109 protein-coding genes and 1 pseudogene (1 of these 110 running past the window's edge) are annotated in these 115,343 nt (G+C 63.6%); 57 read left to right on the forward strand and 53 right to left on the reverse strand.

Features of this window, described 5'->3' with window-relative positions:
* From wecB to C461_RS00295, 5 genes are all read right to left on the reverse strand, one after another.
* Positions 1–568, reverse strand: the 5' portion of a protein-coding gene (gene wecB, locus C461_RS00275) for a non-hydrolyzing UDP-N-acetylglucosamine 2-epimerase (RefSeq protein WP_007997587.1). Its footprint begins 518 nt before the window's first position; 568 of the gene's 1,086 nt are visible here — the first part of the coding sequence; its start codon is at positions 566–568; its stop codon lies beyond the left edge, outside the window.
* A complete protein-coding gene (locus C461_RS00280) occupies positions 565–1,608 on the reverse strand; it encodes a hypothetical protein (protein ID WP_007997588.1) in 1,044 nt (347 codons plus the stop codon). The genes wecB and C461_RS00280 overlap by 4 nt, the downstream gene beginning before the upstream one ends.
* Positions 1,605–2,465 carry a glycosyltransferase family 2 protein gene (locus C461_RS00285; protein ID WP_007997589.1) on the reverse strand — a complete coding sequence of 287 codons (861 nt, stop codon included), beginning with the start codon at positions 2,463–2,465 and terminating at the stop codon, positions 1,605–1,607. Before C461_RS00285 ends, C461_RS00280 begins: the two co-directional genes overlap by 4 nt.
* On the reverse strand, positions 2,465–3,967 hold the full coding sequence (locus C461_RS00290; RefSeq protein ID WP_007997590.1) for a nucleotide sugar dehydrogenase: 1,503 nt from the start codon (positions 3,965–3,967) through the stop codon (positions 2,465–2,467). The genes C461_RS00285 and C461_RS00290 overlap by 1 nt, the downstream gene beginning before the upstream one ends.
* A 93-nt stretch (positions 3,968–4,060) precedes the next feature.
* The gene (locus C461_RS00295) at positions 4,061–4,624 is read right to left on the reverse strand and encodes a nitrous oxide reductase accessory protein NosL (RefSeq protein ID WP_049906123.1); all 564 of its coding nucleotides are present in this window, start codon (positions 4,622–4,624) and stop codon (positions 4,061–4,063) included.
* A gap of 117 nt (positions 4,625–4,741) precedes the next feature.
* Here C461_RS00295 and C461_RS00300 point away from each other — a divergent pair, with 117 nt between their 5' ends.
* Entirely contained in the window at positions 4,742–5,110 is a 369-nt protein-coding gene (locus tag C461_RS00300) for an SHOCT domain-containing protein (RefSeq protein ID WP_007997592.1), read from the forward strand.
* Positions 5,111–5,165: 55 nt separating this feature from the next.
* On the opposite strand, the gene C461_RS00305 is transcribed toward C461_RS00300, so the two are convergent.
* From C461_RS00305 to C461_RS00315, 3 genes are all read right to left on the reverse strand, one after another.
* Positions 5,166–5,555 (reverse strand): CopG family ribbon-helix-helix protein, encoded by a 390-nt coding sequence (locus C461_RS00305; protein ID WP_007997593.1) that lies wholly within the window; start codon positions 5,553–5,555, stop codon positions 5,166–5,168.
* Between the two features lie 69 nt (positions 5,556–5,624).
* Positions 5,625–6,845, reverse strand: coding sequence for an MFS transporter (locus tag C461_RS00310; protein ID WP_049906125.1), 1,221 nt, complete (start codon positions 6,843–6,845; stop codon positions 5,625–5,627).
* A 96-nt stretch (positions 6,846–6,941) separates the two neighbouring features.
* Complete coding sequence (locus C461_RS00315) at positions 6,942–8,177, reverse strand: CBS domain-containing protein (RefSeq protein WP_007997595.1); 1,236 nt, start codon at positions 8,175–8,177, stop codon at positions 6,942–6,944.
* Between the two features lie 259 nt (positions 8,178–8,436).
* Between C461_RS00315 and C461_RS00320 the strand changes: the two genes are divergently transcribed.
* Positions 8,437–8,682: a hypothetical protein gene (locus C461_RS00320; protein WP_049906126.1), complete on the forward strand. Its 246-nt coding sequence runs from the start codon at positions 8,437–8,439 to the stop codon at positions 8,680–8,682.
* Between the two features lie 385 nt (positions 8,683–9,067).
* Positions 9,068–9,901, forward strand: coding sequence for a hypothetical protein (locus tag C461_RS00325; RefSeq protein WP_007997597.1), 834 nt, complete (start codon positions 9,068–9,070; stop codon positions 9,899–9,901).
* Between the two features lie 184 nt (positions 9,902–10,085).
* Here C461_RS00325 and C461_RS00330 read toward each other — a convergent pair whose 3' ends face one another.
* The gene (locus C461_RS00330; RefSeq protein ID WP_080506223.1) at positions 10,086–10,973 is read right to left on the reverse strand and encodes a CPBP family intramembrane glutamic endopeptidase; all 888 of its coding nucleotides are present in this window, start codon (positions 10,971–10,973) and stop codon (positions 10,086–10,088) included.
* A gap of 302 nt (positions 10,974–11,275) precedes the next feature.
* On the opposite strand from C461_RS00330, the gene C461_RS00335 reads away from it, so the two are divergent.
* Together C461_RS00335 and C461_RS00340 are read left to right on the forward strand one after the other, a co-directional pair.
* Positions 11,276–12,295, forward strand: a complete 1,020-nt coding sequence (locus tag C461_RS00335) for a DHH family phosphoesterase (protein ID WP_007997601.1) — start codon at positions 11,276–11,278, stop codon at positions 12,293–12,295.
* 61 nt (positions 12,296–12,356) lie between these two features.
* On the forward strand, positions 12,357–13,064 hold the full coding sequence (locus C461_RS00340; RefSeq protein ID WP_007997602.1) for a hypothetical protein: 708 nt from the start codon (positions 12,357–12,359) through the stop codon (positions 13,062–13,064).
* Between the two features lie 54 nt (positions 13,065–13,118).
* Here the strand turns inward: C461_RS00340 and C461_RS00345 are convergent, their stop codons facing one another.
* The 4 genes from C461_RS00345 to C461_RS00360 form a co-directional block, all read right to left on the reverse strand.
* Entirely contained in the window at positions 13,119–13,376 is a 258-nt protein-coding gene (locus C461_RS00345; protein ID WP_007997604.1) for a DUF7123 family protein, read from the reverse strand.
* Positions 13,373–13,624 (reverse strand): hypothetical protein, encoded by a 252-nt coding sequence (locus tag C461_RS00350; RefSeq protein ID WP_239639069.1) that lies wholly within the window; start codon positions 13,622–13,624, stop codon positions 13,373–13,375. Before C461_RS00350 ends, C461_RS00345 begins: the two co-directional genes overlap by 4 nt.
* A gap of 251 nt (positions 13,625–13,875) precedes the next feature.
* On the reverse strand, positions 13,876–14,301 hold the full coding sequence (locus tag C461_RS00355; protein ID WP_007997606.1) for a DoxX family protein: 426 nt from the start codon (positions 14,299–14,301) through the stop codon (positions 13,876–13,878).
* 338 nt (positions 14,302–14,639) lie between these two features.
* Complete coding sequence (locus C461_RS00360) at positions 14,640–15,050, reverse strand: SRPBCC family protein (RefSeq protein ID WP_007997607.1); 411 nt, start codon at positions 15,048–15,050, stop codon at positions 14,640–14,642.
* Between the two features lie 154 nt (positions 15,051–15,204).
* Between C461_RS00360 and C461_RS00365 the strand changes: the two genes are divergently transcribed.
* Positions 15,205–16,287: a DUF2249 domain-containing protein gene (locus tag C461_RS00365; RefSeq protein WP_007997608.1), complete on the forward strand. Its 1,083-nt coding sequence runs from the start codon at positions 15,205–15,207 to the stop codon at positions 16,285–16,287.
* 34 nt (positions 16,288–16,321) lie between these two features.
* Here C461_RS00365 and C461_RS00370 read toward each other — a convergent pair whose 3' ends face one another.
* Complete coding sequence (locus tag C461_RS00370; RefSeq protein ID WP_007997609.1) at positions 16,322–16,954, reverse strand: hypothetical protein; 633 nt, start codon at positions 16,952–16,954, stop codon at positions 16,322–16,324.
* A 129-nt stretch (positions 16,955–17,083) separates the two neighbouring features.
* Positions 17,084–18,442: a hypothetical protein gene (locus C461_RS00375; RefSeq protein WP_049906129.1), complete on the reverse strand. Its 1,359-nt coding sequence runs from the start codon at positions 18,440–18,442 to the stop codon at positions 17,084–17,086.
* A gap of 379 nt (positions 18,443–18,821) precedes the next feature.
* Between C461_RS00375 and C461_RS00380 the strand changes: the two genes are divergently transcribed.
* Positions 18,822–19,055 (forward strand): DUF2249 domain-containing protein, encoded by a 234-nt coding sequence (locus tag C461_RS00380; protein WP_007997610.1) that lies wholly within the window; start codon positions 18,822–18,824, stop codon positions 19,053–19,055.
* Positions 19,056–19,356: 301 nt separating this feature from the next.
* Here C461_RS00380 and C461_RS00385 read toward each other — a convergent pair whose 3' ends face one another.
* Both C461_RS00385 and C461_RS16140 read right to left on the reverse strand, forming a co-directional pair.
* On the reverse strand, positions 19,357–19,629 hold the full coding sequence (locus tag C461_RS00385) for a DUF2249 domain-containing protein (protein WP_049906131.1): 273 nt from the start codon (positions 19,627–19,629) through the stop codon (positions 19,357–19,359).
* 89 nt (positions 19,630–19,718) lie between these two features.
* Positions 19,719–19,847, reverse strand: a complete 129-nt coding sequence (locus tag C461_RS16140) for a hypothetical protein (protein WP_275039102.1) — start codon at positions 19,845–19,847, stop codon at positions 19,719–19,721.
* Positions 19,848–19,947: 100 nt separating this feature from the next.
* On the opposite strand from C461_RS16140, the gene C461_RS00390 reads away from it, so the two are divergent.
* A complete protein-coding gene (locus tag C461_RS00390) occupies positions 19,948–20,841 on the forward strand; it encodes a DMT family transporter (RefSeq protein ID WP_049906132.1) in 894 nt (297 codons plus the stop codon).
* A gap of 606 nt (positions 20,842–21,447) precedes the next feature.
* On the opposite strand, the gene C461_RS00395 is transcribed toward C461_RS00390, so the two are convergent.
* Positions 21,448–22,506 carry a PAS domain-containing sensor histidine kinase gene (locus C461_RS00395; RefSeq protein ID WP_049906133.1) on the reverse strand — a complete coding sequence of 353 codons (1,059 nt, stop codon included), beginning with the start codon at positions 22,504–22,506 and terminating at the stop codon, positions 21,448–21,450.
* A 379-nt stretch (positions 22,507–22,885) separates the two neighbouring features.
* On the opposite strand from C461_RS00395, the gene C461_RS16320 reads away from it, so the two are divergent.
* On the forward strand, positions 22,886–23,104 hold the full coding sequence (locus tag C461_RS16320; RefSeq protein ID WP_007997616.1) for a DUF7511 domain-containing protein: 219 nt from the start codon (positions 22,886–22,888) through the stop codon (positions 23,102–23,104).
* Between the two features lie 169 nt (positions 23,105–23,273).
* Entirely contained in the window at positions 23,274–24,146 is an 873-nt protein-coding gene (locus C461_RS00405; RefSeq protein WP_007997618.1) for a hypothetical protein, read from the forward strand.
* Between the two features lie 44 nt (positions 24,147–24,190).
* On the opposite strand, the gene C461_RS00410 is transcribed toward C461_RS00405, so the two are convergent.
* Both C461_RS00410 and C461_RS00415 read right to left on the reverse strand, forming a co-directional pair.
* On the reverse strand, positions 24,191–27,028 hold the full coding sequence (locus tag C461_RS00410) for a UvrD-helicase domain-containing protein (RefSeq protein WP_007997619.1): 2,838 nt from the start codon (positions 27,026–27,028) through the stop codon (positions 24,191–24,193).
* Positions 27,025–29,613, reverse strand: a complete 2,589-nt coding sequence (locus C461_RS00415) for a PD-(D/E)XK nuclease family protein (protein WP_007997621.1) — start codon at positions 29,611–29,613, stop codon at positions 27,025–27,027. Before C461_RS00415 ends, C461_RS00410 begins: the two co-directional genes overlap by 4 nt.
* A gap of 560 nt (positions 29,614–30,173) precedes the next feature.
* On the opposite strand from C461_RS00415, the gene C461_RS00420 reads away from it, so the two are divergent.
* From C461_RS00420 to C461_RS00465, 10 genes are all read left to right on the forward strand, one after another.
* Positions 30,174–30,713 carry a DUF7342 family protein gene (locus C461_RS00420; protein WP_007997623.1) on the forward strand — a complete coding sequence of 180 codons (540 nt, stop codon included), beginning with the start codon at positions 30,174–30,176 and terminating at the stop codon, positions 30,711–30,713.
* Between the two features lie 3 nt (positions 30,714–30,716).
* The gene (locus C461_RS00425; protein WP_007997625.1) at positions 30,717–31,175 is read left to right on the forward strand and encodes a hypothetical protein; all 459 of its coding nucleotides are present in this window, start codon (positions 30,717–30,719) and stop codon (positions 31,173–31,175) included.
* Positions 31,172–32,401 (forward strand): phage integrase SAM-like domain-containing protein, encoded by a 1,230-nt coding sequence (locus C461_RS00430; protein ID WP_007997626.1) that lies wholly within the window; start codon positions 31,172–31,174, stop codon positions 32,399–32,401. Before C461_RS00425 ends, C461_RS00430 begins: the two co-directional genes overlap by 4 nt.
* Before the next feature lie 138 nt (positions 32,402–32,539).
* Positions 32,540–32,968, forward strand: a complete 429-nt coding sequence (locus C461_RS00435) for a universal stress protein (protein ID WP_007997627.1) — start codon at positions 32,540–32,542, stop codon at positions 32,966–32,968.
* Between the two features lie 284 nt (positions 32,969–33,252).
* On the forward strand, positions 33,253–33,459 hold the full coding sequence (locus tag C461_RS00440; protein WP_007997628.1) for a hypothetical protein: 207 nt from the start codon (positions 33,253–33,255) through the stop codon (positions 33,457–33,459).
* A gap of 176 nt (positions 33,460–33,635) precedes the next feature.
* Positions 33,636–35,066 (forward strand): multicopper oxidase family protein, encoded by a 1,431-nt coding sequence (locus C461_RS00445; protein ID WP_049906134.1) that lies wholly within the window; start codon positions 33,636–33,638, stop codon positions 35,064–35,066.
* Between the two features lie 230 nt (positions 35,067–35,296).
* On the forward strand, positions 35,297–35,596 hold the full coding sequence (locus C461_RS00450) for a hypothetical protein (protein ID WP_007997630.1): 300 nt from the start codon (positions 35,297–35,299) through the stop codon (positions 35,594–35,596).
* A 56-nt stretch (positions 35,597–35,652) separates the two neighbouring features.
* Positions 35,653–36,009, forward strand: coding sequence for an SHOCT domain-containing protein (locus tag C461_RS00455; protein WP_007997631.1), 357 nt, complete (start codon positions 35,653–35,655; stop codon positions 36,007–36,009).
* A 280-nt stretch (positions 36,010–36,289) separates the two neighbouring features.
* Entirely contained in the window at positions 36,290–36,568 is a 279-nt protein-coding gene (locus C461_RS00460; protein WP_007997633.1) for a HalOD1 output domain-containing protein, read from the forward strand.
* 199 nt (positions 36,569–36,767) lie between these two features.
* Positions 36,768–39,107 (forward strand): heavy metal translocating P-type ATPase, encoded by a 2,340-nt coding sequence (locus C461_RS00465; protein ID WP_049906136.1) that lies wholly within the window; start codon positions 36,768–36,770, stop codon positions 39,105–39,107.
* A gap of 46 nt (positions 39,108–39,153) precedes the next feature.
* Here C461_RS00465 and C461_RS00470 read toward each other — a convergent pair whose 3' ends face one another.
* From C461_RS00470 to C461_RS00480, 3 genes are all read right to left on the reverse strand, one after another.
* On the reverse strand, positions 39,154–39,606 hold the full coding sequence (locus tag C461_RS00470) for a hypothetical protein (protein WP_007997638.1): 453 nt from the start codon (positions 39,604–39,606) through the stop codon (positions 39,154–39,156).
* The gene (locus tag C461_RS00475; protein WP_007997639.1) at positions 39,606–40,487 is read right to left on the reverse strand and encodes a ParA family protein; all 882 of its coding nucleotides are present in this window, start codon (positions 40,485–40,487) and stop codon (positions 39,606–39,608) included. Before C461_RS00475 ends, C461_RS00470 begins: the two co-directional genes overlap by 1 nt.
* Positions 40,488–40,903: 416 nt before the next feature.
* A complete protein-coding gene (locus C461_RS00480; RefSeq protein ID WP_007997641.1) occupies positions 40,904–41,200 on the reverse strand; it encodes a DUF5789 family protein in 297 nt (98 codons plus the stop codon).
* Between the two features lie 284 nt (positions 41,201–41,484).
* Between C461_RS00480 and C461_RS00485 the strand changes: the two genes are divergently transcribed.
* Entirely contained in the window at positions 41,485–41,907 is a 423-nt protein-coding gene (locus C461_RS00485) for an arsenate reductase/protein-tyrosine-phosphatase family protein (protein ID WP_275039105.1), read from the forward strand.
* A gap of 46 nt (positions 41,908–41,953) precedes the next feature.
* Here the strand turns inward: C461_RS00485 and hcsS are convergent, their stop codons facing one another.
* The 4 genes from hcsS to arsD are packed head-to-tail and all read right to left on the reverse strand — an operon-like array spanning position 41,954 to position 44,864.
* Entirely contained in the window at positions 41,954–42,178 is a 225-nt protein-coding gene (hcsS, locus tag C461_RS00490; RefSeq protein ID WP_007997645.1) for a halo-CC-star protein HcsS, read from the reverse strand.
* Complete coding sequence (hcsL, locus tag C461_RS00495; protein WP_007997647.1) at positions 42,169–42,585, reverse strand: halo-CC-star protein HcsL; 417 nt, start codon at positions 42,583–42,585, stop codon at positions 42,169–42,171. Before hcsL ends, hcsS begins: the two co-directional genes overlap by 10 nt.
* Positions 42,582–44,531 carry an arsenical pump-driving ATPase gene (gene arsA / locus C461_RS00500; protein WP_007997649.1) on the reverse strand — a complete coding sequence of 650 codons (1,950 nt, stop codon included), beginning with the start codon at positions 44,529–44,531 and terminating at the stop codon, positions 42,582–42,584. Before arsA ends, hcsL begins: the two co-directional genes overlap by 4 nt.
* Before the next feature lie 3 nt (positions 44,532–44,534).
* Positions 44,535–44,864, reverse strand: coding sequence for an arsenite efflux transporter metallochaperone ArsD (arsD, locus tag C461_RS00505; protein WP_007997651.1), 330 nt, complete (start codon positions 44,862–44,864; stop codon positions 44,535–44,537).
* A gap of 334 nt (positions 44,865–45,198) precedes the next feature.
* Between arsD and C461_RS00510 the strand changes: the two genes are divergently transcribed.
* Positions 45,199–45,591 (forward strand): ArsR/SmtB family transcription factor, encoded by a 393-nt coding sequence (locus C461_RS00510; protein ID WP_007997653.1) that lies wholly within the window; start codon positions 45,199–45,201, stop codon positions 45,589–45,591.
* A 100-nt stretch (positions 45,592–45,691) separates the two neighbouring features.
* On the opposite strand, the gene C461_RS00515 is transcribed toward C461_RS00510, so the two are convergent.
* Entirely contained in the window at positions 45,692–46,594 is a 903-nt protein-coding gene (locus C461_RS00515; RefSeq protein ID WP_152418272.1) for a mechanosensitive ion channel family protein, read from the reverse strand.
* A 112-nt stretch (positions 46,595–46,706) separates the two neighbouring features.
* On the opposite strand from C461_RS00515, the gene C461_RS00520 reads away from it, so the two are divergent.
* From C461_RS00520 to C461_RS00545, 6 genes are all read left to right on the forward strand, one after another.
* Positions 46,707–47,690 carry an ornithine cyclodeaminase family protein gene (locus C461_RS00520; RefSeq protein WP_007997657.1) on the forward strand — a complete coding sequence of 328 codons (984 nt, stop codon included), beginning with the start codon at positions 46,707–46,709 and terminating at the stop codon, positions 47,688–47,690.
* Positions 47,691–47,911: 221 nt separating this feature from the next.
* Positions 47,912–49,291, forward strand: coding sequence for an ABC transporter substrate-binding protein (locus C461_RS00525; RefSeq protein ID WP_080506227.1), 1,380 nt, complete (start codon positions 47,912–47,914; stop codon positions 49,289–49,291).
* 4 nt (positions 49,292–49,295) lie between these two features.
* Positions 49,296–50,210, forward strand: a complete 915-nt coding sequence (locus tag C461_RS00530; RefSeq protein WP_007997661.1) for a branched-chain amino acid ABC transporter permease — start codon at positions 49,296–49,298, stop codon at positions 50,208–50,210.
* Positions 50,207–51,250, forward strand: coding sequence for a branched-chain amino acid ABC transporter permease (locus C461_RS00535; RefSeq protein WP_007997663.1), 1,044 nt, complete (start codon positions 50,207–50,209; stop codon positions 51,248–51,250). The genes C461_RS00530 and C461_RS00535 overlap by 4 nt, the downstream gene beginning before the upstream one ends.
* Positions 51,247–52,011 carry an ABC transporter ATP-binding protein gene (locus tag C461_RS00540; protein ID WP_007997665.1) on the forward strand — a complete coding sequence of 255 codons (765 nt, stop codon included), beginning with the start codon at positions 51,247–51,249 and terminating at the stop codon, positions 52,009–52,011. The genes C461_RS00535 and C461_RS00540 overlap by 4 nt, the downstream gene beginning before the upstream one ends.
* Positions 52,008–52,712 carry an ABC transporter ATP-binding protein gene (locus tag C461_RS00545; RefSeq protein WP_007997668.1) on the forward strand — a complete coding sequence of 235 codons (705 nt, stop codon included), beginning with the start codon at positions 52,008–52,010 and terminating at the stop codon, positions 52,710–52,712. The genes C461_RS00540 and C461_RS00545 overlap by 4 nt, the downstream gene beginning before the upstream one ends.
* A 64-nt stretch (positions 52,713–52,776) precedes the next feature.
* Here C461_RS00545 and C461_RS00550 read toward each other — a convergent pair whose 3' ends face one another.
* Complete coding sequence (locus tag C461_RS00550; protein ID WP_007997670.1) at positions 52,777–53,655, reverse strand: VOC family protein; 879 nt, start codon at positions 53,653–53,655, stop codon at positions 52,777–52,779.
* A gap of 162 nt (positions 53,656–53,817) precedes the next feature.
* Here C461_RS00550 and C461_RS00555 point away from each other — a divergent pair, with 162 nt between their 5' ends.
* Both C461_RS00555 and C461_RS00560 read left to right on the forward strand, forming a co-directional pair.
* Complete coding sequence (locus C461_RS00555) at positions 53,818–55,350, forward strand: SLC13 family permease (protein ID WP_007997672.1); 1,533 nt, start codon at positions 53,818–53,820, stop codon at positions 55,348–55,350.
* A gap of 90 nt (positions 55,351–55,440) precedes the next feature.
* A complete protein-coding gene (locus C461_RS00560; RefSeq protein ID WP_007997674.1) occupies positions 55,441–55,737 on the forward strand; it encodes a HalOD1 output domain-containing protein in 297 nt (98 codons plus the stop codon).
* A gap of 36 nt (positions 55,738–55,773) precedes the next feature.
* Here the strand turns inward: C461_RS00560 and C461_RS00565 are convergent, their stop codons facing one another.
* The 7 genes from C461_RS00565 to C461_RS00590 all read right to left on the reverse strand — a co-directional run bounded on the left by C461_RS00565 (position 55,774) and on the right by C461_RS00590 (position 62,319).
* Positions 55,774–56,577 carry a TrmB family transcriptional regulator gene (locus C461_RS00565; RefSeq protein WP_049906139.1) on the reverse strand — a complete coding sequence of 268 codons (804 nt, stop codon included), beginning with the start codon at positions 56,575–56,577 and terminating at the stop codon, positions 55,774–55,776.
* A 915-nt stretch (positions 56,578–57,492) separates the two neighbouring features.
* The gene (locus C461_RS00570; RefSeq protein WP_007997678.1) at positions 57,493–58,323 is read right to left on the reverse strand and encodes a YihY/virulence factor BrkB family protein; all 831 of its coding nucleotides are present in this window, start codon (positions 58,321–58,323) and stop codon (positions 57,493–57,495) included.
* A 156-nt stretch (positions 58,324–58,479) separates the two neighbouring features.
* Entirely contained in the window at positions 58,480–59,136 is a 657-nt protein-coding gene (locus C461_RS00575) for a helix-turn-helix domain-containing protein (RefSeq protein WP_007997680.1), read from the reverse strand.
* 345 nt (positions 59,137–59,481) lie between these two features.
* Positions 59,482–60,582, reverse strand: a complete 1,101-nt coding sequence (locus C461_RS00580; protein ID WP_007997682.1) for a glutamate-cysteine ligase family protein — start codon at positions 60,580–60,582, stop codon at positions 59,482–59,484.
* 3 nt (positions 60,583–60,585) lie between these two features.
* Positions 60,586–60,786 carry a hypothetical protein gene (locus C461_RS15235; RefSeq protein WP_152418273.1) on the reverse strand — a complete coding sequence of 67 codons (201 nt, stop codon included), beginning with the start codon at positions 60,784–60,786 and terminating at the stop codon, positions 60,586–60,588.
* A gap of 145 nt (positions 60,787–60,931) precedes the next feature.
* Positions 60,932–61,912: a hypothetical protein gene (locus tag C461_RS00585; protein ID WP_049906143.1), complete on the reverse strand. Its 981-nt coding sequence runs from the start codon at positions 61,910–61,912 to the stop codon at positions 60,932–60,934.
* A gap of 197 nt (positions 61,913–62,109) precedes the next feature.
* Positions 62,110–62,319: a dodecin family protein gene (locus C461_RS00590; RefSeq protein ID WP_007997685.1), complete on the reverse strand. Its 210-nt coding sequence runs from the start codon at positions 62,317–62,319 to the stop codon at positions 62,110–62,112.
* Between the two features lie 667 nt (positions 62,320–62,986).
* Here C461_RS00590 and C461_RS00595 point away from each other — a divergent pair.
* The 3 genes from C461_RS00595 to C461_RS15620 all read left to right on the forward strand — a co-directional run bounded on the left by C461_RS00595 (position 62,987) and on the right by C461_RS15620 (position 64,785).
* Complete coding sequence (locus C461_RS00595; protein WP_007997686.1) at positions 62,987–64,159, forward strand: hypothetical protein; 1,173 nt, start codon at positions 62,987–62,989, stop codon at positions 64,157–64,159.
* A gap of 91 nt (positions 64,160–64,250) precedes the next feature.
* Positions 64,251–64,604 (forward strand): hypothetical protein, encoded by a 354-nt coding sequence (locus C461_RS00600; protein ID WP_239639071.1) that lies wholly within the window; start codon positions 64,251–64,253, stop codon positions 64,602–64,604.
* Between the two features lie 4 nt (positions 64,605–64,608).
* Entirely contained in the window at positions 64,609–64,785 is a 177-nt protein-coding gene (locus C461_RS15620) for a hypothetical protein (RefSeq protein ID WP_156062176.1), read from the forward strand.
* A gap of 307 nt (positions 64,786–65,092) precedes the next feature.
* On the opposite strand, the gene rdfA is transcribed toward C461_RS15620, so the two are convergent.
* From rdfA to C461_RS00620, 4 genes and pseudogenes are all read right to left on the reverse strand, one after another.
* Positions 65,093–65,719, reverse strand: a complete 627-nt coding sequence (gene rdfA, locus C461_RS14920; protein ID WP_080506228.1) for a rod-determining factor RdfA — start codon at positions 65,717–65,719, stop codon at positions 65,093–65,095.
* Positions 65,720–65,945: 226 nt separating this feature from the next.
* Positions 65,946–67,652 carry a bacterio-opsin activator domain-containing protein gene (locus C461_RS00610; protein ID WP_007997689.1) on the reverse strand — a complete coding sequence of 569 codons (1,707 nt, stop codon included), beginning with the start codon at positions 67,650–67,652 and terminating at the stop codon, positions 65,946–65,948.
* Positions 67,645–67,936: pseudogene (locus tag C461_RS16265) on the reverse strand (response regulator); the annotation flags it as partial. The pseudogene C461_RS16265 and the gene C461_RS00610, both read right to left, overlap by 8 nt.
* A gap of 424 nt (positions 67,937–68,360) precedes the next feature.
* Complete coding sequence (locus C461_RS00620) at positions 68,361–69,056, reverse strand: DUF2270 domain-containing protein (protein WP_007997691.1); 696 nt, start codon at positions 69,054–69,056, stop codon at positions 68,361–68,363.
* Positions 69,057–69,313: 257 nt separating this feature from the next.
* Here C461_RS00620 and C461_RS00625 point away from each other — a divergent pair, with 257 nt between their 5' ends.
* From C461_RS00625 to C461_RS00635, 3 genes are all read left to right on the forward strand, one after another.
* Positions 69,314–70,321, forward strand: a complete 1,008-nt coding sequence (locus C461_RS00625) for a hypothetical protein (RefSeq protein ID WP_049906150.1) — start codon at positions 69,314–69,316, stop codon at positions 70,319–70,321.
* A 165-nt stretch (positions 70,322–70,486) separates the two neighbouring features.
* Positions 70,487–70,843: a four-helix bundle copper-binding protein gene (locus C461_RS00630; RefSeq protein WP_007997693.1), complete on the forward strand. Its 357-nt coding sequence runs from the start codon at positions 70,487–70,489 to the stop codon at positions 70,841–70,843.
* Between the two features lie 227 nt (positions 70,844–71,070).
* Positions 71,071–72,114: an AI-2E family transporter gene (locus tag C461_RS00635; protein WP_007997694.1), complete on the forward strand. Its 1,044-nt coding sequence runs from the start codon at positions 71,071–71,073 to the stop codon at positions 72,112–72,114.
* Positions 72,115–72,759: 645 nt separating this feature from the next.
* On the opposite strand, the gene C461_RS00640 is transcribed toward C461_RS00635, so the two are convergent.
* Together C461_RS00640 and C461_RS00645 are read right to left on the reverse strand one after the other, a co-directional pair.
* Entirely contained in the window at positions 72,760–73,143 is a 384-nt protein-coding gene (locus C461_RS00640; RefSeq protein ID WP_049906151.1) for an ArsR/SmtB family transcription factor, read from the reverse strand.
* Positions 73,144–73,269: 126 nt separating this feature from the next.
* Positions 73,270–74,070, reverse strand: coding sequence for a TrmB family transcriptional regulator (locus C461_RS00645; protein WP_007997697.1), 801 nt, complete (start codon positions 74,068–74,070; stop codon positions 73,270–73,272).
* Positions 74,071–74,450: 380 nt separating this feature from the next.
* Between C461_RS00645 and C461_RS00650 the strand changes: the two genes are divergently transcribed.
* The 9 genes from C461_RS00650 (at position 74,451) to C461_RS00685 (ending at position 82,750) form a co-directional block, all read left to right on the forward strand.
* Positions 74,451–75,254, forward strand: coding sequence for a TrmB family transcriptional regulator (locus tag C461_RS00650; protein WP_007997698.1), 804 nt, complete (start codon positions 74,451–74,453; stop codon positions 75,252–75,254).
* Between the two features lie 213 nt (positions 75,255–75,467).
* Positions 75,468–75,608: a hypothetical protein gene (locus tag C461_RS15625; RefSeq protein WP_156062178.1), complete on the forward strand. Its 141-nt coding sequence runs from the start codon at positions 75,468–75,470 to the stop codon at positions 75,606–75,608.
* Positions 75,605–76,399: an HpcH/HpaI aldolase family protein gene (locus C461_RS00655; protein WP_007997699.1), complete on the forward strand. Its 795-nt coding sequence runs from the start codon at positions 75,605–75,607 to the stop codon at positions 76,397–76,399. The genes C461_RS15625 and C461_RS00655 overlap by 4 nt, the downstream gene beginning before the upstream one ends.
* 185 nt (positions 76,400–76,584) lie before the next feature.
* On the forward strand, positions 76,585–76,944 hold the full coding sequence (locus tag C461_RS00660) for a DUF7344 domain-containing protein (protein ID WP_007997700.1): 360 nt from the start codon (positions 76,585–76,587) through the stop codon (positions 76,942–76,944).
* Positions 76,941–77,648, forward strand: coding sequence for a DICT sensory domain-containing protein (locus C461_RS00665; RefSeq protein ID WP_007997701.1), 708 nt, complete (start codon positions 76,941–76,943; stop codon positions 77,646–77,648). The genes C461_RS00660 and C461_RS00665 overlap by 4 nt, the downstream gene beginning before the upstream one ends.
* Positions 77,649–78,210: 562 nt before the next feature.
* Positions 78,211–79,572: an aspartate aminotransferase family protein gene (locus tag C461_RS00670; RefSeq protein ID WP_007997702.1), complete on the forward strand. Its 1,362-nt coding sequence runs from the start codon at positions 78,211–78,213 to the stop codon at positions 79,570–79,572.
* 258 nt (positions 79,573–79,830) lie between these two features.
* Positions 79,831–80,619 carry a hypothetical protein gene (locus C461_RS00675; RefSeq protein ID WP_239639073.1) on the forward strand — a complete coding sequence of 263 codons (789 nt, stop codon included), beginning with the start codon at positions 79,831–79,833 and terminating at the stop codon, positions 80,617–80,619.
* A 76-nt stretch (positions 80,620–80,695) separates the two neighbouring features.
* Positions 80,696–81,331 (forward strand): SDR family oxidoreductase, encoded by a 636-nt coding sequence (locus tag C461_RS00680; RefSeq protein WP_007997704.1) that lies wholly within the window; start codon positions 80,696–80,698, stop codon positions 81,329–81,331.
* Between the two features lie 237 nt (positions 81,332–81,568).
* Positions 81,569–82,750, forward strand: a complete 1,182-nt coding sequence (locus C461_RS00685) for a M24 family metallopeptidase (protein WP_007997706.1) — start codon at positions 81,569–81,571, stop codon at positions 82,748–82,750.
* Between the two features lie 28 nt (positions 82,751–82,778).
* On the opposite strand, the gene C461_RS00690 is transcribed toward C461_RS00685, so the two are convergent.
* Positions 82,779–83,765, reverse strand: a complete 987-nt coding sequence (locus C461_RS00690; protein WP_049906175.1) for an NAD(P)-dependent oxidoreductase — start codon at positions 83,763–83,765, stop codon at positions 82,779–82,781.
* Positions 83,766–83,890: 125 nt separating this feature from the next.
* Between C461_RS00690 and C461_RS00695 the strand changes: the two genes are divergently transcribed.
* Entirely contained in the window at positions 83,891–85,213 is a 1,323-nt protein-coding gene (locus C461_RS00695) for an amidohydrolase (protein WP_007997711.1), read from the forward strand.
* A 494-nt stretch (positions 85,214–85,707) separates the two neighbouring features.
* On the opposite strand, the gene C461_RS00700 is transcribed toward C461_RS00695, so the two are convergent.
* The 4 genes from C461_RS00700 to C461_RS00715 all read right to left on the reverse strand — a co-directional run bounded on the left by C461_RS00700 (position 85,708) and on the right by C461_RS00715 (position 91,250).
* Positions 85,708–87,069, reverse strand: a complete 1,362-nt coding sequence (locus C461_RS00700; RefSeq protein ID WP_007997712.1) for an aminotransferase class III-fold pyridoxal phosphate-dependent enzyme — start codon at positions 87,067–87,069, stop codon at positions 85,708–85,710.
* A gap of 69 nt (positions 87,070–87,138) precedes the next feature.
* Positions 87,139–88,836, reverse strand: coding sequence for a BCCT family transporter (locus C461_RS00705; RefSeq protein WP_193365795.1), 1,698 nt, complete (start codon positions 88,834–88,836; stop codon positions 87,139–87,141).
* Between the two features lie 395 nt (positions 88,837–89,231).
* Positions 89,232–89,879, reverse strand: a complete 648-nt coding sequence (locus C461_RS00710) for a hypothetical protein (RefSeq protein WP_007997714.1) — start codon at positions 89,877–89,879, stop codon at positions 89,232–89,234.
* 90 nt (positions 89,880–89,969) lie between these two features.
* Positions 89,970–91,250, reverse strand: a complete 1,281-nt coding sequence (locus C461_RS00715) for an amidohydrolase (protein ID WP_007997715.1) — start codon at positions 91,248–91,250, stop codon at positions 89,970–89,972.
* A gap of 297 nt (positions 91,251–91,547) precedes the next feature.
* On the opposite strand from C461_RS00715, the gene C461_RS00720 reads away from it, so the two are divergent.
* Positions 91,548–93,551 (forward strand): SLC13 family permease, encoded by a 2,004-nt coding sequence (locus C461_RS00720; RefSeq protein ID WP_007997716.1) that lies wholly within the window; start codon positions 91,548–91,550, stop codon positions 93,549–93,551.
* Between the two features lie 127 nt (positions 93,552–93,678).
* Here the strand turns inward: C461_RS00720 and C461_RS00725 are convergent, their stop codons facing one another.
* Positions 93,679–95,304, reverse strand: coding sequence for a potassium channel family protein (locus tag C461_RS00725; protein ID WP_007997718.1), 1,626 nt, complete (start codon positions 95,302–95,304; stop codon positions 93,679–93,681).
* A 531-nt stretch (positions 95,305–95,835) separates the two neighbouring features.
* Here C461_RS00725 and C461_RS00730 point away from each other — a divergent pair.
* The gene (locus C461_RS00730) at positions 95,836–96,558 is read left to right on the forward strand and encodes a DUF726 domain-containing protein (protein WP_049906177.1); all 723 of its coding nucleotides are present in this window, start codon (positions 95,836–95,838) and stop codon (positions 96,556–96,558) included.
* A gap of 99 nt (positions 96,559–96,657) precedes the next feature.
* On the opposite strand, the gene C461_RS00735 is transcribed toward C461_RS00730, so the two are convergent.
* Together C461_RS00735 and C461_RS00740 are read right to left on the reverse strand one after the other, a co-directional pair.
* The gene (locus C461_RS00735; RefSeq protein ID WP_049906152.1) at positions 96,658–97,686 is read right to left on the reverse strand and encodes a carbohydrate kinase family protein; all 1,029 of its coding nucleotides are present in this window, start codon (positions 97,684–97,686) and stop codon (positions 96,658–96,660) included.
* A gap of 52 nt (positions 97,687–97,738) precedes the next feature.
* On the reverse strand, positions 97,739–97,975 hold the full coding sequence (locus C461_RS00740) for a helix-turn-helix domain-containing protein (RefSeq protein ID WP_007997724.1): 237 nt from the start codon (positions 97,973–97,975) through the stop codon (positions 97,739–97,741).
* A 115-nt stretch (positions 97,976–98,090) separates the two neighbouring features.
* Here C461_RS00740 and C461_RS00745 point away from each other — a divergent pair, with 115 nt between their 5' ends.
* The 5 genes from C461_RS00745 (at position 98,091) to C461_RS00765 (ending at position 105,620) form a co-directional block, all read left to right on the forward strand.
* Positions 98,091–99,080 carry a nucleoside hydrolase gene (locus C461_RS00745; RefSeq protein WP_007997726.1) on the forward strand — a complete coding sequence of 330 codons (990 nt, stop codon included), beginning with the start codon at positions 98,091–98,093 and terminating at the stop codon, positions 99,078–99,080.
* Between the two features lie 142 nt (positions 99,081–99,222).
* On the forward strand, positions 99,223–100,626 hold the full coding sequence (locus C461_RS00750; protein ID WP_007997729.1) for a selenium-binding protein SBP56-related protein: 1,404 nt from the start codon (positions 99,223–99,225) through the stop codon (positions 100,624–100,626).
* 6 nt (positions 100,627–100,632) lie between these two features.
* The gene (locus C461_RS00755; RefSeq protein ID WP_007997731.1) at positions 100,633–100,962 is read left to right on the forward strand and encodes a 2Fe-2S iron-sulfur cluster-binding protein; all 330 of its coding nucleotides are present in this window, start codon (positions 100,633–100,635) and stop codon (positions 100,960–100,962) included.
* A 131-nt stretch (positions 100,963–101,093) separates the two neighbouring features.
* Positions 101,094–103,031: an ABC transporter ATP-binding protein gene (locus C461_RS00760; protein WP_049906153.1), complete on the forward strand. Its 1,938-nt coding sequence runs from the start codon at positions 101,094–101,096 to the stop codon at positions 103,029–103,031.
* 285 nt (positions 103,032–103,316) lie between these two features.
* A complete protein-coding gene (locus C461_RS00765) occupies positions 103,317–105,620 on the forward strand; it encodes a hypothetical protein (protein ID WP_007997735.1) in 2,304 nt (767 codons plus the stop codon).
* Positions 105,621–105,682: 62 nt separating this feature from the next.
* On the opposite strand, the gene C461_RS00770 is transcribed toward C461_RS00765, so the two are convergent.
* The gene (locus tag C461_RS00770; protein WP_007997737.1) at positions 105,683–106,921 is read right to left on the reverse strand and encodes a cytochrome P450; all 1,239 of its coding nucleotides are present in this window, start codon (positions 106,919–106,921) and stop codon (positions 105,683–105,685) included.
* A 531-nt stretch (positions 106,922–107,452) separates the two neighbouring features.
* Between C461_RS00770 and C461_RS00775 the strand changes: the two genes are divergently transcribed.
* Complete coding sequence (locus C461_RS00775; RefSeq protein WP_049906154.1) at positions 107,453–108,625, forward strand: tubulin/FtsZ family protein; 1,173 nt, start codon at positions 107,453–107,455, stop codon at positions 108,623–108,625.
* A gap of 321 nt (positions 108,626–108,946) precedes the next feature.
* On the opposite strand, the gene C461_RS00780 is transcribed toward C461_RS00775, so the two are convergent.
* A complete protein-coding gene (locus C461_RS00780; RefSeq protein WP_007997739.1) occupies positions 108,947–109,702 on the reverse strand; it encodes a glucose 1-dehydrogenase in 756 nt (251 codons plus the stop codon).
* Between the two features lie 155 nt (positions 109,703–109,857).
* Between C461_RS00780 and C461_RS00785 the strand changes: the two genes are divergently transcribed.
* The 3 genes from C461_RS00785 (at position 109,858) to C461_RS00800 (ending at position 113,843) form a co-directional block, all read left to right on the forward strand.
* Positions 109,858–110,040: a hypothetical protein gene (locus tag C461_RS00785; RefSeq protein ID WP_007997740.1), complete on the forward strand. Its 183-nt coding sequence runs from the start codon at positions 109,858–109,860 to the stop codon at positions 110,038–110,040.
* Positions 110,041–110,848: 808 nt separating this feature from the next.
* Complete coding sequence (locus tag C461_RS00795) at positions 110,849–112,369, forward strand: ATP-binding protein (RefSeq protein ID WP_007997741.1); 1,521 nt, start codon at positions 110,849–110,851, stop codon at positions 112,367–112,369.
* Positions 112,370–112,697: 328 nt separating this feature from the next.
* Positions 112,698–113,843, forward strand: a complete 1,146-nt coding sequence (locus tag C461_RS00800; protein WP_080506231.1) for an outer membrane protein assembly factor BamB family protein — start codon at positions 112,698–112,700, stop codon at positions 113,841–113,843.
* Positions 113,844–114,146: 303 nt separating this feature from the next.
* Here the strand turns inward: C461_RS00800 and C461_RS16010 are convergent, their stop codons facing one another.
* Entirely contained in the window at positions 114,147–115,235 is a 1,089-nt protein-coding gene (locus tag C461_RS16010; protein WP_239639074.1) for a hypothetical protein, read from the reverse strand.
* Positions 115,236–115,343 lie beyond the last annotated feature (108 nt).

Consider the following 115,343-nt stretch of genomic DNA (forward strand, 5'->3'; position numbering starts at 1 on the left):
GGACCGCCGCGGCCGCCGGTTCGACGCCGGTCGCCCGCGACAGCGCCACCGCGTCGGCGCGGACGTCTCCGACCTGGCGAACGCCGCGGATCACCCCTTCGTCAGCCAGCGTGGCGACCGCGTCGTCGGTCGGCGCCAACCGCAGGTCGGCGAGGTGATCGACGACGACGCGGGTCCGCTCCTCCGGCATCCGCCAGTCGCCGCTCCGGAGGCCGGCTTCGACGTGAGCGACCGGCGTCCCCGTTGCGAGGGCGGCTATCGTGCCCGCGAGCGTCGACGTCGTGTCGCCGTACACCACGACCGCGTCCGGCGATTCGGCGGCCAGCACCGGCGCGAGACGCTCGGTGATACGGGCCACCTGCTCGCCGCGAGGGGCCGAGCCGACGCCGAGGTGGTGGTCCGGGGACGGGAGCGGCAGCTCGTCGAAGAAGACCTCCGAGAGCTTCTCGTCGTGGTGTTGTCCGGTGTGAATCAGCGACGACTCGTGGCCGCGGGACGAGAGCTCACACAGCACCGGCGCCGCCATCACGAACTCCGGCCGGACGCCGACGACCGAGTGGACGTTCATGGCGCCGCCTCCGGCGAGGCGTCCGTCTCCGCGATCACGTCGAGGAGAAACGCCGTCACGTCCGTTTTGTCCGCGAGGAGACGCTCGCGTCGCCGGGCCAACGCCTCGCGCGGCGGCGCCTCGAGGAACTCGACGGCGCGGTCGATGGCGGCGTCCTCGTCGGCGAACGATCGCAACAGCCCGTACTCCGCCTCCAACTCCCGGAAGTTGCTCATGTCGCCGTCGCCGACGAACGCGCTCGTCCGTACTGCCGGCGTGCCGAGCACCGCGGCCTCGGTCGCCATCGTCTGCGAGTCGCCCACGTAGCAGTCCGCGAACGCGAGCAGGTCGTGTATCGCCTCGACCGGGACCGAGGACCCGTCCGCCGCCGCCGGCGGGTCGCCCTCGGCCGTGACGTACACCGTCCCGTGCTCGGCGAGCGACTCGACGAGTTGTCGCTTCCCCGCTGGAGAGAACCCGCTCCGTCCGATGTCGTGGTGAGCGTCCCACGCGACGAACCGAACCACGGCGTACGACGACTCGGGATCGACGCCGTGCCGTCGCAACGCCGCCGGATCCGGCGTGAATCGGTTCGGGTGGAGGTACGCGAGCTCGTGGAACCCGTCGTAGCGGCGCTGGTTCGGTACGTCGCGGTCGAATTCCGCCGGGGTACAGACCACGTCGGCGAATCGGTGTGTGAGGCCCGCGGCGAGCCGTTCGTGCTCGCTGTCGTCGAACACCACCGCCCGCGCGCCGACGAGGCGGGCCGCGTGGACCGCCGCGGGATCGACTTGGCTCACGACCACGTCCGGCTCGACTCGGCGGGCGAGTCGCAGGATCCCGACCTCGCGTTCGAGAAGCTCACCGATCCGCGAGAGCGGCCCCGAACCCGCTCGCGACACCACCGCGTACGGCACGCCTGCGGCGTCGAGCAGATCTGTGGTCACGTCCTTCTCCCGCGCTGCGACGGTTACGTCGTGGCCGCCCGCGTCGAGCGCCTCGGCGGCGGGAGCGAACAGGTGAACCAGCGCGGGGTGCGTCACGTCGAACAGGACCCTCACAGCCGCCACCTCAGGGACACGGTCTCGACGAGGTCGTCGGCGCCGAATCGACCCTCCAAGCGCTCGCGGCCGATCCGCCACAGCAGCGTCGCGAGCAGCAACCGACTCACTCGGGTGACGTACCGCCGATAGTCGATCCCGCTGTCTTCGTCGCCGTAGCGGCTCGGGTGCGGCACATCGGCGATCCGACAGCCGGCGGCGTGAAGCCGCGCCAACACCTCGGTACCGTAGCCGTACCCCTCGTAGGTGGACGCGGGATCGATAGCCGTCAGCGCCCCCCGCCGGATCGCGGTGTAGCCGTTCACCGGATCAGTCAGGGCCCAGTACCCGGTGGAGAGCCGACACAACAGCGTCAACAGCCGGTTTCCGAACAGGCGGAACGCGGGCATCTCCGTCGCGTGTTCGCGCCGGCTGAGCCGGGTCCCCTTCGCGTAGTCGGCGTCGCCGTCGACCAGCGGATCGAGGAACCGATCGAGGCGGTGCGGATCCATCTGCCCGTCGCCGTCGACGGTCGCGACGAGATCCGCGTCGCCGTCGAGCGCGGCGAGGTACCCCGTCTTGACGGCGCCACCGGCGCCGCGTCGTTCGTCGTGCGAGAGCACGGCCACTCGACCCGCCCGCCCGACATCGGCGACGCGGCCGTCGAGCCTGCGACTTTCGGGACGCCACTCCGCGGACTCGTCCGCGGGCGACCCTGCGGCGGCGTCGATCGCCGCGGCGCGGGTGTCGTCCTCGGAGGCGTCGTCGACGACGTAGATCCGGTCGACGAACGCGGGTATCGCGTCGACGACGCGGCCGACGAACGGTGCCTCGTTTCGGGCGGGGACGACCGCCGCGACGGCGTGATTCCGGTACATCAGTGGCTGCGGTAGACCAGATTCGCCGCCGTCTCGTCGTCGAGGCAGTTCGGCACGTCGACGACCGCCGGTGGCGGTCCGTCGCCCGCGGTCAGGTCCGCTCGCGTGAGGTCGTCGAACGCGTCGTGACCGACGAGGATGGCGACGGCGTCGACCGCGTCGAACGGGTCCTCTCGACGGATATCGAACGGGAGCGCGCCCTCGGCCCGATCGGCATCGACCAGTGGATCGTAGCCGACGACCTCGACGCCGCGCTCGTCGAGTGCCGCGGCGACGTCGACGCTCCGCGTCCCCGAGACGTCCGCCACGTCGGCCTTGTACGTCAGCCCGAGAAGCAGTGCGACCGGCGCCGCGCGGTCGCTCGCCGTTGCCGACACGGTGCCGGTCGCGGCCGCCGTCCCTCCCGCGTTTCCAACCCGGTCCGCGCTGCCCGCCCCGTCGGCGGCGATCCCCTCTTCCGAGCGCTCGCGCTCCAGCCACCGGTCGTAGCGTACCGCCAGCGCGTCGACGGTGAGGGCGGCGACCCGCTCCGAGACGGCCTCGTTGGTCGCGCGGGCCAGCCGCACCAGCGGAGCGGACTGCCCCGCACGGGAGAGCCGATCGGCGAGCAGATGCGGATCGGTCGGGAGACACGACCCGCCGACGAGTCCGGGCTCGAACCGCGGCACGTTCCACTTCGTCGCCGCGGCGTCGAGCACGGCCTCGGCGTCGAGGCCGAGCGCGTCGAACCCCTCCGCGAGCTCGTTCACGAGCGCGATGTTCACGTCGCGGTAGACGTTTTCGACGCACTTCGCGGCCGCCGCCGTCGCCGGGGAGTCGACGACGCGGACCGCGTCGTACACCTGCTCGAACAGCGCTGCGACGGACCGCGCCGCCGCCGGCTCCGCGGCCGCCACGAGCTTCGTCCGGCGCTGCCGCGCCTCCCTCGGTGTGCCAGGAGAAAACCGGACCGGCGACAGGGCGACGGCGAACTCCCGGCCCGCCTCGAACCCGGACGCCGCCGCCAGCGACGGCGTGAACTGCTCCCGCGTCGCCCCCGGCGGCACCGTCGATTCGAGAACGACGACCGTTCCGGGGGTGAGCCGATCGCCGATCGCTTCCGCCGCCGCGCGGACCGCCGCCAACCCGTCCCCTCCGCGCCGCTCCGAGCGGGATCGGTCGCCGTCGGGTCGCTCGGGCTCCGACGCGGGTCTTTCGTTTCCGTAGTTCGTCGGAACCGCGACGAACACCGCGTCGGCGTCGCCGATGCAGTCCGGATCTGCGGTGAACGTGCAGTCGCTGGCGGCGACGTCGTCGTCGCCGATCACACCGGTCGGGTCGACGCCTCGTCGGGAGGCCTCCACGGCGGCCTCGTCGATGTCGTAGCCGGTGACGTCTATCCCGATCCGATCGAGCGAGAGCGCCCGGTGGAGGCCGACCGTGCCGATACCGACGACGACGGCTCGGTCCGGGCGCCCGCGCGGTTCACTCGACGCCGTGCCTCGGTCCGTCTGTACCCACATTACCCGCACATCGATTAGATGCGTATTTGCTAGGCGGTCGGTAACAGACCGTTACGCGGCCGTCGTCTCCGATTTATGCTCTCTTCCGGCTGTTCACTCTCGGAGGCCGTGGATCGCGGCGCGGTCGATCTCGTCGAACGCGATCGTCCGGCCGCCGTACTCCTCGATGAACGCCTCGGCGTCCCCGTCGTCCGAGAACGGGTGGAGTCCCGGACCCATCCCGCCCATGACCTCGCTTTCGGCGACGTAGACGAGACCGGTCGCGTCCGCGAACGTGTCCGGTGCCGTCGGGGAGGGCATTCGCGGCGCCCCGTCGCGCTTGCGCACCGCGTAGTCGACCCGGGAGAAGTCGGTGACGTACACGACCGTCGGCTCCCACCCCCGGTCTAACCGATCGAAGTGATAGGGGAACAGACTGTGCACGAGCGTGTGGAACCACGCCGGGTTCCCCTCGTCTCCCGGGGCGTTGTCCCGATAGAACACCTGCCCGTTCGCCCCGCCGTGGGGGCCGATCTCCATCCCGTGGTCCGTATCGAACCGCCCCTCCAAATCCCTCGGATCCGGAAGCGTCTCCTCCGAAGCACCGCCGCCGAGACAGCCGGAAACACCGGAAAAGGCGCACCCGGCGCCGGCGGCGAGGACGTGTCGTCTGTTCATATTCACTCCTCCGGGTGGGCAAGAATAGCGCTTCTGGTGGGAACGTCGTATGAGATTCCTTTCAATTTATAAATAGAAACTGACATACTGGCGGAGAACGAACGTGTAGACGGACAGATGACAACAACTCCAACCGACAATCAACTCGTCACGATCGTCTTGCTCGTCCTCGCGACCGTGATCGCCTTGCCGATACTGTTCATGAGCCTCGGCATGTTCGGCTCCGGCCCCATGATGGGCGGCATGTGGGGGTCACAGATGTGGGGCGGTGGAACGGCTCCGTGGTGGATGGCTGCCGGTGGACTGGTGGTGCAGCTGTTGTTCCTCGCCGCCGTCGTCGTCGCCGTGTACCTGATCTACCGCGCGATCACGGACTCCGACGGCACGGACCGCGCCCTCGAGGAACTCCGGCTCGCGTACGCCCGAGGCGACCTCACCGATGAGGAGTACGAACAGCGCAAAGACGCTCTCGAACGGGATTCCTGACCGTCGTCTCTCCCGCGCCGCAGCGCGAGGATTCCCGCGTCGGGACCTCGGAGCGTCAGTTCCCTCGGATGACCATGATTTTGACCCGATTCACGCCGTCGAAGTTCCGGAGCCGGTACGCCAATTCTCGAACGCGCTCGCCGGCCCCCTGACAGTACACGGATTCGAGACACCACTCCCCCTGGTGCGTGTGGCTCGTGTTGAGGATCACGTCCTGATACTCGTGTTGGACGCCGTGGAGCTCCTCGATCACCTCGTGATGACGGTAATCGAAGGCAACGAGCGCGACGACGTCCGCAGTGAGTTCTTCGAGCCGCGAATGGGACTCGATATACTCCTGCATCGCTTCGCGCACCGCCCGCGACCGGTTGTCGAGCCCCTCGTCTTGCCACACCTGATCGAACTCCTCGACGACCGGATCTGGTATACTGAAACTCGTTCGCATCAGTGTCCATTCGTGGGTGTCCGTACAAGTGTTGCGAGTGCGTGCTCCTCGGATCGTGGGAGCCGACCGTCACCGCTCGATCGGTGCCTCCCAAAGCAACACTCCCGTCGCGCCGACCACGAGCACGCCACCGGCCACGGCGAGCGCGAACAGCGGCGACGCGGCGTCGGAGATGATCCCGCTCCCGAGTTGGAAGGGAACGACTGCGAGACCGCTCACCATCGCCATCGCGCTGAGTACCGTCGCGCGCCCCACCGTCCCGATTCGGTCGTTGATGTATTGTCCGGCGAACGACCGCGTCACGTCCGAAAGTCCTCGAATCAGTAGGAACGCCGGGAGCGCGAGCACCGGAACGAAATACATCCCTATTAGCGCCCCGCCGACGATGAAGGGGAGCCACAGGAACCACGTTCGGAGCCCGAGGCGCGCCCGAATCGCTCCGGTGTAATAGCTCAGTCCCGCACCGAAGAGACTGTACGCCGCGTAGAACCATCCGAGCAGTGATTCCACGCGTGACTGTGACACCCCGAGGTCGAGGACGACGGTCTCGAAAATCGGCTGCAGGAACACGAACACGAGGTACGTCACCGCGGCGTAGAGGACGTAATAGTACAGGACGAACGCCCGGATGTTGCGCTGTGAGAGCGTGTGTCGGACGATCGAGAGCGTCCGACGGAAGCTCAACTCCGCGGTGTCGGCTCGCTCGTAGGTGTCCGGCTCGTCCACCGTCAGGAGGACGACCACGCCGACCGCCGTCATCGCGGAGGCGACGAACCACGGATACGAGAGGTCGATGCTTCCGAGATAGCCGCCGATGATCGCTGCCGCGGCGCCGATCGCCAGTGCGACGGACTCTCCGCGGCCGCGGACGTTCGCGAACGCCCCCTCGGAACGGTCGTCTGTGAGGGTGTCGTACAGCCACGCGTCTTCGCTACCGGAGCGGAAATTGTACCCCGCCGACCAGCAGACGTACAGGACCGCGAGAGCTTGGAACGAACTGGAGAGCCCGATGCCCGCGAGCGTGAGCGAGATGATGACCGTGCCGACGAGGAGGCTATTTCGCCGACCGACACGGTCGCCGATGTAGCCTGTCGGGATCTCGCCGACCAGCGTCGTCACGTTGTATATCGCTTCGAGAATAGCGATCTGCGTGAAGTTGAGTCCCTGTGCGAGAAAAAAGAGATACATAATCGGACGGTAAAACTCGACGGCTTTGGTCGATTTGTAGAGATAGTATTTCAGAACGCTCGTCGGGGGGAGCGTAGATGCGTTCCAGAATGGGACCGCCATACCGTGGATGGATATCCCGGAAAAATGGGTGTTTCGTTATGACACATTCGGCATTTCGTAATACGACCCGTGACGACGGCAGATCGCCGGAAAACGTTACTCAGTTCCCTCCGGAAAATCGAAATCGTCACCCGCGAGCCACCACCCATAGAGGCGCTCTTGCTCTCGGTTGTTCGGATGTTTCTTCGACCGCTCGTACGTTTTCCCCTTGAGTATTTGCCGCTCGACTTTGTTCGCGGCCAGTCTGAGCGCGTGCGAGGACCCGTATCCCTCCCCGTCGGCGGTGAAATAGCCGCGGTCGGTCACCAGTCGAATCCGCGCGAGCACCAGCGGCATCCCCCGAGATTGTTCTTTGTGTTCCTGTAGCTCGATGCTGGTTTTGATCACGCTCATGTCCGCGTATTTCGACGTCATATTCTCGATCAGCGCGGCAACGCTATCGTAGTCCATCTCGTCGAGCAGGTCGAGCCCGAACACCTGCACCGCATTCCGATCCTCCTGTTCCCAGGTGAGCGCTTCGAGGACGTCCGTTTTCGTGAGCACGCCGATCGGGTCATCGCGCTCGTCTCCGAGAACCACCACCGATGATATCTCCCGCTCGAACATCGTTTCGACGACCTCGTCGAGGGGCGCGCTTCGTCGGACCGTGACGACGACGTCGGACATCAGGTTTCGCACCGGCAGATCGAGCATGCGATCGGAATCCCCCCCACGCGCTCCGAGGCCACCGTGTCGCTCACCGCCGTGACGGCCTCCGAAGTCCCCCGGTGAGCCGCCTTGGCTCTTGGTCCCGCCCCGCGTCGTGAAATCGACGATGTCGTACAGGCTCACCATGCCGATGGCTTCGCCGTCATCGACGACCGGGAGGTGCGCGATTCGACCTTCTCGGAGCATATTGAGCGCCTTGCCGATCGTCGTGTCGGGGGTCGCGCTGATCACCTTCTCCGTGTACGCGTCCGCGACCGTTGCGGCACCGAGGAAGGATTGAACCGCCTCGAGGACGCCGTCACCGGTTACGACACCGACCACGCGATCATCGTCCAACACGGGGAGGGTTTTGGCGCCGCTGCCGATCATGAGGCGGGCGACCTCTCGGACGTCTTCGGTCCGATCGACGGTCGGAACGTGCTGTACCCGCGACCCGACTTTCGCCGACGGCTGGTTGGACGACGAGGCCAACTGCCGTCGGCTAACGACGCCGCGATACTCGTCACCGTCCGTTACGACGACGGCGTCCAGTTCCTGATTTTCGAACGCCCCGGCGACTTTCGAAAGCGGAGTCCCGATATCGAACTCGGTGAACTTCGGCGAGAGGATCTCAGAGATGTTCATGTGCGATCCAGAACGGGAGATCGGACAGTAATGTGGGACCTATTGGTACCGAGGGTTCGATTTCGTCTCGCTCGGTAGCGCCGCACGCGTTCGCTGTGATCGCATCTATGGTCCGTCTCGATAGCGATCCAGTATGTCGTGATTTCGCTTCCGCGCTCGTCGCTGTTTTCGGCTTCTGAGCCGGTAACGCGGCGTTATCGTGGTTCTGAGAAATACTACCTCCATAACAAAGCCGTTCAGGGATCCAGTCCAGAACGCGATGGCACGAATGCACGTAACCGAAGACGACGAGGGAAAGAACGTGGTTGACTCCAGTGGGAAGAAGATCGGGATCGTCACCGAGGTCAGAAGCGGTACAGCGTACGTGAACGCGGATCCCGGAATCACGGACACGATCCGTTCCAAACTCGGCTGGGGCGACGCCGACGAGGACGACTATGCCCTGGAGAAAGGCCGCATCGACACGATCTCTGACGACGAGATCCGACTCAAGAAGAACCTGTAACTCCGCGCTTCGCGTCTCTGTTCGCTGCGGATTTTTGCGGCCGCCGCGGCCACGCTCCGCTCGCGTTCCGGGCGGGCCGACGTACTCGCGGCCAGTCGCTGTCGGGCGGTACCGTTTGCTCTCCTTCATCTCACCAACCGACCGGCGGGCTAGTCTGACGAGCCGACTGCTAGCTCGACGACCTCCGAGACGGAACCGGTGCTCGTCCGGCGGCGCGAACGCGACAGTCGACGTTGCGGTCGGCCAGCCGTCGTCGGCCGGGCCGGACGGGAGTGACAGTCAGTCCACACGTTTCGGGCCCTACCAGCCGGTAGGGATTTATATAGGGACGAATTACCGGAAGTAGTTCTTCGTTTCGCGATCGAAACGGGTGGACACCCGGGCAATGACCGAGCACCAGTATACAGACGAGCGGGGGGCGGCTGACCCGACAGCACACGCAGAGAGCGACCGACCACTGGACCGCGTAGTCCGGGACGACTCGCGGCTCGACGACCCGCGAGTCGACGATACCTATCTCCGAGTCGTTCCCAGCATCGAGCGGGGCGGGACCGTCGTGCTGGTCGGCGTCACGCATGACCACCCGGCGAGCCAGGCGCGGGCGCGGCGGGTGGTCGCGGGAGTCGCGCCGGCGGTCGTGGCCCTGGAACTGTCCCCGCTCGTGATACCGCTTTACCGCCAGTACGCCAGTGAGCGCGACGGACGCACGGGCGGTGCGTACGACGGCGGCGAGATGGCCGCGGCGCTGGCGGCCAGCGGCGACGGGCGAGTCGTGGGAATCGACGCCCCCAACTGGGCGTACGGGCGGCGGCTCGTCGCGGCGCTTCGCGCACGGGAGACGGATCGCGAGGCGGCCGTCTCCGCCGTCCGGAACACCCTCTCGGTCTCGAGACACACCGTCACCTGTGCCGTGAGTGCAGCGGTCCGCGCGGTGACGCCTTGGGCTCCGAGCGTCGAGACGGCGGCCGCCCACGACAGCTCCGTCACCGATCCGCCCGCGGCACAAGCCGCTGACGAGGCCCGGCAGCTGTCTCGGAGTCGCGCACTGCTGGGGGCGCTGAAGCTGCCGCCGGGACAGGAGCTCGTCGACGAGCTCCGCGAGGCGAGCATGGCGTCGCGGATCGAGTCGCTGCGGACCGAGGGGTCCGTCGTCGCCGTGGTCGGGCACGCTCACCTCGATCCGATTCGCGATCGGTTGGCTGGCGAGGGGAGCGAGTGAACGACGGGCCGACACCCTGCGTTCGGTATCTTCGGACTACTTTGGGTGCGGGCTCTCGACGCCGACCTCGCACGGGCAGTGAACGACCGCGGATCCAACACCGTTTCCGATCGGTTTCGTCCGAATCTCAACTGTTCTCCGAACAGAGTCGATCCTCCTGCGTGGATACTCCGAGGAAACTGCGCTACGGGATGGTCGGGAGCGGAGGGCGAGGCACCTCGTCGTCGGCCGTCATGGTCTTCGCCCCCCAGATTGCGACGATCGCTCCGGCGAGCACGAACCAAAGCGTGTAGTACGGGATGTCCGGCACCACGATGGTTTCGGCGGTGAAATTCACCCATCCGTGCAGCACGATGATGCCGAGGATGCTGCGCTCGGTGTTGTTGTAGATCCACGTGAACGCGACGGAGAGCGCGACGATCCCGGTCATGAATAGCCAGAAGCCCGTGGTCGCGAACCCGACCGCGTCGTGCTGGAACGACCCGTCGATAAAGAACAGCGGGAGATGCCAGATCGCCCAGACAACGCCGAGAATCAAGCTCGCGCTTAACGCCGACCATTTCAGCTGTAGTCGGTCAAGCGCGTACCCTCGCCATCCCAACTCTTCGAGGATCGGGGGCAGGGTCGCGAAGAACAACGCCGGGAGAATTGCGAGGGGGTTCACGCCGAATTCGGTGACGCCCTCACCCCACGCCGGCCCGGGTCCCCCGAGGAGTAGGTCCGCGACGCCAGCAAGAACGCCGATACCCAGGGGTACCAGCAGAATCACCACGAACCATCGGAGCCCAACGCGTCGGAGATTGACGACGCGGTTCCAGAAGTCACTCCGTCCGCGTTCGTCGTAGACGAGGTAGACGAACACGACCCCGACCACGCCGGGGACGGCGAGGCCGACAAGGAGCAACACGAACCCGACGGCGCTGTCGAACCTCACGCCGAGGGCGATCGCAGCCAGCCAGAAGATCCACGTTCCACCCACTGCAACGACGAGGTACGCCCACCAACTGCCGACACCGTCACCGGACGTCTCGACACCGCCCTTTGAACGCGTGTGCGACGTCGATTCAGCCATTTGTCAACATATGCACGACGAGACCATAACCTTGCAGGTGGGTCTTCTCGGCCGGAACGAGGAACCAGTACAGCGATCTGCTCGCTATTCGCACGCACACCGACTGGCATCCGCGAACGACCACCGCCTCAGCGGCCTTCGAATACTGTCTGATCGCCCGCGGAATCCGATGTCGATCGGGCTCGATCTGCCGTTCCAAATCGGATATACAAGCTCTATCTAGGGCCAGAGCGAGACGCAGCACCCATCGAGAGTCCGATAGCCCCCCTACTGTAACTGTCTAGAGAACGTAGACGAAGGCCATGAGCCACGCACAACAACTCCACGAACTCCTCGAAGAGGGCAGCGAACTCAACATCGTCTGTCACAACAACCCCGACCCGGACTGTCTCGCGAGCGCGCTCGCGTTGGGGCGAATCGCGGCCGCGGCCGGCATCGACGAGCGGCAGATTCTCTACAGCGGCGACATTTCTCACCAGCAGAACCGGGCGTTCGTGAATCTGCTCGACATCGATCTCCGTCCGTTCGAACCCGCAGCCGTCCAGAACCGGCAGCCGGACTCGTTACTTGCGTTCGTCGATCACTCCGTCCCGAGCGAGAACAACACGGTTCCCCCCGACACGGCTGTCGATATCGTGATCGACCATCACCCCGCGGAAGCCATCACCGCTCGGTTCGTCGATCACCGTGAGGAACTGGGCGCAGCGGCGACGATTCTCACGGAGTACGTGCGTGAACTCGACGTCGAACTGGAGACGGATCTCGCGACGGCGCTCCTGTTTGCTATCCGATCGGATACCCTCGATTTCCTCCGGGGAGCGACCCACGGGGAGTACGAGGCCGCGGGGCATCTCCACGAGCACGCGGATCAGGAGATGCTCCGGAAGCTCTCGACGCCGTCTGTGTCTGGGGGAACCCTCGACGCGATCTCGACCGCGATCGACAATCGAATGATAACCCAAGCGGTGCTCATCTCTCACGTCGGTCGGACGACCGAGCGGGACGCGCTCCCCCAAGCGGTCGATTACCTCGTGCGATTGGAAGGCGTTCAAACCGCCATCGTGTTCGGCCTCGTCGACGACGCGATCCACATCAGCGCTCGGTCACCGGACGCGCGCGTGAACGCCGGGACGGTGCTACACGAGGCGTTCAAAGACGTTGGCAGCGGCGGCGGCCACCACGACGTTGCGGGTGGAGAAATCCCGCTCGGCATTTTCGCCGATTACACATCCGACGACGCCCAGTTGCTCGATATCGTCGAAGAGACTATTACCGCACGCCTTGTCGCAGAACTCAACCTATCCGACGAGAAAGGAGAGTGAGCCGACTGCGAGACGCCTCCGAGCACGACAGTCACTGTGTCAAACTGTCGATCCTCATCCTATGACGACCGTCCTGCAAACCGTGTTCCTCGTCTTCTTCGCAGGGATCTTCGGGACACTCTTGCTCGGGGTGCTGTCTCGGGACGTCCAAGCGGTCGTGAACGGGATCGCGTCCGTTGCCGCGGCTGCCCTGCCGACTCTCACCGAGGTAGCGATCGCGTTCAGAAGCGGGGCCGACGTCGCATTCGATCCCGCGCTCTCCGCGTGGATCGCCGTTGCGGGGTTTCTTCACATGCTAGGGATGTTGAGGTGGTACGACACCGTTTCGTGGTGGGACCACGTCACACACACCGTCTCCGCCGCTCTCCTCGCGGCGCTCGTCTACGCGAGCCTCCAGACCCCCTCCGCACTCGGATCGCAGGTCACAGACGGCTATGCAGCCCTGTTCACCGTTCTGTTCACGCTCGGCGCCGGTGTCTGTTGGGAGTTCGTGGAACTGGCCGCCCGCGAACTCGGTGAGCACATCGATACACCGCCGGTGCTCGAGCACTACGGATTCCGTGACACGGTTCTCGACATGGCGTTCAACGGAATCGGTGCCATCGTCGTCGTCGCGTTCGACGTTCGCATATTCGTATCGGTCGTCGCGGAGATCCCGCGGGTTACCGAAACGGCGATCATCGCGAGTACCGTCCTGATGTTCGTTGGCGCACTCACCCTCGGATTTGCGCTTGAGCTGGTCCACCGCACCGCGACAGATACTGAGTGATCGCTTCTCACTCGGCTTTCGGGGCTCCTGGGTTCTGTTGAAATCCCCTGTATGTCACGCCGGGGCGACGCGCCACGTGGTCGCACCGGTGTATGACCACTTTTCGATCTCAATATCCTGTATCGAGTCTTGAAGCTGGACGATCAACGCGCCGATCTCCTTCGGGGAGAGCCCGACGTCGTCGGCGATGAACTTCGCTTTGAAATACGTCTCGCCGTCGGCTGCTTCGGCTCGGAGGAACTCGGCGAGTCGGTCGGCCTTCGACGACGTAGCTTGTGCGGCCGGCTGCGTGGCGTGGTTCGTCGCGCTCATGCGTGAATCGCGGAGCGGTTGTGGTTGTGACCGACGACGACACACGCGATATGGAGGGCGATGAGCGCGAGGGGACTCCATCCCTGCTCGAACCCCATCATCCCGTACGCGGCGGGCACGTACGCGATCGGCAACAGGATCGCCGCCCAGAACGCGACTGCACGAACGCTTGCAACCGCTCGGCTCCAACACGCGCTCGATAAGCTGGTGCCGATCTGTATCGGCGCCCGGATCGATGAAGAGGACATTTTACTTGACATCGGGGTACACTCGTCTTACTTCTCGTATGGATGGCCAACAGTATATAAGGGCCAGAGCGTTGGCACAAATTCAGCCGGATTACCGATCTCTCCGGTCATTTTACGATCGTTCACCGCCCACGCGTGACTGTTCAAAACCACGTCAGATACAATTTAAACCTTTATAACGCATTTTGGGGCGTTTTAGAGACTTCGAGATGACTCGCAATTCGGTTGTCTATTGGGGCACGGGGAGGATGTCAACCGGTGGTCTCAGTTCGGTCTTCCGGTGATCGAGTGTACCACAGGGCCCACAGAATCAACACGCCTTGGAGTGGGAGCCGGCCCCAACGGACGAACTCGGAGGGGTCGCCACCACCCGGCATCCCTTCGATCACGATCCCGTGAGTCGCCATATAGACGTTGGCTGGAAAGATCGCGAGGAGCAACGCCACCGTCGCCCACGCTGCATGCTGTCGAGTTCGGGGAATCAGCAGGCCGATTCCAACCGCGATTTCGGCAAGTCCAGACAGATACACGAGTGCAAGCGGTGCCGGGAAGATCGGGGGTACGATCTGGACATACAACTCCGGTACGATGAAATGTAACACGCCGGCGACGACAAACGCCGGACCAAGCACGTACAGCAACGGTTGCTTGAGCCGATCTAGAATCTCGCTCATCATCACTGGCTACTTCTCAGAGAACCGAAATAGTTGCGCTCTCACAGAACTCTCCTCAACGGATGACTTCTCAATTACATGTCGGTGTGATCGGACTGTGTCCGCGTTTGCTGCTGTCCACTCTTCGACATTTGTTACCCAACAGATCTAGGGCTACTCTCGATGTGTTGATTATATGACTCTCTCATATGTGGGAACACGGAAAGACGCAGTAGGAGGGGCTGTTGGTGTTTTTCTTCATCGAGCAGAATCTTGACGAGAGCGGCTGTCAAACACCACCTCAAACACCCGGCTCTCACCGGCGATCTGACTTTTCGGTAGTTCCACACGTGAGTGATCATTTATACAATCTCTTCAAGCCAGTCGAACTGGGCCGCGAGTTCCTGTCGCCGTTGGCGTTTGATGACCGTTGAATCGAGTACGTCCCCGACGATCGCAATATCAAGCGCGAACTCCGTCGTCGCGACTACCTCACTCCCGTTGGGAATCGGTGTGACGGTGTACGCCGTCCGCATCTCCTCGAAGATACCGTCGCGCTGCTCGTAGGCGAGGTCGGCGTCGGGCCGGTCAACGAGCGTGAGTGTGAGTTCGATAGTCGCGATCCCCACCTCGTTTGCGACGCGAACCGTTTCGCCGTCTACGTGAACCTCGTCGAAGCCTGACGCCCGCATGAACTGCTCGAGTTCGCTCATCGATTCGCGGACGACAGTCGGTGGTGCGTCGATCGTTCGCGACAGCGTTACCGAATTCATGGGTCACTGTTTTCTTCGGACAACGACCGAGGCTCTTGTACTGGATTGGTGCGCATACGATAATTCGTTCCTCGGTTCCGTCTCGGTTGAGGGATGTCCCGAACACGTTCGTCTGAGGGACCATCCCTCTTCGGGACCGTACTCGATCTGAGAGATGGTTACTGAAATCGACCTCCGGAACTCCTCGCCTCACGAGTTTCAAGACCGGATCGACGACGCGCTCGACGAGACGGAGACAGATGTCGAAGTTCTCGTCGTCGCCGATCGAGATATCGACGCTCATCTGATCCACTACCAGATCGAACGGGACTGTGCCCTCGACTGGGACCACGAGGATCCTGACGCGGAACCCCGTGCGGTGCGGGTGTCCAAACAGGGACCACTCGGTGACGATGAGTTGGGGACGTTCGACGTGCGTGACCTGATCCCGCAGCGGCGACACGAGGTGCTGCTCGACGCGTTCAACCGCCTCGGATCCGGCGAGGGGTTCGTGCTGGTCAACGACCACGATCCGAAGCCGCTCTACTACGAACTTCGATCGATGCACGGCGACGTCATCGAGTGGGAGTACGCGAGTCGCGGATCGGGTGAATGGCGCGTCGAGATCGTGAAGACCGACGCCTCGATAGCCGACAACGAGGGCGTGACCACGCGATACGACGTCCGAGAGATCCCGAAACAGGACCGTCACGAGACGATCCACCACCGATACGGCATGATACCCGACGGCGGGACGATGGAGATCATCGCCCCGCACGAGCCGCGGCCGCTCCGTCGCGAGTTTCGGGAGCAATACGGTGACGCGTTCGACTGGGAGGTAGTGGAAACAGAGCCCGGCCGCTGTCGGGTACAGATCACAAAGGCTGAGCGAAGCGAACCCACACCTACCGGTGCGGATCCCGCGTCCGCGACGTCTGGCGATGACGGGGGGTTCGCGGAAGCGTCCGACGAGATACCAGAGAGTACGGCGGAGCTCGACGTCCGCGACCTCCCACCCGCTCAGCGCCACGAGAAGATCTTCGAGGCGTACGCGAACCTCGACGACGGAGAGGGAGTTACCCTCGTGAACGACCACGACCCGAAGCCGCTGTATCACCAGTTCGACGCCGAGGCTGGCCCGGAGTTCCACTGGGAGTACCGCAAGCGTGAGCCCGGCGAGTTCAGGGTACTGATCGGGAAAGCCGAAACGCACGGCACTGACACGACTGTCTCGGAGGATCCGAACCCACCGTTCTGACGAGACGATTTCGGAGACAGACGGATTCGGACGTTCAGAACGGAGCGTCCGTCGATCCGCGACCCGGCCCCTCGTTTTTCATCGATCGGTCCCTTGAATTCGACCCGATCTCAGCATCGTCCTCGGGGTCGGCGGTCACGTCTCCCGTCTCGAGGTACGTCTCCTCGAGGTCGGCGAGCTGTTCGTTAATCGCCTCGCTCTGGTGATGCATGGGTGCCGCGCGGACGCGGACGAGGTCGTACTCGTGTCGCTCCGAGAGCCCGTTCCACGCCCGGAACGACCCGATCGTCAGCGTGTGGGTCTGTGGACAGAACGGGGTCGTCGGCGTGAACTCCGCGCGGAGCACGCGGTCGATGTCTTCCGATTCGACGGCGTCGTCGGCGTCGTCGGCGTCGTCGCGTTCGACGGCGTAGCGGTAGCCGGCACTCGTGTGACGGGTGTCGAGGTTTAGTCGAGCGAGGTTGTAGTTGAACGTCATATCGTACACCTTCCGGTCCTCGAAACAGTCCCGAGTGAGACGGTGAAACGCGACGTGGTCCGCCCCGGTGAGCAGGTCGTGAGGCTCGAGGAACTCGCCCGGTCTCGGGACGTGGTCCGAAACGAACTCGTCGTACTCGTCGAACAAGTCGCTCTCATCGGACCCGAACGGCGACGGAAAGCTGGGCATACGCACTCGTTCGAGATCGAGCGGGGTACCCCTACTCCCGCACATGTTCGTGTTTGGTGGCTCGTCGCGCGGGAACTGACCGCCCTCTCGGACGGTCGGTCCGTCGACCTCGTGAGCTCGGACCAGTCGTCACTCCTCGTTCGCCTCGCCGGGAGCCCGGGCGGGACGCGGCGAGAGCGACCCCAACACGATCCGATCGATCGAGTGAGGGCTGTGACGGACCAACACGAGCACCATGTTGGACACGAACGCCACGACGCCGACGCCAACTAGCAGTCCGCCGAGGAGCGCCGGCGTTCCAGTGACTTCCAACAGGTTCGCGCCGACGATCAGTGCGCTTCCGCCTCCGAGGAGTATGCCGTCGATCGCGGCGAGCCGGTCGTCGTAGAGGTCGTCGATCATCGGGACGTCCGCTAACCCCAGCAGATCGCTGTATCGGTTGACCCAGATGACGAAGGGAATGATGTGGTAGAGCGTCCCCACGACGACGAACCCGATCGCTCCCAACAACAGCAGGTGGCCGGCGTTCGCCGCGCCGAGCAGCTGCTCACGCGTCAACGGGTCGGATATCCACGCGGGCACTGTGACGGCGATCCACACTGCGAGCGCGCCGATCGCCACGATGTACCGCGTGTGCATCGGGGTCCGTTCGACCCGCATCTCGTACAGTTTGCGTGCCAGGATGAGACAGACCGCCGACGCGGCGAACAGGATCAACAGACCGCCGACCCGCGCAACGGGAGCATGAGCCACGAGCCGACCGACCGCGAGCGCGACCACGCCGGTGGGATGCGCGATCTCCTCGATGGATCGAAGCCGGTGGTCGATTCCGCGTAGTTCCGTCTGCGTGAACATCGTCCCGAGCTGATACAGCGCGCCGTACACCGTCGTGAGCACGGCACCGAACACCGCGAGGGTCGCGTGGGCGCCCACCACTCCGGACCGGCCGACGCCGACCCGTGAAAACGTCGGAACCGTGAAGTCGATCGCGAGGAGGACGCCGAGAACGGTCAACAGGAGAAAGAAGCCGAGCGCACCGAGGAAGTGCCGTTCGGTGACATCGTACTTCTCGACCGTGCCGAGCGTTCGAATGATGTTGTACGCGAAGACCCAGAAGCCGGCGAGCATGAGCGTCGCGAACGGGATCAGCCACGTCGTCTCGATCCGAATAAACGCGACGACAAACCCGGAGAGTCCGGCGACGACCAACCCCAACTGCAGATTCGCAAGTCGCCGTGAGTGGAGGGTTGCCCCCGACCAGACGGGCACGAACTGCGTCATCGCACCCATGATCGTGATACAGAACCATCCGGCTAACAGGAGATGGATGTGAGCGAGCCGTCCCAGTCCCGGAACGGCGTTCAGGTGTAAGCCGATCCCGAGTCCGATTCCCGCGACGAGGAAGGCGAGCCCGACGACGAAGTGTCGTAACGGGACCGTCATCGGCGGCTGTTGGTCCGTCTCGATGTTACCCGGAATCGCGCCCATGGGGCCGGGTACGGTCTCCGCACACCTGACCGTACCACCGAAGATGTTCCCCTTCCGCCGGCGGTGGTCGTTCTTACTGTGGGAGAACTCAACGATATGTCGACGAGCGCGGGCCGGACCCACTGGATTCGACACCCGGCACAACCGCGTTCGGGAATAGCGACTCTAGGGTCGCGGATCGAACGTCTGCAGATCGAACGTCTCCGGATCGAACGCCTGCGAGTGCTCGCCGACGAGACGTCGAACACGTGCACTGCGACCCCACCAACTGGAGTTGAACAGTGCCCGTCGCAGGCACGGAGTGTTGAAGACCGTCCACGGATGCGTCCCCGAATACGTTCGGGGGAACACGCACCTCCTCGTCGACGCTTGAACAGATATGGTCACTGAGCGAAACGAGACCGATCGACGCCTGGACGTCCGAGAGATCGACGGCGAACCGTTCGGAGACATCATGGCCGAGCTCGAAGCGCTCCCCGACGACGAGACGCTGCTGTTGATCAACAGCTTCGAGCCGGAGCCGTTGTATCAGGTCCTCGAAGAGCGCGGCTTCCAGTACGAAACGAGGTCTGACGGGTCCGACGTGTGGTATATCGAGATTCGGCACGAGTGACCTGGTTCGGTGTGCCTGTCGATTCCCAACGTGTCCGTTTCAGTTTACGATCGCCGTTTGGATAGGAATAGAGTACGCCGTCGTGTGCCGTACAGACGTGCGTATCGGTGCCGGATTCTCCGAACGTGTGCTCGACGGGATGACCCTCCTCGCTGACGGTCTCGCTCTCGAAGTCGCCGTCGGAGTTCGACACGTTGTGGCCACTGCCTTCGCCCATCCACTCCCGTCGCTCCCGTCCCCGCCGTCACCGCCGTCCCCGCCGTCATCGCCGTCATCGCCGCTGCTACAGCCGGCGAGCGCGTCAGTTGTCCGGGTCTGCCCAGATCGCCGTAACCACGCCGTCGTCGGTCTCGACGGTGTCGTACACGTAGCCACGGTCCGCGAGCTTCGGGAACAGGAACTGCGGAGTCCGGTCGTTATATTGAATGAGGACGGTCTCATCCGGCAGGTCCGCGAGCAGTTCGAGCGTTTGGCGAAGCGGCTCCGGCGGACCGAGACCGGCGACATCGAGCGTTTCGACCGACCAGTTAGTCGGTGCGGCGGTCTCTTCCAGGACTGATGTCTTCTGTGGCATAGTTGGGATCAGCGCTCCGCGCGCCTCGTCAGTTATCCCGAACGTGTTCGGTCCCGTCGTTGCGTGCCACCCGCTCGTCGCGATGCCCGTCAATTGGGGTCGCGGAGCGCGTCGACGTTCCCCCACTCTCCGCCATCGCGGGCGAGGTCGAAGTGCCCCTCGTGGGCGTCGAGCCCGCCGATGGCACCCGGGCCGGCGTTGAGGTGTTGTCGCTGCACCCCACCGCGACGTCGACGCCGTCACCAAGCCCGTCCGGGCGCTCGGATGGCCGGGGCGGTTCGACGCATATATCGCCGTCCGGCGGAGAGTTCCTCGTGAATGAGTCGCTATCGGACAGCCGGCCGTTTCTTGCTGCTGTGTGCGGTCTGGGGGACGGCGTTCATGGCGACGGACGTCGGCCTCGCGGATCTCCCCGCGGTGCCGTTCGCGGCCGTGCGATTCGACGTCGCCGCCGCGCTGCTGTTCGCCGCCGTTCTCGCGTCCGGCACTGAGTTCCGCCCCCGGACTCGGGACGACTATGTCTACGTGCTCGTCGGCGGCGCGCTCATCATCGGCGCCCACCACGCGTTCCTCTTCGCCGGCCAGCGGTACGTCACGGGCGGCGTCGCCGCCGTTCTGTTGGGTCTCATCCCCGTCGTGACGCCCGCGCTCACGCGTCTCGCCTCCACCGACGCGGAGTTCACCGCCGACCTCGCGCTCGGCGTCGCGCTCGGGTTCGTTGGCGTCGTCGTCATCGCCGACCCCGACCCCGCGAATATCGCGGACAGCGTCCTCGGTGTGTCGCTCGTGCTCGCGTCCGCGCTCGCGTTCGCCGTCGCCGCGGTCATCACCCACAGCCGTTCGCCGTCGATGCCGTTCCTCTCCACGCAGGCGTGGATGATGGCCGTCGGCGCGGTCGTCCTCCACGTCGCCGTGCTCGCGCTCCCCGGTCAGTCGTTCGCGGCGGCCACGTGGACGCCGTCCGCGCTCGGCGCGCTCGCGTACCTCTCCGCGGTCGCCGGCGTCGGTGGCTTCCTGCTGTACTTCACGCTGCTGGACGACCTCGGCCCAATCGAGATGAGCTTCATCGAGTACGTGATTCCCGTCTTCGCGGCGCTGGCGGGGTGGCTCGTGCTCGGGCAGGAAGTGACGCCCGCGACCGTCGTCGGGTTCGCGTTCATCCTCGCGGGGTTCGTCGCCGCGAAGTGGCGGGCGCTGCGTCGGACATTGTAGCGCGTGGGTATCAGAATCGCCCTCCCTACTCGCTCGCGAACGGCGTACCGCTTCGCCAGCACTGGGAAGCGACACGTCGTGAACCCCGCTGTCTAGCCGCCGCGTTCCTCGTCGGCTTCGGGGTGGTCTGCGAGTTCTCGCAAGCACTCGTGGGTCGTGATGTCGCCGTCGGTCTCTGGGAGACCCAAATTCGTCGCGTCCGAGCGGGCGAGCCGAACGGTTCGAGTACGCTCTCTCGGCCCGTTCGGACCGGAAAGTCGCGCCGTCCGCCTGGTTCCCCGCTGCGAACTCGAATCGCACCTCGGAGACGGATTCGAAACGAAATTCTCGGCGGCGCGAGGTCTCCAGTGGAAACGCATCACTTTCGACTCAATAGACATCCGTTCCGCTCCGCATGTCTGCGTGTGGTCTTGCGATTATCGGGGCGGTTTGCAGGTGCGATCGCTCCGGCTGTTTTCGCGAACCCCTCTATTTCCTCTCGACCGGGGCGCCGCCGACAGCGCTCGGCTCGATACCTAAAAGGGTGAATTGGGGATGTGTTCGTGCCGACCGGGCTTCGTAGAACGACTCCCGCCGAGACGTACGTGCGGTCGCTTCTCGACGAACCTAGTCGGCCGTCACCGAATCCGGGGGCTGCTTAGGCGGCAGCAGTAAGCAGACGGCGTTTCCCTCGGAATCCCGCGATTCGAACAACACCTCCCCGCCGAGCGATTCGACGCACCACCTCATCACGAACAGGCCGATTCCGGAGCCGTGGGACGTGCTCGTGGTGACGGTCGGCGAAAACAGCGCGGCGATCTCCTCGGGCGGGATCGGTGAGTTCGAATCTTCGATGCGGATCTCCGTGCGACCGGTGTTGGGCGACGGGCCGACCGTTATCTCGACGACCGGCGCCTCGTCGTTGCTGTGGACGATCGCGTTCTCGACGGCGTGTGCGAGCGCGTACTCGAACGCCTCGTTGATGTCGATCCACATCCGCTCCCGTTTGCTGACCCGGATATCCGCGTCGGGGTGTTCGGCGCCGATCCGGTTCGCGACGTCCCGCACGGCGCTCGCGGCGGAAACCCGGGCGAGGTTCGCCTGCGAGTCGGTTACTGCGTGCTCGATCTGTTTCACGGACGTCGCGAGGTTACCGAGCTTCTCGCCTCTGGACTGAATGGTCGAGATGACCTCTTCGGACGGTTCGCTCTCGGGGCCGTTCATCGCCTGCTCCGCGCATCCGATGATGATTGCGGCCTCGTTCCGGAGGTTGTGTCGAAGGACGCGCCAGAACAGCTCCGCTCGATGATGGGTGTCGTAGTGACGCGTGATGTCCCGTACCTCGACGTGGACACAGCGGTCCGCCGTCGGGCGCTGTCGCGAAATGAACACCTGGATCCAGATGAGTTCGCCGTCTGCTCGTTTGGCCCGCCACATGAACTGTTGCGGGCTTCCGGTGGCGGCCGCGGAGAGTCGATCGTGGAACTCGGACTCGGTGTGTGGGTACGTGTTCGCCGTGTATTCGGCCACGGAGAGCTCACGCAGTTGGTCTGGAGTGTAGCCGAGGATTTCCTCCAATCGCGCGTTCGCGTCGAGAATGGTCCCGGAGACGGCGTCGTAGATCGCCACACCGGTATGGAGCGTATCGAGTACCGGTGACAGCGTCTCGCATTCCGGCGAGGACATACAGGCAGGAATTTTATCGAGACACGGTTTTCGTTGCTATGAGTGATATATATCGCTCCGTACGGATCAAGGGCCGACCACGCGTTCTCTGACCAACGGATACTTACTGTCCTATCAAATCGGATATGTTACGATCGTCTATTTCCCACGGCCGCGTCCGGACCGCATGCGGACCGCATCCGGGCCGCGTCATAGTCGGGGTATTTTAACACAAAAATAACAATTAACAGACCGATGAAGGCTCGTCTTCGCCGAGTGGAAACGGGGACAACGGATCGGTCACGACGAGTATATATCCCACCAGTTGGTTTCTGACGCGTCCGTTCACCTATTATAAGCGTTCAAGCGGTGGTCAGCGAATATCCCGAACGAGTCACAGATGACCAGGGACACCAACTGGACGCCGACGAATGACGAGACGACAGGACGGAACTCGGTGGGGACCGCGTTTACCGGTCTGGTACATCAGGTCGACAGGCGGTCGTCGGGTCCCGACCGGGTCACGGTGTTTCCTGTTGACGCGACCGACGACGAGCGGCTGTCGGCGTGGGTAACGGTGAACGTCGACTCCGTCATCAAGCCCGAATGCTTCCGATAACCTCTCGGATGCACCGCGACCGCGGCGGACGAGACGGTCGGAAGGCCGGACGCTGTCGGCTCGGATCGGTCCCGATGCGCCGGTCGACGCCGACTCGGATGGTTCGGCCGACGCCGATTCCGACGCCTCTGCCGGTACCGGACGAAGCCGAGGTGGTCTCCCGGTGGGTATGAAACGACGGGAACTCCTCGTCACCGCATTGGAACGAGTCGCACTCGGTGCCGTCGTTTCTTCGGTGGTCGAACTGTCCGATCTGTGGTCTGCGGCGCTGTCTCTTTCTGCAAGCGAGCCGACGCGGCCGACACCCATCGACGCGGAAGGTGCGGTCTCTCGAGAACGGACCGCGGACGGCTACGCGATGACGTACGAGTGGACGGACCGGCCCGGGCGAGAGTGGCGTCTGGAGCTCCCGCTCGAGCGGTCCGCGTACAGAGAGGCGGCCGACGAGCCACACGGATACTTGAGTGGCTTCGAAGCGGCGAAGGCGAGTGTTCACGCCAAGCGGCTCACAGAGTTGCTCACCGACGCGAGTCCGACGAACGAGCGTGCTCGGCGGCCGCTCCCCGAGGCGGCCCGTCTCGAAAGGGCGATCGGACTCGTCCACTCGCTCGAATACGTGACGGACGCGGAATCGACGGGAGCGCCAGAGTACATCCGAACCGTCGAGGAGACGCTCGTCGACGGCTGCGGTGACTGCGAGGACCTCACGTATCTGCTGATCGGGATGCTCTCGCAGCCGACGTTCGGCTACCGGACCGCGATGGTGATCCTCCCCGGTCACATGCTCGCGGGCGTTCACAGAGACGACCTCCCGGCGGCGTACGCCGACGCGCCGACCCTTCCGGGAGGGACGTACGTCGCGATAGAGTGCGCCACGTCTCGACCGATCGGCGACTTCCAAGACGAGCCCGTGTTGGCGGTGTACGGCGACGGCGTCGAGTACATCGACCAGTCGGCGATCGCCGACACGGGCGGGGAGTTCCTCCGAGACCCGGCGCAGTTTCAGACGATCGCCGACGTGTCGGCGAGACACCCGAACTGACCGGGGTACAGGTACTGAATACAGCCGATTTCAACAGAGCCGCCTCAATGGATCTCCGAAATCAACTCGGCTACTTTCGATAACGAGAGTGGGTCTATATCCACGCACCTACCCTCGGCGGTATAGAAGATCCCTGTAGTCACGTCTCGGTCAGGGAACCAGTCATTCAGCACGTGATAGTACACGCTGAGTTGCTTCCGATACTCATCCTCGGCGTGTCGCCCGAGGTCCGTTTTGAAGTCGATGATCTCGACGGTGTCGGGACGGATGTGAACGAGGTCGACGATCCCCGAGATGGTGACCCGTTCGCCGTCGACAGTGAGCGGGAGATAGGCGTCCTCCTCGACTCGGAGTTCTCCGTCGAGAGAGTCCAGGAACGACTTGACGTGACGCTCGTGGTCGTTCGAGGGTTCGACGTCTCCCTCCAGTACGTACCGCTCGGCGAATTCGTGGGTCTTCGTTCCGAACGCGGTCCCTCTTCCGTCGTCGACCTCCTCGAAGACGTCGTCGCGCATGAGGGTGTGCGGCGAGTGTCCGACCGGGCCGTCCGGCGTCGGCACGGAAATCTGCAAGTGCCCCTGCGTCGTCTCGCTGCTGTCGCCTTCTCGAACGTCGGGCTCCAGGTCCTCGATGTCGACCGGGAGCGCTTCGATGAACGCGTTCGGGCTCTCGCCGGCGGCGAACACGAGGTGGCTCTCGGCCCGCGTCATCGCGACGTAGAGCAAGCGTCGCTCTTCGTCGTATCCACGCGGCAGACACTTCCGGAGGACGTCACTCCGCCAGTTGTCGTGAACGTGTGGATAGCCGTGATCGTCGGCGTAGAGCTTTCGCTGGCGTAGTCCGATCGGATCGTCGAACGTGATCGCGTTACCGTTCCCGCCCGACGGTGGGAAGCGATGGGAGTTCATGTTCGCGAGCACGACGATGGGATGTTCGAGTCCCTTGGCCGCGTGGATGGTCTGGACCGTCACCGAATTCATACCGGCGCTCGCGTGGACCTCGTGAGTGCTTCCGTCCTCGATGCCCCGTTCGACAAACCTGATGAGGTCACCTCGTGTCAGCGTCGTCGCGCTGTGGACGGACTGAATCGTCGTCAGCAGTACGTCGGCGTCGGCCCCGTCGTAGTCGTATTGAGAGAACACGCGCCGGGCAACCCCGCCGACGGTCTCCAGGGCCGCAAGCTCCGACTTGAACGCCTGCATGTTGGCGGGGTACTCCTCGCTATCGAGCACGTGTTCGACCTCGTCGAGCGTGTAGCCCGCTTCCTCAAGCACGACTGCCCACCCTCGCTCCGCGTCGGATTCGAGGATGCGCAGCCACGCCAGGAGAAGCTTCGCCGGGTCAGACCGGAACAACTCGATGCCTCCGTCGTACGCCATCGGCAACCCATACGTCTCGGCGACAGAGAGGAGCTCTCGGCCGAAGTCACGAGTCCGGGTGAGGACGGCGATGTCACCGTACTCTGGTAGCCGAAGGTCGCCGTCCTCCTCGACCTGATACGCGTCGTTCCCGACGATCTCCTGAATCTTGGTCAGAACGGCCTCGTGTTCGTCTTCGTGTTGAATCGCCTCTATCTGAGAGTGCTCGCACGCGGCGTTCGAAGAGAGCGACACAATTCTATCTCGGACGGTCGCCTCGTCGACGTCGTCTGTGCTCGCCGCGGGCGTCACCAGGCTGTGCTCGGAGAAATCGAGGATGGCCTGTGTCGAGCGGTAGTTCTCGACGAGTTCGATATCGATGATCGGGCGGGTCGCCCACGACACTCGCTCGTGATCGCCGTTGAGTTCGTCGACGAACCGATCCAGGCGGGACTCGAACTCGGTGATGTTCTCGACGGCCGCGTACTGGAACGAGTAGATGCTCTGTTTCCAGTCGCCGACGACACAGACGTTGTTCGTGTCCGCGAGCAGGAGTGCGAGTTTGAACTGGATCTCGCTGGAGTCCTGGAACTCGTCGATCATCACGTACTCGAACGCGACGTCGTCGCGGAGTCGATGGTCGTCACAGAGCAGGACGAACGCAAATAGCTGAAGAAAGCTGAAGTTGAGGTAGTTCCGACTGAGCGCGAACGCGAGGTACTCGTGGTAGACGTCGTGAACGAAGTTCTTGAGGTCCGCTCGCCGTTCGTCAAACGCGAGTCGTGCGACTGCCGCAGGAACCTGCTTTTCACCCCATCCGCCGCGAATCTCGTCCTCCTCGGGTGCGTCTGGGAGGTAGCACGTGTCGTTCCCGTAGCCCCCGAGCTTCGAGCGCAGCTCGGACTGCTTGTTCCCGTCGTTACGGGGCTGGTTCAGCTCGTCGAAGACCTCTCGAAACGCGTCGAAGTCGCCGTCAAGATGCCGCTCGCCGTTCCGGTACCAGCCGTCGGCTGTCGGAAAGACACCTTTCGCCGCGAGCTGATTGAGCAACCCGAGGAGTTCGACCGGTTCTGTGACGGCCCGGAAGAAGTCGTCGTACTCGGGGTGGTCGTCGCTGAAGCGACGGATGAACTCGCGGAACTGCGACTTCTCGACGTTTTCGTCTTCGAGGACACGCGTGGACCCCGTGATGCGGTCGTCGATGCCGAGGAGCGTCGGTGCCTCGAAGCCGTGCTCCATGAGGATGTCGTGACAGAGGCTGTGGAACGTCTGGATCGGTGCGTCCGAGAGTTCGCGCATCCCGTAGTCACAGTGGGCGACGATTCGGTCCTTCATCTCCGTCGCCGCGTTGTTGGTGAACGTCACGAGGAGGACGTCCTCGGGTTCGACGTCGTCTTGGTCGACGATTTCGGCGTAGCGACGGGTGACGGTGAACGTCTTTCCGGTCCCTGCGCCGGCGTCGACGACGTGGATGCCCCGTTTGCTGTCGATCAGGTCTTGCTGTTGGTCGTTTGATGCAGTCATCGTGACTCACCTTCCAGGATGCAATCGCGGTTGTCCACGTACCGATAGTTGGGGTCACCGCCGAGTCCCTGAACCGGGAAGCGCTCGTCACCCGCACGACGAGTGTTCAACTCCGACAGGCGCTCTCGGACGAACTGCTCGAATGTGTCCACGTCGCCGGTGAAATAGTTCTGATTGCGGATCCGAAGGAGGTGTCTCAGTGCCTGCTTACAGCCCTTCGTTACGTACTTGTAGTCTCCAACACGCTCCTTCAGCTGCTCCGTCAAGAGGCGGGCAAACGTGGATTTCAAGAGTTCGTCTTTGTCTCTCGTCTCCGGGAACTCGTGTACGTCCAAGAACTCCAGGTACTCTTCGTACGCCACCTTGGAGAAGGTCTTGTTACAGTCGTTCGCGGCGTCTTCCTGCAGTTCGGTGAACGTGTCTCGTCTCGCGATGTATCCCTCGTACGTAACGGGATAATACGTCACCGTCGTGAGGCAGTCCTCGAGAGACCCATCCCCAGTCACCACATCGTCGAGCGTCTCGAGGAAGTGGAAGAACGTGAACTGCAGTTCTTGGTCCGGGCGCTCGGTCCGCTGGTGCGCGAGATACAGCAACGCCTGGAAGTTCGGTTTGTCACCCGGTGGATCAAGCGCCGAATGTTTGACGATCGAGTATGCAGACTTCTTTGCGCCGCTCTTGTAATCGAGGAGTCGGGTTGGGCTGTGAACGAGGTCGATCTTGCCCTTCAACCCGAGATCGGCGTTCTCGAACCAACGTTCGGTGTGCGACGCATCGACGGGGCGGTCGTAATACGCAGCGAAGAAGTTCTCTCCCCAGCCACTGTTCGGCGTGGTCAGGCCATCACCTTTCGGCGGGTTTGCCTCGAGGAATTCGACGATAGTCTGGAGACCGACGCGGTACTTGGTGCGTCGGACCTCCCGATCGACGCTGCGGAGGAACGGGTCGACTTCGTCGAGAATGACTGCGGCTACGTCGTCGAGCGTATCAGACGTGACGGCGTCCGGATGCGAGACGTAGAACTCCGCGAAGTCGTGGAACAGGTTTCCTTCCCGAAAGTGGTCCTTGTCCGGGTTGTCGACGAGTCGGCTGAAGAAGTAATCGCGGGGTGAGTTGACGTAGGTGTTCAGGCTCGACTGGCTGAGTGCGGTGACGTCCTCGGGGGAGACATCGAGTGGTTCTGTTTCGAACCCGTCCCGTGTCGTTCGAGGCGCCCGCGAGTGTCGCAGTGAGTCCAAGTCGCTGAATCGATCGAACTCCTCGTCGAACAGTTCCTCGAAGTATAGGCACGGAGTGACGGGCGTTCCACCGGCGGTGTCCTGCACGAGATAGTACTGGTCGACGCCGTTCTGTAAGAGGAGTTGGAACTGCCGGATGTTCCGCTCGAACTCCTGATCTCGATCGACCCACGGGCGACGAGGCGACGACTGTGTCCACCCTTCGTCGAGGCCGAGATAGAACACGACGGCGCGGTCGACGTGCGCAGCCGATTTCGCATCTGCCAAGAGGACACCTTCGTTCTCCCGATCCACGGGCACTTCGTACGACTGTAGATAGAACTCGAGACGGTCAACTGCCGGTTCGGTGACGGCGTCGTCGAGGAGGCCGAGCGTCGCGAGTTCCGCTCTGAAGGCGTCGATAGAGGCGTCCGTGACTGCTTCGTATTCGTCGATGGCTTCCTCGAACGTGCAGGAACGGATCTCCTCGCGGAACTCGAGGAGCCAGTCTACTTCCGGGCGGTTGAGGTCGTAGAGACGCTTCTCGTCGTGCTCGATGTCGACGGGCATCCCGAGCTGGGTGAGGAGCGGCCGAACGTCGCCTACTCGCGTATCCCGGCCAGCGTGGGCGCTTCGAAGGAGCTGTAAGAATGCGCGGTGACGGGCATCGTCGGTGAACCCCGGACCACCGTAGTACGGAATATTGGCAGCTTCCAGCGCCGACTCGATGAGCGAGGAATACTGACTCGCTGCGTCGAGGACGACGGCCACGTCGTCGGCGTTCTCCGGTGTGACCGTATCGAGGACGACATCGACGATTGCGGCGGGTGAGTCGAGAATTCGGAAGGGTGGATGATCGAACGACTCCTCGGTGAACGGGTCGATTGTCTCGTAGTCTGGCGGAAGGATCGAGCGTTCGAGTTCGGTGAGCTGCTCGAACCCGACGACCGCGACCGATGTGTCGGCTTCGATGCTGTACTCGGTGAGACGGGTAGACGTCGTGTCCATCTCGGCGATGCAGTCGACGGCGGTGTGCGTTGCCGTCGTCGCGAACTGCTCGTAGTCGAGAACGGCCTCGGCCGTCCCTTGGTACTCCCAGCATTGGAGGATGTTCCCGACCGCATAGGCCGCCTCCTTCCAGTTGAGATCAGTCGTCTCGACGATTTCGAGGAACGCGAGTCGATCCTCGGCCTGTTCTCGGCGTCGGGCAGCCAGGCGCCGTGGCGTGATCGCGAACGGCCCGTAGTGAGGTTGGTCGAGGCGTCGGTTTAGAACACTCGCCATCGGCGCATCCGGCACGAGCACAAGGTCGAAATCCTTGCATTCCTCGTAGAGAGAATCGATAGACTTCGCTCGTGTAATTGACACGGACTAGCGAACTCTGGTGAGTTTCAAAAATGTGTCGTCGGGAAGTCTAATCAGCAGTTCGGGAAGAGTTCCATTGGCGGATCAAGAAGGGGATCAACAAACGAGATAAAGATGATAACTAGCGTGATTATTGCGGTTCGCCTGCGAACATATTCGTAGCCACCGTGACTGAACCGGCCATCAGTAGGGGCAAAAGACAGAATTAGAACTCTCACCCCTGATTTTCTATATAGCGATATTCAATTTATGAACTCGTCTATTGCTGTGATGATGCTTTCTGGGGCTTCTATGCTCCGAATTCTACCGATCCGATAGATCCGACGTGTGCTCCTGATTATTCTGATAATCACGACCAGTTTGAAGTACCCCGACGCCGTCGGTGAAGCACGAATGCTGGAACCGCCTCACGAGGACGCTTCTCCGGGGTAGAGCCACCGAGACCGGGCTCCGAGTTTGCTCTGGCTACTCCCCGCTGAAATCGGGGACGATGGCGAAGAAGCCTATTCGATATAGAACTAATCACCTCAACCTATATTAAGACAAAGGCCGAACGATGTTGTATGACCGAAGATGAATCGAACTCCGAGGGCCTGATCGAACGCCAGACCACGGGTGAAGACCGCGTGCGGATGGTTGCTCGGCAGCTGTCGGAGCCACAGACGGCTAACTGGATCGCCTCCGAGGCAGGCTGGTCACACGAACCAACTAAGCGCGTCCTCGAGCGACTCGTCGGCGACGGCATCCTCCGCCGTGACGAAAGCGGTACTCACACGACGTATTGCCCTGACTACCGCCGCCAAGCGATGCAGGAGGCGATGCGCCTCCGAGATGGCGGACACACTGTCGAGGAGCTTACCGACCGGCTCGCCAATATGAAGGCACAGATTCGCGACTGGGAGGACGAATTCGGCGTTGAATCACCGAATCAGCTTCGTGGGACGCTCGCTGACGAGTCCCTTGACGGTGACGAGGAAGACCGTCGTCGTGAGATTGCTCGCGAGTGGGAACACCTTCAACGGCGCATCCAGATTGTCGGCTTCGCCATCCGCGAGTGGGACTTCCTCGCTCCGACGACGGAGCCTGCCGAGGCCAGCAGCTAACGGATGTCGGTCCCGCATCCAGGTGGTGATCCGAACGCGAACCTCTACGCCCAGCTAAAGCGAGACGTCCTTGACCGCGTGCCACAGATCGCGGCCGTCGAGTTCGTTCCAGACGATATCGAGGCAAAACGGCTGCGGGCGACTTTCGATCCGGCCCGTCTGGATCCCCCAACGGGCCCTGATTCGCCGGAACTGACCGTCAAGTGGTATCGACAGGAGCCACACGATTGGTTCCGTATCAACTACACCGACCCGAACACGGGCTTTCACGCTGGCTGGCACCAGGACGAGGACCATCCCGATCTCGGACGGACGCATTTCCAGTACTCAGTCGCCAATACGGGGGACCGCTGGGGGATCACGTTCGAACACGAGACTCCCTCCCTGACCCTCTGGGAAATAGTCGAGTCGCTCCTTACGGACGTCCGTCCGACCTACCAGTACGCGACCGAGGAACCATGACACCCCGAGAACGCACCGATCAGTCGCTCGAGAGCTCCTTCGAGCGCTATCTCCAGGACAAGGGGAAGGGCCGCGGCGGCGACGGCGGGAACTACCGACGCAACGCCGCTCGCGAGCTCGAGCGGTTCGCCGAGTGGGCCGCCGGCGACCGCGGCAGCGACGACTGGACCGGAATCGTTCCCGACGATATCGACCGCGATCCCGCCTTTGCGGACCTCGACGAACGCGTCTTCCGGGAGTACGCCCGCCACCTCGCCGGTGATCGCGGGCTCAAACAGAACACTGTACAAACCTATTACCGCTATATCTCTGCGTGGTGCGGCTGGTGCGTCAACGAGGGGTACCTCGGAGCGCATTACGCCCAGCGGGCGAGTGCGATGGCGCCGCTTCCCGAGGACGACGGCCGAAAACCCGGCGATCAGCAGGCCTGGACGCCCGAACAGCGTCACGCGCTCACCCGCCACGTCGACGAACGGGCCCGCGACGCCATCGAGACGTACACGACACTCCCGGAAGACGCCGACCTCCTCGACAGGCAGCGAGCACGATACGCGGCTCTCAAGGCGGCTCGTGACCGCGCGCTCGCGTTCGTCCTCGCGTACACCGCCGTCCGGGTCGGCGAACTCCTTCGAGATCCGAACGATCCGCGCCGGCGCGGCGTCCGCTGGGAGGAGATCTCGCTTGCCGACGGCAGCATGGACGTCTACCGGAAGAAACAGCAGTGGGACGCCGCGAGTCTCCCCGAGCCGGTGATCGCTCCGATCCGGAGCTACCGCGAGCTACTGGATCCGCCGACGGAACGGTGGCCGGTGTTTCCCACGTTCGACCAGCGGACGCTCGCGGGACTCGTGCGGGACGAGTTGGCCGATCGAGGGACGCGGCCGGATGCGATCGACGAGCTGCGCGAGGGGTACGCTCGCGATCTCCTGGTGGCACTCGCCGAGGACGTTCGGCCGCCGTCGATCACGACGGACGGCGCGCGATCGATCCTCCAGCGGCTCTCTGAGGCCGCAGAAATCGATATCGACCATCCGAAACACGAGTATCTCGCCCCCCACGGCGGTCGACGGGGGATGGGTGAGGTCCTCGTCAGAGCGTTCGGATACACCGTTGCAGCCCGCTATCTCGACAACTCCGAGGAGATGGTCCGAGAGCGGTACTCACACATCGAGGCCGGCGAGCTCGGCGACGTCGCCACCGAAGCGCTCTCAGAGATCGACGGGTAGCTGGACGCGGGTACCGAGCGAGCAACGGGACCCGTTCGCTATTACCAACGTCTGTGTCCGGGAACGTATTTAAAAATACTCTCAGCCGCGATGTTCCGGGCAGTACACTCTTTTCAGCTCGCACCGAACGCTATGCGCATGCCCGATGACGTCCTCATCGCCTTCGACGGGTCGCCGCTTTCCGAGCGTGCGCTGACGTACGCCATCGAGACCTTCCCGGACGCAACCCTCACCGCGATGTACGTCATCGATCCGATCGATTCGATTATCGACGTGGAGGCGGGCGGCTTACCGGTCGCTGAGGACTGGTACGACGATGCTCGGGAGCACGCAGCCGACATCCAGACAGCCGCCACGGAGATCGCGGCGGAACGCGACGTCGACCTCGCTACCGTCACGGAAGTCGGCAGACCCGCCCGAACGATTCTCGAGTACGCCGACGACCACGGCGTCGATCAGATCGTCATGGGCAGTCACGGTCGTTCGGGGATTGACCGAGCGCTCCTCGGAAGTGTCGCCGAGACAGTCACCCGCCGAGCACGGATCCCGGTGACGATCGTCGGGTGAGATCGGATGGCCACCGTTACGGAAAATCGGTTCTGTCGAAACTCCCCGCTGGTGAGAGGGTTCGGCAGTCGTGCTGAATACACCGTGTAAATCGGCCAGTAAACCCACATCGCATTCCGAGCGGTCAGACTCACGTACAACTCGGCATAAAGGGGAGCCTCAAATCGGACCTCAGTCGTTGCAATCAGCCGAGAGGAGCTGATCGGCTCCCTGTACTCTACTGCCTACGACCGTCGGCACGCTTTTGCTTGGTTGAAATTATCGGAATCATACGTCCAGTCACCATGATCGATGAACTCTTCGACCTGGTTTTCCATGCGGTATTCGAATTTCTCCCCGATGCAGTGCTGAGAATCATACTTCTGCTGCTTGGTGTTGTGACGACGATGATCGGCGTGATGACCGTTGGCGAGTCAACACGACTCGGTGGTATACTGATCGCCGTCGGTGTGTTGCTAGTGGCCGGTGCTCTAGCGTTGTGGTGCCGGTAGCCGCAGTATACAGCGCGTACTTTCCGTCTGTTCTAAAGGATTTCAACGAGGTCAGAAGATCGCTATCTGTGAGTCTCTGCGTCGCCGAGCAATTCAACTCGAATCGCGTCGAGTAGACCCTCTCCAAGCGAGTAACCCCCGGCAAACTATACTCGCTGCCCTCCGATACTCCGGACATGCGGTCCACTGACCCCTCTCGTCGTAGACTCCTCCAACTGACTGGGACGACCGCCCTCGGCGCGCTCGCGGGCTGTACCGGTCAGGTTCCAAGTACCGACGACGGCGGGGGGAGTGAAGTGGCGCCCCGCTCGACGGTCACGGACGAGCCGGATACCGTCGTTCCCCTCACCGCGTCGTCAGAAACCATTCGGCCAGCACCCGGCACGTCGACGTCCAACTGGGTGTACGAGGGTCAATTCCCGGGGCCGGAGCTACGCGTTCAGGAAGGGGACGTGCTCAGCGTCGAACTGACGAACGACCTCCAAGCGGAGACGACGATTCACTGGCACGGAGTCCCCGTCCCGAATCCGGTCGACGGAGTGCCGAACGTGACGCAAGACCCGGTCGCTCCCGGCGAGACGTTCACGTACACGTTCCGTGCCGAACCCGCCGGGACGTATTTTTACCACAGCCACGTCGGACTCCAACTTGACCGCGGATTGCTCGGACCGCTGATCGTCGAAGAACGCGACCCACACGTCGAGTACGACCGCGAGTACGTCGTGATCGTCGACGATTACCTCCCCGGAGAGCCGGAACTTCCCTCGGACGGGGCAATGGGCGGCAGTGGCGGCAGTGGCGGAGTGGGTGGCGGAGGGATGATGGGGGACATCCGGCCGCCGTACGGGGGACTCCTGCTCAACGGTCGACTCCCTGAGAATCCCCAGACGTTCGGCGTGACGGAAGGCGAGCGGGTTCGCTTCCGATTCGTGAACGCCGGCAGCGCGACGGTCTTCGGTGTGCGGATCGCCGGCCACGAGATGACGGTGACGCACACCGACGGGCGCCCCGTCGAACCCGTTTCCGTCGACTCGTTCGTCTTCGGTGCCGGTGAGCGCTACGACGCCGTGGTCGAGGCGACGAATCCGGGCACGTGGACCGTTCAAGCGGATGCGCTCGACGGGAACGAACCACCGGCCAGGGCTGTCGTCGAGTACGAGTCCTCCGACGGAGGGAGCCCACAGCGCCCGTCGCCGGCCACGAACCGACTGCAGTATCGGAACTTGCGATCGGTCTCCTCGCTCGACGGGGTGAGCGGAGAACCGGATCGAACGTTCGATCTGACGCTCTCCCGTGGCAGGAGCCAGTCTTACACGTGGACGATAGACGGGCAGGCCTATCCGGACGCCGATCCGCTCCAGATTCGGTCCGGGGAACACGTCCGCATACGGATGATCAACCAGAGCCCAGTCGTTCACCCGATGCACCTTCACGGCCACTTCTTCCAGGTCGGCAACGCGATCAAAGACACGGTCATCGTCCCCGGACACAGGGGGCGGGTGGCGATCGATTTCCACGCGGACAACCCCGGTCGGTGGTTGTTCCACTGTCACAACCTGTACCATCTCGACGCGGGGATGGCGCGTGTCGTGAGATACGTCGAGTGATCTGGTCGGAAACCCGGTTTCGGACCGTTCATGCCGTGGTTCGTGTGCTCGCGGTCCTCTTCGGGAACACCGATTGAGTGCCAACCCGCCGAATTCGAGCCGGATGAACGATCTCGTCTCTGAAAAACGTTTAAAACAGTCTATAAACGTTCTCGAACGATCTCCTGCACGGATTCACACCCATGTCCATAACCCCTGAGCCGCTCTACGAGTAACCGAGGAGAAGACCAATGACCAACTACAACAACCTCGGTCGGTGGCTGCTCGTGGCGCTCGCGATCGTCGGACTCGCGTTCGCCGCGCCCGCGGTGAGCGCACACGGCGACGACGCGACCGCTGACGATGCGCCCCCGTACGACGAGACCGACGACGACTGGGCGGCCTGGATGGAGGCGCAGATGACCGAACACATGGGCCCCGGTAGCGTCGAGTGGATGGAGTCGCACGCGGGCGTGACCGTCGACGAGATGCCCCGGGACATGGCTGACGACGAGTACGGCGGCGGGATGTACGGGCAGGGCCACTGCTGACGGCCCTGACCGTTTCGATCGCACCAACTGACCACCTCGCTCACCGACCCAAGACAATGACGCAACTCACTACTCACACCGGACGCACTGCTCGTCGACTCGCGATACTCGCCGTCCCGCTGCTGGTCGCGGCGACCGGAACGGCCGCTGCCCACGGCGGCGGGAGCTACGGCGGCGGTATGATGGGCGGAAACGGCTGGGGCCTCTTCGGCGGAGCGATGGGCCTCTGGGGACTCCTCTGGATGGGACTTCTCATCGCCGTCCCCCTCTACGTCGTCTATGCGCTCCTCAACCGAGGATCTGGCGGGAACGACGAGCAGTCGTTGTCGGTTCTCCGGGAGCGCTACGCTCGTGGCGACATCACGGACGAAGAGTTCGAAACCCGACGCGAGACGCTCGAGCGATCGGAGTGACCTCCTCGGACCCACTTCCCAGCCAAGGGAGTGGCTGAGAGAGGGGCACGCTTGTTCCTTGGCTACATCGAACCGAGATTGAGATGGCTCTCAGCGGACGAAGAACGCACGAGTCACCCGACCAGCGGTCGTTCTCTGGCCGGCACAACTCGCACTAGACCAAATATATTCGGTAAAAAAGTCTTAGTGCTGTATGTCTATTTCAATCTGTTGAAGTGTGTCGATGTCTTATCATCAAACCGCCATGAATATTCGAAAAAACGGGGATGGAGACGTCCCTGTGTACAAAATCGATCTGAACGAGGTCCCCGACCAGTCGATGAGTTATCTAGTGGTCAGAGGCATTGCAGACCTGACTGAGCGAGACCCAGCCGAGCTCGAACCCCTGTGGGACAGCGTGGACCCGGAAGCGATAGACGCGTTCGTAGCTCGCGCGAACGAGTGCTCGACCTCGTATCACCTTGCGTTCCAGTATCAGGGCTACACGGTCGAAATCGTCGAGAACCGCTGGCTCCAGTTTACCGAAAACGAAGAGCCGCTTTCCTCGGCGAGTGCGTAGCCGCGAACTCGTCCACTCTTTGGCGTCTCCCGATCGTGAGATACTCACCACGTACTGACCGGTCTACACCGAACTGACCGCTAGTCGGACGAGCGATTTGCCGACCAGGACGCACAGAGACCGCCGTATAGAGACATCGGTCTATTTCGGATCACATCGGCCTCCACGTTGAAGCACTCGCGGAGTCAACCACTCGGTCATGGACGACGAATCCCGAAGCTCATCCGACGAGACTGACCACACGCACCACGGTGAGAACGCACATCGCGGGTGCGACGAGTCGCACGCTGAGAGGCCGGGTGAGAAATCGATCTCGCAAGCGGAGGCTGAGCCTCCGCCTCCCGACGGAGCGGACCACGGTGCACACAGTCAGCACGAGGGCCACGACGGCCCCAATGGACACGACGGCCACGACGGCCACGACGGCCACGACGGCCACGGTGGTATGCACGCGGGCCACGAGCAGCTGTTCCGTCGGCGCTTCTTCGTTTCGACGGCGCTGTCGATCCCCGTCCTCTTGTACAGCGAAACGCTGCAGGAGTGGCTCGGATTCTCCGTTCCGGCGTTCCCGGGCAGCGAGTGGATTAATCCGGTGTTCGCCGTCGTCGTCTTCGCCTACGGTGGGGTTCCGTTCCTCCGGATGGCGGTGCCGGAACTGAACGACCGGGCCCCGGGGATGATGACGCTGATCTCGATGGCGATCAGCGTCGCGTTCGTCTACAGCCTCGCCAGCGTGTTCTTCCCGACGCAATCTGCGTTCTTCTGGGAGCTCGTGACGCTGATCGACATCATGTTGCTGGGCCACTGGATCGAGATGCGGTCGGTGCGGCGGGCGTCGAGCGCGGTCGACGAGCTGGCGAAGTTGATGCCCGATACCGCCGAACGGATCATCGAGGACGGCGACAGCGCGGGACGCAGTCCCGCGGACGGTCGGACGCAGTCCGGTGACACCGAGGAGGTCCCGGTGAGCGAACTCTCGGAGGGCGACCTCGTGCTCGTCCGACCGGGCGCGAGCGTGCCGGCCGACGGCGTCGTCGAGGCGGGTGATTCGGACGTCGAGGAGTCGATGATCACCGGCGAGTCGAAACCGGTCTCGAAGGAACCCGGCGACGAGGTCATCGGCGGGACGATCAACGGCGACGGCAGTCTCCGCGTGCGCGTCGGGGCGACGGGCGAGGAGACGACGCTCGCGGGGATCATGCGACTGGTCGAGGAAGCCCAGCAGAGCAAGTCGAAGACCCAAGTGCTGGCGGACCGCGCGGCGGGGTGGCTGTTCTACGTCGCCGTCGCGGCGGCGGGCGTGACGGCGATCGCGTGGACGGTCGCGATATCGTTCAACGCGACGGTCATCGAGCGCGTCGTCACGGTTCTCGTCATTGCCTGCCCGCACGCGCTCGGGCTCGCAATCCCGCTGGTCGTCGCGATCAACACCTCGCTGGCGGCACGCAACGGGATGCTCGTTCGCGACCGGATCGCGATGGAGGAGGCGCGGAACCTGGACGCCATCATCTTCGACAAGACGGGGACGCTCACCGAAGGCGAGCACGGCGTCGTCGATATGGCGACCGTCGACGGCGTCGCCGAGGACGCCGCGCTCGCGCTGGCGGCGGCCGTCGAGAGCGACTCCGAACACATGATCGCCCGAGCGATCCGCGAAGCAGCCGAGGAGCGAGACCTGACCGTGCCTGACGCGACCGGCTTCGAGGCGATCAAAGGCCGGGGCGTCCGCGCGACCGTCGACGTCTCCGGCTTCGCCGGCGGCCCGTTGGACGAGTCCGGCGGCGGCGACGAGGTGTACGTCGGCGGGCCAAACCTGTTGACACAGCTCGATCGCGAGGTCCCCGACCACCTCCGGCAGTTCGCTGACGAGGCCGGCCAGAACGCACACACCGTGGTGTACCTCGTCCGCGAGGGGGAGTTGGTCGCCGCGTTTGCGATGGCCGACGTGGTCCGCGAGGAGAGCTACCGCGTCGTCGACGCCCTGCACGACCTGGGTATCGAGGTGGCGATGCTGACCGGTGACTCCCGAGACGTCGCCGCCGCCGTCGCCGACGAATTGGGCATCGACACGGTGTTCGCGGAGGTCCTCCCGGAGGATAAAGACAAAAAGGTCCAAGAACTCCAGGACCAGGGCAAGCTCGTCGGAATGGTCGGCGACGGCGTGAACGATGCGCCGGCGCTGACGCGAGCGGACGTCGGTATCGCTATCGGGAGCGGCACCGACGTCGCGGTGCAGTCGGCGGACGTCATCCTCGTTCAGAACAACCCGATGGACGTGGTTCGGCTCGTGAAACTGAGCAAGGCGAGCTACCGGAAGATGCAGGAGAACATCGTCTGGGCGGCGGGGTACAACGTCTTCGCGATTCCGCTTGCAGCGGGCGTCTTAGCACCGATCGGGATTCTGCTGTCGCCCGCTATCGGTGCGCTCTTGATGTCGTTGAGCACGGTGATCGTCGCGGTCAACGCGCAACTGCTCCGGCGCGTGGATCTCTCCCTTCCGGACCGTCCGGAAGCGACACCGCGGAATGTCGACGGGTGACCGGGCGAGCGCCCGGCCGCCCCCCAAGCGCGATCGATAGCGAGGACTACGGCGGGGTCGTGGATCCGACGGCGTACCCCCACTCTTCGAGTACGCCGACGACGTCATCGGTGCGCTGGAGACCGACCAAGAGGGCCGCTTCGCGGAGGTCGGCCTTGCGAACGCTCTCGCCGAGCCGATCCTCGATCGCGATTTTCTGCGTCCGCTGCACTTCGAGCGTGCGCTCTTGTAAGTGGAGCTGAACCGTCTGCGTCCGCCCGTCGGTAATGCTGTTGCGGCGGAGAATCCACGGAATCGCCGCCGACGTCGCTTCCGTCGTGGCCTCCCGGTCTTCGGCGGGGTCCGGAGCGTCCGCGTCCCCCGGACGTGCGTCCACATCTGCGGAACGCTCCGCCGACGGTGAGGTGTCCGTGTCGTCGTCTGCCGTCGCCGACTCGGTCGCTTCCGTGTCCGTCTCGGTGTCCCAGCCGTTGACGGTCCCCTCTTTGAACCCCCCCATCAGACGGTCACCTCCTCGGGCTCGTCGAGTGCTCCGGGTTCGGGCGGCGACGGCGCCGTTAGCCCGCCTTGCGTCTCCAGGAACCGCGCGATCCGATCGAACTCCGCGAGCGTGTCGACTTCGTACTCCCGACGCGTGTTTCGGTGGCTCCGGACGAACTCGAACGCGCTGCACTGCTGCCGCCAGCAGCCCTCCATCATCGACGTCCGATCGCCGATCACCTCGGGCACCTCGAAGGGGACGTCGCCGACGATTTCGGTCTGATCTTTCGTCCCCTTGAACCCGATCGGGATCGCCCCCAACACGCCGACCTCGATGTTGAGCTGCGCCGCGAAGTTCGTCGCGAGTTCCTCGAGCCCCTCGACGGAGGCTTCGCCCTTCGCGGAGGGCTCGAAGGGGATCAACAGATTTCTCGTCGCGTAGATAGCGTTATACAGGTGATCGGACTCGGTCGCCGGCGGGTCACAGATGAGCACGTCGTAGCGCTCGGGCACGTCGTTTTCCGCCAGCACGCGGCGGAGCTGCGCGTAGATGTTGTAGGCGTCGCCGAAATCCTCGGCTCGGCTCTTCTCGCGCGCCAAGTGGTCCGAGAGATCCGACAGCGTGTTGTGCTCCGGGATGATGTCGATCCCTTCGGCGGTTCGGATCAGCGCGTCGAACTCGCCGGCCGGATTGTCGACGAGATGTCGGACCAGACTGTCGGCGGACGAGTCTCCGCGATCCTCGTCGACGTCGAAGAGCCGGCTCAAGTTCCCGTCTTGCGGATCGAGCGGAACGACGAGGACGTCGAGTCCGGCCCGTGCGTGTGCGCGAGCGACGTTTGCCGTGAGCGACGTCTTCCCCACACCGCCGGCTTCGCTGTACACCGTGTACGAGAGCATACCAGTGATCTTAGACACAGATCACATAAACGTATGTCAGACACATGTCTCAGACAGATACATTAGAAACATGCCTATGTTAGTTGTCTGGGAAAGGCATCTAAGATAGTTGCCTAAGAACATCGCCCAAGAGAGTTGTAAAAGACAGTCGACTAAGACACGTAGATAAGGCAGAACCACACGGAACTCGGCAAAGATAGCTACCTACGATTGCCGTGTCTGCTTGTTACCCGTGGTGCACGACTGCGTAATACGTCTAAGAACCACATCTAAGAAACAAATCTCAGATTAGTATATAAGATAGAAGTCTTAGAATTTTATGAAGCAGCTTGGTGAAACGCATCCGTGACGTCGTGCTGTATCTGGACGTATCTCTCGTCGAAGCAGTTCCAGACTCAGATGAGCGGACGCAATCGTCAGAACGAGACGGTCGATTCGTCCTCCGCCTCGGCTCCGAACGCCGTCCCACCACGGTCGTCGTAGTATTTGCGTCCGATGAATGTCTCATCGAGATTACCGACGATAGAGGCGTAAAGCGCATCCGAGGACAGGTACCGCTCCTCTCCGACCGGGTCTAAGATCTCTCGAATAGTCACCGATTCACCAGATGGAGATGTTATTTTAATGACACCAATCTTGTCAATTACCGTTTCGTGTGTCACTGGGAACTCAAGCAACTCGTCGACGATCCGCTCTGTATCTGAATAATCCATATCGATTTCTGGGAACTGAGGTCCCGGGTTCTACGGTACTGCGTGCACGACGAACCGAAATCAACCCCAATAATTTTCAGAAAATGTGTGTATTTGATTATCTGAGTTACAGGTATCGGAGTCAGTTCGCCTCCACCGACGTGAAACCCGTCCCGGGGTATCGTGCGCGTTCGATGCCCTCTGTAGGGCTCTATAGCGCTCTGTACCGGTTTGAAGTAACGACTATACTGGTCCCACCCGCATGAGGAGTCGTGACTCAACACAGCGGGCAGCCAGAGTATCGGATCGCGTTCGTCTGTGTCCAAAACGCTGGACGGAGCCAGATGGCGGCCGCGTTCGCCGAGCGCGAGCGCGACCGCCGCGACGCGGGCGATCGAATCGAGGTCATCACCGGCGGGACGCGGCCCGCCGACCACGTCCACGACGTCGTCGTCGAGGCGATGGGGGAGTTGGACGTCGACCTCGGCGACCGAACGCCGCGAGAAGTGACGCCCGAGGAGCTACAGGCGGTCGATCTCGTCGTCACGATGGGGTGTTCGGCGTCAGACGTGTGTCCGGCGACGTGGAACGGCGAGAACCGCGACTGGGGCCTCGACGATCCTCACGAGCGTCCGATCGAGGAGGTTCGCGAGATCCGCGACGAGATCGAAGAACGAGTCGTCGCGCTGTTCGACGAACTCCTGTCGGAGACGCCGTCCGCGGAGTGACCCGATCGGCAGGGTCGTCAGTCGGCGCCGCACCTCTCGAACGCCGCTAACAGCAGCCGTCGTCGTCGACGCCGCAGACGCTACCGTAGTCGATCCCGGTTCGATCACCGATCGCGTCGTTACACTGCATCACCATCGTGGTGAACGCGAACTCCGATGACGACGCTTTCGCCGCCGCGAGCTCCTCGCCGAGCGCCGCGGCGGCTGCAACAACCTCGTCGTCGGTGGCTCGGTCTTCGCCACCGTTCTGACCGGAAGCGCTCAACAGCACCCACCTCCGGTCGACCGCGCGAACTCCTCGCCGATCTCGTCGCTCACGACGTCGTTCGTTCGCTGGAGGAGATCGACCAGCTCGCTTTGAGCGGCCTGCTGACGTTGGACCGTCTCGTTGGTCGACAGCTCCGTCTGGAGCTCTTTTAACTCTGCCATCACCGACTCGTCGAAACCGCCGCGCTGCATCTGCCGTTGCTTCTGTTCGTACTCTCGGAGGAGCGCCATCGCGTCGGCGTCCTCCTGTAGCGCCTCGTCGGCCGCGACGAACCGCTGGTACGTCTCCGATTCGCCGAGGGCGTCGAGGAACTCGCGGAGCGCGGCCTCGACGTTCGCCTCGGTGTCGCCGTCGACGGCCGCACTCGTGTTGCTCTCGGCGACATCGTCCGCGTCCTGCGCGTCGCTCACGAGGGCGTCACCTCCGGGGCCTCCGTCTCGGCGACGTCCGCGAGCCCGGTGATCGCCTCGCCGAAGGCACTGAGCTCGTCGAGCCCGATCGGTTCGTCTTGGCGGAGCGGCGCCAACATCAACGGCGCGTCGAACCGGTCGCGGATCTCGTCGAGGTACTGCGCCTGTTGGGCGCGTCGGTTCGCGAAGAAGGCGTTGTCGCCGTACTCCTCGGGGAGGAGGTAGTTGGCGACGACCAGCGAGGTCTCGATGCCGACCTGGTCTTCGAGGTCGGCGGCGGCCCGATACGCCTCCATCATGGGCGTGTACTCGGGGTACATCACGAACGCGAACGTGCTCTGTTCGGGGTCTTTCATCGTCTCGATGACCGCGTCGTACTGGTCGCCCTTCGCGGGGGCGGCGCCTTTCGTCAGCGAACCGAGGTCCATGAACCCCTTCCAGTCGGAGGGGAGTTCGAGCAGGCGGAGCGTGTGGCCCGTGGGGGCCGTATCGAAGACGACGACGTCGTAGCCGTCCTCGTCGAAGTAGCTCACGAACTTCTCTAAGGCGGCCATCTCCTCGGCACAGGGCGACTCCAGCTCCTCTTCGACGTTCGCGATCGCGGCGTCGACGTCGATCTGCGTGTCCTCTTTGTCCTCGTACATCTCGGTGACGTGGTCGAGGACCTGCTCGCGGTACTCCTCGAGCGCTTTTTCCTGGTCGATCCGCGCCGCGTCGAGGTTCTCTTGGCCGACCGACGTGGGCTCGTGGCCCACGGGCTCGCCGAAGATGTCCTCTAAGTGCGCGGCCGGGTCGGTCGTGACCACGAGCGTCTCGTGGCCCGCCTCGGCGAGCTTCGTCGCCGCCGTCGAGGCGACCGTGCTCTTGCCGACGCCGCCCTTGCCGGTGAAGAAGAGATACCGCGTCTCCTCGCCCGGTGTGAGTTGGTCGACGACCGCGTCGGGATCCGTCATCGCGTCGAAGTCGATCGCGCCGTCGCCGTCCACGTCGGTCGCCGCACCGACGTCGACGGTCGCCTCCGCGCCGTCGTAGAGGACACCGCCCACGTCCGCGAGCAGGTCGAGCCCGGCGATCTCGCCGGGCTGGAGCGGGTACGTCGCCATCGCGTCCGCGTCGAACTCCTCGCTGGCCCGCTCGATAACGGCCTGTTCGTCCGCGCGTTTCCCCTCGAAGAAGGGGTCTTCACACACCGACTCGGGGAGGTAGCCGTTGACGATCAGCAGCTGCGATTCGATCCCGAGGTCGGCGAGGTCGCTCGCGCTGCGTTCGATCTCGTCGATCGAGGAGTCCTCGGGCTTGCCGACGAACGCGAAGGAGGTGCGCTCGGCGTCCTGCAGCGTGTCGATCGCGCGCTCGTAGTCCCGTTTTTTGTCCTCCATCGACGCCGCGGGTCCGATGCAGGTCGAGCCGCCCTTCTCGAGTTCGGCGTTCCAGTCGGAGGGGAGTTCCATCAGCCGGATCGTGTGGCCCGTCGGCGCCGTGTCGAAGACGACGGCGTCGTACTCGGGGCTGTCCATGAAGTCGACGAAGTTGTCGAAGGCGGCGATCTCCTCGACGCAGGGGCTGTTGAGCTGCTCTTCGACCGTCTGGATCTCCTCGTCGCCGAGCAGTTCGCGCATCGGCTCGATCGTCTCCTGTCGGTACTCCTCGGCGGCGGCGTCGGGATCGATCTCGATCGCCGAGAGGTTCGCGATGTCGTCGATCGCGGTGACCTCGTGACCGATGTCCTGGCCGAAGATGTCCGAGAGGTTCGGCGCGGGGTCGGTGGTCACAAGCAGCGTCTCGTAGTCGTTGTCGGCGAGCCACGTCGCGGTCGCACAGCTCACCGTGCTCTTGCCGACGCCGCCCTTCCCGCTGAAAAAGACGAACTCGGTTTCCTCGCCGCTCGGTTCGACAATCTCGCGTGCGCTCGTTTTCGAGTCCGTCGGCCGTTCTGTCTGTGACATTCGTTAGGCCTCCTGCGCGGTGGCGCTCTCGTCGATAGCCGCGGTCAGTTCGTCGTACGAGAGGTACTCCCCCTCGGCGACGATCTCGCCGTCGACGACCGTGATGGGGAGAATCGACGGGCCGTCCTCCTGAACGCGGTCGTAGATCCGCTGCGTTTCGAGGAACTGGTCGATGTTGTGCTGCATGTTCGCCCGGTTCACCTCCAGGTCGTCGAACGCGTCTTCGAGCTGGTCGAGCGCCGCGCTGACCGCGACGAGCTCGTCGTCGGGATCGGGACCGCAGACGCCGGTGGAACAACACATCGCCTCTTCGTACAGGGTGAGTTCAGTCATTGTGTGTGGTGTCGGATCGTTTCTGATCGTCTGAAACGCCGTTCACAGCGAGGTGTACCGTCCGCGCACTCCACTGCGACCGATTCAATTGAACAAATTCTCAAATAATCATAAATCCATCGATCGCGGTTGTCGCTCTGATCACGTCCGAGCGAATCGCCCGAACTATTCGTAAGGCTCATTTTGCCCACTGTAGTGCTCTTCTCCGCAATATGGGCCGTTAGGTAGATATGCCACCTTGGCTGAATAGTTGCTAAATTATCTCCGTGCTCGCGAGCTGGATATCGGCACACGGTCCATAACGCTTAATCTCGGAACCGCTCAATCGTTCCGTATGTCATCGACTGATCGCCTGCGTCGGTACGTCGCCGACGAGTGCGGGTCCTGTACCGACGAGGACCTGTCCGAGCGACTGGCGGAACTGGAAGAACTGACCGGCTCCTCGGGCGAAACCGATCTCGAGAGCGACATCGAACTGCTGTCGGCGCTCGGCAACGAGACGCGGTACAAGATCGTCCGGACGCTCCACGCGGCCGGCGACGAACTGTGCGTGTGCGAGCTCTCACCGCTGCTGGACGTGAGCGACAGCGCGATCAGCCACGCCCTCTCGAAGCTCACCGACGCCGGTCTCGTCACGCGTCGGAAGGAAGGCAAGTGGCGAATGTACCGCGCCACGCCGCGCGCCAACGCCGTGCTCGTCGCGCTCGACGGCTCCCGGTCGCTGTGAGTCGTGCGGGCGGTCGCGTGCCGTCGTCCCGGCGCCGCGGCCGAGCCGCGAACCGCCGCTCGCTCGCCGACTGACGACGACAGAACGGCTGAATCCCGTTCTAAGACGACGCAGGCTCGGTCTCCGCGAGTTCGATCCGCCCTTGCAGTTCGCGTTTCGACGTCGGGCTGATCGTGATGTCCGATTGATCGAGCCGGTCTTTGACATTCCGTGCGTATGTCGATCGAACGCGGAAGATGTCTCGGTGTCGCGGGTCGTCGATCCAGTAGTGAACGCGGACGAGGACCGCGTCGCTGCCGAACTCGTCGACGTACGCTCTCGGCGCCGGGTCGGCCAGCACGCCGCGGATCTCGCTCGCCGCTGCCTGGAGGTGATCGAGCGCCTCGCCGATGTCGTCGTCGTACGCGATCCCGACGTGGTCCACGACTCGATACCGTCCGCGCCCGTACGGACGAGCGACGGTATCGCTGGTGAGCGTCGTGTTCGGGACGGTCACGAGCGTTCCGTCGGGCGCAGTGACACGGGTGACGCGAAGCGTGATCGATCGGATCTCGCCTTCCCCATCCGACCACTCGATGTAGTCTCCGATGTTGAACTCGGGGTCGCCTACGAGCACTAGGCCGCTAACGATCGAGCCGATGACGGTCTGGGCGGCGACGCCGACGGCGAGCGTGCCGGCGGCGACGACGAGCGCGGAGTTACCCACCAACTGGCCGTACCCGGCGACGGCCGCCCCGACCACGACCGCGACGAGGAGCACCAACAGCCGAACGTACCGGGAGATCGCCTCTTGGATCGTCGGATTGTTTCGATTGCGACGCCGGATACCGCGGCTGATCGCGGGCTCGGCGACGTACCACCCGATGAAGAAGACGACGGCGAAGCTGACGAAAAACCAACCGATATCAACGAGGTAGGGCCAGAGGTCGACGATCTCTCCGGGACCGACGTCCGGATCGAGCGCTACGGTCTGGAGGGCGATCGCGGCCGGGCGTGGCATCATACGGCGTGTACACACACGCCTCGCACAAAATCCCGCGGACCGCAGTGGCCGCTTCGCGCCGATCGGTCGGCCGGACGATCAGGCTAAGTCGGCGGGGGGCGACGCCCCGGACATGGTGCTCGTACTCTCCACGGAGGAGGTCGACCGAAGCCTCGATCTGGCGGGACTCGTCGACGTGGTGGACGACGCGTTACTCAAACAGGCCGCCGGCGAAGTCGAACGACCGCATCGGCCGCACTTCCCGGTCGGTGCGGGCCTCGACGGCGACGAGCCCGTCGGAACCGGGATCGCGATGCCGGCGTACGTCCACGGCGCGGACCACTACGCGACGAAGCTCGTCGGCGTTCACGAGGGGAACGCGGAGCGAGGCCTCCCGACGATCAACGCTCAGATCGCGCTTACGGAGGCTCAGACGGGTCTCCCGAAGGCGTTCATGGCGGGGACGACGATCACGAACGCCCGGACCGGCTGTATCGGGGCGGTCTCGGTCCGGGAGTTGGCTCCGGAGACGGGCGACGAGGGTCTCACGCTCGGAGTCGTGGGTGCGGGCGCGCAGGCGCGCTGGCAGACTCGGGCGATCGCGACCGTCGCGACGCTCGCGGACGTTCGGATCCACTCGCCGAGCGACTCGCGGAAGACGTGCGCGGCGGACCTGAGCGAGGAGGGGATTCCGGCGCGCGCGGTCGACACGCCCAGAGCAGCCGTCGAGGGTGCCGACGTGGTCGTGACCGCGACGACCGCGACCGAGCCCGTCTTCCCGCCCGACGCGCTCGCCGCGGGGAGCCTCGTCGTCGCCGTCGGCGCGTTCACGGCGGAGATGCAGGAGCTCGATCCCCGCGTCTTCGAGCGCGCCGAGCGGACGTTCGCAGACGTCCCCGAGGAGGCCGCCGAGACCGGCGATCTCCTCGCGAGCGACCTCGACGCGGACGACCTGATCGAACTCGGCGTCCCCCTCGCGAACGGGTACGCCCGGGAGTCACCCGACGGGGTGCTAGTGGTCGTGAGCGTCGGGTCCGCGACGCTGGACGCCGCGGCGAGCGAGACGGTCTACCGGCGGGCGGTCGAGGCGGGGGACGGCACTGAGGTCCCGCTCTAGCTCGGTCGCCGCGACGGGCGGACCGCGCTCGACGGTCGTCGGAACCGGAACGGATATGTGGATCGATCGGGATGGTATGCGATCGTCGAATAGTTCGCCGATTTAGATGTGTATCTTGGCTAATTTAAGGACAACTGGTTGAACATTCGGCGATTTTCGTCGCCGATCCGACCATGGTCGCCATGACATTTATATAGTACTATGTGAGACCCGAAACTGGAATGTCATCCGATATCACTGGACGTGTGAACCGTCGAACGCTTTTAACTGTTGTCGGAGGGAGCGGGATCGCCGGACTCTCGGGCTGTGTGGGCTTCGGCGGCGACGGGGAGGGCGGCGACGGCGGAGACGGAAGCGGGAGCGACGACGGGGACGGAAGCGGGAGTGACGACGGGAACGGCGGGAGCGACGACGGCGGGCCGGACACGATCGTCTTCGGACAGCCGGGAGCACAGACCGGCTCGTTCGACTTCCTCCAGCCCGGCGTCTCGCAGGCGGCCGACGCCGCGGTCCGCCACATCAACGAGGCCGGCGGCCCGCTCGGCGCGGAGCTGGAGCTGGTTCGCCGGGACACCGCGGTCGATCCCCAGGAAGCGCGGACCGTCACGACCCAGTTGGTCGAAAACGACGACGCCGCGGCGATCGTCGGCCTCTTCTCCAGTGAGATCAACCCGCTGTGGGATTTCCTCCAGGACCTCCAGACGCCGGTCGTCACGCCGTGGCCGGGATCGACGTTCCTCGACACCCGAGGCGGCGACAAGGGGACCCCCGACGACGTGAGCGACGACGAGTGGGTGTGGCGGACGGTCGTCGGCGACACCGTTCACACCGGCGGGAGCGCCGTCTACGCGCTCGAAGAAGGGTTCGAGACGCTCGGGATCATCAACGGGAACACCGAGGGCGAGCGCAGCTACGTCGACGGGTTCCTCTCCGTCTACGAGGAGAACGGCGGTACCGTCGCCGAGCGAGTGGAGGTCGAGCTGGGGAGTTCGAGCTACCAGTCCGCGCTCAGCCGGCTCTTCGACGCCGAGTTCGACGCCTTCCTCGTCAGCATGCCGCAGGAGTCGGCGATCACGGCCCTCAGCGACTGGTCCGACGGCGGCTACGGCCGTCAGCCCATTCTCTCGGACACCTTGGCACAGCAGGCGGTGATCGATCAGGTCGGCAGCGACCTCCACGGCGCGTGGGCCGCCTCGCCCGGACGTTCTGGCCCGAGCTACGACACGTTCGAGAGCATTTACCTCGAAGAGGGCGACGCGGAGATCAACGGCTGGACGCCGCCGTCGTGGGACGCCGTCCAGGTGACCGCGCTGGCGATCGAACGCGCCGGCGAGGCGACCCCCGAGGCGATCCAGCGCAACCTCGGTCCCGTGAGCCGCGGCGAGGGAACGACCGTCAGCACCTTCGCCGAGGGGAAGGAGGCGCTCGCCAACGGCGAGGAGATCACCTACGAGGGCGCGGCGACGCCCGTCGACTTCACCGAACACGGCAACGTCTTCGGGAGCGTCACGATCAGCACCGCCGAGGAGGGGGGCTTCGTCGAGACGACCGAAGTCCCGGCCGAAGACGTCCGCGAGTACGTCGCGGAAGGCGAATACTGAACCGATGGGTCTCCTTCAGGAGCTCATCTTCGGGTTGGTAACCGGGTCGTACATCGCGATCGCCGCGATCGGGTTCACGCTGATCTACGGGATCGTGAACATGATCAACTTCGCGTACGGCGAGTACCTCACCCTGGGCGCGTTCATCGGCTTCCTCGCCGCGAACGCCCTTCCCGGCCCGCTCCCGGTCGCGGTCGTCGCTGCGATGATCGGCGGCGGGATCGTCAGCATCGTCCTGGCCAGGGGCTTTTTCACCCCGATAAACAACACCGGGCCGGTGCCGATGCTGTTGACGTCGATCGGACTCGGCATCGCACTCCGGAACGCGATTCGGCTCGTCGGCGGACGGAGCGCCCGCTACTTCGAGACGGAGACGTCGACGTTTCGGTTCGACGCGATACCCGACCTCGCAGTTGGGCCCGTCGACCTCCTCGGCGGCGTCTTCGTCACCTCAGAACACCTGATCGTGATCGGCTCGGCGGTGGCGGTCTTCGTCGCGATCCACGCGCTCCTGACACGGACCGACGTGGGGATCGCGATGCGCGCGATGGGCGACGACGAGAGTCTGGCGCGCGTTCGCGGCATCGACACGCAGCTGATCCGCGACAGCGTCTGGGTGCTCGCCGGTGTCCTCGCCGGGCTCGCTGGCGTGCTCATGGCCGTCCAGACGAACGTCAGCGCCGACACCGGGTTCAGCCACATCCTGCAGATACTCTCGGCCGCCATCCTCGGCGGGGCGGGAAGCCCCTACGGCGCGATCCTCGGGGCATACGTCATCGGCATCGTGTTGGCGGTCTCGACGGCGTTCCTCCCCTCGTCGATGACCGGGCTGTCGTCGGCGGCAGCGTTCGTGATCCTGATCGCCGTGCTGCTCGTCAAACCGAGCGGGATCGCCGGAACGGAGGTGCGTGAGGCGTGAGCGTTCTCGACCGCCTCCCGTCCGGACACGGCGACCGAGCCCTGATAGCGGGGGTCGTCTGCCTGCTCGTCGGGGCGCTGTTCGCGTTGACGCCGCTTCGCGTCCAGCTTCCGAGCGCGTTCTACGTCTTCGTCGAGGTCGGGATCCTGTTCGTGATCTACGGGATACTCGTGCTCGGGCTCGACCTCCAGTACGGCCACACCGGCCTGGTCAACTTCGGCCACGTCGTCTTCTTCGCGGTCGGCGCGTACGCGACCGCGATGCTGTCGGCACAGGACACGTTCGCGGGGATCGGCTTGGGGTACCCGTGGCCGCTGGGGCTCGCCGTCGGCGTGATCGCGGCCGCGATCCTCGGAGCGGCCGTGAGCCTCACGTCCATTCGGCTCCGCGGCGACTTCCTCGCGATCGTGACGCTCGCGACCGCCGAGATATTCCACTCGGTCTTCGTCAACTTCGAGGACATCTTCGGCGGTAACGTCGGGATACTCGGCGTGCCGCGGCCGATCGCCGCGCTCGTCGCCGACGGCGACACCCGATTGGTCGCCACCCTGCTCGTACTGGGCGGGATCACCCTCCTGACGTTCACGGTCGTCACTCGCCTCACTCACGCGCCGTACGGGCGCGTCCTCCGGGCGATCCGGGCCGACGAGCTCGTGACGCGCTCGGTGGGCAAATCGACGATAACCTACAAGACGCAGGCGTTCGTCTACGGCGCGGCGCTCGCCGGCCTCGCCGGCGGACTGTTCGCGCTGTACAACGGTGCGGTCGCGCCCGGCTTCTTCACCATCCAGGTGACGGTCACCATCTGGATCGGGATGTTACTCGGCGGCGCGGCGAACCACCGGGCGGTGCTCGCCGGCCTGGCGATCATCATGGGGCTCCGGCTCGTCTCCCGGTTCGCGCTGGACGTGACGCCGGTCTCTAGCGACGTGTTCGCCTCGGCCCGTCTCATCGTCGTCGGACTGATCCTCGTCGCGGTGATCCGCTATCGCCCCGCCGGGATCTGGGGCGACGCGCAGGAGCTGGGGGTGGACCAATGAGCCTCCTCTCCGCGGAGGGACTCGTCAAGGAGTTCGGCGGCTTGCGGGCGATAGACGAGCTTTCGGTGTCGATCGACGACGGAGAGCTCGTCGGCGTGATGGGGCCCAACGGGGCCGGCAAATCGACGTTCTTCAACTGCGTCAGCGGGGTGATCCCGCCCGACGACGGGACCGTCACTCTCAAAGGGACCGACGTGACGGGCGATTCCCCCGAGTCGCTGGCGCACCGCGGGCTGGTGCGGACCTTCCAGAACACCCGCGAGCTGGAGACGATGACCGTCCGCGACAACGTCCGGCTCGCTGCACCGGACCAGCCGGGCGAACGGACGCTTCCCGCGCTGCTCCGTAGCGGCTCGATGACGGAGCGGGAGGCGGCCGTCCGAGAACGGGCCGACGAGCTGATCGAGATGTTCGAACTAGACCACCTCGCCGACGAGTACAGCAGCAACCTCTCCGGCGGCCAGCGGAAGCTGCTCGAACTCGCGCGCACGCTGATGCTCGACCCCGACGTGCTCATGCTCGACGAGCCGTTCGCGGGCGTCAACCCGACGCTGACCCGCGAGATCGCCGATCACGTTCGGGATCTCAACGCGGACGGGATGACGGTCGTGATCATCGAACACGAGCTCGAGACGCTGACCGAGCTCGTCGACCGGTTGGTCGTCCTCCAGCAGGGACGGCTGCTCGTCGAGGGCGACCCGGAGGTGGTGCTCGAAGACGAGCGCGTTATCGAGGCGTATCTCGGAGGTGACGCCGAATGAGCCTGCTCGATATCGTCGACCTCGACGCGGGGTACGGCGACCTCCAGGTCCTCTCCGGTGTCGACATCCACGTCGACGACGGCGAGTACGTCACGATCGTCGGCCCCAACGGCGCGGGCAAGTCGACGGTGATGAAGACGATCGTCGGGATCGCGACGTGTCTCGGCGGGTCGATCGAGTACCAAGGGACGGATATCTCCGGGTTGTCCCCGGAGGAGGTCGTCCGCGAGCGGATCGGCTACGTTCCGCAGACGAACAACGTCTTCCCGACGCTGACCGTCGAGGAGAACCTCCGGCTCGGCGCGTACGTGCTCGATGAGATGCCGGAAGACCGGAAGCGCGACGTGTACGATCGCTTCCCGGCGCTCGCCGATCGAACGGACGAGGACGCCGGCTCACTCTCGGGGGGTCAACAGCAGATGCTCGCGATGGGATGCGCGCTGATGCTCGATCCCGACGTGTTGCTCTTAGACGAGCCCAGCGCGGGGCTCGCGCCCGACCTCGTCGACGACATGTTCGACCGGGTCGACGAGATCAACGACGCCGGCACCACGATCCTCATGGTCGAGCAGAACGCGAAGGAGGCGCTGCGACGCTGTGACCGCGGGTACGTGCTCGCCAACGGCCGGAACCGCTACGAGGACGACGGCGACGCCCTCCTCGGCGACGAGGAGGTCCGCCGGGAGTTCCTCGGCGGGTAGCGGTTCGGCCGCGGATCAGGATCGTCGTCGCGACTACCGCCCGTCATCCGCATTTTTTGCGCTGTTAGGGGTCCGCGTCGACGAGCCCGATGTACGGACGGCCGACCGGATGGCTCAGGGACAGCCACTCGACCTCCCGACCGCCGATCGATCCCGGGGTGTGGTCGTCGACATCGAGAATTCGATCGCCGTCGCGTTCCTCGGCGTTGCGTCCCTCGTCGCCGTATTCCGCATCGCCTAAGAGGTACGCGACGGGTCGCGGGCCGAACGCCGCGAGCCTGTCGGCGAGCAGGCCGTCGCCGCGGGGCTCCGCGAGCACGACAGGGAGCTCGGGGAACGACGCGGTCACGGCGTCTAGATCGTCGCTCTCGCCGATCGTCGGATCGCTCGCGTCGAAGGCGGTCTCGAACCGCTCGATCGCGGCGTCGAGGTCGGCGACGCCGAGCACGATCGTATCGACCCCGACGATCGACGACGACGCCAGGTCGCCGGTCGGCTGAACCCGGCGTTCTCGGGGGGTTCGGTCGCTGATGAGGAACGGGAGCGTCGAGCCCGGGTCGCCCTCGCCGAGGTACGTGAGGTCCCACTCGACGAGCGTGCCGTCCTCTCGCGTCCGCTCGTACCCCGAGGGGCCGTCGACGCGGACGCCGCGGTCGCGGAGGTCGGCGCTCGCGGCCTCGATGTCGTCGACGCGAACCGCCCACGCGCACGGGCCGCCGTCCTCGCGGATGGGACCGTCCCACCACGGCGACTCGGCGCCCGGCGCTACCGTCGAGATGAGTTCGATGTAGCTTCCGTCCCGGAATCCGACGATCGCCATGTGCGTGACGCCGTTCGAGTGCCGGCCGCCGTACTCGACCGGGAAGCCGGCCTCGCTGAACGCGTCGACGAGTCGGTCCAGGTCCCGCCCCGCGACCGTGACGTGATCGATGCGGAGATCCATACCGAGAGGCCGGAAGCGACCGCCAAATACGTTCCGCCGGAGCCGCCGCGGGTGCCCCCTGAGAGTGACCTCGACGCCGATCGAGCCACCGAACCAGAAGATAAACTGACACGTACCGCATATCTATACGTACCGCCGTCGAATCTGGCGTCGCATACAGCAATGGTCTCTCTCAGTCGATTCTCCGAGTTCGTCACTCGGCAGCGAGTCGGGCTGGTTCTGGGACCGTCGCTGTTCGCCGGCGTGCTCCTGGCTTCACCGTTCGACATCTCTGCGTCCGCAACTGCGGCGCTCGCGTGCACCCTCTGGATCGCGGCTTGGTGGGTGACTGAGGCGCTCCCGATTCCGGCCACGAGCCTCCTTCCGATCGTGCTCTTTCCGCTGACCGGCGTCGTCGAGACCTCGGCGGCGACGGCGCCGTACGCCGACCCGGTGGTGTTTCTGTTATTAGGAGGGTTCCTCCTCGCGCTCGGGATCGAACGCTGGGGGCTCCACAGGCGGATCGCGCTCGCGGTCGTGAGTCTCGTCGGAGTTCGAGCCGACCGGCTCCTGCTCGGGTTCATGGTGGCGACCGCCTTCCTCTCGATGTGGATCTCGAACTCGGCGACGGCGATGTTGATGGTGCCGATCGGGATCGCGGTGATCGTCTCTGTCGGGGCCGTCGACGGACAGGATCATGACCGAGATAACGCGGGTATCGAGGCGGCGGATCTCGTCGCGGGGGTTCGTACGGACCCGGACGAACGACCGGTAGCAGACTTCGGGCTCGCACTGATGCTCGGTATCGCGTACAGCGCGTCGATCGGTGGTGCGGCAACGCTGATCGGCAGTCCCCCGAACGCCGTCTTCGCGGGCGTGGCAGAGGCGCGTCTGGACGTGGAAATCACGTTTCTCGACTGGCTCGTGTTCGCGGGGCCGCTCTCGCTGGTGTTCCTGTTCGTCACGTGGCTGCTGCTGGTGACACTTCTTCGACCGGAGATCCCCCTCGATCAGGGGGCCGACGCCGTGCTTCGAACACACCGCGAGGAGCTCGGAGCGGTCTCTCGCGGCGAACGGCGGATGGCGGTCGTCTTCGCGCTCGTCGCTGCCGGATGGCTGCTCCGACCGTTCGTCCTCCAGCCGCTGTTCCCGGCTATCACCGATACGGTCGTCGCCATCGTCGGCGGCGTGCTCCTGTTCGTCGTCCCGGTCGACTACGAACACCGCGAGTTCCTGCTGGACTGGAGCGACACGACGCGCCTGCCGTGGGGCGTCCTCCTCCTCCTCGGGGCCGGGTTCTCACTGGCGAACGGGTTTCAGGAGAGCGGGCTCGACGCGGCTATCGCACAGGGGTTGGCCGGTGTCGCGGGCGTTCCGGTGTACGTTCTCGTCCTCGTAGTCGCGACGGTCGTCGTGTTCCTGACGGAGGTCACGTCGAACACGGCGACGGCGACGGTGTTCATGCCGATCATGATCAGCCTCGGACTGACCCTCAGCGTGTCGCCGCTCGTGCTGATGGCGACCGCCGCGCTCGCGGCCTCGATGGCGTTTATGCTCCCGGTGGCGACGCCCCCGAACGCGGTCGTCTTCGGCAGCGGCTACGTGACGATTCCCCAGATGTCGCGCATCGGCCTGTGGTTGAATCTACTCGGGATCGTCGCCGTCGTGGTACTCACGTATCTCTGGCTTCCGATCGCGTTCGCCTTCGTCGGGTAGGCTGCGGCGTAGTAATGTGCGGCGTAGTACTGTTTTTATTATTCGGGTGAAAATCAACACAAGTTTCGTGGCCTGGGCCTACATGGGTATATGGAATACGAGATCGAGGGTACCGAATCGGTGAGTACAGCCGTCGTCCGTGCCGTAAGTGCCGTTGACGGTCGGAAATCCGTAGATCTCCCACCGCTAGCGCGTGTCCTCAACCCGGAGGCGCTGGACGCGCTCTTCGACTCGCACGCCGACGGCAGACCGCGAACCGGCGGTCGTCTCTCGTTCATCTATAGCTTCTGTCGCGTGACCGTCGACAACGGCGAGTTTCTCACCATTGAGCCGCTCGAAAACCACCCGCGGGCCGCCAGCGATCGAGCGGCCGGCTGCACTGACTGATGACGACACTCGACTGCGAGTTCGCCGTGCGCGCGGCTACTGATGGGGATCGCGAGCAGCTATCAGCCCTTGGGCCATGAGCCGTCGAGCGATCACGACGAGCCCGTTGCCGAACCCCTCGCCGAAGATGGCTTGCTCCTCTCTGGTGCCGGGGATGATCGAACTCACCAGGATCGCCGAGCGGTCGACCAGTAACAGGCGGCCGATCGCCGTCTCGTCGTCAGTCGTGTTTTCGCCGCGCAACCACTCAAGTCCGGAGACGAACGTCGTCGCGTCCGGCACGGCCGCCTGAATCTGTTTCTGGAGCGACTTCGTCAACGCGCCGATAACCAATTCGACACCGGAACCGAGTTCGTTGAGTGTCTCGACGAGGTCCTCCGTCAAGAGCGAGTCGTCGCCGATGACGAGCACGACCTCTTCCGCGGCCTTCTGGACGAGCTGATCCGTTCTGTTTTCGATTGCGCCCCGGCCGGCCATCGCCCACACCTGCTGGACCGGAGAGCCATCGTCATCGTCGACGACGTCGACGCGATCGAGAGCGTTGTGCAGCCGATCGACGCGCTCCTCGTACTGATCGCGAAGCGTTTCGGTCGCCTCCGCGAGCGGGACCGCGCGAAATTGCTGGGGACTCGAATGTTGGATCTCGACCAGCCCCTGCGCCTCGAGGACCCGTATCGCGTCGTACACCCGTGTCCGGGGAACCTCAGTCACTTCGCTCAGCCGCTTTGCGGTTCCCGTCGTGAGGCGAGTCAATCCGACGAAACATCGGGCCTCATATTCTTTCAAGCCGAGTTGCTGGAGGACCTCGATCGCTTCCTCCACGTGTTCTGGTGTATCCATGTGTCCCAACCTCCCGGGAACTCCCGGGAATTCCCTGATGGTTTCCCCCCGAGACGGATAGGTATTGTCACTCTAGACATAACGGCGCGGACCGATCGAATAGCAGACTGGCGCCTCGGAGACGTGCTCTGCAATTGAGGGGCTGCGATCTGACTCACTTGTACTTTTCCTAGTGACGACAGTATTACGGGCATTTTGTAGTGCGTCAAGCCGGTTGACAAGCAATATCTGAAAATCACCCGTTTAATCACAACCGATATTGTGCTGGGCCACGACGACTCACTCGCACGCAGGTCAGTTCTGTGTCCCAACCACCGTACTGCTGCGTGCCAGCCCGGCCACGTCATCGCGGGGTGGCCGGGCTCATACTCGCTGCAACCAGTCGAACCGGTAGCTGTCGATCCTTCTATATCTTATATCTCATTTTTAAATATAGTTTATATATCCGGTACTTTGGAACGCAGATCGCTGTCACCCGATCGTCGGTGACTGAGGACGGATAGCTGACCGACGGCTAATCAGGGATCGGATCTCGGCAACGTCGCGAGCGATGAGCCTGTGAGATGACCGGACGGCGAGCGGACTCGTTCGTTCGACGCCGACATTCCCGAAACGAGTTGATCGCCATATTAGCGCTTTAACTACCGGTTTTACCGTAAAGAGATCACGGGCCGCAACGAGATTCCCCCGATCTCTGGGCCTCCGATCGCTGGGAGCGACACCTTGTCGACGGCGCGATCTCTCACGCCGACGGGGTGGTGTAGCGGCGGTCGATTCAGCTCCGTCGCGAACTTCGGGCCCCGTGTAAACGGTATCGAAGCGGAATCTATCTACATATCTGATACCGTATGATACGACGAAAATATCTGATTTAGAACTATTTTATCTACGGCGAAGTGACGCCCGCCGAAGCCGTCACTGCGGGCTCGACTTCTCGACGGAGATCGGAGGGCGGGTTCCCATGAGGACGGCGTTCGTAACGGCACCGATCAGGATCACCAGCGCCCCGAAGTAGAGAAACGTGATCAGGAGCACCACCCCACCGATAACGCCGTACAGGTCCTGTGTCGACGAGTACGTGACGTAGACGCCGAATCCGGCGTTGAGGAGCGTCCATCCGACGGCTGCGACCACGGCTCCCGGGAGGATCATCTTGACGGACACGTCCGCGTCCGGGAACACGTAGTAGATGGGGACGAACACGACGGAGAGGCCGAAAATCAACGACACCTCTCCCACCACTTCCGAGAATGGAGGGTCCGGGACGAAACGAAGGGTCAGCCCCACGGCGAGCACCGCTAACAACGCAATGCCGAGAGTCACCAGCACCACGACGCCGTTTTTGAACTGAGTGGTGAGATCGCTCTTTCGCTGGGTGCCGTAGATCGCTGAGAAGGCCGTATCGAGCGCGCGGAACACTCTCAGTACTCCCCACAGGAGAACACCGACGCCGAGGATCGACAGACCCGTTTGACTGCCGGCTTGGCTGATACTGTCCGCCAATAGGGACTGTCCTGCCGGCGTGAGGTAGCTCTCCGTGACGCCCTGAGTGTAACTGGCCAACGGTTCGCCACCGATCACGGACGCCGCGATCACCAACAGTAGAACGAGAGGGAGCAGCGAGATAAACGCCGAATACGCGATGCTCCCCGCCATGAACGGGACGTTGTTAACTCGGGCTTCGTGAACGATGCCCCGCACGATCCGGGCCGCGCGTGTCGCCGTGTGAGTGAGTTGGGAACTCATGCGCTGTGTCTCTGCGCGTCAGTCATGCGGGGATCGCTGCCCGGCTTGCGGGCAGTCGAACGGCTGAGCGTTCGGTGCAGTCAGACGCCGGTTCGGCCGAGAGAACGTACCGCAAGGATCGTCTTCGGCGGCGCAGAGCGACGCTCACTGTCGGTATTACACTCCGGCCGACGACTCCGAGAGCATCTGTTCGACGAGGTGCGAGTGCCCACGGCGAAGCCGTTCGGAGACGGCTTGGTGTGACACGTCGAAATTCGTGGCCAGCTCCGCCAGCGTCGCGCCCCGCGGAACGCTGTAGTAATCGGCCTGGAACGCGTGGGCGATGGTGCTGTACTGCGTCGCCGACAACCCGCCCTTGTCGCCTTCTCGACGAGAGAGGTTGCCGATGCGAGCGAGCGACAGGCCGATACCGTCGTCACACCACGTTTGGAACGTCCCGGACGCCGTCTCGCGGTCGGGAAACAGGATCCGGAACGTCCACCGATCGGACGTCCCTCGGGCGCCGAGCACCGAGCCGTCGGCCTCTGCGAACTCGTCGATGAGACACTCCGCGCGCGTCGTCCAATCGACCGAGTACAGGTCGCGACCGTCGTCTCTGGAGAGACAGTTCGCTCGTTCGGTGGACGGATCGTTTCGCATAGCGGCCTCCAGTCGGTCCGGCTGGTTCGTCGACGCCCAGAGAAACGGCGCCGTACACGCCGAATCGTGGATGGCGAAGCGAACGAACTCCAGTTCGACGTCCGGGACCCGCTCGATGGCCTCCGCGAGCACGAACTGGTCGGTTGGGACGGTGACATCCACGACGGTCTCCATATGCACCCACTGTCCGTGAAGGGGTTTTAGTATAAACAGCGTAGGCGACTCACCGATCGCGATCGCTGAAGAGACGGAAATCGGTATCCGTGGGCCGTCGCTCGCGCCCGAATACTCTCGTCTTATTTTTCGTACCGCGCTGTTACATCGAACTGGTCGCCCGACGTGAGGCCGTTTCGCGGCGCCTCGCTGCCGGGCGAACAGCGAAATATGACCGTGCCTACCCGAGGTAATGACTGTACTTACCAGCGTTCACGGAGTGGCGGTCAGTACGACCTCGAGTTGGTTCCCGGATCGGGGCCCGCCGTGGGAAGCGCAGCTGCCGTCGCCGCGATGCCCACCCTCTCAGGCCGGAAACATCGAGTACTGGGTTTCCTCGCCGGTCAGCTTTCGGACGTCCGCCTGTAGCCGATCGGCCTGTTGCAACCGTCGCGTCCGCGCCTCCGAGTCGCTGAGCTGCGACGGTCCGCGTAGACTCGACGAAAGCGGTCTGTACGCCGCGGTGTCGAATCCCAGATCCCGGAGATACGAGTCGACATCCGGGTGTTCGAGGCCGGATTCGATCGCTCGCCGGCTCAGGCCGCGGAGGGTCTCGAACTCGGGGATACGGATACGGTCCTCCCCGATATCCGGCGGTCCGTACTCGACGGAAGCCGTCCGCGTGTGCGAGACGAGAGCCTCGACGTCGGTCGCGAGCCGGATGACCTGGCTGGGGAGCGTGGCGTCCGGTGCCCGCCACTCGACGGTCGGCTGACACTCCCGAAGCCGGACCGGGTTCAACACCGTATCCTCGGGCGCGAACAGCTCCTCGACCGTCTCGCGAGACACTCCTCTCTCAGCAGCCAGCCGTTTGAACCGGTCGTACTTCTCGTCGACGCGACCTCGCCATTCCGCGAGGCTGTCCGCGTAGTCCCACAGCCCGGTGTAACAACGGAACTCGTCCCCGCACTCCGTTCGGTACGCGAGTGCGCGAGCCGAATTTGCCCCACGCGTCCCGGTGTAATAAGGGGAGGAACTCACCAGCGCGAGCGCCGGGTCGAGCGCGGTCAGGAGGTTGAGCTGGTCGATGACGTTCCCCTGCTCGAAGTGTATGTGCGTTCCGGCGCAGTTCTTCGCGCTCTGGACGCCGCCGCCGTAGATCGCCTCGAAGACCCGTCCGCGCTCGCAGTTCGCCGGGGCGTCCGACGCGGTCAACGGCGTCCCGAGCGGGACGAGGCGTTTACCGGCGCGCTCCGCCGCGAGGATCGCCGTCTGAAGCGTCGACTGGAGATCGCGCCGCAGGCCGCGCTCGCTCGTGTGTGGCTCCGTCTTCACCTCGATGAGCGGGTTGATAAACTCGGGCTCGATCCGCCGATGTGCTTCGGTTATATCCGTACCGTCACACAGCCGTCCCGTCTCGTCGACGACCCACAGTTCGAGTTCGACTCCGGTGCTGAGTGTGTACATGGGTTAGAGTTGTGTCGTCTGGGTCGCTTCGGTGGTCCGATTCTCGGTGTCGTATGCGACGAGCCCGGCCGACGCCGTCAGCTTGGCCGCGATTCGCTCGACGACCGTCGAGGCGTCCATCGGGCTCGACTCCCCGGAGATCGCCGCCGGATGACCACTCTCTGTCCCTACGTGGACCCGGGCAGCCAGCATTCGTTCGGACATACTTGGTCTCCGAGAGGAGATATCGCCGAGAGGTGTGTGAACGCTCCGCCTAAGATTGTTGAATGGCGCGGTGCGGGGCGTCCACCGCCCGCCGTAATTGCCCGTCGACGGCGAATCTCCCGATGGCTCCCGCCGGGTTCCGGTCTCAGGACGGGATAAACGGCCCGACGGAGACGGTTTGTCGAGCGACGGTCGCTGCCCGGAGAATGTACGCGACGAACAAGGCCAACGGAGCGACGATGGTCCCGATTCCGACGCTGACGACGACGGGGAGCACCGTCATCGGGAGCGTGGCGGAGTTCGTCCGGTAGACGAGCGTCACGGCGATCGCGCCCACCAAGGCGGTCACCCCTGAGTAGACTAGCAGCCGCGAGAGCGTCGCGAGATCCCGCTGGATGGCGATCGTTTTGTAGAACTGCCGGATGACGGCGATGGACTCGAGGAGCTCCTCGATGGTCTGGAACTCCCTCGAGACCTGCTCGGGGATCGACGCCGCGTACTCGTTCCGCAGATGGTGGACCGCGGTCATGTTCTGCGCGTATTCGGTTCCCAGAACGGCGCCGAGAACGGTGTTCATCCCCGTGTCGGCGTCGAGATTCGCGTCGAGACTCTCGCCGTACGCGGCGAGATCGCGCAGCGCGCTCGTGAGCTTCGTCGGGGGATCCCAGTCGGTCCCCTCGCCGATCGCCACCACTCCGCGGGCGCGATCGGTCAGCGTCGTCGCGATCAACGAGAGGAAGTCCGCCGGGTCGTTGGGGCTCGACGGAACTTCGGCGATCGATTCGACGGTCTGTCGCAGTTCCCGCGACCCGTCGAGCCTGTCCACCAAGACGGTGATGGACCCGAACACCCGGGACAGAACGAGCTGGTTGATCGAGAGGGCGATGGTGAGGAGCGTGATGATCCCCGAGGTGAGGCCGCTCCCGAAAAGGCTCGCCACGGAGCTCCCCGGACCGACCGCCAGCACGCCGACGGCGACGAGCGTCCACACGACGCCCGCGACGCCGAGGGCAAGACAGCCCGCGACGGCTCTCCGGTCCCCTTCGAAGAGCACCCAGTCCGCCACGCGCTCTCGTACCGTGTCGGCGTCGTCGACGGAACTCACCGTTCGAGGCTCTGATGTCATACGGTACACACGACCAGAGTACGGATAAACACCCGTGCTGACGCCGTCATCCGAACGTCGACAGCGGAGCGACGGCTCGGGTGACCGACTCCATAGATCGCTGCCGACGAACCGGAATCAGGTCCTAAACGGTGGTTCACACGAGATCGATCGATACGTCGAACGCTCTCCCGCTTCGGAAGTTCCGCGTCGGCGTCTTAGCTTCCGTCCCGAACCGGGAACGCCACCTCGACGGTGGCCTTGTACTCGGTGATCGAGCCGTCCTCGACTTTCGCCGTGTGGTCCCGGATCTCGACACCGCTGATGTTATCGACGGTCTTGCTCGCCTCGCTGACCGCCTCGTGGGCCGCGTCTTCCCACGATTCCGTCGAGGTTCCTAGCACTTTGATGATTTTGACTGCTGTCATGGTGTCCGCATTCGCCCATGCGACGTACCTTATTAATTATAAATCAGTTACCGGATTTCAGGCGGGCTTACCGAGAACCAGAGCCCACCATGGCGCGGTCACGTCACCGCGACGTCACACTCAGGGGCCCATCTCCTCGCAGTCGGCACACCGCCACAGCAGGTATCCTTCGTCGAACTCCTGTCCCGGCACTCTCTCTGGACCTTGACTATCGAAGGCGGTACATATGACCTTGAAAACGCATGCAGAAGTCTTAGCCTCGAAACCGTTCTTGATCGGACCGCGATGCAAAACGATGTGACGTTGACAGCGGACGACGAGGAGGACTACGTGCTCGACGCCTCTCGCATCGAGAGCGTCTCCGGCAACGGGAGCCATCTGCAGAGATAACGCCGCCCCACCGGGCTTTCACCGGTCTGTCTCCCGCTGAACACTTCTTTTCAGCCCGAGACCACGACACGCCGACGCACGATACCGGGCGACGGAAACCAATTCAATGGTAACAAAGAACACAGCAGATCACCCCGTGGAATCAGACGACGCGCGGTCGACACGTCACGCTCCCGTCGACACCGATCGAGATCCCTCGAGCGGTGCAGTATCCGAGGGCGTCGAGCGGGAGCCTCTCGATCCATCATCTCCGGACGACCGGAGCGGAGACGTGGCTGTGCCGCAGATAGACGTCGGCGTCCTCATCGCGCACTCGCCGGGCGCGAGCGTCGATCCGCTGCGGTCGTTCGCCGAGCGGATGGCCCGTGACGGCGTCGACGAGCTGGCGGCGGCCACGGACGCGGCTTGGCGGGTCCACTGTGCCGAACCGGACCCGCTCGCCGACGGCGCCCCTCGACGGCCGTCCGAGTTCCTCGACGAGGCCGCACTGCACATGGTGAAACGGCCGTACGACCTCGTCGTCGTCGTGACCGACGTGCCCCTGACCACGCGTGAGGAGCGATCCGTCGAGGGGCTCGCGTCCCCGCTCGCCCGCGTCGTCGTCGTTTCGACGCGACGGCTCGTTCGGCGACCCGGCCGGGAGACGGTCCACGCGCTCGACTCGGCGGCCGTCCGTTGGAACGCCGCGACCCTCCTCGTACACCTCTTCGGACACGTTTTCGGTGCGGATCACGGCGACGGCGGCGTGATGGCTCCGTTCGCGTTCGACCCCACCCGGCGGAGCGTCCCGTCGTTCGACGCGGACATCACGACCCATCTCAGAAAACTCGCCACCCGGATCCCCGAAGACGACGTCACGCGAGGGCGCCTTCGACGGCTGGCATTTCACGCGGTCAGCCTCGCGCGGAACCCGTGGCCCGTCGTCTCGACGCTCCTACAGAGCCGCGCACCGCTGCTCCCGTTCTCGCTCCCGCGCCTCTCGACGGCCGCGGTGACGCCGACCCTGATCCTCGTGTTCAGTGCCGAAGCGTGGGACGTGGGGCTGAACCTGAGCAACCGCACCACCGCGCTGTTCGCCGCCGGGAGCATCATCGCCGCCGCCGTCCACCTCCTGTACGTCCAGCGTCTCTCCTTCCCGCGCGAGCGCAGCCAGGTGATCACCGAACACATGGCGCTGGTGAACGTGACAGTGTTCCTCATTCTCGTCGTGGCGATGATGGGGCTCTTCGTGCTCGTCGGGTCGATCATGCTCCTGATCGAGCTCGCCGTCTTCCCGCCGAACCTGATGACGAACTGGCCGAGCCTCGAGGACCCCACGGTGGGGCTCGTCGACCTCGTTCGCGTTGGCGGGTTCATCAGCACGCTCGGCGTGCTGTCGGGCGCCCTCGCGGGCGGTATCGAAAACCGGATGGCGCTCCGGCATCTCGCGCTCTTCCGTGACCGGCCGTAGGTGGTCCCGGTCGCGTGAGGTCGGAACCGTTCTCGAGACGGCCAATACATGTTGGCGAAATACTATTACTGCTGGTCGGAGAACGGTAAGTGTGACAACAGGATTCATCGGTTCGGTAGTCGCATTCGCTGTCGCCCTGCTGATCGGAGGGCTCGCAATCTACATCAGTGCCCGCGTGATCGCGGACACCGACGACTACAGCCACGCCGTTATCACCGCGCTTGTCGGCGCCATCGCGTGGGCGCTGACGGCTTGGATACCGCTTTTCGGGCCCGTCATTGCGCTGATCGTGTGGATCGCCGTCATCAACTGGCGGTATCCGGGCGGCTGGCTCCAAGCCGTGCTCATCGGCCTCGTCGCGTGGATTTCGGCGCTCGTCATCCTCTTCGTCCTGAACGGGTTCCTCGGGCTCGGGATCGGCGCCTTCGGGGTTCCGGGGGTGTGATCCGATGCGACCCATACAGCTCCTCGGGACCGCGTGGACGGTCTGGAAGCTGGCGAGGAGGCGACTCGGCCCCGTCGGCGCCGTGCTCGTCACCGCCGCAGTCGTCGGCGGCTTGGTCTACCTCCGGCCGCGATTTGCCGGGAAAATTCCCGCACTAGGAGGGGCCGCGGACGCGGAATAAGCGGAGTTCCATCCCGGAGTTCCATCCTTCCGAATAGCGGACAGCCGGGCCGTGCTATCCGGGTAGTCAAAGCCGCGACCGTGACGGGGAGTTCCTCGAACTCGTCGAACTGCGATCAACGCGTTACGCGATACTCCTTTTTAAGCACGAATTACCGTCACACCTCGACGGTCGGTACTATCAGATACTGAGCGCACTTTCACGTAGGACCCGGTTACTGACTCGCGGCCGAGTCGATATCCCGTGACAACGGAGATGTCGTCGCAGATAGTGCTGTTCAGCCCCAAACCCGGGCCGGACGGTTCTATCACTTCGTAGCTGTACAGTTGCAGTGTCCGCGATCAAGGAGGTCGTTGACGGGATACTGCGAGTTGCACTCCGAGCAGTAGACTCGGACCTGCACGGCAACGGACGGGGCTCCGACCGCTACGTGCCCCTGTCGCTGGAGCCGAGTGATCTTGTCTTGGACGATCGCTTCCGTTCGAGCGCTAAAGCGTTGAATGCTCTCCGCTTCCTGACTGACTCTGTTCCCCTCGGCCCGCTCATACTCGGCGTTCCGATACCCTTTCAGATACGTCCGCACGGCTTGGTAACTGACGAACTCGTCTCGAAGCGGTCCGACGTCGACACCCGCCCGTTCGAGCCGGCGAGTGGCCGCAACGCGATCACCGGGGGTCACATCCTCGTCGGTGAGGAGCCGGTAGTAGTTCGCGGCTTCGCCGTCAAGGTCGGCCATTCCAGCCTCACGAATTGCGGCACGCAGGAGTTCTCGGTTGAAGTGGGCTGCGAGCTCTCGCAGGCTCCACCGATCTTCGTCTCTCGTCCACAGGTGCTCGAGCTCTTCGCCGAGTGACTGTAGCTCGTACTCCCGCAGCAGACGGGCGACTTTCGACTCTCGTCCGGGCTTGGACGAATTTCGGTCGGGATCGGACACGCTCGTGTATTGGGGTACGAATTGGTAAACGTATCCATCACAACAGATCTGTTGTTAGTAATTAGGTTCTACTCTCGGTCGAGAGTAATCGAGCCGCTCACGTGTTTCACACCGATCGCGTAACGCGCCTGTACTTGCTATCGGATCGACCCGAGGTCGGGACGTCTGAGAGCCGCTATCTCCTCGAAGTATAAGCCATCGTGATCCGGTTCGATCCCGCCCTCGATTAGCCCTGATCACCGTTCGAGTTGGACGGGTCCCACGGTGACGCCGGCACCGTGCCGTCGCCCGCGGTCGTCTCGAACACCGCTTCGAACAGCGTGCGTTCAGCCCCTCGGAAGTGCTCACTGAACGTCGCCTGAGTGACGCCGAGGAGGTCCGCCACCTCCTCACCGGTACTCTTTCGCGGCCAATCGAAGTAGCCCGCGTGGAACGCCGTCTTGAGCACGGCCCGTTGCTTCTCCGTGAGCTGGTTTTCGAACGCCGAGTGGAAATCAGCGATCGCCGGCTCGTCGCGGGACACCGTCCACTGGGCACGGAGGGTCGCGTCCGCGTAGTGGTCTTGGACGAGTTCGACCAATCGGTGTTTGTCTCGTCCCGGCGGCACTTCGACGACGAACTGAAATTCGCCGTCGGCGATCGTGACCTCGGTCACGAGGAACCCGTGTTTCGCGAGGGCCGGTATCAGCGTCTCCCCCCAGTTCATGGTGAGTTCGACTTCGTACGTCTCAGCCTCAGGTGAGAGAATTCGGAGGTCCTTGACCAGCGTCGAGCGACCGACGACCTCCGCTAACTCTTTTTTGGAACCCCCTTCGGCGCTGCCGTACGCGAGAATACCGGGGTCGGTCTGAATGAGATGCTCGAACTCAAGGGTCCATCCGTCTGCCGAGGCTGTGACGAGGTCGTCGGTCTCGCCGTCTCGACTGAACGTCAACTGGAGCATCGTGTCACTCGTGAGAGCGTCTTTGCGTTCGACGGCGGTAATGGCGTGGCCGATGATCGCTCCTAACCGCGAGAGATTCTCTCGGTCGGTATGAACGAAGGCGTTCGGCGACTCGTCGTAGACGGCTAACACGCCGTAGCAGATATTTCCGTAGGCGACGGGTATCGCGACCATGGTACGGTACCCACACGTTCGCATCTGCTCTCGACACTGATCGAACCCGGGGGCCGTTTCGATGTCTTCGACGACCTGTACCTCCCGGGTGCGAACCGCTTCGGCTTCAGGCCTCTCACCGTCCGTCTCACCGTCGGACGGAATCGCGGCGACGTCGAACCCGCAGTCGGCAGGCGCGGATTCACGGCGGGAGAATCGATCGGCCGAGTGATCCAGGTCACCCATCCAGGCGAAGTCGTACGCGTCGGGTTCGACGAGTCTCTCGCAGACGGCCCGTTCGAGGTCCTCGCGCGTCGATTCCGTGATGAGTGCGTGGATGACGTCTTGGTTGATTCTGTAGAGCCGATTGAACGCCTCCAACCGCTCGCGCTGGCGGATTCGCTCACGCTCCTGACGAGACTGCTCGATCGCGTACTGAATCGAATGGACCAGCAGGCCACCTGTCACCTCGTCTTTCACGAGGTAATCGCGGGCGCCGTGCTGGATCGTCTGTATCCCGAGATCGCGATCGTCCGGTCCCGTGAGTACGACGACGGGCGTGAGCTCAGCCGCGTCGACGACACTGACGAGCGTGTCGAAGACGGTGCTGTCGGGAAGCTCGAGGTCAAGCAGTATCACGTCGACGGCTCGTTCAGACAGTCGGTCTACCCCCGCCGTGAGCGTCGACTCGTGGTGGACTGCCGACTGAGTGGGAGACGATCCGTCGAGATCGATTCGTCTGAGGTCTGTCTCCGCGTTGTCGAGCATCTTTTTCACGAGTCGCGCGTCGCCGGGGTCGTCCTCGATGAGAAGGACATCGAGCGTGTCGTCACTCATACTCCCTCTCGACTGGCGGGAGCCGAACGCCCTCGAACCAGAAATCTTCGGACTTCTGGACGGTGTCGATGAACTCGGACGGATCCACCGGCTTCGTCATGTAGGCGTTGGCCCGCGGCTCGTCGGACTTGACGATGTCCTCTTCGGCTTGGGAACTGGTCAACGCGATCACCGGAATACGCGTCAGCTGAGGCGACGCCTCGTGCAGATCTTCGAGGAACTCGTCTCCGTTTTTCCCGGGAGAGGTTGAGATCGGAGAGATTGAGATCGGGTCGCTGGACGTCCCTAGACGCCACAGGCGACGCTTGATGAGCGGGTGGATACGTCACGTCGTCGAACAGAAGTGACGCGTGCGCTCCGAGTAATTCGCTCTGATAGACTCCGTCACCCACCGCAGTAGCGATGTGCCGGGACCGCCGGCGAGCTACGGTCTCGACGGTATCCGCAAAAAAATCCCCGTCGCTACTACTTGGCGATGGGCTCATGATAGTCGCTTATGGCCCCAGCGCCATTTAGATACACACACCTTACTAACAATATTATCGTGTCTACTCGGTCGTCACCCCCTTCAGCAGACGCAGTTCATCCGAAACAGAGAGTCACGCGACGGCGCTTATCGCGCGGTTAATCTCGTGGGGCCGGCTCGGTACGCATCGAACTCATCGAAATCCGGGGGGACTGACACCGACGGCGAACGCGTTACCCCGGTCACGGCTTCCAGTCTCCCTCCTTGTCGCGGTCGTACATTTCTCCAGTGGCCTGTCGCTCTCGCGGCCAGAGCGTAATCGCCGCCGTGAGTCCGTATACGAATGTGACCGCGCCTACCACCACCGATCCGGGTATCTGAACCACGCTGGCGGTGGCGAGGGGCCCCTGATCCGCCGAGAACACCGTGAGCCGAACGATCCACGCCACCAGCAGAACCGTTTGGAGCGGCAGGTATACCCGGTGGTATCGGCGGGAGTACGCCTCGAGGAAGGGTATCTTGAATGCGGGACGGCGGAGGTCGGTTCCGAGTTCCGTCCGCCAATCGTCGTGGTCGGCCCGGTTTTCGGGGTCGATGGCGGCGGCGAACACATCCCGTTCGAGCAAGCGTACCCGGGCGCGCCACACGTCGTATCGCTGGTATCGCCGGCTCTCGACGACGTGGAACATCAGCACAGTCAGCATCCCGATCAACAAGAGGTAGTGAGGGTTGTCGGGGCTGGAGAACACCCACGTCAACACGGCCGCGATGATGGTCACCGTCCAGTTCGTCGTCTTGTCGAGGCGCCCCCGCCAGGTGGTCACCCTGTCCAGTTCACCGCGGTAGAGTCCGACCAAGGCGGACGAGACGTCGTCGATCGGCTCGTCAACGATCGGCTCATCGGCTGAGGACTCGTCAGTATCTTGGGTATCTGACATACAGCGTTGCGAGTACGCACAGCAAAGAGCGTTCGGGTGCCGGGAGCGAATCCGCCCAGTGGGTTTGTGCCGGCGGCCGGGCTGATGCCGGTCCCCCTCGATTTCTGCAGTCCGCGAAAAGACGGCGGACCGCCCGACCAGCGGGCTCGGTCTGTATCAGTATATTGGGCGCAGGGCTTTGCCTCTCTCTCCCGTATTGGTACTATGGAATCGAACACCCGTCGGATTACCGGCGTGTCTCAGCGGGTCGGTAACTCATGAGACCGGCACGCGTAATTCGCCGGTGGCGCGACTGGTTTCCGACTCCGACGTCGGAGGGTGATTTCAGCATCGCTCGGTGGGTGTTGCTGGAGGCCAACCGGTTGGCCGTCACCGGAGCGCTGCTCACGTTCGTTTTCGTTTCGTTCGTGCTTTTAGGCACCGTCTGGACGTTCGAGATGCAGAACCTGCTGACGGAGACCTCAGCAGTCCAGACGATACTCAACACCCTCCTGAGCGGCATGATCCTCCTCGTCTCGATTGTCGTGTCTATCAACTCCATCGTCCTCTCGCACGACATGAGCTCCGTCAGCAATCAAGAGGATCGCGTCGAGGGAGCGTCGAGCTTCCGCAGAGAGCTGAGCGAGCTGTCCCGGCCGGATGAGAATCCGTCCGATCCGACGTCGTTCCTGAGGGTCATGTCGCGGACGATCCGCGAACGCGCCCAGCGACTCGACGACGACGGGCTCGACGCGGACGGCACCGAAGAGATCCGGACCTACGCCTCGTCCGTCGCGGAGATGGCCGACAAGCTCGGGGCCGTCGAGAACACGGACGGGGCCGAGTTCGCCGTCCTCTGGAAAGGAATGGAGTTCAGGTACGGCGCGCAGATGGAGCAGTCTCGGACGCTCAGATCGGTCCACAAAAGCGCGGGGACTGATCGCCTCAAAGATCAACTCGACCATCTCACCGACGCATTGGAGTTGTTCGCCATCGGGAAAGAGTACTTCAAAACGCTCTATTACACCCAGGAGGTGTCGAAGCTCTCACAGACGCTGTTGGTGATTACTCTCCCGGCCATCCTGATCAACGCGTCGATGATTCTCGCCATAAACGCCCAAATTCTCCCCGACGTCTGGGTGCTGGGTGTCCCGCCGCTACAGCTGTTCGTCGCGGCGGCGTTCACCGTCTCGCTCGCGCCGTACGTCGTGTTGACCGCGTATATGCTCCGGCTTTCCGCAGTCGCACGGCTGACGTCGTCCGCCGGAATCTTCTCGCTGAACTGATCCCCGACGGCGGAAGGTGTCACCCCGCTTCGCGGTCAGCGATAGACGAGCTGTAGACGATTTGACGCCGATCCGCCGAGACCGTGGATCCCGGGGGTCGTGTTTCAATGCCTTTCAGGGGCAAACTCAATGCTTATCGAGCTCCTGACTCTTCTCTAAGCCGCTATGTCACTTTCAGAAACGGTCTCGAAGATCGACAGCCTGAGCGACGACCAACGCGACTGCATCGAGAACTGTAACGAGGCTGCGGAGGTCTGTGAATGGTGTGCCGACGAGTGCCTCGGTAGCGAAGAGATGGAGGAGTGCGCTCGGCTCTGTCGAGACGTCGCCGACCTCGCGTCTCTCCACGCGCGCCTCATGGCTCGGGGTTCGAGCTATAGCACCCACCTTGCCCGGGCTTGTGCTGAAGCGTGTGAAGCGTGCGCCGCGGAGTGCGAGCGCCACGACGCCGATCACTGTCAGGTCTGTGCGGACGTCCTCCCGAAATGCGCCGAATCCTGCAGGAGCATGATCGACAACTGAGCGGCGATCACGGCGTCGACGTCCGCCGACGAGGAACGCGACGGGTCGCTACCGATCACCGACCGGGCGGTGTCGGTGTTGCGAGGTCGAATGACAACCGAAACGCGAGATCGACACCGGTTACCGGTCCGAACACAGCGTCACCAGGCGTTCCCCCACAACGATCGGTGTCAGAGAAAGCACGTAGGCCAATGGCAGTTACCCCTAGAGGGTAACCGAACTGTGTGATGTCCTCTCTGACAGGCGGTCACAAATCGGTCGTCTGGATTCTTATCGGTGTCCTGCTCACAGTGGTGGTGTCGCTTATCCTGTATTCGTTCATCGGGGCGCTCGTGGTCGGTGTTTTCCTCTACTACGCGACGCGACCGATCTACCGATGGGTGGATCAACGGACGGGCCACCCGGATCTCAGTGCGGTAATTACCCTCTTGACAGTCGGCCTGCCGGTACTTCTTATCTTGGCGTATGCGGCGTTCATCGGGATCCGCGAGGTTGATCAGTTCTTCGCGGTCGCAGATCTCGGACAGCCCAGGACGGTGTTAGAACCCTATGTCGACCTGGTGTCGGAAAATAGCGAACAAGGAGTACTCGGTGTCCTTCGTAACAACCTCGCGAGGGTGGGCGGGTTCGCCGCTGGAGTCATGACCTGGCTGTTGCGTCTCTTCGTGATCTTCACACTCGCATTCTACCTCCTCCGTGACGACCACAAGATCGAACGCTGGTTCCGGCGGTGTTTCGAGAACCAACCCTCCGCCGTGACCTTCATGGAGCAGGTGGACGACGATCTCACGACCATCTACACGGGGAACCTGATCACGATCGGAGCGAGCGGAATCCTCGCCGTCATCGTCTACTACGGGCTGGATCTCGTCGCTCCGGCCGGGACAGGTGTTCAATTTCCAATCCTCTTAGGACTCCTGACCGGTGTAGCGACGCTCATCCCATCCGTCGGGACGAAACTCGTCTACTTCCCCTACACCGGTTATCTCGTCTGGCAAAGCGTGTCGAGCGGCGAGACCCCGCTGTGGTTTCCGGTCGTCTTCTTCCTCGTGACGGTGGTTGTCGTCGACACGGTTCCCGACATCTTCATCAGATCCTACGTCTCGAAGGGCGAACTCAATATGGGCTTGATACTCCTGATGTACGTTCTCGGTGCGGTGGCGTTCGGCTGGTACGGCGTGTTCGTCGCCCCGATCGTGCTCGTCGTGTTCATTCACTTCGTCCGGGACATCCTCCCAGTGCTCCTCGGATCGGAAGCGATGACCACGTGAAAAAGCGGTTCGTTGGACGATCCCAATCTCGAACGCTGTCTCACGGCTGTTTTGGGAAGAGTCGCTCTGACCCACCCGCTTGCAGTTTCTACGGGGTGGGCGTATAAGCATATAAAATATTATAATTCTGTAGACATACTACAAAAATTATATTTAATCCCGCTCCGATTTTCGGGCCGTTCGTATCTGATACCGCGGTCACACGTGTGGCCGTCTCGTTATGCTGCAATCACATCACCAGTGGCGCCGCCACGACTCACCGTGAGAAGAGCGTACCAGCGCAGATAACGCTCACGGCCTCCCAAGAGTCGAAACCCTCTGTCAGCGACGGCTGGCTGGTGTTTCCCATGCATAGGAAGCCTCGCCGTTTGCGGCGAGGAGGACGTCACTGCTGATCGTCGAACCGGTTCACGGTCGCAGCTATCGCACGGTGAACCGGACGCCGACTGGACCCGACCGTAGATCGGCCTTACGTACCTGTCGGTGAACAGTAGATCGAACCCAATCAGCCCGACATGACAAGAATAAAGGTAGCATGAATAACAATATATAATACTAGGAAAGAAACGTGGGACACTGACCGTCATCAACAGCGGCGGTGTGCTTCTCGCTCCACAAGTTCGACGTCGATACCTCGTGTACGCGTTACGGTCCGGGCGTTGTCTGTGCGACGTCCACGGGGAGGGCGTCTAATATCGTCTCGACCTGTTCGTCGGACTGATACCGGACGGCGTTATTCTCTCGATCGTAGTGGACGAGTCCGTGTTCGTCTAACTTGGGCAGATGCGTGTGGACCAACTGGATCGAGAGCTGGTCGCGGTCTGGATGGGCTGCGGTCGGCGAGGCGGGCTCGTCCCCGTATAGGTGATCGACGAGGTCCTCGACCGTCGTTTGTCCAGCGGTCTCTGCTCGCAATCGACAGATGATCCGTCGCCGCTGTCTGTCCGAGAGGAGTTTAAGATATGTGTCGAACTGAGTGGTCCCCATGATACCGGATAGTACCGGGTAGACCTCATCAAATAGTGACATTCTCACAGTCACCCGGTTTTTAATTAAGCGAGTAACACAACAGCGACACGCTCTTTCCCCCTCATGAGGCCCGCGATAGGCGGAGAAGGCCCCCGTCTCTCACCGCAGAAGTCCGTCAGGAGTCCGTCAGGAGTCCAAGTCGTCGGCGTTGAGCCGCCACGTGAAAACGGCTTTCAAAACGGCGACCAGGCTGTTGGTCTCTCCTTCGCCCCAGATGGCCGTCTCCGAGCGCTGATCGGACGAGGTCGTGTCCACGCCGTTCACGAGTGCGCTCACGAGCGTCTTTCGTCCGTCGATCATCATGAGCCGGCCGGCCGGGGTCTCCGACCAGACCCACAGCGACTCGAACATCACCGCACCGGGGATCTCGTCTTGAATACGCGCCTGTACGTCGGCCGAAACCCCGCCGAGCTTGACGGAGACGCCACGCGCTGCGGCGTCGCTCAACGCGTCGATCAGGTCGTCGGTGAGCAGTTCCTCGACGGTCATGTAGACGATCTCCTCTGTCGCGCTCTCGAAAAACTCCACGACTCGGTGTGTGACCGCCGTCTGCCCGTCTACCGTCCAGACGCCGCGCTGTTCGGCCTGCCGTTCGATCGGTTCGAGTTCGGTCAACGCGGTCCGCAGGGTCTCGGTACGGTATCGGAGCTCGTGTTCGAAGGTCCGACTCGCGGTCTCGGCGGAGATCGCCCAAAATTGCTTGGGCGAGGACTGCTGCACGTCGACGAGCCCCCAGTTGCGTAATTCGTCGACGGCGTCGTACACGCGGGTTCGGGGGACCTCCGACACCTGACTGACGTCTCTGGCCGTCGCGGTGCCGAGGCCGGCGAGCGCGACGAACGTCCGCGCGGCGTACGAACTCAATCCGAACTGTTCGAGCTGCTCGACGGCAGCGGACTGCGGGTCTTGGGTGGGGTCGGGGTTCATCACTGAGGTGGGATTCGCTTCGGATCCCGCCACGCGGGTGGCGAGACGGCACGCAGCAGCGAGCGGTTGGGACGCAGTGCTGCGCTTCGCGCTAATTGGAGCGTACGTGTCCCCGCCAAATATAGCTGTTGTGATTAACTGGGTGAAATAGTATCGAGCGGTTTCTCCCCGGCTCGGATCGATATTTCCCAATAAGAGATAGTTATCACTCTCAGAATCACAATAACTTTCGTCCATTTCGCCCACAGTACGCTGAACTCTTCTCTGTGAAGGCTCCGCCGCTGTGAGTGCGACCGATATTATTATTTGAGTGACAAACCCTATCTGTATCCCGAACTAACGTTACTCTGACCCCGCTCAGACGGGACCGTTGGGACATAATGACTGCACCCGAAAACATCGAAGAGGCAATAGAAGTCTTCCAACAGCTCGGACTGAAAGAGTACGAGGCGCGGTGTTTCGTTGGCTTGTTGCGGGTCGAAACTGGAACCGCGAAAAAACTCAGCGAGTTGACCGAGGTGCCTCGGACCAGGGTGTACGACGCGATACGGGTCCTCGAGGCACAGGGGCTGGTCGAAATCCACCATTCCAGCCCACAGCGGTTCCGCGCAGTTTCTCCCGAGGAAGCGCTCGCGACGCTCCGCGATCAGTACGAGGAGCGCGTCGAGCGACTCCATGACGCGCTTGACACAGTAGAGATCATCGAACAAAGCGAAGAAGAGCCGGTCCAGCAGGTGTGGTCGATGTCCGGAAACGACGGGATCGAAAATCGAGCCGAAGAGCTCATCGATACGGCGGCCGACGAGATCGTGCTGGTCATCGGCGACGAGTCGCTCCTGACCGACGACCTCGTCGTCACTCTCAACGGGGTCGAAAACGACGTCGAGTTGCTCGTCGGCGCGTTAACGGAACCGCTGCAAGAACAGATTCAACACGCGGTCCCCGACGCCACGACGTTCATCTCCGGACTTGAGTGGCTTCACGGCGCGGACGCGAGCGAAGACGAGACCGCGATCGGCCGCCTGCTGCTGGTCGACCGCTCGACGATCCTGGTGAGTTCGATCATGCCCGAGACAAAAGCGGAACAGGCGATTTTCGGGGAGGGATTCGGGAACGGACTCGTCGTGATCGCCCGGCGGCTCATGTCGCAGGGGCTTCTGACCGCACAAGATCCCGCCACGTAACTCCTCGACGGAAGCGGGATGCGCCCACTCAACGGTCGTCCGGCGGCCAGATGTTACTCAATTAATCATCACTCACTACATCGTGAAAATGCAGCGTGTTTTATTCTATTGACACGAATGTGCTACCAGCGATGAGCAATCACAAGAAGGGGCGGTTCAAGCGCGTCGCGAGCGCGCTCGAGCACGTCCACAACGTTCGACGGGGTCACTGACGTGTCGAGAAAAGCCGAGTGGGAGGTCGACGTAGGCGTTCGAGAGACGGTCGACGAGAGCGGCGAGACCGACGACGTCGACACCCGGATCGACGAGTGCCGAACACGTACCAACGCACAGCGGTTCGCCCACCGATCATGAACGCATCACAGCCCGCAAACGAACTCGCCGCGACGCTGGACGACGGCGCCGTCGCGCTCGGCGTACTCGACAACACGTACAGTCCGACACTCGTGGAGTTCTACGGCGAACTCGGCGTGGACTTCATCTGGCTCGATCTCGAACACGGGGGACCGGACCCGTGGGACGCGAGTCAGCTGGAGGACCTCCTCCGCGCAGGCGAACGGACGGACGTCGAACTGCTCGTCCGGCTGCCCGATACGGACCCGACGCTCGTCCGGAAAGCGCTCGATCTCGGTGTGAGAAACGTGCTCCTCTCCCGGGTGAAAACGGCCGAAGAAGTCCGGGACGCGGTTCGATCTTCTCGGTTCCGCTACGACGGGGGCCCCGGCGACCGGGGACTGGCGGCACCGCGGGCTCGCCGCTGGGGGCTCGCTGACGAGTATGTCGCCACCGAAGACAGCGAGACCCTCGTGGGGGTGACCGTCGAGAACGAGGCGTCCGTCGAGAACTTGGATGAAATCCTCGCCGTCCCGGAGCTGGGGTTCGTCTTCATCGGTCCCCTCGATCTCTCGGTGTCGCTCGGCCATCCCGGTGAGATCGATCATCCGGACGTGCAGGACGCCGTCGAGACGATACGGTCGAAGGCCGTCGACGCGGGTGTCCCCGTCGCCGGTCTCGGGTTCGGGATGGACGATGTCAACGAGAAAGTGTCGAACGGCTACCAGATGGTGAACCTGGGAAGCACGACCGGAGCGATCCAAGAGACCGTCACCAGCTGGTTCGACGCCTACGAGCAAGACGATGCGTAAACCACCTCGGACGGCCCGCTCACGGGTTATTCCGTTCGATCTTTGAGAACGAACGGGAGCGCCCTTTTCACGCGAACGAGAGTTCCACCTTCGCGACGCTGGTTGGAAGAGATAAATACTTGTTTCACGGCAACATATAGCAAACCATGAATGGGTCAAAACACGACCCGGATCAGCGAGATCACGTGGAGACGGAGGATCTCACCTCGAGATTGGCGGAGAGCCAATTCTATCAGGCGCTCACCTCTCCCCACCGGCGACGACTCCTTTTTTATTTGCTTGAAAATGAGGAGGGCACCGTCGAAGATCTCGCGTCCGTCCTCAGCGGCTGGGAGGCCACGACTACGGGGACGATGCAGACGTCAGCGGACCGATCGGCGATCCGCGTTCAGCTCCTCCACAACCACTTACCGCGACTCGCCGACGCGGGACTGATAGAGTACGACGCGCAGGCCGGCACCGTACAGTGCGAACCGCTTCATCAACGAGTTACGGCGATCATCCGGCAGAGCGTGGAGGCGGAACGGCTCGCGCACTCGGAATGACGCTCGCCTCGCTGATCGACGAGCATCGAGCACGAAAGCATCAAATCGTCGTCTACAGCAGCGGTGCGCGTCCCGAGATCGAAACGTGGCTCGCCGATCACGGCGTTGCCGTCGAGTCCCGATCGCTTCCCGTCGGAGGCCCGGACCCGTTTCTCGAGATCAAAACCGATGGCGAGATGGTGGGTATCATCGGAGCGAACGCGGTCGAGGCGCTGCTCGAACCACCGATCCGTCGCCCCGGCGATCGAAGCGAGGTCTCCGAGGGATACCGAGTGCTCTTCGAGATCCTCGAGCGGACCGTGTTTTTCGGGATGAACCGCCGCGACCTCCTCGCAGTCAGTCGAGAGATCGAAGACCGCGCCTTCCGCGTCGGGGAGGGCACCCTGTGGGTCAGCTTTCAGACGCTTTCGACGTTCAGATCACAGACGGAGGTGTATCGGACCCTCGGCGCCGAAACGGACCTCGAGATCCATATTTTCGGCGTCGAAGACTGGACTCCTCCACCGATCTCCGGAATCACCTATCACGCCGAAGCGGCCGCGCGATTCGAACCCTACTGGGTCCTCGCGTACGACGGCGGGACTGACGAGGCGCAAGCCTGCGCCTTAGTCGCTGAAGAGCATGCAAACGGATACACCGGGTTCTGGACGAACGATTCGGCGACTGTCGAGAACATCGCAACGACGTTCAAGGCAGTCCGGTGAAACGGACTCGAGCGGGCGGCGAACCGGACGGGCCTGAAAAAGTGTGAGGCCCGTTCGAGAGCCGCCTCCGTGAAGCGCTACTGGTCGTCTGCCTCTTCTTCCTCTTCGTCGTCGTTCATCCTCCTCATCCGACTCGATAAACGGACTGACAGCGTCGAGAACGTCCTATTGAGAGGTTGACGAGTCGAATGCGTCCCGGGAAGAAGGACTTGCCGTTGATGTCGTTGAGAAGGGCGGTGTGGCGCGCCTCGACACTGTGAATCGACAGGGCGACGCCCAGGAGATCCAAACTTTCGACGAACGGCAGTGATTACCCGAGTATCTACAAACCGCGTCGCGGAAACTGGACACCTATCACCGGAAATTTGTGCTTTCCGATCGGTAGCCAGCACCCTCCGAGCGCGGGCCGTCAGGCGATCGGTGGGGTGTGTAGGATGCGTAAGGTGTGTCGTTCACCGCCCCCGATGCCGGCAGTCGCGCCAGCCGAAAACAGAATCCGTGTACACTGTCATGGATTGCTGGTTGCACCACTCATATGTGGGCGTGTCGTATCGATTGTCGTATGACAGGACCGCCGATCCACGACTTGCACTTCGCGGAGGAACCAAGCGTCGACCAAGTCCCCGGTCCGAATTCGCGGCGCCTCCTCGACAAGCAGGACGCCATCGACAGCAGCGCGGTCGCGTACCCGAACACCATTCCGCTCGCGTTCGAGGAAGGCCGCGGCGCGACCCTGAAGGACGCGGACGGCAACGTGTTCCTCGACTTCTTCGCCGGCATCGGCGTGTACAACGTCGGCCACGCGAATCCGTACGTCAACGACGGCGTCCACGCGCAGATCGACAAGCTCACTCACTCCGTCGACTTCCCGACGGAGCCCCGCCTCGACCTCATCGACAAGCTCGACGAGATCGCGCCCGGGAGCCTCGCCGGCAACAGCCGCTTCGTCTTCGGGGGGCCCACCGGGAGCGACGCCGTCGAGGCGTCGATCAAGCTCGCGAAGTACAACACGGACGGGAACGGCCTGCTCGCGTTCCGCAACTCCTACCACGGCGCGACGAGCGGGGCGATGAGCATCACGTCGAACAAGAAGTTCAAGAAGCCGTACGCGCCGCTGCTGCCCGACGTGGTGCACGCGCCGTTCCCGTATCCGTTCCGAGAGGGCCGCTCCCCCGAGGAGTCCGTCGACCGGGCGCTCGAGGAGGTCAGAGCGATCGTCGAGGAGCCGTACGGCGGCCTCACGGATCCGGCGGGTATCTTCGTCGAGCCCATCCAGGGCGAGGGCGGCGTCGTCGTCCCGCCGGAGGGATTCCTCTCGGGACTCCGCGAGATCGCCGACGAGAACGGCCTCCCGCTGGTGTTCGACGAGATCCAGGTCGGGATGGGCCGCACCGGCGAGTGGTGGGCGTCCGAGCACTACGACGTGACGCCGGACGTGATGACGACCGCGAAGGCGCTCGGCGGCAACGGCCAGCCGCTGTCGGGGACGATGTACCACGAGGATCTCGACACGTGGGGGCCGGGCGACCACGCGGGCACCTACCGGGGACACGTCCCCGCGATGGTCGGCGGGCTGCGCGCGATCGAGTACATCCAGTCGCACGACCTGCTCGACCACGCGACGGAGGTCGGCGCGTGGATCCGCGACCGCCTCCGCGACGCCGGCGAGAGCGATCCGGGACTGGGCGAGGTGCGCGGCAAGGGGCTGTTCGTCGGCGCCGAGTTCGTCGACGCGAACGGCGACCCGGACGGCGACCGCGTCGAGGCGATCCAGGAGTACTGCTACGAGCACGGCGTGCTCGTCTGGACGGCGGGGCAGTACGACAACGTCGTCCGGCTGCTCCCGCCGCTCGTCCTGACACAGCGGCAGGCGGAAGTCGGGACCGAGATCATCGCCGACGCGATCGCGGCGACGGCGGAGTAGCGGCGTCCGGCGCTGCTGAAGTATGCGTTATTTAGTACTATTCGCTCGCGGGCAGCACAGGGAACTCACGTACTGATCATTCTGTGGGTCCCCAGTACCCGCTAAGAATCGCGTGCGAGATGCAGAGAGCGCCCACATCGCTACCGCACTCGACGATCCTCTATGATCTGTCAGCGGATGTTAGAAAATCTATATATACATATCAATTGTTTAACTATTATGGCTTCCATGATGCCAACCCGACGGAAGTTTATCCAGATGAGCGGACTTGCGGCCGGCGCGATGATGCTCTCTTCGTCCGCGACAGCTGTGCAAGGAAAGACTCCCAACGCCGTGTTCGACCTCGATTTCAGTGACTCCGCTGACGCAGCGGACAACACGAGTACGAGTGCCGGGTGGGTCGTCGACCGCCGGGCCCCGGAGTCGTGGACGACCGATGCGGGGCGACTCCGCATCGACATCGACGAAAGCGCCGAGACGAGCGGCTTCTACGCGTATCAGGGTAAAAAGTACCAAGACGCGGACGGAGCGTACTGGAACGCGGGCGCGGGTTCACGTCTCTCGTACCGTTTCTACATCGACCCCGCGTGGGAAACCGACAGCGAAGCGCACGAGTCCGGTGTCTGGCCCGTTCTCGGAGATGCGAACGGGAACATCAGCGCCTATCCGATTCTCGCGTATCAGGACGGCGACGCGAGCGACACGGGTGAAGCGCGGTTCCGGACGTACGTCTACGAGTCCGACGAAGACGGCAACTTCGTCGGCGACGAGTGGATAGATCTCGGCCTCCCGAAAAAACTCGGTATCGATCCCGAGGCGGGTGGGTGGGTCACCGTCGAAGCGCAGCTCCAGAGCCTCAACGACGGTGCAGCACTCAAGTGGCGCATCGACAACAGGCTCGTCTTCGACGAGCGCGGATACAACGTGTTCTCGCCGAGCACGCAGTTCCTCGAATTCATCATTAACAGCGTCAACTTCGGGAACGACGCGACGTACTACTATGACGACTTCACGCTCTCGACGCCTGGAAACGCCAGAAACAAGTGAGGAACGTTGAGTCCCCTATTCCGTAGCTCCCGCGGTCGCCGCCACCTTCTTTATGATACCGACCCAACATAAATAAATGAACGTCCTCATTGCGGGTTCACACGGACAGGTCGGCCAACACGCGACTCGCATCCTCGCCGAGAGCGACCACGGCGTTCGGGGGATGGTTCGCGCGGAGTCGCAAGCGGCGGACATCGAGGACCTGGGCGCCGAGCCGGTCGTCGCGGATCTGACCGGGGACGTCTCGCACGCCGTCGAGGGAGTCGACGCGATCGTTTTCGCCGCGGGTTCGGGCGGCGAGGACGTGTGGGGCGTCGACCGCGACGGCGCGGTCACCCTCGTCGACGAGGCCGAAGCCGAGGGCGTCGAGCGGTTCGTGATGCTCAGCTCGATCGGCGCCGATCGACCCGATGACGGCCCGGAAGAGCTGCGAGAGTACCTCCGGGCAAAGGCGGAAGCCGACGAGTACCTGCGGGAGAGCGACCTGACGTACACGATCGTCCGGCCCGGCCCGCTGACGGACGAGGACGGTACCGGGCGGATCAGAATCGGGACCGATCTCGACGGAGACGACGCCGAGATCCCGCGCGAGGACGTCTCCCGGACGCTGGTCGCGACGCTCGGAGCCGAGAGCACGTACGGCGAAACGTTCGAACTCGCGGCCGGCGACGAGCCGATCGAGGAGGCGTTGCGGGAGCCGCTAGACGGCTAACCGCGTGATTCTCCGGAAACCCGACGCCGGCAGCGCCGATTCGGACACCGTCTCGTCGTCGTTCCATTCGCGGAGCTCGGAGTAGGAGCCGATGGCGTCGTCGCAAGATGACGCGACGAGAGCCGTTTGCGTGAATTCGGCGGATCTCCGGCGCAATAGGTACACAGTATCTGTGTGTAATGTACACGAAAAAGTTATCACGCTGCTGGCTGATCCACTTCGTAGACCCCTGTTATCATGCCACGGGAACACATCTTCGACGAGGCCGAGTACGAGCGGCGGGTGACTCGGACGAAAGAGCAGTTACGCGAGCGGAACCTCGACGCGATCGTCGTCAGCGACCCGGCGAACATGAACTACCTGACCGGCTACGACGGCTGGTCGTTCTACGTTCACCAGGCGGTCGTGGTCACGCCCGACCGCGACGAGCCGATCTGGATCGGTCGCGACATGGACGGGGACGGCGCGCGAGCGACGACGCACCTCTCCGAGGAGAGCATCCGCGCGTACAGCGACGACCACGTGCAGTCGCCGCGCGACCTTCACCCGATGGACTACGTCGCGGGCGTCCTCGACGAACTGGACGTGGCGGACGGGCGCGTCGGACTGGAGATGGACGCCGCCTACTTCACCGCGAAGTCGTACACTCGGCTCCAGCAGAACCTCCCGAACGCTGAGTTCGAAGACGCGACGCTGCTCGTCGGTTGGATCCGCGTGCGGAAGTCGGACCAGGAACTGGAGTACATGCGCCAGGCCGCTCGGATCTCCGAGAACGCGATGCGTGCCGGCCTCGACGCCGTCGAAGAGGGCGTCCCGGAGTACGAGGTCGCCGGGGCCATCTACCAGCAGCTGATCGCAGGGACGGACGAGTACGGCGGCGACTACCCGGCGATCGTCCCGTTGATGCCGTCCGGTGACCACACCGGAACCCCCCACCTCACGTGGACGGACCGGGAGTTCGAGGCGGGCGATCCGGTGATCATCGAGCTCTCCGGCTGCCGGCACCGCTACCACTCGCCGCTGGCTCGAACGACCTTCGTCGGCGAGCCGCCGACCGAACTCCAAGAGACCGCGGACATCGTCGTCGAGGGAGTGGAGGCGGCGCTGGACGCCGTCGAACCCGGCGTCAAATGCGAGACCGTCGAGGAGGCGTGGCGGACCACCATCGAGCAGTACGGGATCGAGAAGGAGGACCGCATCGGCTACTCGATGGGGCTCGGCTACCCGCCGGACTGGGGCGAGCACACCGCGAGCATCCGCCCCGGCGACGAGACCGTGCTCGAAGAGAACATGACGTTCCACATGATCCCCGGCATCTGGACCCCCGATGTCGGCATGGAGATCAGCGAGACGTTCCGCGTCACCTCGACCGGTGCGGAGACGCTGGCAGACTTCCCCCGCGAACTGTTCAGCGTCTGACCGGCCTCGCCGGTTGACCCCCGCCCGATCAGTTGTCCGAGTCCGGCGTGACGACCGCGTTCTCCAACTCCTCGCCCTCGTCGAGCGCCGCGACGTTGGTCGCGACGATGTCGGCCAGCCGGTCCCAGTGTTTGGGCGTGTGGCCGCCGGTGTGCGGCGTGATGAGGCAGTTTTCGAGGTCCCAGAGCACGTGGTCCGACGGGAGCGGCTCGGGGTCGGTGACGTCGAGGGCGGCGCCGCGGATGCCCTCTGTCTGGAGCGCGGAGACGAGCGCGTCGGTGTCGACGAGTCCGCCGCGAGCCGCGTTCACCACGACGGCCTCGGGCGGGAGCGTCGCCAACTCCGCCGCACCCACCATGCCGCGAGTCATCTCGTTGAGCGGGCACGCGAGCACGACGTAGTCGCTCCGGGCGAACGCCGCGTGGACGTCCTCGTCGTCGAAGCCGAGCACCGTGTCGGTCGGACCGCCCTTCTCCGGCGTGTACCGGATTCCGATCGTCTCCACCTCGAACCCGTCGAGCCGCTGGACGACCGCCTGTCCGATCGACCCGAGCCCCACCACGGTGACCGTGCTGTCGGTGAACTCGCGCGACTGGAAGTGGCGCCACTCGCCGTTCGCCTTCCGACGGAATCCCTCGTGGAGGTTGCGCGCGAACACGAGCATGTTGGCGATCGTCTGTTCGGCGATGCCGGGGGCGTGGATACCGCCCGCGTTCGTCACGGCGACGCCGTGTTCTCGTAACGCGTCGGTCGGGACGTGGTCGGTGCCGGCGAAGGTGCACGCGAACAGCTCCAGTCGGTCAGCGCGGTCGAGGAGGTCGGCGTCGAGCGTGATGCCGGTCACCACGCGAGCGTCCGGCACGAGTTCGCGTTCCTCGGCGGGCGTCCGAGCGAGCGCGACCGTCCGATCCGGGAGCCGATCGCGGAGCGCGTCCGCGTACGACGCCATCGACAGTCCTTCCGTTCCCTCCCGCAACACGACGATATCGGGATCAGCGGGCTGTTGTGAGCTCATGGGCTGTGGGCGCGTCGAGACGACGCGTTGGCCGATCATTACGAGGGGCTCTTTTAGCCTTTTGTGTATCACCTGTACACGACAACTGTGTATTATTAAGGGAGTGGAGCGAGAGCGTGTCACTCATGAACGAACCGATCCGAGATCGGCTCGCCAGCGTCCGCCGACGGTTCCACCGCCATCCGGAGCCCGCGTGGCGCGAGTTCCTCACGACGGCGACCCTCGTCGAGGAGATTCGATCGATCGGCGTCGACGAGCTCGCGATCGGGCCGGACGCGTACGATCCGGCCGACCGAATGGCCGTTCCCGAGGCGGATCTCGGTCCGTGGATCGACCGCGCTCGCGACCGCGGCGCGGACGGGGAGCTACTCGACCGGATGACCGGCGGCAACACCGGGGCCGTCGCCGTGCTCGACCGCGGCGAGGGTCCCGCGATCGGCCTTCGCGTCGACATCGACGGGCTGTTCATCGAGGAGTCCACCGACCTGTCCCACGACCCCGTCGACGAGGGGTTCCGCTCGGAGATCGACGGGACGATGCACGCCTGCGGCCACGACGTCCACATGACGTGGGGGCTCGCGGTCCTCGAAGCGATCGCCGAGAGCGACTTCGCGGGGCGACTGGTCGTGTTCTTCCAGCCGGCCGAAGAGACCGGCGGCGGCGGCCACCCCATGGCCGAGAGCCGATTCGCGGACGACCTCGACTACCTGCTCGCCGTCCACGTCGGTCTGGACCACCCGACCGGCGAGGTGGTCGCCGGGATCGAGAAGCCGCTGGCGATGGCGCACCTGGACGCGGCGATCGAGGGGACCTCGGCGCACGCCGGGAAGGCCCCGAACGAGGGAGACAACGCGATGCAGGCGATGGGGACGGCGATCGTGAACGCGTACGGGATCCCTCGCCACGCCGACGGCATGACGCGCGTCAACGTCGGGAAAGCCGAGGCCGGCACGGCGAGCAACGTCATCGCCGAGCACGCGCACATGGAGGCCGAGGCGCGCGGCGAGACGACCGAGCTGATGGAGTTCGTGAAAGGCCGGTTCGAGCGTACCGTGCGCGCCGCCGCGACGATGCACGGCTGTCGGGCGACCGTCGACGTGGTGAGCGAGTCGCCGCGCGCGGACAGCGACCCGGAGCTACAGGCGCTGGTGACCGAGGTCGCCGAGGGCGTCGACGGGGTCGAACGCGTGCTCCCGGCGGCGGATTTCGGCGCGAGCGAGGACGCGACGTTCCTGATGGAGCGCGTCCAAGAGGAGGGCGGACTGGCGACGTACCTCATCGTCGGCACCGACCACCCGACGAGTCACCACACGCCGACGTTCGACGTCGACGAGCGGAGCATCCAGCACGGCGTGGACGTGCTCGTTGGCGCGATCCGCGACCTCGAACGGCGACACCCCGTCCCCCACGTCGAGGACGAGGCGGCGATCCGCACCGATCAGCGCTGACGGGCTCTGCTGCAACTCTCTTCTTCAGACGGGTTCTGTCTGAAACAGCCGGTCAGCAGTCTGGAGCCGTTATTTCCAGAACGAGGCACTTGCGAAGCAATATATGAAAGCTATCCAGCCGAGCAAGAGCCCGGCGGTTATCACTACGAAGTCAGCCAATGTACTCCCAACAATTGAGAGATATCCAATGCCGATCGTCAAGAGTACCAGCGAAACACCGATTAAGAAGTGACATCGGCGTTCAGGCTTCGGCTCCATGGTTTATGATACCGTAACTGTACAACGCGTCGCCAAATATAGGGAGGCGAATGTCACGCAGAGATAATTACTGATTAACGGCGTAACAGCATTTGAGCAGAACGCCGCAAACGTCCTCCTTGTGGCAGCTGCTGAATTTTCGCGTTACATTCAGCACGCCGCTTATGTCTATTTTTAAGGGTTTCAACAGGGCCACCGGGGGCCAGCCCGGTTGGATCCGAGGACCGACAGCCGGGTCAGTCGGCCGTCGCGCTCGCGCTGACCGCGTCGATCGCGTCGAGGAAGATCCCCGTTCCGAGCGCGATTTCGCGTTCAGTCGCGTCCAGCGGCGGTAACAACCGGATCGTCTTCTTCCCGCAGCCGAGCGTCAGGAGTCCGCGGTCGAGAGACGCCTCGACGACCGCGGAGCGACGCTCCGGCGTGTCGAACTCCACGGCGAGCATCAGCCCCTTGCCGCGAACGTCGACGACGGAGTCGGCCGCGTCGTCGCGGAGGATCTCTCTCGCCTGACGGCCGCGCCGGGTCGCGTTGGCCAGCAGGTCGTGTTCTCGGATCGCCTCCAGCGTGAACGCGCCCATCATCGAGCCGAGGAGGTCGCCGCCGCCGAACGTCGAGCCGAGGCGGTTCTTCTCGGTCGGGAAGACGTCCGACCGGGAGATCGTCGCGCCGACGCGCAGCGCCTTCGCGGCCGCGATCACGTCCGGCTCGATGGCGTAGTGGTCCGCCGCCCACATCTCGCCCGTCCGGCCGACGCCGGACTGGATCTCGTCGACGACGAGCGGGATGTCGTACTTGTCGGTGACGGCCGCGACCTCGTCCATGAACGCCTCGCTGGGGAAGCGGTAGCCGCCGACGCCCTGGATCGGTTCGAGCGTCAGGAACGCGATTTCCGACGGGTCGACGTGGCCGCCCTCGGGTGCGAGCATGCTCCGGAGTTGCGAGTCGCCGCCCGCGAAGAACCCGCAGTCGCAGCTTTCGGCGTCACAGCTGCGATCCGCACAGAACGGAACCGTCTCGACGCCGCTGATCTCGGGGTACTGACGCGTGTACACGTCTTTGGACTTCGTCAGCGAGAGGGTGCCGAGCGTGCGGCCGTGGAAGCTCCCGGCGAAGGCGACGCCGTACTTCGCGGGGGCGCGGTAGTCGTGCGTGATCTTCATCGCGTTCTCCATCGCCTCGGCACCGGAGTTCGAGAGGAACACCGTGTCCATCCCGTAGTGGCTGGTGACGTCGGTCAGCCGGTCCATGAGGTGGCTCGATCCGGGGAAGTCGGCCTCCGTCGGGTCCGGACCGGCACCGAAGTACATGTCTTGGCCGGCGATCTTCATCGGCTCGACGAGGTCGAACTCGCGCAGCTTCGAGAGCACCTTCTCGTTGTTGTAGCCGAGCGGCGCGGCGCCGATGTGACAGGTGAAATCGAGGAGGACGTTGCCGTCGACGTCCGTGACGAACGGTCCGTCGGCCTCGCGGGTCACGTCCCAGACGAACTCGTGGGAGTATTCGCTGGGGGCGGCGTGCCGCTGGTGGAATTCGACCCAGCGCTCCGCGTTCGGGCCCGGCAGCGCGTCCGCGGTGGGTTCCGCCGTGTCCCTATTCATACACAGTTTATGTGTACAGTATCCATTAAAACTTGGTATGAAAACCGCGAAGATCGGACGCGACGAGCCTCAGTCGTCGTCCGACTCGATCGATCCGACCGAACTGGACCGGGAATCGGCGTCACGAGACGATCCGTACAGCACCGTCTCGTCCTGTAAGAGCACTTGGTCGTAGTTCTCGCCGAAGTCCTTGATCAGCGAGAGCATCGCGAGGAAGCAGACGAAGGCGAACGGCGTCCCGGTGATGATCGCCGCCTGCTGGAGCGTGTTCGCGCTGCCGGTACCGCCGAGGATCATCAGGATGGCCGCGGTCATCCCGAGGACGACGCCCCAGAAGATGCGGTTGATGTTCGACGGCTTCGCTTTCCCGCCGGTGGTCATCATCGAGACGGCCAGCGTCGAGGAGTCCGCCGACGTGACGAAGAACGTCGTCACGAGGATCATGAACGCGTAGATCAGCACGGACCCGATCGGGATCGTCATCGACGTTCCCCCGAGGTTCAACGAGAAGTTGAGCGCCTCGAAGAGGATGAACCCGGACACCTCCGCACCGGCCTCGCCGGACATCACCGCGCTGAAATCGGCGACGCCGTTGTGCTGCGCCCAGACCGCGGTGCCGCCGACGAAGGTGAACCACGGGATGGTGGCCCCGGAGGTCGCGACGATTCCCGTGAACGCGACCTCCCGGACGGTCCGGCCCTTGGAGATCCGAGCGATAAACAGCCCGGCGAACGGCGACCACGAGAGCGCCCACGCCCAGTAGAACACCGTCCAGGCGTTGACCCAACCGGTCGCGCTCGCGTCGCCCGACCCCATCGGTCCGGCGCCGGTGAAGAGACTCATCGAGACGAAGTCGGTTATCATGCCACCGAACGCCTGCGTGCCGAGCAGCACGAGGAACAGCGTCGGCCCCACGACGAACGTCGCGAGCATGAGCGCGACGAAAAGCACCATGTTGAAATTCGAGAGCCGACGGATCCCCTTGTCGACCCCGAGCACCATCGAGGTCGTGAACAGCAGGGTCATCATCGTGACGACGAGTAGAATCCCGATATCGCCCATGTTGATCCCCCACTGGTAGTCGAGCCCGGTGACGAACTGGCTCCCGATGAACCCGAGCGACGTGGCGACGCCGCCGATCGTCGCGAAGACGGCGAGGATGTCGACAACTTTCGCGAGCGGACCGTCGAGGTTCTCGGCACCGAGGATCGGCGTGAGCGCTGAGGAGACGCGCAGCGGGACGTTCTCGTAGTTGTACGCGAAGTAGCCGATCGCGATGCCCATGATCGTGAACACCGCGAGCTGCGGCAGCGCCCAGTGGAACAGCGTCTGCTGGACGGCGACCGTCATCGCCTCGGCCGTGCCCCCCTCGACGTTACTGAAGAGGGGCGAGGGGCTGTCGTAGTAGAACAGCGCCTCGGTCGGCCCCCAGAATACGACGCCCGCCGCGAACCCCGCGGAGTACAGCATCGCGAAAAAGGACAGGAAGCTGTACTCCGGCGGCTCGTCACCGAGTTTGATCCCGCCCCACGGCCCCACGATCAAAAAGAGGAGGAACAACACGATCAGGAACACGATCAACATCATCGCCCAGTTGAACGCCCCGAGCAACTGGTTGTTCAGTGAAGAGATTCCGCTCTCGACGGCGGACGGACTGACGAAGAACGCGACGATCACGCCCAGAGTCAACAGGGCGCCGAACGCGAACACGAGCGGATCGATCTCGTCCCGGAACTCCTCGATCATGCCCGGTTCAGAGCCGCTCATCAGGAGACACCCCCACGACGGTGACGGCTGCTTGATCCACGGTGCCTCCGTCGATCGAGTACCATGCTACGAGGTAGCATGCGCTGTGGATCGATGGTGTACACAATAAACGTTTCTCAACATGCGATATTCTATACGAATCCCGTAGATTGTATAGACGATCAACATGATGGGTAGCTAATATCTGCTCGAGGGATATTTACAGAGATGATCGCGAGATATTGGGCAATTGCCGAGAAACGTTCGAAATCGGCCCGACCGTCCAACCGATTCACATCGATACTCGGGCAGCGCCGAACCGATATCTAGTTCGGACCACCGCGGAGGGCCGGTCGGCGGAGACCTGCTCGTCATCGATATTCGTTACCGGGCAGGATCGGTCCGTCCCGCGCCGATCAGTTCGTCAGCTCTTCGAGCGTGCGCTCGTGGGAGGCGGCGCTCTCCGTCAGCCGTTCGGCGAACTCGTCGACGCGCTCTTTGATCTCCTCGCCGGCTTCCTCCGGCGAGAACGACTCCGACATGGTCAGCAGGCGGACGAACGCGCGGAGCTCTTCGTCGGTCAGCTCGGCGAACTCGTCGTTTTCGAGCTTCTCGACCACGTCGTCGACGTCGATCTGCCCGACCGGTTCGACGTTGAACTCCACGTTGACCATGCGGTAGTTCGACCCGGCGAGCCGCTGTTCCGCCTTCCCGACGCCCTCCGAGAGCATGTCCTTGAACGGCGTGTGGTACCCCATCGTCCCGAGGTGGAGGAACGCGAGCATGTCGGTGATCCCCTGCGTGTACGCCTCGCGGTCCTCGTCGGCCGGGTCGAACACCGTCTTCCGGTCGCGCTCTTCGAGACACTCGAACAGGATACTGAAATCGAGGATCGCGTTCCTGACGCGGCGTCGGATCCGGTTCCGCTTCTGTTTCCGCGAGTGATCCGTGTAATCCGTCTTCCGTCCGAGCAGAAAGTCACGGTCGGACGGAGTGAGGATTCCGCGAGGCCGGTCCGACTCGGCCGCCGCCTCCAGCGACTCCGGCACGTCGTTCTGGCTCATGGTACACAGAGCGGGTGCCACCGGATTAACAGTACTGATCCCACCAACGATCGTCGCCGAGAGCCCCGTATTTTTCCGGTCTGCGACCCGCTACGGCCGACGACGCGAGAGTTCCACGATCGTATCCGACAGCAGCGAGACGCCGATGTCCAGGCTCGCTTCGTCGATGTCGAACGTCGGCGTGTGATGGCTCGTCGGGTGGTCGGTGCCGACGAGCACGTACGAGGCCAACCCGCCGGCGTCTTGGACCCGCTGCATCAGGTACGTTCCGTCTTCGCTCGCGCCGAACTCCTCGGTCGGGATCACGCGCTCGACGCCGTCGGTGTCCCACGCCACGTTTCCGACGACCTCTCGGAGCGCCGGGTGGCTGTCGACGCACGGCGACTCGCTGATCACGTGCGGCGTGACATCGCAGTCGTGTAGCTCGGCGGCGGCGTAGAGTACCCGTTCGAGTTCGGTGCGCGCGTACGTCATCAGCGCGGTCGTCTCGCCGCGGACCTCGGCTTCGATCGTCACCTCCTCGGCGATGACGTTGCTCGCCGATCCCCCCTCGATCCGCCCGACGTTCACCCGCGTCGCCCCGTCCCGGTGGCGGGGAATCCCGTACGCGTTCTGGATCGCGACCGCGGCCGCCTGCATCGCGTTCGCCCCCTCGTTCGGCGCCTTCCCCGCGTGTGCACTCGCACCCTCGAACGTCGCCGTCAGGTGCGCCATCGCCAGCGGGCTTTCCACGCCGGCGACGACCTCGCCCGTCGGGTGCCCCAGTCCGACGTGGAGCGCGAACAGGTAGTCGACGCCGTCGAGGTGGCCGCTCTCGGCCATCGCCTTCCCACCGCCGGAGAGCTCCTCTGCCGGCTGGAAGAACACTTTGACCGTCCCCTCGAACGCGCTCTCCGAGACCGCGTCCAGCGTCCCGAGCGCGATCGCGAGGTGCGCGTCGTGGCCGCAGGCGTGCATGTACCCCTCGTGTTCGGACCGGAACCCCTCCGACGCCGGCCGGTGGTCGTCCTCCGCGGACTCCCCGATAGAGATCGCGTCGAGATCGACGCGAAGCCCGATGCACGGCCCCTCGCCTTGCGAGAGCGTCGCCACGACGCCGGTGTGTCCGCCCGCGGTGCGATCGAGGAGGTCGTCGCTGACCCCGGCACGACGGGCGCGGTCGAGCCACGGTCGGATCTCGTCGTCGTCCGGGACGGCCATCCGTTCGTCGGTCGCGAGCGCCTCGCGGCCGATAGCGATCTCGTCGACGCCGATCCGCTCGAGCTCCTCGACGACGCGGGCGGTCGTTCGAAACTCGCGCCATCCCGGCTCCGGATGCCGGTGGAACGCCCGTCGGAGTTCTGTCAGTCTGGCTCGCGCATCGTGGGACATCGTTGCGGGCTCAAAGCGGTCGGGACACTTAATCATGGCATCCGTTTCGACGCGATCGACGGGGGTTCTGTACGCTGGGAGTCTCGATTCCCGGCCCGCGAAGGCGAGGTGCGAGTTCGTACGCCCTTGGCCGGCACGGAAGGAGGTGAGCCCGACCAGCAAGGGGCTGCCACGGGATGCCGCCCTCTGCCTGCAAGAGCGCCTCAATTGCTGTCATCCGATCACGGTTGATCGTCGGCGATAACGGGAACCGTACTACTATGTGGCCCCCACGAGGACCCCAACACAGTTGATTCGGTGACGGACGTACTACGCGGCCTCGCGCTGTCAGCGCCGACACTCCTCCAGCAGCTCCCGGTAGAGCTTCCCGTCTCCCTCGACGTGGTCGTCGTGCTCGCCGTCGTCGCCGTCGCGCTCGCCCTGTTCGTCCTCCAGCCGGTCTCGATCGACACGACGGCCATCGCGCTGATGGTCACGCTCATCCTCCTCGGCCCGTGGACCGGCGTCTCCCCGGAGGAGGGCGTGTCGGGCTTCTCGAACCCCGCGACGCTCACCGTGCTGTCGATGTTCATCCTCAGCGAGGGGGTTCGAAAGACCGGCGTCATCCAGATCCTCACCCGGAAGATGGAGTCGTTCGCGGGCGAAAGCGAGTTCCGACAGCTCCTCGCGACGGTCGGGCTGGCCGGCCCGTCGGCGGGCTTCGTCAACAACACGCCCATCGTGGCGATACTCATCCCCGCCGTCATGAACCTCGCCCGGAAGACCGGGACCTCGCCGTCGAAACTGCTGATTCCGCTGTCGTTCGCGTCGATGATGGGCGGGATGCTCACCGTGATCGGGACGTCGTCGAACCTGCTCGCGAGCGATATCTGGGCGCAGATCGGTCCGACCGGCGAGCCGTTCTCGCTGTTCGAGTTCACGCAGTTGGGAGCCATCGTCCTGGCCGTCGGGATCGGCTATCTGCTGACCGTCGGGCGATACCTCACGCCCGCCCGGATCACCGCCGAGGGGTCCCCCACGGACCAGTTCGGGATGTCCGACTACCTGACCGCCGTCGTCGTGCACGAGGACTCCGACCTCGTCGGGTCGCGGGTGCGAGAGCTGGGCCGCGATGACCTCGATCTGGACGTGTTCCAGATCGTACGCAACGGCCGCACCATCGTTCACGGGCTCCCGAACGAGCGAATCGGTGCCGGCGACATCCTCTCGGTGAGAGCGAGCCAAGAGACGCTCGAACAGGTTCTCGAGGACGAACACCTCGTCCTCCTGCCCGAACTCCGCGACGCCGCGGCCGACGAGGACGAGCCGCTGCCCGAAGGGTTCCTGCCGGCACACCACGCGTGGGATCGGCCGCCCGAAACGGGTGACGCCTCCGCGACGGCAGACGAGACCGACGACGACGGGGACGAAGACGACGAAGACGACGAGGACGCTGACGACGCTACGGCGGAGACCTCGCTTACCGAGGTCGTGTTGCTCCCCGGGCCGTGGTCGAACCGCCGGGACGGCGTCGTCGGCTTCGAGCGCTCGTTCGACGCGACGGTCCTCGCCATTCGCCGGGGGGACGAGGTGATCCGACAGCGCCTCCGCGACGTCGACCCGCGGGCCGGGGACGTGCTGCTCGTGCAGACGAGTCCGGACGCCCTCGACCGGCTCCAATCCAACACCAACGTGGTCGTCTCCAGCGACGACCGGTGGGAGGAGTTCGACCGGAGGCAGATCCCTATCGCGCTGGGCATCGTCGCCGGCGTCGTCGGGCTGGCTGCCCTCGAGTACCTCCCCATCATGGTCAGCGCGCTCGCCGGTGTCGTGGCGATGCTGTTCTCGGGTATCCTCCGGCCCGCAGACGCCTACGAGGCCGTCGACTGGAACGTGATATTCCTGCTCGCGGGCGTCATTCCCCTGGGGGTCGCGTTCGAGGCGTCCGGGACCGCGGACCTCATCGCGACGGGGATCGTCGCCGGGAGCGTCGTTCTCCCGCCGATCGCGATGCTCGCGGCGTTCTACCTCGGCACCGCGGTCATCACGGAGATGGTGAGCAACAACGCGAGTATCGTGTTGATGCTTCCAATCGCCGTCGAGGTCGCGGGCCAACTCGGCGTCAACGCCTTCGCGTTCGCCCTCGCGGTGACGTTCGCCGCCAGCACGCCGCTCCTCAGCCCGGTCGGCTACCAGACGAACCTCATGGTCTACGGGCCGGGTGGCTACAAGTTCACGGACTTCGCCCGCGTCGGTGCACCGCTCCAACTCATATTGACGGTCGTCACGACGGCCGGCATCGCGTTCTTTTGGGGGCTGTAGCGCGACTGGCTCCCCGGCGGGTGCCTCGGTGACGACGTCTGGTCTCCCAGCCCGACGTCGACGGACTGGTCGGGCGTAGCGACGATCGGTTCACCAGTCGGCGATCTCGGAAGTGAGTCGGATCCGGTCAGGCGAACTCGGTCTGGAACCGGGTGATGTTTTTGTCAGTCCCGGCGACGACGAGTTCGTCTCGGGGTTCAATCACGAATGAGGCCCCGGGATGGGTGACGACGCTCCCGTTTCGCTCGGCGGCGACAACCGTACATCCCGTCCGGCGACGGATGTCTGCGTCAGCGATCGATTGGCCAACAGCACCCGGCGCCGTCGTCCGAATGAGTTTCAGCTGCGTCCCGGGAGAGAGAATCTCCTCGTCGAGGACGATCGACGCGAGCATCCGTCCGCTCACCGACGCGAGCGACAGCACGTAGTCCGCGCCGGCGCGATACAGCTTCGACACGCTCTCGTGATCGTTCGCTCGGGCGATGATCTCGATCCCGGGATTGAGTTCGCGAATCGCGAACGTCGCGAAGATCGCCGCCGTATCGTCCGGCAACGCGAGCACGATGGTACCGGCGTCCGTGATACCGGCCTCGCGGAGGACGTCTCGTTCCGTCGCATCGCCGACCACGTCAACGGTCGAGGTGTCGCTGAGATCGATCGTCGTGTACTCGAACCCGGCGCTCGTGAGCGCGGTCATAATGGCTTGCCCGACGACACCGATTCCGGCGACGATGACGTCTCCTCGCCGATGACGGCCTTCGGAGAGAGTCATCTCCTTCAACCGATCGAGGTCCGACTCGCTGCCGGTCGCGACGAGAACACTTCGGGCGTCAAACCGCGCATTCGGTGGGGGTGGACTCTGGAAATCGCCCCGGATCCACACACCGATGATATCCGCGCCAGCCCGCTCGAAAACGCCGCTGTCCGCGATGGTTCGGCCGATCAGTTCGCTCCCGCTCTGGAGCGGGAACTCCGCGATGTCGAAGTCCTCGTCAATCTCGACGGCGTCGACGGCCTCCGGGTCGAATGTGCCGACGGCCATGCCCGCGAGCTGCTCCCCCAGAATTCGCCGGGGTGTGAGCACGTGGTTGGCCCCCGCGTATCGGTGATAGTCCGCAGTGGTCGGATCCTCAGTCAGACTGATCGTCCGGACGTCGGGATTGACCTCCCGGGCGGAGAGGAGGATGCTCAGGTTCGTCTCGTCGTCGATGTTCGCGATCAGCGTGTCGGCGTGTTCCACCCGGGCCGACCGGAGCGTCACGTCTGACTCGGGGTCGCCGAACATCACGGTGTACCCCGACGTGTACAGGTCGTTCGCGACCTCCCGGTCGTCCTCGACGATGACGTACTCGACGCCTCGTCCGGTGAGTTCGTCGATGAGGACCTCTTCGCGAGCCCCGTAGTTACACAGCACCACGTGGCCATCGATCCCGTGTACCGACGACGGCGCAGTAGTGCGGAACGCGTCCTCGAAGAGCGGTACGACGAGCACGGGCAATGCCGCAAAGATGAGCACAAGCCCCGAAAGGGCCATCAGCGAGACGAGGTAGTTCATTTGGGGGCTCGACCAGGGGGCGTCTCCCCCGTACCCCACGGTGGTGACCGTCTGGATGACGACTTCGAGCGAGCGATACAGCGGCTGCGGCCGGCCCTCCCACGTGGCCATCCCGTAGTTGTAGAGGATCACGAACCCGGAAAGCACGCTGACGACGCTGACGAGATAATAGACGATGAGACGCGTTCGCCGGTCCATACTAACTACCGTCAGGAGTCACTACCAAATAGTCACTCCCCCGATAGCGGCGACTCGCTCAGCGGTGCCCCGATCGGCGACACCCACCGATCGCACCCGCGACGGGCGGAGACCCAGGGTGAGGCGTCGTGGGTGTGAGTGGCACCACCGACGCCGCCGGTCGAGACGAACGAGATCTGCGGAGGGGGACTCCCGATTCATCGCCAGCTGTCGCTGCCGCGTCAGGTATTTGATCGTCCGGATCGATACTCCGGTATCGCATCGGATACCGCTACGGACGACCCAGACGGACCGGACGACCCGAGGCAGGGAACAGACTCGGACCGCGCAGACGACCCGGACGGCCCGGACGCCCCGAGGCAGAGAGCAGACTCGGACCGCGCGGACGACACGTCCGACGGGCCCGTCACCAGACGGCGACTCCTCCTCGGGGTCGCGGGCGGCCTCGGCCTCCTCGGAGCCGGCGGCCTCTACGTCACGCGATCGCTGAGCGGCGACTCCGGCGGGTACGAGGCGCCGGAGACGCAGCCGATGGTGACGACTCGGGGGCGACTCGACGCGGCTGATCCGACGGAGCGAGTGGGCTCGTGGGACTTCGGCGGGGCCGACGCGGTGGTCCTGTTCGTCCACGGCCTCGGTGCGGACGCCGCGTCGGCTCGCGATCAGGCGTACACCGCCCGGCTGGGCCTCGCAGCGGCGACGGGAGCCACCACGGAAACCGGCGGCCCCCCGGTGGTCGGCTACTCGTGGGCGTCGAACGTCGACTGGGGGCCGGCCAAGCGAACCGCGGACGCCAACGCCGCCCCGCTCGCCGACTGGCTGACGGCGTGGGCCGACGACGACGGGCAACCGGTCCACCTGTTCGCTCACTCGCTCGGCGCCCGCGTGACGGGGGCAACGCTCCGCGAACTCGCCGATCGCGGACGGACAGACGTCCTCGCCTCGGTGTCGCTGTTCGGCGGAGCGATCCCGGACGACAGCGTCGCGGCCGACGGACGGTACGGGTCGGCCATCGCGGCGGTCGACGCCCCCGTCTTCAACTTCCACAGCCGGAACGACCGGGTCCTCGGCTGGGTGTATCGCGCCTCGGACCGGACCCGCGCGGTCGGTCACGGAGGGCTCGCGGCGTCGGCGAGCGCACCGGCCAGGTATACGGATATCGACGTCACCGACCTCGTCGCGGACCACTACTCGTACGTCGAGCCGGAAGAAGGGTGTCTGCCGCGGGCGATCGAGCGGATCGGAATCGAGTGAGTCGGCCGGATAGACTCCGGACGCGTCTCCGTCGATTCGATCGCGGACCGCCGTTTGCTGTGACCCTTTATGCCGATTCGGACGGCCTGCGTTTTGCGGTCAGCGCAAACGGTCCATCGCACCGAAGCGGTCCGTGTCGAACGGTCCGACCGTCGAAACCGCGGCCGCGCCGGCCGTGTTCCCAATCGTTGCTAACTCTTTGAGATCCGAGATGCCGCTGTGCCGTGCGGCGAGGACCGCACCGGCAAACGCGTCGCCAGCGCCGGCCGTGTTCCCAATCGTTGCTAACTCTTTGAGATCCGAGATGCCGCTGTGCCGTGCGGCGAGGACCGCACCGGCAAACGCGTCGCCAGCGCCGGCCGTGGTAGCGACCGAGGCCGTCGGCGGAGTCGCCGTCACCTGCTCGATGACCTCCCCGTCAGCCACGATCATCGCGGTCGTCTCTGCCGGTCCGTCAGTGATGAACGCCGTCGCCGAGTGGTTCGGCGGGAGCAGTTCGAGCACTCCCGCCGGCGTGCGATCGATACCCGCCACCGCGAGATCATCCGTGCCAGCGAAGACGAGATCGCAGTACTGCAGCACGTCCTGCAGCGCCTGCCGATAGGCGTCTGGTGTGGGCCACTGGGTCGTTCGCCCGTTCAAATCAAAGGAGACGTTCGTGCCGGCGGCTGCGGCCGCCTCGGCGAGCCGTCGAACCGCGGTCTGATTCACGTCGGCCGGCAACGTGACGCCCTCCAAGTGGACCCACTCGTAGGGGGACACGAGCGTCGCCGGATCGGCGGGCGGGGTGAACCCATAGCAACTCCCGGCTATCCAAGCGGTCCAGTGCTCGTCGTCCTCCGTTGCGGCGTACAGCGTGAGCGGTGACGTCGCGTCGACCCGTGTCACGTGTGTCGTGTCGACTGGACTCTCCGCGAGGTGCTGGGCGGCCATCTCCCCCATGATGTCGGTGCCAATGTTCGTCACGAGGCCGGTCTCACTGCCCAGTGAGGCGGCCCATCGCGCGACGTTCGTCGCCGTCCCGCCGATGTGCCACTCAAAGCGGCTCCCGGGTGTGATCGATGTCGCGTCCGTCGGATAGAGATCGATCGTCGCGTCGCCGACGACCAACACACCCTGTGTACTCATCGTGTAGTGCGTCCCCGTGGACGCACCTGTGTCTTCCTCCTCGATCGTGGCCTCACCTGTGAACCTCGGCTACGAACACCGTCCGCCGGGCGGCTCGTAAGTGCTGCGTGAACGTCGCCCGTGAGATGTCGAGCGCGTCGGCGAGCTCCCCGGTGTTGGTGTGCCGCGGCCGCTCGAAGTAACCCGCCTCGACGGCGAGTTCGAGCACCGGGCGCTGTCGGTCGGTCAGGCCGTCGACCACCTCGACGTTCGACGTTGCGGACTCGTCGGTGGTCCAGAGCGTCGTCACCCCCCCTCGCCGCAGAGGTCCGAGGGGTCGGGAGAGACGCCTCCGCAGATGGACGCGATGCTCGTCTCTTTCCACTACCGGACTCTCTTTATCGCTTGCAGGTGACCGGCGATCAATGAGTGATGGACATTCGAAACGGATTATCGTCGACACGGACACGGCCGGCGACGACACCCAAGCGCTCGTCTTGGCGGCGCTGTCCGACCGCGTCGAACTGGAAGGCGTGACGATCTGTGCGGGTAACGTCCCCTTCGACTACCAAGTCGAGAACGCGAAGTACACGCTCGACCTCGCCGGTGTGGCCGACGAGGTCCCCGTCTACGAGGGAGTTCGCTCGCCGTTACAGAAGGAGCATGACTTCGCCGAGTACGTCCACGGAGCGGGCGGCCTCGGCGGAGAGCTGTTCCCCGAGACGGGGATCCCCTCGGCGGACGATCACGCCGTGGACTTCATCGTTCGCAGCGCCCGAGAGAACCCCGGCGAGATCTCGCTCGTCTGTATCGCGCCGCTGACCAACGTCGCGGTCGCGCTCCAACACGAGCCCGACCTGCCGGAGCTGCTCGACGAGGTGTTGGTCATGGGCGGAGCGGTGAACACGCTGGGCAACATCACGCCCGCCGCGGAGTACAACTTCTGGGTCGATCCCGACGCCGCCGCCATCGTGATGGACGCCTTCGAGACCACGCTGGTCGACTGGGGCGTGACCGTCCGGGACTCGGCGTTCGACGCGGAGGTACTGGCGGAGATCGAGTCCGTCGACACGCCGTTAGCGGAGTTTTACACCACGGTCACCGCGGCCGTTCGCGAGTTCAACAGCCAGTCCGAACAGGACTCCCTGGGCGACGACGTCACCACCCAGCCCGACTCGATGACGGTCGCGACGATGATCGAGCCGGATATCGTGGAGGAGGCGAGCACGTATCACGTCGCCGTCGACGACCGCGAGGGGATGACGCGCGGATACAGCCTGGTCGACGAGCTCGCGGTCACTGACGGCGAGGCGAAAACCACGGTGATCGAGTCGGTCGACGGCGACCGGTTCACCGAACTGCTTCTCGACGCCTTCCGGCACGGCGATCCGCACCGCGAAAGTCCCGATCAGTGACTACCGTTCCGAGATACCGCAGGCGAGCCGTCGAAAACTCAACCGTCACCGATGTGACCCGGTGATCGATAAGTGAACGTATTCTGAGAAGGTCAATAGTACTACATTATTAATAGTGTTGAATTCGTATCGGCGCTCTGGGATGAGTACAGATGACCACAGCCACGGTACGGAACAGAGCGGTCACGAACACCACGAAGTCGAGGGGCCGGGGTATCCGACGCCGGCCGCGATGCGGACTGAGAGCGGCCGTGAAGAAACGGCGTACGTGATGGCGCCGCGAGTGGGCATGGAGAACGACGGCCCGGACTTCGTCGGCGTCGTCGACCTCGACCCCACGTCGGACACCTACAGCGAACTGATCGACGCGGTGGAGATGCCCAACAACGGGGACGAACTCCACCACTTCGGCTGGAACGCCTGCTCGTCGTCGTGTCACGCCGAGGGCCTCGCTCGACAGTACCTGGTCGTTCCGGGCCAACGGTCCTCACGCATTCACGTCATCGACGCCGAGGACCCGCGCGATCCCGAGATGGTGACGGTCATCGAACCGGAGGAGGTGTTCGAACACGACCTGTCCGCGCCGCACACGGTCCACTGCGTCCCCGGCGGGAAGATTGTCATCAGCATGCTCGGCGACGCGAACGGCGAGCTCCCCGGCGGGTTCCTCCAGTTGGATCAGGAGGACTTCAGCATCGACGGCCACTGGGAGGCCGACCGCGGCGACATGGAGATGAACTACGACTACTGGTACCAGCCACGCCACGACGTCATGATCTCCAGCGAGTGGGCCGCGCCGAACACCTACTATCCGGGGTTCGACCTCGACGACGTCGAGGCGGGCAACTACGGCGACAGCATCCACATCTGGTCGTGGGACGACCGCGAGCACATCCAGACGCTCGAATTCGGCGAGCAGGGGCAGATTCCGCTGGAGGTTCGGATGAGCCACAACCCCGAGGAAACGCAGGGGTATATCGGCGCAGCGCTCTCCTCGAACATCATCCGCTTTTACGAGGAGAGCGACGGCACGTGGGACTGGGACGTCGTCATCGACGAGGAGCCGCGCGAACACGAGGACTGGGACATGCCGGTGCCGCCGCTCATCACGGACATCCTGCTGTCGCTGGACGATCAGTACCTGTTCTTCTCGAACTGGCTCCACGGGGACGTTCGGATGTACGACGTGAGCGACGCGGGTAATCCGCGACTGGTCGATCGGGTGTGGGCCGGCGGCCTCTTCGGCGACCGGCAGACGGTGCAGGGCGAGGAGATCCGCGGCGCGCCACAGATGCTCCAGCTCTCCCGGGACGGCAAGCGGCTCTACTGGACGACGTCGCTGTTCTCGTCGTGGGACAACCAGTTCTTCCCGGACATCGCCACGGACGGCTCGCTGATGCTCAAAGCCGACGTCTACCCCGACGAGGGACGGATGGAACTGGACGAGGAGTTCCTCGTGGACTTCGGTGACGCCCCCGGCGGACCGGCGCGGGCTCACGAGATCCGCTGGCCGGGCGGCGACTGCACGAGCGACGTCTGGCAGTGATCGGTCGTGACTGACGCGACGACCCACGCTGTCGAACTCGTCGGCCCGAACGAGCGGACCGAGACGGTCCGCGTCGAGGAGGGTGAGACCATCGTCGACGCCGCGGAACGGGCCGACGTGGCTCTTCCGTACGGCTGTCTGTACGGAGCGTGCGGCACCTGCACCGCGGAGCTGCTCGACGGCGAGGTGTGCCATCAGGCGTCGCCACGGGCACTGAAGCAGGCCTCCCGAGACGCCGGGTACGTGCTTCCCTGTATCGCCACGCCCGAAACCGACTGTCGGCTACGCGTCGGCTACGGAATCCAGGCCGAAGTCGTCGGCACGCCCTGGAAGTGAGGCCCCTCGCAGTCAAGCGATTTCTCGCGGCCAGCTGATGAATGAATCCGCTATCAGCGTGTCTTCGGCCCCGTGGGTGTCGAGACAACTCACCCGTAGGCTCTTGTCCCGCGCAGGAGAGGTAACACGGTATGGGCACGGACCACGAACAGTCCGTTGACGATTTAAATAGGCCGAGTTCGTTGTCCGAGAACCCGATCTGGCTGTTGTATTCCGAGTACGGTACCGGCCGCCGGTACGCTGTGCTCGGCGCCGTCGCCACGATTCTCGGCCGAGGCTTCGGGTTGATCCCCGCGTTTGTCATCGGACTGGCCGTCGACGCCATCTTTCTCGCTGAGCGACCGTACACGCTTCCGCTGGTCCCGGAGAGCGTTATACCGGGCACAGACGTTACGCAACTGTACTTCTCGATCGGAATTCTCCTCGCGGCGACCGTCGCCGGCGCGGTGGCGTCGTGGATCGAGGACTGGGGATGGAGCGTCTTCGCTCAACGCGTCCAGCGCAACGTTCGAGTCGACGCCTACGAGGGCCTTCAGGAGCTGGAACTCGCCTATTTCACCAGCCGTCGCACGGGCGATCTGATGAGTGTCCTCAACAACGACGTCAACGCCCTCGAGACGTTCCTCGAGGACGGGCTGAGTGCGACGCTGTGGATCGTCGCGACCGTCGTCGGCATCGGGCTGATCCTCGTCGGACTGAACGTCCCGCTGACGGTGGTCACCCTGTTGCCGATTCCGGCGCTCGCGGCGTTCACCCTTCTGTTCACCCGGCTGATCGAGCCGCGGTACCTCTCGATCCGCGAAGAGATCGGGGACCTGAACTCGCGGCTGGAGAACAACGTCAGCGGTATCGAGGTCATCAAAAGCGAGGGGGCCGAGCGGTTCGAGACCGAGCGCGTGGCCGAGGCCTCCGACGAGTACCTCGCCGCCAACCTCTCGGCGATCAAGGTTCGGATCACGTACTTCCCCGGGCTGAACGTCATCTCCGGCGTCGGCTTCGCGATCACCTTCCTCGTCGGCGGGCTGTGGGTGCTCGGCCGCCCGGCGTTCGGCCTGACGGGCGCGCTGACGCCGGGGGCGTTCGTCACCTTCGTCATCTACGCTCAGCAGTTCCTCTGGCCGATCATCAGGCTTGGCGACGTCGTCGACGACTACGAGCGGGCCAAGGCCGCCGGCAGTCGGGTTCAAGCCGTGCTCGCTCGTGAGCCCGCAGTTCGGGACCGTCCCGACGCTCGCCCGCTGGCGGTCACCGAAGGCGCCGTGACCTACGACGACGTTCGGTTCGCCTACTCGGGAGAGACCGTGCTCAGCGACGTCGACTTCGCAATCGAAGGCGGAGCGACCGTCGGGGTGGTCGGCCCGACCGGCGCCGGCAAGTCGACGTTGTTGAAGCTGCTGCCGCGCTTGTACGACATCGACGACGGCGCCATCCGGATCGACGGGCAGGACGTCCGCGACGTGACGCTCCGGAGCCTCCGGCGGTCGATCGGCTACGTCAGCCAGGAGCCGTTTCTCTTCTTCGGCACCGTTCGAGAGAACATCCGGTACGGCACCTTCGACGCGACCGACGACGACGTCGAACGGGCCGCCCGGCGGGCACAGGCTCACGGGTTCATCGAGAACCTGCCCGACGGGTACGAGACGAGGGTGGGCGAGCGAGGGGTGAAGCTCTCGGGCGGCCAGCGCCAGCGGCTGGCGCTCGCACGGACGATGCTCAAGGACCCCGCGATATTAGTGCTGGACGAGGCGACCTCGGCGGTGGACACCGAGACGGAGGCGCTCATCCAAGACCGGCTCGCCGAATTCGCCGCCGATCGGACCACCTTCGTCATCGCGCACCGCCTATCGACCGTCCGGACGGCCGACCGGATCCTCGTCCTCGACGACGGGCAGGTGGTAGAGGACGGCACGCACGAGGGGTTACTCGAGACCGACGGGTTGTACGCGAACTTCTGGCGGGTGCAGACGGGTGACCTCGCGTCGCTCCCGCGAGAGTTTCTCGAACGCGCTCTCCGGCGACAGGCGGTCGTCGACCTCGACGACGAGGAGTCTGAAGACCTGTCTGGGTAACGGGCACCGAGCTGACAATTACTCTGGCGCGGTCGGCCGCTACGGTGAACATACTCACCGACGGTCGTGTCGGAAATGGCCGCGACGTAGCCGCGACGTAGCCGCGGTGCGGCCGGCGGGAACGGGGGAGGTGAACAGTCGCGTACTGTGCCGACATCCCGAACGGTGACCCTACCGTGGCGGCCTTGAAGCGGTCGACATTCACGGGTACGTACGGCGGTGCTACTTCGCTGTCTTCGGGACCAGCGATCGGGTAACAAAGTCACTCGGGGCTGTGGAAAACGTATGCAGAGAGACCATCAGCGGTCGGACGACGTCACCGAACGGGATCTCGGGAGACGGGGGTTCCTTACGCTCTCCGCGCTCGTGGCCGGTGGGAGCGCCCTCGGGGGCCTCGACAGCGTCGCCGGCGCTCCCGTAAACGACCGACTCTTCGAAACGCCGCGCTGGTCGTCGTTCCGGTCGATACTGCGGGCCCAAAGGGGATACCTCCTGACTGGGATCAGGACCAACAGCGCGAGCGAGCAGGTCGGCTGGGCGGTTCGGCTGGACGACGACCTCGACGTGGTGTGGAACTACGCCTACCTCTCGCCGCGGCACCTGCGGCAGACCGACAGCGGCGAGGATCACGACGGTCTCGAGTTCGCCCTTCCCGACGGCGACGGGGGATTCCTCCTCGTCGGCTGGTGGCACACGCTCGGCTCCGACAGTCGCTACGGCTGGCTCACCCGGACCGGATCGGACGGCATCCCGCGCTGGAGCCGGGTGTACAACCGCGACGGCGTCAACTCCTTCCGAGACGACTTCGCCGACGGCGTCGCCACCGACGACGGGTTCCTGCTGGTCGGACGGACCATCGGCGGCGAGTACCTCGACGAGCGCACCGGTGACGGCTGGGTCGTCGAAATCGAGCGGGGACGCCGCGGCCGCGTCCGATGGCAGCGTGCCTACGATCCCAACGGGCCGAGCGACGGCTGGGACGACGACGACCATCACTCGGAGTTCAACGGCGTCGCCTCGGTCGACGACGGCTATCTCATCGTCGGCGAGACCTCCCCAGACGGTCCGACTGAATCCACGAACACCGCGGCGTGGGCGCTTCGAATCGGCAACGACGGCGGTCCGCGCTGGAGCCGGACCTACCGCCTCGATCGGCGCCGGAACAACGAGTTCCGCGACGTGGCCGCCGTCGACGACGGCTTCTTCGTCGCCGGCGTCGCAGGCGCCAAAGAGAACGTTCGAGAGCTCCACGACTACAAGATGCAAGGTCGATCGTGGGCCGCGAAACTCGATCGGCGGGGACGCTTAGTGTGGGAGGACGCCTCCGGCGGAGACGGGTTCCACGCCGTCGAAGCGACCGAGAACGGCGCGGTGTTCGCCGGCCGGCGTGACGGCCGGGGGTGGATCGCGGCTTTCGACGATGACGGCAACCGGCTCGGCAGCGACCGCTCGTCCGTGCCGAACAGCGAATACTTCGGACTCACCACCCGGAGTCGGGGCTCGCGCCGCGAGTACCTCCCGGTCGGCTACGGCCGCGGGGACGACAGCACCAACGGCCTCCTCAGCCGGTTCGCGGCGGATGACTTCGACAACGGCGGCGGGGACGACAACGGAGACGACGATGACGACGAACGGCTCTTCGAGATCATCGCCACCGAACGGGGCGAGGTGCGCTACGAACTCACCGTCGACGGCGGCATCGAGCCCGTTCGGCTGAACGACCGCGTCAAAGCCGAGGACGACGACCGAATCCGGGAGAACGACGACGGCACTGTCTCCGTCAGAGGGTCGACCGGGAACGAAGGGTACGGAGACGCCTTCCGCTTTACCGGAGCAGTTACCGACTTCCGGAGTCGCGGCGACGCCGACTTCTACATCCGACTCGACGGCGAGCGGGTGAGCGTCGACGAACTCCTCGACGAGGACGACGATGACGAGGACGATGACGATGACGACGACAGCGAACGCCTCTTCGAACTCATCGCGACCGAGCGGGGCGAGGTGCGCTACGAACTCACCGTCGACGGCGACATCGAGCCCGTTCGGCTGAACGACCGGGTCAAAGCCGAGGACGACGATCGTATCCGAGAGAACAACGACGGTACCGTCACTGTCACCGGGTCGACCGGGAATGAGGGATACGGCGACGCCTTCCGTATCACCGGTTCGGTCATCGCGTTCCGGAGTCGCGGTGACGCCGACTTCTACATCCGACTCGACGGCGAGCGGGTGAGTGTCGACGAACTCCTCGACGAGGACGATGACGAGGACGATGACGATGACGACGACAGCGAACGCCTCTTCGAGATCGTCGCGACCGAAACCGGCGAGGTGCGCTATGACCTCACCGTCACCGGTGACATCGAGCCCGTCCGGTTGAACGACCGGGTCAAAGCCGAGGACGACGACCGAATCCGGGAGAACAACGAGGGGACCGTCACGGTCACTGGATCGACCGGGAACGAAGGGTACGGCGACGCCTTCCGTATCACCGGTTCGGTCGTCGCGTTCCGGAGTCGCGGTGACGCCGACTTCTACATCCGGCTCGACGGCGAGCGGGTGACCGTCGACGAGCTCCTCGACGACTGACTGTTGCGGACAACGGGCCGGGGGGTTCTCTCGACCCACCTCGGTCGTCCCGGTAACGCGATCTACCGTCGCTCGTCGTATCGGATCGGGAGCGATTCGACGCCGTAGATGAAGGAACTTCGGGTCGGCTGGAGGGGCGCTTCCGTGAGCCGCACGTGTTCGATGCGATCGAGCAGCGCTGACAGCCCGACTTTGGCTTCGAGTCTGGCCAGCGGCGCACCCAGACAGTAGTGGGTGCCGTGACCGAACCCGAGGTGCTGGGTGGGCGATCGGTTCGGTCGGAACGTATCGGCCGCCTCGAACTGACGCTCGTCGCGGTTCGCGGAGCCGAGCCAGACGATGACCCGATCACCCGCCTCGATGGTCTCGCCGCGCATGGTCACGTCTTCGGTGGCGACCCGGCCCATGGCCTGCACCGGCGACCGATATCGAAGCACTTCTTCGATAGCGCTCGTGAGCGCGCGGTCGTCACCGCGTAACTCGTCGAACAGATCGCCGTCCGCCTCCGCGAAACACCGCACCGCGTTCGCGATGAGGTTCGTCGTCGTGATATTTCCCGCGACGAGCAACAGGATGCACATGCCGAGTGCCTCCTCGCGGGAGAGCCGTCCACCCGCGTCGGACTCGGCGGTAACGATCACCGAGAGGAGGTCATCTTGGGGGTCCTCGCGGCGGTCTTCTATCATTTCCAAGAAGTACTGAGCCATCTCCATCTGGGTCTGCTGTTGGCGCTCCGCGAACGCGTCTGCGTTCTCCTCGTCGCTCGCGGCTTCCACGATGGTGTTCGACCACGTCTTGAACCGGTCGCGGTCCGACGGCGGGATGCCGAGCAGTTCGGCGATAACCGTTACCGGGAACGGGTACGCGAGGTCTGCGACGACGTCCATCTGCCCGTGCGGTCCGACGGCGTCGTCGAGCAACTCGCCCGCCAGCTCCCGGAAGTGAGGCTCGCGGTCGGCAAGCGTCCGGGGCTGGAACCACTCGTCTACGACGCCCCGAAGTTCGCCGTGGCGGGGCGGATCTTCGAACAGCATCGTGTCGAGAATCAGTCCCTCTCCCGGCGCTTCGGGTTCGACAAAATCGTCTGCTTTCTGGGGATCCGCCGAGAAGAGTTCGTCGTCGTTCAACACGCGTTTCACGTCCTCGTACCGGAAGACGTCCCACGTTCGGCGCTCCGGGTCGTATCGGACTGGCGCCGCTTCGCGCATCCGCTCGTACCAGTCGAACGGATCGAGCCACGCTTCACGGTCTTGGAGTTCTCGGGGGACGGCTTGGAGCCCCTGGGGACCTGCCGAGCTCATATTCTCACATTTAGGGGCGGATGGGCTAAAATCACGGGGCTCCGATGCAGAGTGTGGATCGTCCAGCTCCCGTCGACGGGCTTCCACAAACCGAAGCCAGAGAGACTCACGCTCCGTCCGCTTTCCATCCCACCAAGGCATCGCGCGAGGCCATACAACGGCAGGTCGCGTGAAGCTCTCGTGAATCGCTCGTGAAGCTCTCATGCGTGAACAAAGTGAGATCGCCACTGCGTCAACCGCGAACACGAAGTGATCGACATGGACAGCGGCGTGAAATCCGGGAGAGGCGACAGCGATGATCGGATGAAGACGACGAAGCTCCAGAAGACTCCGAGGAGTTCACAGGTGCCCACGCGGCGTCCCTCCGGACGGTCTTGGACGCGCTCACAGGGGGTAAGCGCATGCTAACTCACGAGAGAGACCACGGAGGTGGGTATCGGTTCCCCTTGCATGACGACGGCTTCCACCCGATCTCATTCGCCTTCTAATCTTTATCCATTTGCCTTGCGTAGTTACCTGTGGTGTGTTCGCATGAAACTCGCAGTAATCGGGGTCGGACAGGCGGGTGGGAAGGTGGTCGACGAGTTCTTAGCGTACGATGCGCGAACGGGTGCAGACATCGTTCGCGGGGCGATCGCCGTCAACACGGCGAAAGCGGATTTACGGGGGCTCGATCGCCTCCCTGAGCATCGACGAATCCTGATCGGTCAGGCTCGTGTGAAGGGTCACGGAGTAGGCGCGGACAACGAGATGGGCGCGGAGATTGCTGAAGAGGACATCGACGAGATCCAAGGGGCGCTTGATTCGGTGCCGGTCCACGAGATCGACGCGTTCCTCGTGGTTGCGGGACTCGGCGGTGGAACAGGTTCGGGCGGTGCGCCCGTGATCGCCCGGCACCTCAAGCGGATCCACACCGAGCCTGTGTATGGACTGGGTATCTTGCCTGGCAGCGACGAAGGCGGGATATACACGCTGAACGCCGCGCGATCGCTCAAGACGTTCGTCGACGAGGTGGACAACCTCATGCTGTTCGACAACGACGCGTGGCGCAGGTCGGGCGAGTCTGTCGGGGAAGGGTTCGACGCGATCAACAAGGAGCTCGTACACCGGTTCGGCGTGCTCTTCAGTGCAGGTGAGGTGGTTCCGGGGAGCGACGTCGCCGAAAGCGTGGTCGACTCCTCAGAGATCATCAATACGCTCAAAGGCGGCGGGATATCCTCGCTTGGGTATGCCGACGTCGAGGTGGACGAACCTGAGCGAGGAGGGTTGCTCTCGCGGCTCCGCGGTAATTCTGGAAGTGAGATCGACAGCACGGAGACGACCAACCGGGTTACGAGTCTCGTCCGAAAGGCAACGCTCGGTCGGCTCACGCTGCCCTGTGAGGTGAAGGGCACGGAGCGAGCGCTGCTCGTCGTCGCCGGCCCGTCGGAGTATCTCAACCGAAAGGGGATCGAGCACGGGCGCAAGTGGCTCGAAGAGCAGACGGGATCGATGGAGGTCCGCGGTGGCGACTATCCGCGGCGCGGGGAGGGGACAGTCGCAGCGCTCGTCCTACTCGGTGGCGTGACGAACGTCCCGCGAGTGAAAGAGCTTCAGCAGATCGCCATCGAGGCGCAGCAAAATATCGGTGAGATCACCGACGAAAGCGAGGGCCGGTTCTCGGAGTTGATGGACAGTGACGGGGAGTTGGAGTCGTTGTTTTGAGGCTGCGGTAGCTTACGGAAATCTCGAGGCTCAAACCTCGCGCTGAAAGGCGAGGAGGATATCAATTGTCGCATCTGTCTGTGAGGTCGTCTATCGCTCGCCAGAACTGCCTGTTGTTCATTTCTGACTCTGCTGCTACCCGGGTTTCCAAGACGCCCCCGTAGTCTCAACGTCCGCGGGGCTCGGATCAATTATCAACACACAGTCGGGGTGTCCATCGAGTGCCGTCTGGAGAATCTGTGCGTAGATGCTGTCACTTGCCGTATGAAAATCAAAGGTGAAAGCTCCGACGTTGAGGGTGGAGAGATCGATCGCGGGTTGCTACTGGGCGAGCAATCCGCCGTCCACAATTATCGGTTGTCCCATTACGTAGGACGCGTCCGCAGAACAGAGCCAGACGACGGTGTCGGCTATCTCTCGAGGGTCACCGAGACGCCCTGCAGGGATCCCCGCAGTGATACGGTCCATCTCCTCTGTGTTATCCTCGCCCGCCTGTTGGACCATCGGCGTGTCGATGACGCCGGGACAGACCGCGTTGAACCGGATTCCGTCTTCGGCGTAGTCAACTGTCGCCCGTCGAGTCAGTCCGATAACGCCGTGTTTACTGGCGGCGTAGTGTGCGCTCCCGTTCGCGCTCACGCCGGCGACCGAAGAGGTGTTAACGACGGCTCCGCCACCGCGTTCGATCATCTCCGGTATCTCGGCTTTCAGACACCGCCAGACGCCTTTCAAATTCACGTCGATCATTCGGTCCCATTCCGCCTCGTCGTAGTCGGCGAGGCGGGTCCCCTCGTCCGCGATGCCAGCGTTGTTGTGTGCGAAGTCCAGCCCGCCATATTCGTCAAGCGCCGTCTGTACCATCGCGTCTACATCGTCGGAGTCAGTGACGTCCGTCCTGACGAACGTCGCTTCACCGCCGTCGCTCTCGATCATCTCGACCGTCTCGTGGCCGCCGCCTTCGTCGACATCGGCGACAACGACCTTCGCCCCCGCTTCGGCGAATCGACGTGACGACTGTCGACCGATTCCCGACCCACCGCCAGTGACGACCGCGACTCCGTCTTGAATTCCGTTCATGATGTTAACCGCCACGTCGTTGGACGTGACATGGTAACTATTCGCAAATATTCATGATATATCTATCGAACGAATAGACGAGACGGAATCAATTTGTGAGATACAGGCGTCGATACCTGGGAAAGAATTAATCCGGATTCGGTTGAGTGTCCGCTATGGACCTCCGGCGCAACCTCTACGTGGCCGCGTTTGTCGGGGCGTCGCTATCGTACATTTTCAACGTCCTCGCTTTCACGGGTACGTTCGACGTATTTCGTTGGTTCGTATTCGCCGTTATTTTCCTTGGGTTCACGTATGGATTCGAGAAGTTCATCGGGTGGCAAACCGACTCGGTGTGATCGACATCCAGGAGCCGAGTCTCGTCACAGTGCGTCACCGCGACGGTCACGGTTCGCCGGCCTTCCGGCTCTGGTGAAATTCCCCGCCTGTGGCACGTTTCAGCGGTTATGAGCGGATGACGCGCATAAATGTCTGTGAAAACAGAGGTATGCTGGATGAGAGCAAAATATTCGCCGATCAGCACATGGCAGACTATCTTGGTGTGTCTACCGAGAGGTCTGTTCCGTGGCGAATTGGTCTTCCGGGTCGGAAAGTGGTCTCTCAAACGACTTTCGTGGAGTCATTTCGTCTAGCCGGGTGATCCGCCAGCCGTCTCCCCGACACCGGACCGGTTCAAGGACGACTCCGACGGTGTCGCCAGGCCCCAGTTGTTTTAACTGCTCGCGGACCGCTGTGGCCGAGTCGATGACTTGATACGTTCGACCGTCGGAACCGTACAGCGTCACGGCCCTATCGCGGTTCGGTTCCGCCGCGACTCTACACCGCTGCCGAACGCTGCCAGTCGCTCCCATCGTTTCGGGACACACACGGTGCGATCATAAAACGAACTATGAGCCCAGTATACTGCGATAGAGCACTATAAACTGGTATCAAGACGGTCGGGGTCGTCCAGAAAAACTCGACAGACAGCTCGGTACACACCCGTTCTTGGTGGATAATTTCCCAGATTTGGATCTCGATCGACTCCCTGCGTTCCGCATCCGATTCACGCTCCTCGCTGCACACGTCGATACTACCCTCGTAATTTCGGTGTGTAACAATCACCGGGAACTATAGATTTTATAACATAACAACCAATTATTCTTTATGGACTCTTCTCAGTCGGTCATGGAGACGGTTCAGAGGCTGAAGCCGATTCTCAGACAGGAGGCTCCACTTTACGAGAGAGTCCGCGACGTACTACAGATCGGGGATCAGTACCTCGATCTTGAGCGAGGATATCTATCGCGCGTCAACGAGCAGATTGAGGAGATAACTGTACTTGCGTCTGCTAAATCCACAGATTGTGCTGACCATTTCGGAGAAGACCCCGAGTACATCGAACCGTACTGCTGGCGGACGGCGAGAGAAGACGAGATCATCACACTCGATAATGTGTCGGAGGCCGGATGGAACCGAGACGTATCTGAAGGCGTCGAGCCCGGTTGCTACATCGGAACGCCGATCAAAGTGAACAAAGAACTGTACGGTATACTGGGTTTCGTTGGGCAGGATCCTCGCTCCGAATCATTTAGCGACACAGAGATTCTGTTCGTTACACTCACGGCGCAAGTTCTCGAGCGAGAACTCGTTCACCAGCAGTTTGATTCGGAACTCACCAGAGAGACAAATCGCGCCACAGTTCTCAACAGAGTGCTCCGACACAATCTCCGGAATGACATGACCGTGATTCGGGGCTATACACAGCTGATGGCTGAAAAACTGGAGGACGACCGGCTGAGTGCGACCGTACTACGGCATATCGATGGACTGCTGGAGTTGAGCCAAAAGGCCCGTAAATTAGACGTTATCATCAACACCGAGTCGAAATACGAGCTAACAGATATCACGGCCTTGGTCAGGGATGCCGCTGATGCCGTCGCTGAGTCGTATCCAGACACCGCTATCGAGGTGAAAGCAGACAAGCCAGTGAGAGCGGAAGTGATGCCGAGCCTCGCACGCGGATTAAGAGAGCTGATCGAAAACGCGGCCAAGCACGGGGGAAACTCATCACAAGTCACACTAACCGTTGATAGCACCGATAGCACAGTGTCTATTCAAATATCTGATACCGGTCCGGGACTCCCCGATATTGAAGCAGACGTCCTCACCCACGGCGAAGAGCTGCCGCTCTCGCACGGAAGGGGGTTGGGACTGTGGACTGCCTATTGGATTGTCACCAGTCATGATGGGACGATTGAGTCGAGTGTTTCCGCCGAGGGAACGACCCTAACTGTACGCCTTCCACGGACAGCGGGCACGAGGAGTGAAAAGGGGATGATGAAACTCCAACGAGCCAGAGACAGGTACGAGATCGCGTTCGAAGAGGCCCCCGATGCGATGGTGTTTCTCAACGATGACGCACGGATACTCGATGCGAATGCCGAGACGGCATCAGTATTAGGGCTTTCTCGAAAGGACCTGCTGGGTCGCTCGGTTCGGAAATTCTACCAGGGGCCGGAAGAATTCGAGACGGTTTGGTCTGAGATCACGAACAGCGAGAAATCCCGAGACACGGTCGTTATTGAAGCCACAGACGGGAATCAATACGTCTTAGAGTACTCGTCAAAGACCGAAATACTTCCTAACCAACACTTTCTAATAAACCGTGTCGTTGAAAATCGTTGATAGTCCGACCACGTTGAATAGTTGTCCGAATCGGGGTTAGTACCTGAGATTTGTTGAGGTGTGAACACTACGGATGATACATACTGGTGATGCGTGAGCAACTTTGTTGGCGTCGTGATCGCCTTGCTCTGGGTCGGCAATTTCGTTTTTCGTGGCTATAACGACGCGCGATAGACACCAACGACAGACCGATCGACCTTCCGGAGATTGGGTAGGAAATGTGCTGCGCTCGCGCCCCGTATTCAGCAAGGGCTCTTCAAATTGTCATCAACCGGGCATTCCAACAGAGCCATCGGGTTTATTTATTTCAGTACTTAAACGTAGAATTATGCATCGAGTCCGACCGGCTAGGCGTGACGTCCTCCGGGCCCTAGCCGGAGGCACCGCAGTTGCTCTCGCCGGTTGTAGTCGTCGCAGCGCTGACGACGACCGTCGTCAATGGATCTCTGAGACCCAGGGCTATGTCGAGTCGTCGCCGACAGTGGTGGACGGACTCGTCTTCACCGCAAGTCGGAATATCTACGCACTAGACGCCGACACGGGCGAGGAGCGATGGAAATTCGAAGACGGCGGCGATCAGCTACGGAGCTCCTCGCCAACGGTCAGGAACGGCACGCTCTTCGTTGGGGGCAGTAATGACAACGTTTACGCACTGGATGCGGAGACTGGCGAGCGGGAGTGGACCTTCGACACCGACCGCACAGTTACAACATCTCCTCTCGTGGTCAATAATCTCGTCTTTGTCGGGAATGACGCTGGGACCGTGTATGCGTTGGATGCTCGGACGGGTGCAGCGGAGTGGAAAATCAAAACGATCACTTCGATACAGTCGTCGCCAACGGCGATGGATGGGGTGCTCTTCGTTGGTGGTAACGACCGCAGGGTCTACGCGCTGGACACCCAGACCGGCGAGAAGAAATGGGCATTCGAAACCGGCTCTTCAGTTCGGTCGTCACCAACGGTCAGGAACGGCACGCTCTTCGTTGGGAGCGACGACCGCATGGTCTACGCGCTGGACGCCCAGACCGGCGAGAAAAAGTGGGTATTCGAGACCGAAAGCAAAATCGGGTCGTCGTCACCAACGGCGATGAATGGGTGGGTCTTCGTCGGGAACGAACGGGGAGCAGTGTATGCTCTCGACACACAGACAGGTGAGCAAAAGTGGAAGTTCGACACCGATTCGCGCGTCGCCTCCTCTCCAACGGGCGTTGGGGAGACAGTCTTCGTGGGCAGCGACAACTCCAACATCTACGCGTTGGACGCTCGAACCGGTCACGAACAGTGGCGCTACGAAACAGACGGTGACGTTAGGTCCTCGCCTACGGTGGTGGATGGGACACTCTTTGTCGGAAGTTATGATGGCCGCGTGTATGCGTTGGATGCAGGTGTTGAAGGATCCAGTGAAGGGTCTCGCGTAGCGCTGGGGACGCTCGGCCATCACCACGAGTGGGATGGAACGATGCCCCCCAGCTAAAGGAGGCCCAAGCTGTTTCCGGATTTCGCATTTTTGAGATCCTCAGGAAGTGAGGCATTCTGACCCGATTGCGGTCAATACAAGAGAGCTGGACAGGCAACCAGTGTATTTCTGACTTCTCGATAGCCGGTTGTCTAGCCGGGAACGAGACGCGTGCTGGTAGCCAGTGACGAAATCAGAGTCGGTACTCACGTCTCACCTATCGGCTGGTCGGTGGCGTTCAAGCAGCCGTATCAAAACAATGGCGTCGGTGTGCCCCGTTAGGGCAGGCCGAACAGCAATAGAACCACTGAGACGGGACCGTTATTTCACCGATTTCGATAGCTCGGCCCCTGCTTTGAACTTCACCTCACTCGACGCGCTTCCCGCGTTCACTAAGTGAAGTATCGGTGCGTCTAACGGACAGTGCGTTACCATCACTTCGTCGCCACCTCCATCAGTCTCTCCGCAAGACTCAGAGTTCTCTTTCGAGTACTCGTTGCTTCCCCAACAGTACACGTTCCCACCCCCATCTTCGGAAAGCGTACCGGTCTCGATCAGTGCGCTGACCGTCCCTGATTCTATCTGTGCCCCTCGAAGAGCTCGCTCACTCAGCCCTAAACGCGCCACCATGTCACCGAACCCGTCGCCATCAGCGTCGGAGTAATCGAAACAGCACTCGATACCCACTACTTGCGCCGATCCCGCCATCGAAAGGGCCGTCACTGAATCTTCGTACAGGGTAGCGTCGTCGATAACCCATCCACCAGAGTAGAGAAGTTGGTCATCGCTCATCGCGCGACCCACGTAGAACAACGCCGGGAACGGGCGCGGGCATCCCGGCGGCTGGACCAGCACCTGCGTCACGATCGTCTCGGAGATTTCTGACGTCGCTTTCTCACCGCCGTCCGACGCACCACTACTCCATGCTTGGTAGATTGCTTCAGTCGACGATTCGGGTCCGTCCGACCCACCACCTGCGGAGACCCGCACGACAGTCGGACCGCCGTCAGCGTTCGCCGGCGAGTTGATCACTACAACGGTCCCGTCGTCCGCTCGAACGACGGCAAGGCCGCCGCCCGTCGCCGTTGGCTTCGATACCTCTGCGACGAAGTGCGGCGTCGTCCCGCACACCGCACCCGGGTGCTGATCTGGGTCGCCGTCATCACAATCACCAGACCCAGCAGATCCCCCCGGACCAGCCTTCGCCGAACCCCACGAGTAAACCCGTCCGCCACCGTTTGACTGGCCCGTTAGATAGCTAATGAGTCGCTCCGGCGTCACCGCCTCACGGATACTGCCGTTCCCGCCCGGAACCTCCGCATCAGGCAAGCAGACGGTAAACCGCTCACCGACGATCGGCTCGCCGCCCAGATACGCGACGAGCGCATCGTCCTCATCAGCGTCACCCACGCCATCCCCATCCGAATCTCCGTCTCCACCCGTCAACGACTCGGTTCGGTTACTCCGCGAGGAATTGTGATTCTGCGCCATCACCGCAGACGACGTGACCCATCCTTC

Origin of the sequence: Halorubrum aidingense JCM 13560 (assembly GCF_000336995.1) — an archaeon.
In the GTDB taxonomy this organism is placed as follows: Archaea; Halobacteriota; Halobacteria; order Halobacteriales; family Haloferacaceae; genus Halorubrum; species Halorubrum aidingense.

Coding starts and splice junctions, on each gene's coding strand:
- C461_RS00285 (WP_007997589.1), bottom strand. CDS start 2,465: ATGTACCGGAATCACGCCGTCGCGGCGGTCGTCCCCGCCCGAAACGAG.
- C461_RS00290 (WP_007997590.1), bottom strand. CDS start 3,967: ATGTGGGTACAGACGGACCGAGGCACGGCGTCGAGTGAACCGCGCGGG.
- C461_RS00295 (WP_049906123.1), bottom strand. CDS start 4,624: ATGAACAGACGACACGTCCTCGCCGCCGGCGCCGGGTGCGCCTTTTCC.
- C461_RS00300 (WP_007997592.1), top strand. CDS start 4,742: ATGACAACAACTCCAACCGACAATCAACTCGTCACGATCGTCTTGCTC.
- C461_RS00305 (WP_007997593.1), bottom strand. CDS start 5,555: ATGCGAACGAGTTTCAGTATACCAGATCCGGTCGTCGAGGAGTTCGAT.
- C461_RS00310 (WP_049906125.1), bottom strand. CDS start 6,845: ATGGCGGTCCCATTCTGGAACGCATCTACGCTCCCCCCGACGAGCGTT.
- C461_RS00315 (WP_007997595.1), bottom strand. CDS start 8,177: ATGAACATCTCTGAGATCCTCTCGCCGAAGTTCACCGAGTTCGATATC.
- C461_RS00320 (WP_049906126.1), top strand. CDS start 8,437: ATGGCACGAATGCACGTAACCGAAGACGACGAGGGAAAGAACGTGGTT.
- C461_RS00325 (WP_007997597.1), top strand. CDS start 9,068: ATGACCGAGCACCAGTATACAGACGAGCGGGGGGCGGCTGACCCGACA.
- C461_RS00330 (WP_080506223.1), bottom strand. CDS start 10,973: ATGGCTGAATCGACGTCGCACACGCGTTCAAAGGGCGGTGTCGAGACG.
- C461_RS00335 (WP_007997601.1), top strand. CDS start 11,276: ATGAGCCACGCACAACAACTCCACGAACTCCTCGAAGAGGGCAGCGAA.
- C461_RS00340 (WP_007997602.1), top strand. CDS start 12,357: ATGACGACCGTCCTGCAAACCGTGTTCCTCGTCTTCTTCGCAGGGATC.
- C461_RS00345 (WP_007997604.1), bottom strand. CDS start 13,376: ATGAGCGCGACGAACCACGCCACGCAGCCGGCCGCACAAGCTACGTCG.
- C461_RS00350 (WP_239639069.1), bottom strand. CDS start 13,624: ATGTCCTCTTCATCGATCCGGGCGCCGATACAGATCGGCACCAGCTTA.
- C461_RS00355 (WP_007997606.1), bottom strand. CDS start 14,301: ATGATGAGCGAGATTCTAGATCGGCTCAAGCAACCGTTGCTGTACGTG.
- C461_RS00360 (WP_007997607.1), bottom strand. CDS start 15,050: ATGAATTCGGTAACGCTGTCGCGAACGATCGACGCACCACCGACTGTC.
- C461_RS00365 (WP_007997608.1), top strand. CDS start 15,205: ATGGTTACTGAAATCGACCTCCGGAACTCCTCGCCTCACGAGTTTCAA.
- C461_RS00370 (WP_007997609.1), bottom strand. CDS start 16,954: ATGCCCAGCTTTCCGTCGCCGTTCGGGTCCGATGAGAGCGACTTGTTC.
- C461_RS00375 (WP_049906129.1), bottom strand. CDS start 18,442: ATGGGCGCGATTCCGGGTAACATCGAGACGGACCAACAGCCGCCGATG.
- C461_RS00380 (WP_007997610.1), top strand. CDS start 18,822: ATGGTCACTGAGCGAAACGAGACCGATCGACGCCTGGACGTCCGAGAG.
- C461_RS00385 (WP_049906131.1), bottom strand. CDS start 19,629: ATGCCACAGAAGACATCAGTCCTGGAAGAGACCGCCGCACCGACTAAC.
- C461_RS00390 (WP_049906132.1), top strand. CDS start 19,948: ATGAGTCGCTATCGGACAGCCGGCCGTTTCTTGCTGCTGTGTGCGGTC.
- C461_RS00395 (WP_049906133.1), bottom strand. CDS start 22,506: ATGTCCTCGCCGGAATGCGAGACGCTGTCACCGGTACTCGATACGCTC.
- C461_RS16320 (WP_007997616.1), top strand. CDS start 22,886: ATGACCAGGGACACCAACTGGACGCCGACGAATGACGAGACGACAGGA.
- C461_RS00405 (WP_007997618.1), top strand. CDS start 23,274: ATGAAACGACGGGAACTCCTCGTCACCGCATTGGAACGAGTCGCACTC.
- C461_RS00410 (WP_007997619.1), bottom strand. CDS start 27,028: ATGACTGCATCAAACGACCAACAGCAAGACCTGATCGACAGCAAACGG.
- C461_RS00420 (WP_007997623.1), top strand. CDS start 30,174: ATGACCGAAGATGAATCGAACTCCGAGGGCCTGATCGAACGCCAGACC.
- C461_RS00425 (WP_007997625.1), top strand. CDS start 30,717: ATGTCGGTCCCGCATCCAGGTGGTGATCCGAACGCGAACCTCTACGCC.
- C461_RS00430 (WP_007997626.1), top strand. CDS start 31,172: ATGACACCCCGAGAACGCACCGATCAGTCGCTCGAGAGCTCCTTCGAG.
- C461_RS00435 (WP_007997627.1), top strand. CDS start 32,540: ATGCCCGATGACGTCCTCATCGCCTTCGACGGGTCGCCGCTTTCCGAG.
- C461_RS00440 (WP_007997628.1), top strand. CDS start 33,253: ATGATCGATGAACTCTTCGACCTGGTTTTCCATGCGGTATTCGAATTT.
- C461_RS00445 (WP_049906134.1), top strand. CDS start 33,636: ATGCGGTCCACTGACCCCTCTCGTCGTAGACTCCTCCAACTGACTGGG.
- C461_RS00450 (WP_007997630.1), top strand. CDS start 35,297: ATGACCAACTACAACAACCTCGGTCGGTGGCTGCTCGTGGCGCTCGCG.
- C461_RS00455 (WP_007997631.1), top strand. CDS start 35,653: ATGACGCAACTCACTACTCACACCGGACGCACTGCTCGTCGACTCGCG.
- C461_RS00465 (WP_049906136.1), top strand. CDS start 36,768: ATGGACGACGAATCCCGAAGCTCATCCGACGAGACTGACCACACGCAC.
- C461_RS00470 (WP_007997638.1), bottom strand. CDS start 39,606: ATGGGGGGGTTCAAAGAGGGGACCGTCAACGGCTGGGACACCGAGACG.
- C461_RS00475 (WP_007997639.1), bottom strand. CDS start 40,487: ATGCTCTCGTACACGGTGTACAGCGAAGCCGGCGGTGTGGGGAAGACG.
- C461_RS00480 (WP_007997641.1), bottom strand. CDS start 41,200: ATGGATTATTCAGATACAGAGCGGATCGTCGACGAGTTGCTTGAGTTC.
- arsA (WP_007997649.1), bottom strand. CDS start 44,531: ATGTCACAGACAGAACGGCCGACGGACTCGAAAACGAGCGCACGCGAG.
- arsD (WP_007997651.1), bottom strand. CDS start 44,864: ATGACTGAACTCACCCTGTACGAAGAGGCGATGTGTTGTTCCACCGGC.
- C461_RS00510 (WP_007997653.1), top strand. CDS start 45,199: ATGTCATCGACTGATCGCCTGCGTCGGTACGTCGCCGACGAGTGCGGG.
- C461_RS00515 (WP_152418272.1), bottom strand. CDS start 46,594: ATGATGCCACGCCCGGCCGCGATCGCCCTCCAGACCGTAGCGCTCGAT.
- C461_RS00520 (WP_007997657.1), top strand. CDS start 46,707: ATGGTGCTCGTACTCTCCACGGAGGAGGTCGACCGAAGCCTCGATCTG.
- C461_RS00525 (WP_080506227.1), top strand. CDS start 47,912: ATGTCATCCGATATCACTGGACGTGTGAACCGTCGAACGCTTTTAACT.
- C461_RS00530 (WP_007997661.1), top strand. CDS start 49,296: ATGGGTCTCCTTCAGGAGCTCATCTTCGGGTTGGTAACCGGGTCGTAC.
- C461_RS00540 (WP_007997665.1), top strand. CDS start 51,247: ATGAGCCTCCTCTCCGCGGAGGGACTCGTCAAGGAGTTCGGCGGCTTG.
- C461_RS00545 (WP_007997668.1), top strand. CDS start 52,008: ATGAGCCTGCTCGATATCGTCGACCTCGACGCGGGGTACGGCGACCTC.
- C461_RS00550 (WP_007997670.1), bottom strand. CDS start 53,655: ATGGATCTCCGCATCGATCACGTCACGGTCGCGGGGCGGGACCTGGAC.
- C461_RS00555 (WP_007997672.1), top strand. CDS start 53,818: ATGGTCTCTCTCAGTCGATTCTCCGAGTTCGTCACTCGGCAGCGAGTC.
- C461_RS00560 (WP_007997674.1), top strand. CDS start 55,441: ATGGAATACGAGATCGAGGGTACCGAATCGGTGAGTACAGCCGTCGTC.
- C461_RS00565 (WP_049906139.1), bottom strand. CDS start 56,577: ATGGATACACCAGAACACGTGGAGGAAGCGATCGAGGTCCTCCAGCAA.
- C461_RS00570 (WP_007997678.1), bottom strand. CDS start 58,323: ATGAGTTCCCAACTCACTCACACGGCGACACGCGCGGCCCGGATCGTG.
- C461_RS00575 (WP_007997680.1), bottom strand. CDS start 59,136: ATGGAGACCGTCGTGGATGTCACCGTCCCAACCGACCAGTTCGTGCTC.
- C461_RS00580 (WP_007997682.1), bottom strand. CDS start 60,582: ATGTACACACTCAGCACCGGAGTCGAACTCGAACTGTGGGTCGTCGAC.
- C461_RS15235 (WP_152418273.1), bottom strand. CDS start 60,786: ATGTCCGAACGAATGCTGGCTGCCCGGGTCCACGTAGGGACAGAGAGT.
- C461_RS00585 (WP_049906143.1), bottom strand. CDS start 61,912: ATGACATCAGAGCCTCGAACGGTGAGTTCCGTCGACGACGCCGACACG.
- C461_RS00590 (WP_007997685.1), bottom strand. CDS start 62,319: ATGACAGCAGTCAAAATCATCAAAGTGCTAGGAACCTCGACGGAATCG.
- C461_RS15620 (WP_156062176.1), top strand. CDS start 64,609: ATGCGACCCATACAGCTCCTCGGGACCGCGTGGACGGTCTGGAAGCTG.
- C461_RS00610 (WP_007997689.1), bottom strand. CDS start 67,652: ATGAGTGACGACACGCTCGATGTCCTTCTCATCGAGGACGACCCCGGC.
- C461_RS00620 (WP_007997691.1), bottom strand. CDS start 69,056: ATGTCAGATACCCAAGATACTGACGAGTCCTCAGCCGATGAGCCGATC.
- C461_RS00625 (WP_049906150.1), top strand. CDS start 69,314: ATGAGACCGGCACGCGTAATTCGCCGGTGGCGCGACTGGTTTCCGACT.
- C461_RS00630 (WP_007997693.1), top strand. CDS start 70,487: ATGTCACTTTCAGAAACGGTCTCGAAGATCGACAGCCTGAGCGACGAC.
- C461_RS00635 (WP_007997694.1), top strand. CDS start 71,071: ATGTCCTCTCTGACAGGCGGTCACAAATCGGTCGTCTGGATTCTTATC.
- C461_RS00640 (WP_049906151.1), bottom strand. CDS start 73,143: ATGTCACTATTTGATGAGGTCTACCCGGTACTATCCGGTATCATGGGG.
- C461_RS00645 (WP_007997697.1), bottom strand. CDS start 74,070: ATGAACCCCGACCCCACCCAAGACCCGCAGTCCGCTGCCGTCGAGCAG.
- C461_RS00650 (WP_007997698.1), top strand. CDS start 74,451: ATGACTGCACCCGAAAACATCGAAGAGGCAATAGAAGTCTTCCAACAG.
- C461_RS00655 (WP_007997699.1), top strand. CDS start 75,605: ATGAACGCATCACAGCCCGCAAACGAACTCGCCGCGACGCTGGACGAC.
- C461_RS00665 (WP_007997701.1), top strand. CDS start 76,941: ATGACGCTCGCCTCGCTGATCGACGAGCATCGAGCACGAAAGCATCAA.
- C461_RS00670 (WP_007997702.1), top strand. CDS start 78,211: ATGACAGGACCGCCGATCCACGACTTGCACTTCGCGGAGGAACCAAGC.
- C461_RS00675 (WP_239639073.1), top strand. CDS start 79,831: ATGAGCGGACTTGCGGCCGGCGCGATGATGCTCTCTTCGTCCGCGACA.
- C461_RS00680 (WP_007997704.1), top strand. CDS start 80,696: ATGAACGTCCTCATTGCGGGTTCACACGGACAGGTCGGCCAACACGCG.
- C461_RS00685 (WP_007997706.1), top strand. CDS start 81,569: ATGCCACGGGAACACATCTTCGACGAGGCCGAGTACGAGCGGCGGGTG.
- C461_RS00690 (WP_049906175.1), bottom strand. CDS start 83,765: ATGAGCTCACAACAGCCCGCTGATCCCGATATCGTCGTGTTGCGGGAG.
- C461_RS00695 (WP_007997711.1), top strand. CDS start 83,891: ATGAACGAACCGATCCGAGATCGGCTCGCCAGCGTCCGCCGACGGTTC.
- C461_RS00700 (WP_007997712.1), bottom strand. CDS start 87,069: ATGAATAGGGACACGGCGGAACCCACCGCGGACGCGCTGCCGGGCCCG.
- C461_RS00705 (WP_193365795.1), bottom strand. CDS start 88,836: ATGAGCGGCTCTGAACCGGGCATGATCGAGGAGTTCCGGGACGAGATC.
- C461_RS00710 (WP_007997714.1), bottom strand. CDS start 89,879: ATGAGCCAGAACGACGTGCCGGAGTCGCTGGAGGCGGCGGCCGAGTCG.
- C461_RS00715 (WP_007997715.1), bottom strand. CDS start 91,250: ATGTCCCACGATGCGCGAGCCAGACTGACAGAACTCCGACGGGCGTTC.
- C461_RS00725 (WP_007997718.1), bottom strand. CDS start 95,304: ATGGACCGGCGAACGCGTCTCATCGTCTATTATCTCGTCAGCGTCGTC.
- C461_RS00730 (WP_049906177.1), top strand. CDS start 95,836: ATGGTGACGACTCGGGGGCGACTCGACGCGGCTGATCCGACGGAGCGA.
- C461_RS00735 (WP_049906152.1), bottom strand. CDS start 97,686: ATGAGTACACAGGGTGTGTTGGTCGTCGGCGACGCGACGATCGATCTC.
- C461_RS00745 (WP_007997726.1), top strand. CDS start 98,091: ATGAGTGATGGACATTCGAAACGGATTATCGTCGACACGGACACGGCC.
- C461_RS00750 (WP_007997729.1), top strand. CDS start 99,223: ATGAGTACAGATGACCACAGCCACGGTACGGAACAGAGCGGTCACGAA.
- C461_RS00760 (WP_049906153.1), top strand. CDS start 101,094: ATGGGCACGGACCACGAACAGTCCGTTGACGATTTAAATAGGCCGAGT.
- C461_RS00765 (WP_007997735.1), top strand. CDS start 103,317: ATGCAGAGAGACCATCAGCGGTCGGACGACGTCACCGAACGGGATCTC.
- C461_RS00770 (WP_007997737.1), bottom strand. CDS start 106,921: ATGAGCTCGGCAGGTCCCCAGGGGCTCCAAGCCGTCCCCCGAGAACTC.
- C461_RS00775 (WP_049906154.1), top strand. CDS start 107,453: ATGAAACTCGCAGTAATCGGGGTCGGACAGGCGGGTGGGAAGGTGGTC.
- C461_RS00780 (WP_007997739.1), bottom strand. CDS start 109,702: ATGAACGGAATTCAAGACGGAGTCGCGGTCGTCACTGGCGGTGGGTCG.
- C461_RS00785 (WP_007997740.1), top strand. CDS start 109,858: ATGGACCTCCGGCGCAACCTCTACGTGGCCGCGTTTGTCGGGGCGTCG.
- C461_RS00795 (WP_007997741.1), top strand. CDS start 110,849: ATGGACTCTTCTCAGTCGGTCATGGAGACGGTTCAGAGGCTGAAGCCG.
- C461_RS00800 (WP_080506231.1), top strand. CDS start 112,698: ATGCATCGAGTCCGACCGGCTAGGCGTGACGTCCTCCGGGCCCTAGCC.